Origin of the sequence: Glaciecola nitratireducens FR1064, assembly GCF_000226565.1 — a bacterium.
GTDB lineage: Bacteria > Pseudomonadota > Gammaproteobacteria > Enterobacterales > Alteromonadaceae > Glaciecola > Glaciecola nitratireducens.
The window spans coordinates 1,326,447-1,441,789 of the sequence record NC_016041.1 but is presented as its reverse complement, the minus strand read 5'-3'; the positions used below and the strand labels follow the sequence as shown (position 1 = coordinate 1,441,789).

The window sequence follows — 115,343 nt, the reverse complement described above, 5'->3', positions numbered from 1 at the left end:
AACACCTGATAAGCTTACGCTGGCTACTCCAAATGACAGGATAAATGCAGAAAAAACGTTTTCCATCTTAGTTTAACCATTCACGCGGCGGATTACGCAAACTGCGCTCAGTAAACACATCATCGACTAAGCCAAGATCGAAGTTGATATTGCGAAACTCCATGAGGGTATAGGCACCGCTTTCAAGGTCGCTTACTTTAGAGCGAACAACTGTGGGGAAACCCTGTATTTCTTCAATTTTCACCGCTTCTACTCGACGATAGTTATCGTTATTCGATTTAAAGAAATCTATCAAAATTGGTAAGTTAGTCTTCTTATCGATGGTAACAACGTAATACGCAAACTCAACGGTCTCGGGCGCTTTGGGGGTGGCTTTTAATATGTATGCTGCCTCAGTATCTTCTTGTAACACAAAGTTATCTTCCGAAATAGCACGACCAGACACATCTTCATAGAAAAAATGAGAGCCTACAAAAGACGTACGTTTGTCGCCTGAAGAAATGCGCTTAACTAAATCAAGTGCAGGTAAATATAACCATCGATCGTCTTCTATCGCCAAATCAACGTGTTTTTCGACTCTAAAGACAGTGTCTTTAACATCAGCAGGTCTTTCGAAAAACACCATCATTTGTTGGTCGCCGTTATCTTCTACATCTCGGCGCAATACAGTAAATTGGCGCATTTGTTTTCGGCCCTGAGCATCAACAATCATCATCCTTGCATCCGAGCGGCCGTCTTTGCCACTGTAATACGCCGCTTTTTCTGCATTTTTTACGATACTTGATACATCAATACTAGCAGCTTGGAGCGGCACTGCTGCCAATAGCGCCAAGCTCGCGGCCACAAAGCTAGCTATTTTATTTATCGTTTTAATTCTCTTTAACATCATCTGGATTCCTTATTTACTTGAAGACTATTCGTTTGCCCATAGTCATCACTGCAGGCAAAATTAACAGTGTTACTAAAGCAGATATCGCCATTATACTTGCTAAAAATATGCCGACCGTGATGTAAGGAACCAAGGGTGCGAATAGCAGTGGCGTAAAGCCAAGCGCAATGACTAATGCGTTGCGAGTAATCGCCGTTGCAGGTTCATCGAACATCACAGTAAAAGTTTGTTTTATATCGTTGGTTTGTTTATATACTTCGCGTGCCCTTTCCAAAAAGTGGATTGCAAAATCAACCGACAGACCCAGAGTCAATGCAGACAGCACAGCAATTGGCATGTCGTAATCTTTTCCGATAATACCAATTAAACCGTAAATAAAGGTGATTGTGATAGTGAGCGGAAGCATCGCCAACACACCAAATACCAAGGAGCGGAACAACAGTACCATCATGATAAATACAATCACGAATGCACCGACTAAACTATCAAGCATCCCAGCGACCATATTGTCCTGCCAAACGACGTTTAAATAAGCCTTGCCAGCCCAGTCTAATTGAACATTTTGCGGCAGAGGCTGCTGCGTCATGAACTCATCGACCAGCGCAATAACCTGGCTCATATCCTGATTATCGCCCGAAGTCATTTGCAGCCAAATGAGCGTTGATTGATAGTCCGGGGTGACAAAGTGCCAGAGATCATTTGGTCGATGCGATGACTGATACTGCAGAAGCGTTTGTGCAACAGCCTGAGGAGAGTTAGGCAACGCATAGTCTTTCTCTTCTCCCGATCTTAACTCTCTATTAACCACTTTAACCACATCGGCAAGTGAATTTGATTTGCCAACCAATCCCGATGCTTTCAAATAATCTTGCAGCGATTCAACATAAGTAAGTAGTTCGGGCGACTGAAAGGCTTTCGATTGACTCAACGCCGACTCTGCATTTACGAGTGTCGCATTCAAGTAATCTGCCTCTGCATCAGAAACTTCTGAGAACAACTTGTCGTCAATATTAAGCAATAGCTGCTGATACTGCTCACTCATAGGTTGTCCAGATAATTGAGTAAGTTGCTCTGCAGCCCAATCACTTAAACTAGCTGGTTTATCTGTAGCCAATAAATCTTTAAGCGACATCAGCGTATTACTAGAACTTAGAACAACATAAGCGTCATACGTTCCCGCAAAGTTTTCGTTAAGCACTTTGTCGGCAACTCGGATTTCATGATCTTGCTTGAACCAACGAACGGGATTGTCGTTTATTTGAATTTGGGTTATTCCCCATACCGAAATGGCAAAAACGATAGCAAACCCTATGACTAATGATGCTTTAAACCTGAGCGCAAAACCACCCAAAAATTTAGCCACTTTAGCAATGCGACTGCCGCCTTCCGACGAGTGCATGACCAATTGCAGCTTGTCCAATGACGCATCGTTCATGCGTGAAAGATAAGATGGCATAAATGTTATTGTGATCACAAACGCAAGCAATATACCGCTTCCAACAAACGCGCCGAATATTTGCACTGGCGGGATGGGCGTAAGCATAAGCGAATAAAAACCAACGGATGAGGTAACAGAGGTATATAACATGGGCGTAAATAAGTGGCCTACAACCTCTTCTATCGTTTCCTTGAGATCTGCTCCTGGTTTATGGCGGTCGCTGAACTCAGAAAGAATATGCACAGAATCAACAACCGCGATAGGCATCAAGAAGATTGCAATCATAGAGGACATGATGTGTACCGTATAGCCCATACCTATGAGTGCCCCCATAGTGATCATAACGGTGGCCATGGCAACAACCATCGGCGCAATAATTAGAGGTATATTTCTGAAAAAGAAAAATAACAATATAAAAATGGTGAGTCCGGCGAGTGGTGCAGAAATACCCATTTGAATAAACATCTCAACGCCAAACTGGTCTTCAGCAACGGGTAAACCGGTGATATACCAGTCGGCACTTCCTTCCAACTTATTTATATTCGCTCTGATTTGCTCGGCAATGTTGTAGCTTTCATTTTTGTCTTTGATAGGAACATAAATGGCTGCAGCTTTGCCATTCTGAGACACTAAGGTGTCTTGCAGTAGGGGCAGTCTCTCAAGATAGTTTCGAATTTTTTTACTTTCATCGAGGTTGGAAGGCGGTTTGTCCATCATCCACTCGAACCTAATCGTTCCAGATTCAGACTGGGAGATGTTATCGACGGTTGAAATCGACATAAGGTCGGCAGAAACAACGCCGTCAATTGACAATATTGACTCTGTTATGTCATATATGTCAGTCAACGACGCCGGTGTAAACACACCATTTTCAGTCTTGGTATCGACTATACCAACAACGATCGAGTCGTGCATCGCAAAGCGTGTTTTTACTTCGTTGTGAAACACTCGTGCTGGATGCTCCGCAGACAGCATGTTTTCTGGGTCTGTGTCGATTTTTATACGCGGTATTTGTGCTGTAAAAACCACGGCTAAAAGCAACAACACAGCGTAGACAATTTTCGGTTTTTGCGTGCAAAAATGGACCAATTTTTTAGCGATATTTTTCATGTTTTCATTCAATTTTACTAACAACTGCAAAGTGTAACGCAAAATACGCGCCAACATGCGGTAAAATGTCAAAATTGTTATTTTAAGATATTGATCTAATTAGAAAAAAAGAGAATTCGAAGAAACACGTGTAAGCCTAAGCGCTAAAAATTTACTTCAATAATCAACTTAGGCTTAGTTTTGGAATAATGAGCCAACGCTCCTATTTGTTGAGTTCTGATCCCTATCGGCTGAGCTTAAGTCTTTTCATCAGACACTATCGCACCATCTTCCATCGTGATTATTCTATCCGCAAGGTCTAATATACGATTATCGTGAGTGACCATAAGGGTTGTGGTGCGTCGTTGAGTACCTAATCTTTTAATAATCTCAACCACCTGCCTACCAGAATCTTTGTCGAGTGCAGCAGTGGGTTCGTCCGCAAAAATGACTTGTGGATTAGCAACGAGTGCTCTTGCAATAGCAACTCTCTGCTTTTGACCTCCAGACAAGTTCATTGGCAAATAATCTATGCGTTCTGACAAGCCTAAGATACTTAAAACATGTCTTGCCGCTTTTTTTTGCTTTTGCGGGTCACCACCACCATGAACTTGCAAACCAATCAGTACGTTTTCAAGAGCACTAAGGCTTTCGTGTAAGTTATGCGCTTGAAAAATAAATCCTAATTTACGACGAATAATAACTTGCTGCTGCTCAGTCATCGCAAACAGTTCGTTACCCAACAACCTCACACTGCCGCATTGCAATGTCCGCAAGCAGGCCATTAAGGTTAGCAACGTTGTTTTTCCAGATCCTGAAGGCCCCATAAGAGCCGTCAAACTGCCAGTGTGGATGTCTAGATTAATATCAAAAAGAGCTTGTTTCTTTGCCTCGCCTTCACCAAACCAATAGTCGAGATTTTTTACGATAATTGGGGCGTTTTCTGAATTCATCTTAAAACAACTCTGCCGGATCGGCTGACTTGAGTCGGCGCGTGGCAATAAAACCAGAAATCATACAAGCGATAATGGTGCCGAATAAAACAATAAACATGCGCGACCATTCCATACTTACAGGCAAACCAGTCGCCATGGTCATTAGTGCATAAATTAACATAGCGAGCAATGAGCCAGGAATAAAACCAATACATCCTAATAAAACCGCTTGTTCGGTTATAACGCTGTAAAAAAATCGGTTTTCATAGCCCATCGATTTGAAGGTCGCATACTCTTTTAGATGATCAGCAACATCTGTGGATAAAACCTGATACACAATGACGACTCCTACTAAAACACCGATAAACACGCCAAAGCCAAATATGACCCCCACGGGCCGCTTGGTCATTTGATACGTCACATCGTCATTTATACGCTCTTCAATGGAGTGAACTTGAATATCATCATTGCCTAAACTTACTCTCAGGTTAGTAACGATCGAAGTAAGCTTATCAGCACTATTGTTGTTTGATTTAGTTTTAAGCAGGATGTGCGATGGCGTTCCTCCCTCTTGCTTTGGAAAGAGTCTCAAAAATGTTTGATCTGAGACGAAGAGAGTACCGTCAGCACCGAACCCACTGCCGATAACTACCGTTCCAGCCAAGGTTAAAGCAATATTATTCATTTCAATAGACTTATTACTATCAAGTAATGTACTCAGCGTTTGCTTGTCTAATCCTCTGGTTTTGCTGTCAATTAGCAGGGTATTTTGCAGCGTGATCCTTGCCATACTCTCGCGCAAACTGCTTTCGATAAAGGCCATTGATTCTGGAGGTACACCATAAACCTGCATGCTGGCAGCTTTTCCATTTGGCATATTCCAACTCAGCAGACCAACGTAAACGGCTGCTGCAGCTTCAATATCAGGATTTGAGAGGCTTTGATACATATACCGACGGGATATTGATGAACCATCCGAAAATGTGTTGGCATTACTTGATGAAATGATGATATCAGCAATAAACGGTTTATAAGTCATTTTGATACTGGTATTGAACGCACCGATAATACCCAACTGCACAAAGACCAGCACGTTTGCAAATGCAACACCAAAAATAGCAGCTAGCATGCGTGTTCTATTGTGGCTAAGTTGCAGCCAACCGATTGGCGTACGCCCTAGCAGATTACTCAATAACTTGAGCACTAGTTGCTTACCCTTTGAATGGTTGCAATAATCTCTAAGCCATTTAACTTTGAAGCTTGTTTAGATGACTCCGCATCCAGCGCTACATTCACAATGACGATACGAGCATCAGTATTCGCGGCCGGAGACGCTGCCATCAGTTGCTGTTTTCTAACCTCGAGCCCTATACGAATAATCTTACCCGTTAATAGCCTTGATCCCAGAGCATCAGACTGCATAGAGACCGCAGCACCCAATTGCAAAAACTGCACATCGGACTGATATACTTCAAGTTTAGCCTGCATTTGGCTTGTATCACCGAAGGTCGCAATACCCTTATCACTTGGTCGTTCACCTACTCTCGAATGAATAGAGATGATAAAACCATCTGTTGGTGCTCGCAGTGTTGCACTTGTCAGATCTTGCTGTTTTGTATTGAGTTTAGATTTGGCTGCAAACACGTTACTTTTTGCTAGCTTAACATCCGCTTGACCTTCGATATCGCTATATTGATAATTCGCCAAGTTAGCTTTTGCGCTGTCAAGGCTTCGTGACATCGCCTCCTCAACAGCAATCAGATGATCTAACTCAGATTGAGTAATCACCCCATTATTCTTAAGCTCTCTTCCCCTGACTAAATCATTTTTAGCTTGCTGAAAATTGGCTTCAATTCGTTCTACTTCGGCGACAGCCTTTAACCGATTGTTCGCAACCGTTGTTTTGATTTGAGCAAGTTGGGCTTGAGCAACCTGAACGTCTGCTTGTGAGCTTTTTAATTCAGCCTCCAACTTACCGATATTATCCATGACAGCTATAACTTGACCACTTTCAACATAATCTCCCTCCTGTACATTTAGCTGAGCAATTCTGGCATCATTGGAGCCATAAGGCGGAGCTAATACGGAGACATCTTTCAGCGGCAATAGTGTACCGAGCGCTGTAATGGTAGCGACTACAGCTGAGCTTTTTGGCGGCGTATTATTGGTCTGAGAAACAGCAATTGGATGACTGTTGCCGCCACCCGGCGATAAGCCCGTGACCTTCATGAAAAACTGCAGGCCCGGCGGTTGGAAATACAAACCGACAAATCCGCCAGTTGCAAAAATAAACACGACTAAGGGTACGAATAGTAATTTTCGGTTGAACTTAAGCTTACTAGCCGCCTTAGTTGAGTTTTTCACGCCGTTGTCCAATAAGGGCAAGGCATCGTCATCTGCTTTCGTTTCTAATTGAACGCTCGGTTTTTTGTCACTTTTTGATGCCATTTAAAACTCTCTATTTATGTCACTTGCGCACCGAGTATTCGCATTAATATTTGAAGCGCGAGACTATCCTCCCCAAGTCACTTATCAACATCGCTTTTGTCAATATAAGGCTTATTGCTCTATTCGCTATCACACAGTATCGCAATCATATCACCATATCGTGAAATTGCCGTTTTACTAACGCCCGACTTGCAGAAAGGAGAATCAATCGCCATTGCTTTCCATTCCGCGGCAGCTTGCAGGTGCTCCCCTTTAGCAATCACTTGACGTTGGTACAATTGACTACCGTCACTCGCAATAACGTGTCCGGTTGAACTGACTGAGAAATATTCACTTCCCTTTGGCAGTTGTGCAACCACTATCGTATTCTTACTCCTTGTATTATAAGCTTTCAACTGGTTTTTTTGCTGATTTTCAACGTACAGAAACCACGGTGACTTTTCAAACTGATAAGCATTTATCCACGTCTGCGTCGTTCCTGCTTGACTGCGATAGAGTAAGTAGCTTTCTGGCTTTGCATTTTTATCTAAGGCTCGCAGCTCAGGACTATCCTTGTCCTTTTGTCTAATTACTAACAGACCAGATTGCTTTGGTAAGTCCGAAGCAGCCGCACCGCTCTCATTTGAGCGAATAATGCTGCGTATCGTTTTTGCTGATGTATCCCAGACAAATACCGTCGCTTGCTGGTCGTTTTGTGCCTCAAAGACCTGAGTAAAATAAAGATGAGTTCGGTCGAAGAAGTAAGGTTCATCTGCAATTGCTAGATCTGTCGACACTTGACTTAATTCAGTAATTGGCGGCTTCGCCCTTAAATCTAATTTGCCTAAAAATAGTGTGCTGCTTTGCCTAGCCAACACATTTAGTGATAGCGTGAGCAAACAACAGCAGGTAAACACTATTTTTAGTACCCTATTCATCTTAAACGCCATTTATACCTCCAATTCTTTGAACAAGGCTTTAAACGAGAGGTGCTCTTCAATATCAAATGAGCGCTGAATTAATCGCGCCACATCACGTGCAGAAATAAGACCTCTAATTTCATGTTTTTCCCGATCGATCACTAAACAATGCTGCTGATGATTATTTTTTTGTGTTTCCAAAACGTCACTTACCGTTGCATTAGTAAGTTCAGTATAGTCAAAGCATTTCAAACTTTCCCTCGGATGCATAAAATCGCTTACTAAAAGCTCACCACGACTCGTGCTTTTGTTTACTTTTTTTAAAAGATTTTCTTCAGATATGTCAGTCAGTGTAATGAAACCAACGAACTTATTGTTGGTGTCGACAACCAACTTCATCTTCACATGTGCAAGTTTCATCATCGCTTCTACATCAATAGCCTTGACGTTTGCACCAATGACTCGGGGTAAATTGTGACGAAAATCAGTTAAAATGTTGAGCGCAGGGGTGTTTTTAGAAACAGATAATTGGTCGTTTGGCCAAACCAATTCATCAATAGATTCAGTATTATATAGTGTTAAATTTTTCATAAGACTTTCCTTTTCATTACCGTGTAGATGCTGACGACCACTAACGGTCAGTACTATGCATCATTAAATATCAATCAATTTTTAAATATTAATAATATGAGTAATGATTTGGGGGAGCTCTAATCGAGAAAAAAGCCGAATATGATTTAATATTGAACTCGTCATGCGAACGATGCGAGTTATTGCCAGCATTAATTGCGCTTACTTGAATAGACGAGGGCGCTAAGTCCAGTTCAAAGTCATTGATATCTTGACCACATGCTGTTTCAGAATCGGTGTAGCATAGAACGCTTGATGCTTTCTTATCATATTGCTCAAACTGATCGCTTGCGAAAGCGACGTTTGCCGCAAATATCAATACTACACTGAGAAATGCTCTTAACATTGATTACATCCACTCGACTCTTATAGAAAATATATAGTCATTTACTATTTATTCAAGGGAAACTCTAAAATTAAAGTATCCTTGACCAATTGACTCCTTAAATATTGCAAACTATTTAGTCGCTACACATCAAATACAAACACGTCACTGATCAGTTATTCCTATAAATCAAAATTAAATTAAAAAATACTTTGACCTCAAGATACTTTTGCACTATCTTGACATCAAGGTAAATATAATTCGTCAGATTTTTATTCATTTACTAACAGATTTTAAGGCAAAGAGCCTGACACAGGTAGCATTATCTGTTTAATGCACGACGTGTCTTTTAAAGTTGAACTCACTCCAAGGGGAGGCAAATATTATTATGATAATCACAAAAGCATTTAAGAAGTTTTTTAAACGAAAGTACCCTTACTCTCCCGTTGCAATGTTAGGAAGAAAAACAGTTGAACGTATACTCGGCGCAGATATTGTGAAATACAAAAAGCTGGAAGAAGAGAAAAAAAGAGGTCGAGACGATCAATCGACTAGAAAATCAGCTTGATTGCGCAGATCAAAACTAACGCAACCAACGGTGACATAGCATAAGCATGCTTGTCACCGTGATATGCTTATTTATGCCAAATGTAGTGTGAAGAAACGTGTTTCAATGATTTATAGTCTAGCTGTAATCCTGAAGAAGAAGTTATTGTCAGGCGCGCCGTCGCTCACACCGTTCAAATACCTCAACTCATACACATAGTCCCCTATCTTGCCGCTTACTGATGGTCCAATATAGATACCTTGCTTGTCTATTGAGCCGAAATCACCTAACTCACCGTGTTGATTAAGCATTTGCAGTCCTACTCTTGTGCCGTTGTCCAGTTTACGGCTAAAGCTTGCGCGCGTTTGTACGGATAAATCATTCGAATCACGACTTCCGCCCAATTGCTGGCCGAGTATTAGAGTGGTTCGCACTCTATAGCCGTCCGATAATGACCATTGGTTGCCCCAATTCACCGCAAACTCCTCGGGACGACTAGCACGGCGAGTTCTCAAATCGAAACGGAAAGCGCTGGACCAAATTTCCCCCTGCGCTCGTTTTTTGAAGTTATACAGTAATTCAGTTCTGAAAAAATCGTATTCAAAAGTTCCTTTATCACGATACTGCATTACGACTCGCCCGCGAAAAGTATCATTAAAAGCGTGCTGATAGTGAACTCTATAGGCCCAAGCATCTTGTTGGGAGTCGTTATCGGCTAGCGACACAGCAGTTCGGAACTGAAAGCTTCGGTCATTGGGATCAATGTCAGGTCCCATAATACCTGAGATATTTGCAAACGTAAGAGGGATATAACTGAGTAATACAACCCCAATTATGCAAAGTTTCTTTTTAATGGTGAGTTTCAAGCTAGCTCCCTAGGGCTTAAAAACATCAGTTTCCAATATCTATAATAAAAACAAAAGAAAATGACATTAATTATGTAATAACTTAATTGTGGGTGAATTATGACATAAATGTGACGCTTTTATTACAGAATTATTTCATTGCATTTTATCTCGCAACTTTTTCTCACAATTATCCCTTTATCGTTACTAAATCTGGTCTTTTTTGCGAAGACACTCGTGAGTTCGGCATTTCCATAAAACTGTTCGCGAAGTAAATATCGAGTTTATCTTGACGCAAAGATAATCTCTGAGTATTTTTATCCGCTCCCAGCACACATAGACATTATGCAGATGGATCCAGTTCAGAAAAAAATTCAGCAATGGTCGAAGCAACTCCCTGATTTAAATACAGGCCCTATGGCACTTATTGCGCGCTTACAGTTGACCAGCAAACAAATGAATGACGAGCTTTGTTCTAATTTCGAAAGCTATAAATTAACTGACGCTGGTTTTGATGTGCTTGCTACATTGCTTCGAGCTGGACCACCCCATTCGCTTTCGCCCTCTGAGTTACTAGCGCAAATGCACATTACATCCGGCACAATGACTACCAGAATCGACAAATTAGAGAAAAAAGGCCTCGTTAAAAGAAAAACAAAGAAGGACGATAAAAGGAGCGTGAACGTAGGGTTAACAAAAAAAGGGCTGAGATTGATTGATGAGGTTATTGTGGAACACGTGAAGACACAAGAGAAAATTGTCTCCGTATTCGATGAAGACGAACAGCTCGTGTTTATTTCTCTGTTGCAAAAATATCTAGCGCAAAACCTGGGCAAAAAGAAAAAGTAGTTTTCGGGGCAATGTCGATTTTAATAGTGTCATCAGCAATAGAAGCTGCACTCAGCGTGTTTGCAACCTTTCAAAAAACATCCCAATAAGTTTCGCAGCATTATCTTGCAAAGAGAATGCATCGGGGTCCTCTAGATACTCCACTGCAATGCCTCGCAAGTAGGCGCTAATACCTATCGTTAGTAACATAGAGTCTGTGTTTGCTGGAAGAATGCCCTGTTTAATTGCCTTATCAAAATACCTCGATAAAGTAATGTGTTTTTGTTTTTTCTTCTCATTATATCGGTCTTTACTGTGCGCAAACTCATCGGAGTAATCGCAACGCAGTAAAAATAAGGTGGCAATTTTTTTCTTAGTTTTATTTTGCTCTAGGTCAATCAGTAGTTCTGTGCAGACTTCTTGCAATTGCGCTATTGCATTTGAGCTATCGGCGTCGAGACCGTCAGTTATCATCTGTATGAAAGGAGAATGCAGTTGGTCATGTAACGCTTCAAAAATTTCTTGTTTGTTTGCAAAATGCCAATAAACCGCTCCCCTAGTCACATTGGCGGCTTTCGCAATTTTTTCTAATGACGTCTTTGCAACGCCATGCTCACTGAATAATTTAACAGCAGCATCAAGAATGGATTGCTTCGTACTGTCTGCATCTTCTTTTGTTTTTCTCATAATCTACAACTGCTCCGCACATATTAATGGCAACACAATTTACGCTGATGACAAGTTTGTTTTTTTTCGACTTCGGTCGTCTAATTTTATTACTGATTTATGTACCAACTTTTTTTAACCGAAAACGCCTAGCAAATTGACAACATACATTCATGTATGTATATTACGATAATCAATTAATTAGTGCTTGTCTAGCCTAATCATCTTTTCTCTTCAAGGTTTACATATGAACGCAACTCGAATTTGTTTAGCGGTGCTATTTTTATCTGCTTCCGTTTATGGCTGCTCTGATACCACCACAGGCTCTCAAGGGCAGCCTCAACAGCCTGCGCCTACTGTTTCGATTATGATTTTAGAAAAACAGAGCGTCGATATTTCAATGGATCTACCAGGCCGTGTTACCCCCTTCAAACAATCGCAAGTTCGCCCGCAAGTTGATGGCGTTATTACCAAGCGATTCTTTGAAGAAGGTGCGCAAGTTAAACAAGGTCAGCAGCTTTATCAAATTGATGATGCGAGGTACAGAGCGCAGTTAAATAGCGCGCATGCTGATGTTAAAAGCGCACTTGCAAATCAAAAAACCATGCAGGCAAAAGCAGCACGTTATAAAGATTTAGTATCGAGAAATGCGGTAAGTAAACAAGAGTACGACGACGTGATTGCCCAAAATGCTCAAGCTAATGCAAACATTAGTGTTGCTGAAGCTAAAGTGACCGTTGCCAAGGTAAACGTAGATTACACCAAAGTATATGCCCCCATTGACGGGCAAATAAGTCGCTCATATATCACTGAAGGCGCATTAGTTACCGGTAATCAGGCACAGCAACTCGCTACCATTACTCAACTCAATCCAATCTATGTAGATATGCAGGAGTCTGGTGCTGCAATTTTAGAGTTACGTCGTGAGATGCAACAAAAACAAGCCTTACCGGTATCGCTGTTAGTTAACGAAACTAGCAACGAGTTGTATTCACAACAAGGTCAGCTTAAGTTTTCAGAAGTCACTATCGATCAGAGCACTGGCGCAATCACGTTGCGCGCAATTATGCCAAATCCAGATGGCATATTACTGCCTGGTTTATTTGTGAAAGCAAGGGTTCATGTAGGTTCAAAAGATGCCGTTTTGGTGCCACAGCGCGCCACGATGCGCCAAGCTGACGGTAGCCTGACAATTTATTTAGTCGATGCCAACAATCAAGTTATTGCGAAAAAAATAAATCCTATTAAATCGATTGGTTCGGACTATGTTGTTACTGGCAATTTGGATTCAGGCGAACAACTGATTGTTACGGGATATCAAAAAGTTAAACCGGGTGCAACGGTAAACGCGGTGCCTTGGGTAACAAACTAGAAACGCACTTTAGCAACACCGACAGCTATTAGTTACGCTTGGGTTGATTTTTATATTTTAATTTAAGAAACACATTTAGGAAGGCAATATTTATGGCTGGCTTTTTCATCGATCGACCCGTTTTCGCTTGGGTACTCGCCATCATCACGATGCTCACCGGCGTGCTTGCAATCTCTTCTCTGCCCATAGAGCAATATCCTAAGGTAGCGCCACCAACAGTTTCAATTACCGCAGCTTATCCTGGTGCTTCAGCAGAAACCGTTGAAAACTCAGTAACTCAAGTCATTGAACAAAGTTTGTCCGGAATTGACAATTTGAGCTATTTCTCAGCTAGCAGTGCAAACAATTCAATGACCATTACCTTAAGCTTTGCTCCTGGCACAGATCCAGACATCGCACAGGTGCAGACTCAGAATAAGGTACAAGGAATTATTTCCTTGCTGCCACAGCAAGTTCAGCAACAGGGCGTAACGGTAAATAAGTCAAATTCGTCCTTTGCTCTCGTTGTTGGATTTTATTCCGATAATGAAGACATCAGTCAGTTCGACTTGAGTGACATGTTAGTTTCTCAATTTCGCGATCCTATCTCTAGAATTGATGGCGTTGGAAATGTGCGAGTTTTCGGTTCACAGCGCTCAATGCGGATTTGGCTAGACCCAGCAAAATTATATAGCTTCAATCTGACGCCGGTTGATGTGCGTAACGCCGTCACAGTCCAAAACACAGACGTATCTGCGGGACAGCTTGGCGGTATGCCAGCAATAGACGGACAACAGATTAATGCAACGATACAGGCACAGTCCCGACTAAAAACCGTAGAAGACTTTGAAAGGATCGTGCTTAGAGTAAACACTGACGGGTCACAAGTGAGAGTACGCGATGTTGCTCGAATCGAACTCGGCGCAGAGTCATACGATGTTGTCGTGCGCTATAAGCGCAGACCAGCGTCCGGTATGGCCGTTAGTTTGGCAACAGGCGCAAACGCGCTTGATACTATTGAAAGAGTAAAGGCCAGAGTCGATGAATTAAAATCGACTTTGCCTGATGGTGTTCAAGTGGTATATCCACTGGATTCGTCCCCTTTCATCGAACTTTCTATTAAATCAGTGGTACAAACCCTAATCGAAGCCGTTGTACTGGTATTCTTGGTCATGCTGCTATTTTTACAAAATTGGCGAGCCACACTAATCCCGACTATAGCCGTTCCGGTGGTCTTACTTGGCACATTTGGCGTGCTTTACGCCTTTGGTTTCAGTATTAATGTACTCACGATGTTTGCAATGGTATTGGCAATTGGCTTGTTGGTAGACGATGCGATTGTTGTCGTTGAAAACGTTGAGCGCATCATGGTTGAGGAAGGCCTGTCGCCAAAAGAAGCTACTAAAAAGTCGATGACACAAATCACCGGCGCGCTTGTTGGAATTGCGGCAGTGCTGTCCACTGTATTTATTCCAATGGCTTTCTTTAGTGGTTCCGCCGGCGCTATTTATCGACAATTTTCAATTACTATTGTATCGGCTATGGGCTTTTCGGTTCTAGTCGCCATTATCCTTTCTCCCTCTTTATGTGCGACCTTGCTAAAACCACATGATCCGACAAAAGATAGGAGCAAAGGCTTCATTGGCTGGTTCAATCGCAACTTTAATAAAGGCAGAGACGGCTATGAGCGCGCAACAACACACATAGCAAAGCGCGTAAAACGCTACCTAGTTGTATATGCTGCATTGGTTGGCGTCATGGTCATCATATTTTTGCGCTTGCCTACCTCATTCTTACCGAATGAAGACCAAGGCAGCATTTTAATGCTGCTGAGTACACCTCCCGGTTCAACTGCGCAACGAACGCTGGAGTCAGTTAAACAAGCTGAAGATTTCTTTTTAGACACTCATGGTGACGTTACATCTGACTTATTTACCGTTGTTGGGTTTAGTTTTGCTGGTCAAGCGCAAAATGCCGCGATGGGCTTTGTTCACTTAGTTGACTGGGACGAAAGAGATGAGTCGAACAGTGCCTTTGCTATCGTGAATAAAGCCTATGGCGCGTTCTCTCAAATTCAAGATGCTACTGCGTTCCCTATCCTGCCGCCTCCTATTCAAGAGCTTGGCAATGCCACAGGGTTCAATATGCAACTTGTTGATAGAACTGGAGCAGGTCACAAAGCCTTAATGAACGCTCGAAATCAGCTACTCGGCATGGCTGCACAAAATCCAAAACTTGCCGGCGTTCGTCCAAATGGATTAGCCGACGTAGCTCAGTTCAAAATTGATATCGATAGTGAAAAAGCCTCTGCGCTCGGTATTCCATTAAGCGACATAAACAGCGCACTGCAAATTGCATGGGGCTCAAGCTATGTTAACGACTTCATTGATAATGGTCGCATTAAACGCGTATATATGCAGGCTGACGCGCCGCACAGAATGGTTCCTGAAGATTTGGAAAAATGGTACGTGCGCAATAATAGTGGTGAAATGGTAGCATTCAGCGCGTTTGCTACCACCCAGTGGACATATGGTTCGCCAAAATTAGAGCGTTTCAACGGCATTGCTTCGGTCAACATTCAAGGTAATCCAGCGCAGGGCGTATCGTCAGGAGAGGCTTTGACGGAAATGGAAAATATGGTAAGTCAGCTCCCCGGTGGCTTTGGGGTTGATTGGGCAGGTTTATCTTATGAAGAAAAAGAAGCTGGTTCGCAATCTGGTCAGCTGTATCTTATTTCAATTTTAGTCGTATTTTTGTGCTTAGCTGCTCTTTACGAAAGTTGGTCTGTACCGATTTCAGTCCTGCTTGTTGTGCCACTCGGTATATTAGGTGCTGTTGTGGCCGCCTTTATCTTCAATCTACCAAACGATATTTATCTACAAGTAGCCTTTCTGACAACCGTTGGCTTAGCTGCAAAAAATGCAATTTTGATTGTTGAGTTTGCAAAGGAGCAGTGTGAAGACGGCGTTGATATCATGACTGCAGTTTCAACCGCTGCAAAACAGCGTTTTCGTCCAATCATTATGACTTCAATGGCCTTTATCTTAGGGGTAACGCCATTGGCTATAGCAAGCGGTGCTGGCGCTGCATCTCAGAATGCAATTGGTATTGCGGTGATCGGCGGAATGTTTGCAGCGACCTTCTTAGCGATATTTTTTGTTCCGATGTTCTTTGTCATGGTGCAAAAAATCACTAAATAAGCATCTGCTTATTCAATAAAAAAGAGCGGTAAAACAACCTGTTTACTGCTCTTTTTTTGTCGACTTATTTTATACTACTTTGATGTAACTCTTTTTTATCACTCTGTGAGTTGAGACATAATCACAGCAAGTGCTGAAACTCCCTGCTCAACTTCATTGATACCAGATGCGACAGAGCTAATCCGCTTAACGCTGCTACCGGATAATTCATCAACTATATTCATCTTCTCGAGCAGTTGTTCTATCAATCGGCTGTTGGCATTAACCACTTCTGAAATCTCTGTGGAAGATGAAGCTGTCTGGCCTGCGAGTTTTCGCACCTCATCTGCAACGACCGCAAAACCACGACCCACATCACCAGCCCGAGCAGCCTCAATCGCCGCATTAAGTGCGAGTAAGTTTGTTTGATCAGCAACAGAACGAATAGCCTCTACGATGCTAAAAACAAGGGTTGCTTGATCCTTTAGTTGTTGACTAAGTTGCACAGCCAGCGCTATTTCTTTCGCTGTCTGCTGAGATACATTTACCGCTTCGCTTAAAGCATGATTGGCCGTTGCAGCAATTTGTGATGTTTCTTCAGATGTCGTTGCTGCACTGTCTCTTGCGTCCTGAGAGCGAACAACCTGTTTTGTGATATCTGTCGCAAATTTCACGACTTTATAAACCTTACCTAATTCATCCTTCACTGGGCTGTATGTGGCCTCTAGCCAGACTGTTTTTCCGGCAGAGTTCTTACGTTCAAATCGACCTGAAAAACTTTCACCAGTCCTCAGTCTTGACCAAAACTCTGGATGTTCTCGGTAAAAGTCGTCATAACAAAATATTTTATGCGGCTTATTCGATATCTCTTTATTGGTATATCCCATTACTGATAAAAAATTATTATTGGCTTCTAGCACGTGACCATCTGGCGTGAATTTAATCACTGCCATATAGTTTTCAAGCGCAGATAAGAGTGCCTCTTTATCTGCATTTTCTATCATAGATTCTGTTACATCTTTAGCGATTTTGACGACTTTGGTTAGTGTGCCACTTTCATCTACTACCGGAAAATAGGAGGCTTCCAACCATACTTTTTTATTCGATGCCGTTTTTCGCGGGAATTGTCCGTGCTTTGCGACGCCAGCGCTTAAGTCCTTCCAAAGCGCCGTGTACTCAGGTGAGCGTATGTAAACATCCTCACAAAGTGATTTATGGTGCTTTCCTTTTATTTCTTCAAGTCGGTATTCAAACAACTGCAAAAATAAGTCATTTGCATGAGTAATCGTGCCGTCTGGTTTAAATGTTATGAATGGTACTGCATGTTCTATCGCATTGAGCGTGCGGTTGAGCACTTTATTATCAGCCTTACATACATCTAACTGCACGATTTTTTCAGCTAATTTTTTATTGTCAAAAAGTCCCATATGGTCCGCCAATGTTGAGAGAAAACTTGCTTCAGTATTGGATTTATCGGCATCACTGAGCAAATAGTTATTTTTTTTAAACCACACCTTTTGTGAAAGGCTAAAATGACCTGACTTCGAATATACTGCTAGTCTTTTCAATTTGTTGGAAGTTTAAAAACCGTGATACTTCACAAACTCTTCGTTATCTGCACGCACGGAACGTACGTCATTTGCCGCAAAATCCTCATCTGGATAACCCAAAGCAATACAAATCATAATAGCTTCCGTATCTGGTATTTGCGCATATTTGTGCACAACGTCAGATTGCATGATGCCCTGTCCATTGATAACGCATCCTAAGCCAAGATCCCAAGCTGCAAGGACAATGCCGTATGCCAACGAACCCAAACCAAATTGCGTAATGCCAGCTGGCTCTAGCGACTTGTCGTAGGTGAGAACAAGCGACACTGGAGCGTCAAATTGGCGAAAACCTCTCATCATCCAATCCATGCGCTTTTCTTTATCTTCACGTTTGATGCCCATCACATCAAATAGTTGAATGGCAACGTCAATCTGGCGTTTTCTGTGCACGCCTTCATAGTCTTCTTTGTACGGAAAATCGCGCACATGAGGCTTGCCAGCGATCGTATCTTGCGTATTTCCTTCGCGTATTTTATCCAACACGTCGCCAGTCACAGCATGCACTTTCCAAGTTTGCGTGTTGTAAGATGAAGGCGCCCATTTAGCCGCGTTAATAATGGCATCGACCGTTTCTTTGGAAACGGCCTTTTTCTTAAAACCACGTACACTTTTTCGAGAAGCAGCAAATTCTGCAAAGTTCATAAAAACCTCATTTTTTATTATTAGACTTGGTGGCAACTGCTAATGCAGCTTCAGGTTGGGTCGTAGCCTATTGTTTATTCGACTCACAAACATGAATAGCAGTGTTTTGAATTTGCCATAAATAACCACTTGATGCATTCGGTACAAGCTAATGTAGACGATGCGCGCTAAGCGACCTTCAATGAACATGCTGCCGCTGGTTAGGTTTCCCATTAAACTACCAATCGTTGAATAGGTAGACAACGAAACTAAGGAGCCATAGTCGACGTATTTATAGTCAACTTGGGCTTTATTTGCATCTAGCAACTTCATATTCTTAAACACGTGGCTAGCCATTTGGTGAGCAGACTGCGCGCGCGGTGGTACTTTCGAACCATCGGCCATTATGCAATGTGCGCAATCACCTAAGGCATAAATATTTTCATCCGTCATACTAAATAGCTGAGGTGTTACTACAATTTGATTAATCTTATTAGTTTCAAGACCACCAATACTAGCCATAAATTCGGGAGCTTTGATACCCGCCGCCCAAACCGACATTCGGCTAGAAATAAATCGACCGTCTTTAGTGTGCAGTCCAGTTGACTCAACTTTTGATACCGTTGTATCGAGCAGTATTTCAACACCTAATTTCTCTAACTCTCGTTTTGTACTCTCTGCAATTCTTTCTGGAAGAGCCGGCAATAATCGCGGACCAGCTTCTACTAGCGTGACTTTAAGTCTATTGCTTGATAAGTGGTTATAGCCATATGATTTTAGTAGTTCAGAGGTTTTATAAAGCTCAGCAGCCAGCTCAACGCCGGTCGCTCCTGCCCCAACAATCGCGATTTCCAAATTATGGTTTTCATCGTCAGATTGTAATTTTAAGAATTCATTGAGTAATTTAATATGAAATTTTTGAGCACTTGCTGGTGAATCTAAAAAAATACAATGATCTTTAGCGCCGCCAGTTCCGAAGTCATTGGTAACTGAGCCTATGGCAAAAACCAATTTCGCATATGCTAACTCCCTAACATTCAGGACCACGTTTCCGTCATCGTCAAGCAAGGGCGCTAAGGTTATCTTTTTAGTTTTTCGATCAAGTTCGACCATACTACCTAAATGAAAAATGAAGCCATTTTTATTACCTATCGACAAATAATCAACGCCATCGATATCCGGGTCGAGCGAACCTGCCGCAACTTCATGTAATAGAGGCTTCCATATGTGTGTTCGATTTTTATCAACCAGAATCACTTTTCGAGATGCACTTTTGTAACGGCGCCCGAGTTTCACAGCGAGCTCTAATCCACCGGCACCACCACCAACAATAATAATATTTTCGTTGCTAGTCTGCGCTGAATTTTGGCTTTGTAATTTTGTCATTTGATTCGCAGTATTGTATTAGTTAATTGAAAATTATTTGTCCCAAAGCCCATGATAAATGGCGACCATTTCCTTAACACTAGGCACTCTAGGGTTATTTCCTGGCGAACCTGACGCTAACGCTTGCTCTGCCATTGTGGTGCAAACTGCAAAAAACGCATCCTTTTCAATACCAAATTCTTTCGGAGTTGGTACTTTAAGGTCAACATTAATTTGTTGCAGTTCATTGATAAGCAGTTCACAAGCCTGCTCATCAGAGTGATGACTTGCGGCAACCCCCATTGTGCGCGCACAGGTTGCGTACCTAGCAGTTGCAGAAGCAATCGAAAATGCAGTAACACTAGGCAACAACATTGCGTTAGACAAACCATGAGGAACATGAAAAAAAGCACCTATCGGTCGGCTCATTCCATGCACTAAGGCTACAGATGCGTTAGAAAATGCCAAACCAGCTAAGGTCGCACCTAGCATCATGGCCTCTCGACAGCTCTCATTTTTGCCATTGTTATAAGCTTCTCGCAAGTTAGGCGCAAGCAGTTTCATTGCCGCTAAGGCTTGACTGTCACTGTACAAATTCGCTTTTTTACTGACATAGGCTTCAATTGCATGGGTTAGCGCATCAATACCCGTATCTGCAGTAATGCGCGGCGGTAAACTCAAGGTCAGCGTGTAATCAATTAATGCAGCTGCAGGCATAAAGCCAGGACCAGCACAGAGCATTTTTTCGTCTGTATCTTGGTCTGTGATAATCGTAAATTTAGTGACTTCAGAGCCGGTGCCGGCGGTAGTAGGAATAGCGATGACAGGTAAACCTGCTTGAGTTTGTATGTGAGGAAACTTGTAATCTTTCATTTCGCCGCCAAACTTGACTAGCACGGCGACGGCCTTTGCAGTATCAATCGGGCTTCCACCACCCAAGGCGATAATACAATCATAAGGTTTACTTTTTACTTTACTCACTGCCTGCATAATTGAGGCAACGGTAGGTTCAGGGATAGTATTATCAAATACATCCGGTAGTTGCTCAGCGTCCTCAAATTGTGTTAACAGCGCCTGCACATAACCAAGTTCAACCATCGTTTTATCGGTCAATATAACCGGACGACAACAAGCTAAACTCGCAACAACCTCCACAATTTTCCGTGATGCATGCGCGCCAATTTGAAGTATTCGTGGGAGTACAACTTGTGTAGACATAATTGACCGTATTTAACCTTAAGTTGATAACTCGATGTCGCAATCATAAACATTATTCATACCATCAAACTTGGCAAACTACTATGAAAAACATCATGTTGAGATAAAAGTATTAGGTCGTGCTGTTAGTTGCTCGATCGCGACGCTTGAAGCAGTTCTATTATGCTCGCGCTTAGTAATGCTTTAGTAACCGGTTTAGCTAAATAACCATTCATACCAGCACGTAAACACTTTTCCTTATCGCTTTTCATCGCGTTAGCAGTCAATGCAATGATAGGAATATTTTTTACTTTTTGATATTTATCATCTTCGCGGATCATTCGAGTCGTTTCAAATCCGTCGAGTTTAGGCATTTGGCAATCCATTAGAATGAAATTGTACTGAGCCCCTTCGTCTGAATGTAAATACTCTAACGCTTCTTCACCATCTGCTGCCAAAGTACATTTGATCTTTAACTGGTCAAGTAAGTTCTGGATCACAACCTGATTTATCTCATTATCTTCAGCAACCAGCGCATGACAGTTTTCAAAGGCCTGATAATTTATATCGTCAGTTTCGGCATTTGTCATCGCTGAATAACTGACATTTGACTTTTCGATGGAACCAAACGGGACGTTAATCGTAAAATTAGAACCTACACCAAATTCACTATCTACCTTGACAGAGCCCCCCATCAACTCAACGAGTTTACGGCTAATAGGTAGACCCAAACCAGTGCCTTGTGCTCTGCGAGTCGCACTAGAGTCGACTTGTTCAAATGCTTCGAACAATGTCCCCTGGCTATCCTCTTTAATCCCGATCCCAGTGTCAATAATTGCACAAATGAAGTTGGCATTTCCATCGGCTTTTTTATTAAGTCGAGCTCGCACACTGATTTTGCCAGCAGTAGTAAACTTAATAGCATTTCCTAACAAATTGTATAATATTTGTCTTAACCTATGGGGGTCACCAGTGCACAGAGCGTTTTCCATACCAACGGACTGATAATCGAACTTTAAGCCCTTTTCTGTGGCACGGTGCGCAAAATCATCTATTAACTCTCCGACTAACTTCGTCAAGTTAAATTGTTGACTACTGATGCTTATCTTACCCGCTTCAATCTTTGAAAAGTCGAGAATATCCGTAATTATATTTAGCAGATGTTTTGAACTATTTTTGATTAGCCCTAAGTAATGTTGACGTTTTTCGTCACTTACTGCCTTCATGGCAGCATCTTCTATCAACATATCAACGAGCCCAATGACACCCGAAATTGGCGTTCGTATTTCATGACTAACATTGGCTAAAAATGCACTTTTTTGTATATCTGCAGCTTTCGCCTTTTCAGCCATTTTTTCGGCAAGTTGGGCGTTATTTTGAGCTCGCTCACTAATGGCTTTAAGTTCATCTTTTATTTGATTAGCTTCAGTCAGATCAATATTAACCCCAGTGGCTTTTATTGGATTATTATTTGCATCGTAAATACACGCCGCCATACCTAGTACACTGCGGATATCACCGCTGTTGGTCACGACTCTAAATTCGTGTTTGAAATACTTATGGTTAGTAATTGAATCTAAGAATGCATTTTGAGCTTCAGCGAGATCATCAGGGTATACACTGTCGTTCCAGTCTTGCAATATACCATTGAAAGAGTCTCGGCTACGTCCATAGATTTCAAATAATCTGTCATCCCAAACCAATCTATCACCGACTATATCGTAGTCCCAAACCCCTATTTGAGCGGCCTGTAGCGCGAGCACTACTCGCTGCTCGAGTCCTTGACGCGTCATTTCGTCCTCTTTTTGCATGGTGAGGTCTTTAAAAGTCCCAAAGTTTCTGACTACTCGCCCATTTATGACTTCTGAAAAACCCGTTGCGTTTACTATTAAATTTTTACCTTTACTACTGATAAAATTTAAATCAACAGAATAAGGCTCTCCCGTTTGCTCTAATTTTTGCAGAACATCTGTTAACGTTGAAATTGCATCCGGTGGAAAAAATTTAAGACCGTCTTCGAGTTTAGGTCTAAACGTTGCGGCGTCAGTCTCGTGAATACGATGAACATAGTCTGACCAATATAAGTAACCAGTATCCAAGTCAATTTCCCAGTACCCGGTATCGGTAACACTTTCTAATGCACTCAATGCTGAACTAACACGCTTACTTTCAGAAACATCCTCTCCAATAACATAGTAGTCACCTTGTGCTTCATCTACGGTGAGTTGCCATTTAATCCAAAAAAAACTGCCGTCTGCTTTAATAAAACGATGAGTATGATACGTACTATTTACGTCATTTTGCGTTAAAGCTTGAGTAACCGCTTTATGCTCATCGGGATGAAAAAAGGAAAGTAAGTTTTTGCCAAGAAGGTCAGCTGATGTGAAAGCAGTTATATGCGTTGAGAAAGGATTGCAGTGGTCTATTTTATTATTGCGATTACACCGAATAAAAATAAAGTCGATATTTTCGAAAAACTTAATAATGGATAACATCAGGCTCTCTATTTATTTATGTAAATCGACAATTGTTATATCGGTGCTAGTCTCTCATTTCTTAAATAAAGCGAGTACGTTTACCCTTCGCTTTACCAAACTTTAGTATAATTTATAAAACCAAGCAATATCCGTTATTTGAAATAGTAAACTTTTCAAGTAACTTACAAACGTTTTTGCGTATCCGGAGATGCCCAAATAAGCAGTAACAAGCCCGATATTATGAACAATGCGCAGCCGGACAATAGCCATGGATTAATAAACCAAACCTCGCCCCATTCGAACTTACCAAACATGATTTTCTTCCATCCTTCGAAGTGTTGAAAAGCACCAACAAAAAAACCAAAAGCAGCAACTGTGCTTGCAAGATACAGATTTATCCAGTTTCTAGGGTTGGGCAGCAGTAGCGATAGTCCTAATATACCGATGATCGTGCGCTGTGCTCTGCAATAAGGACAAACATAGACTAAATCAGTGAGTTCTGAAGCCCAAGCTAAAACACAAATCGCTATCGCAACAATTCCCACAATTTTTCGATTATTTAACAAGCAATTTAGTAATGCTTTATCCATCTTGTTTACCTTCTTATTTTAATGTCTACTTGTATTAACTAAAGATTAGAATGATATTTTATGTGTCTCTTCGCAAGCGTTTTAATAATGACTAGATATAAAAATCAAAATCAAAATCAAAATCAAAATCAAAAACGGTACTTCTTAGTTTCACCTAACAGCTAATAAATTAACAACATAATATTTCTAATAAGCCAAATAATGATAATAAATGAAAAACAGGTCCGTTTTTGGAACGGCAACAAATCACCCATTAGACGTGAATACGAAAAGCAGTTGCTTTCTTTATGCTTGAGTGAAGCCGATTTTGTGGATGCCGATATTTTAGTAGATGAATCCGACTACCCAAGTGCTGAAGATGAAGGGAATATTTTCTCCAAGGGATGCGACGTGCTTGTCAGCGTTGCCGGGAATCAAAAGTTTTCTGGCAAACCTACTAGAATAATAGAGATACCGGTTTGTAAAGGCATTTTAGGTCATCGATTACTGATAATTCTAAAACAACAGGCCAAGCGCTTTAGCAATATAAGTAGCATGGAACAATTACAAAAAATGACGATTGGTATTCCTGCAACTTGGGCTGATGCAGACTTGTTTAGAAAGAATGGATATACGGTGTCCGAAAAAGGCAGCCTAGATGATAACGTAAGTCGTTTATTAGCCCAAAAAATTGACTATATTACCTTAGGGGTAAACGAAATAGAGTCGATATTAGAGCAATTAGGTGACTTCAAAAAGGAATTGTTAATTGAACCAAACATTTTAATTTATTACCCACTTCCACTCGTCTTTTACGTCCACCCCGATAAGATGCAACTTGCCAATATAGTCGAGAGCGGTTTACACGCCGCGATTGCGAATGGCAAACACGCCGCATTATTTGAAATGCATCATCCAAACATTGTAGACAGATTAGCCTTGAGAACGCGCAAAACCTTGCAGTTAACTAATCCTTATTTGCCCGATTCACTCAAGCAATTTCGGGCTATGTTGTAAGTAAATTCAAGTGAATAAACTCGGTGGAAGACTAGCGTCTTTTACCCCCAACAGTCTATCTCAACAGCACTTCGTAATTTATCAAAATGTATACCGATATTTCATTTACGATACGCCAAGAATTAGCGACACTAACAAAATTACGATACTCTCAAGTGTTGGCCGTTTTGGACTAGCGGCACAAAATTATTCTTAGTCAAAATTGAGGGATACATGCATTTACCCACATTAGTTATCATGACATTAGTGACAAATGTCCTAATTGGGTTTTACTTGAGCGTATTGTATCGTCGCAAGCCCAAGGATAAATGTTTTAAACTTTGGGCCTTGTCTTGTGGGAGCTTTGTCATCGGAGCCGCATTAGCATCGTCACGGTCCTATAATATTCCTGAATTTTTCACTTTTTTCGTCGCTGATTTTTTACTAATTTTGACACCTACCTTAATATTATTAGGACTTATCCAGTTTTCTCGATTTCGCTATACAAAGCGCAAAAGAAAGCAATATTTTGCAGCATTCAGCACGGTTGTCGTTCTGTTGTTGGCAACCTTTCAACACCATCAGTTAGTAAGCTTCATAGCGGCGCTGGCAACCGCTTCGTTGTTTGGCCTATGTGCTTATTTATTGCATAAATCAGTCATTAACGAACCCATTCTCACCCGCACGTTAAAAACGATATTCATAGTGCATAGTGCCGTTATGCTCATCCAAGCGATTTTGATTATTATAAACTGGGGTACCATTAATCAAAATGGTTTGCCTGAGAGTTCTATTTATACTCTGTTGAGTCACATACTGTTGACCACCCTTACTGCACTGCTTTTACCCTGGCTCTGCTTTCTTAAACTTGAACGTCAATTAACGTTAAAGTCGCAGCGCGACGGACTAACCAAACTCGCTAATCGAGAGTATTTCTTTAGTCAAGTTGCACGGTATTGGCAAGAATACCCATCCCTGCCAACTGCAGTAATGATGATTGATATAGATCTATTTAAAAACATAAATGACAACTTTGGCCACGCCACTGGCGACCGTACAATAAAATTGGTTGCACAAGTGTTATCAAAACAATTGCGCAGCAACGACATTATTGGACGCGTTGGCGGTGAAGAATACGCCGCATTGTTAGTTGACATCGACCAGCATACCGCATTTAAAATTGCCCAACGTTTGTGTGAGCAAGTAGCTAAACAGTTGCGCTTCATTGGCAAGGACGAAGTTGAGGTCACCATTAGCATTGGCATGGCGCAGCTAAAGCCAGCTAATTATAGTTATGAGGCGGCGTTGAAAGCCGCTGATGTTGCCCTTTATGCGAGTAAAGAATCGGGCCGTAACACCGTATCTATTGGAAAGATTAAAGAGAATTAAGCACTTCGAAAGACACTTTCCACTGACATTCCCTAAACCGCCTAAGTAAAATCCGATGGACAACTGGCCTTTGAGATAGCTAACCTTTTGCGCTAAAGCTTGCTAGAATACTGTTTTTTCATCCAGTAAGCTCTTTTATGATCGTGTATATCGCAGAAAAACCTAGCTTGGGTCGGGCAATTGCGACAGGTTTTTCTGGCAAACAACAAAAGCGCGAGGGCTACATCGAGCTGGATAATGGCGATTGCGTAACGTGGTGTGTCGGTCATCTACTAGAACAAGCAGAGCCAGATAAATACGATGCTGCGTTTGCCAAATGGTCGCTGCAACATCTACCGATTGTGCCCGACAAGTGGCAGCTTGTGCCGAAAAAGAACACACAAAAGCAACTCACCGTGGTTAAACGTCTACTAAAAAAAGCTACGCATATCGTAAATGCGGGCGACCCTGATCGCGAGGGCCAGTTGTTAGTGGATGAAGTGATCACCTATTGCGGGGTAAAAGCCTCAATTATTGAAAATGCCGGACGTTTGTTAATAAACGACTTAAACACCAGTGCAGTGAAAAAAGCACTTCAAAACATGCGGACTAATCGTGAGTTTTTAGGCTTGTCGATTTCGGCCTTAGCTCGCTCTCGCGCTGATTGGTTATATGGGTTAAATCTGACCCGAGCTTACACTCTGCTAGGACAGCGCGGTGGTTATAGCGGTGTTCTTTCTGTTGGGCGAGTTCAGACCCCAGTTTTAGGTTTGGTAGTAAGGCGCGATCAAGAGATTGCACATTTTGTCTCTAAACCCTTTTATGAAGTCATCGCTTCACTAGAATCACAGAACAAGAAAACCTTTAATGCCAAGTGGCAACCAAGCAAAGCTTGCGAACCATATCAAGACGAAGAAGGTCGAGTGCTGTCACGCAAATTAGCGCAAACGGTAGTGAATAAAACGCGAGGCCAACAAGCTAAGGTAACTGACTACAAAGTACAGAATAGGCAAAGTCCCCCGCCCTTGCCATTCAGTTTATCTGTATTACAAATTGAGGCGTCAAAGCGCTTTAACTTATCGCCCAAGATGGTGTTAGATGTTTGTCAGTCTCTGTACGAAAAACACCAATTGATTACTTACCCTAGATCAGATTCTCGCTATTTACCAAAAGACCAGTTTGGGCAGGCTTCAAACGTGTTAGGCGCGATTAAGTCAAATGTGCCAAATTTTGCAAGCGCAGTAGATAACGCTAATCCAAAGTTAAAATCTAAAGCCTGGAATGACAGCAAAGTTGATGCCCACCATGCCATTATTCCGACCAATCGCAGTAAGGCTATAGGCAGCTTTACACAGTATGAAGGGAAAATTTATCAGCTCATTGCTAATCAATATTTAATGCAGTTTTATGGGCCACATAAATATCAAGAACAAGTGGCTAAGATTGATATTGCGGGCGGTGAATTTGTTGCCAAAGGCAAATCGAGTCAAGACTTAGGCTGGTTAGCACTGACTAAAAACCAAAATAATGCATCCGACGATAATAAAAACGACACGTTGTTGCCTCAGTTAAACAAAGGAGAGCTTCTGAAATGCACAGACTCTCAGTTGATGGAGAAGCAAACATCACCCCCTAAACATTTTACAGAAGCTACCTTGCTTGCAGCCATGACCGGTATTTCTCGTTATGTTCAGGATCGCAACATTAAGCTTATATTAAAAGAGACTGATGGGCTGGGCACAGAGGCAACCCGAGCAACAATTATTGATTTGCTATTTAAACGTCAGTTTATGCAAAAAGTAGGCAAAGAGGTCCATGCAACCGAAACAGGTAAAGCCCTTATTAACGCTTTACCTAGTGAAACTACTTATCCTGACATGACCGCAACTTGGGAGGCAGACTTAGATAAAATAGCCCAACGACAACTACGTTATGACGGCTTTATGCAACCTTTAACAGAGTCTATTGCGCGGCTTATTGACAACAGTCAACAGTTAGATTCAAGACAGTTTGCGGGTTTGAAGAGTTCGAAGCCAACGCGCAAGAAGCGTTACTTTAAGAAAAAGTCTTCTTAAGTGAATATAAATATCGCCGTTAATATTCGACTTTATCGTTAAACAGAGGATGACTCTAACTTACGCGAGAGCCAGCCCTTAAATTGCTGCAACGTTTAAATTCGTTTACTTTTTAATCAATCTATATTACGTTGCTTGTGTTAACTATTCCAAACAGCACAAAAATTCACTAGATAAAAAGTGCTACAAAGCAGTAATTGTAGGCTCATAAAACGTTTTAAGGACGAACTTTATGAACGAGCTTGAAATTGCGTTAGCCATCGCACGTCCCTTTCTTAGCTTTTCAATCCGCTCTACTGGCACAGTGGCGGTGAAATCATGTGTTCATCCTTCTCGTTTAACTATCTTTCAAAATAAACTCAGCGATTTATCCATTCATGACACATCTTCACTAGGTTTTTGCCGAATTAGCTGACAATCCGATTACTAAGGACATTCTATGGACATTTTACTTATAAGCGCCGGCATAAAAGCAATGCTGCGAGCTGCACAATCAGGCATTGATTTGAGTGTTGAACGTAAAATTGATAAACCTATTTTTTTACCCACCATCCGCTTGCCGCAAAGTACACCTTTGCAGCAAGTTAGCGAGTTTTTAAACGAGTTTGATAATATCGCGCTGCGCACTCAGCCTCCGTTTGCAAAGGGCTGGCATGAACCAAGCCTTTCTTGGACTTATACTGACGCCGCTAATTCACAGGCCTGTATCGCCAAAATGTATGAGTTGAAAAGCGCAAATGTATTATCTGATAGTTCATCGGAGCAAAAAGACATGCTCATTGGTGGACGCATGATTGAGCAATGGCGATATGACAATCAACCTCCTACAGCTTGGTCGCGCATGGCGTTAACGTTAGTTGATATCGGTGCCGAATTTATTGCCGCTTACCCTTCTGTGATGGGCGCAGATTCTAAAGGTGAGAAACTAGTGATCTCCTTTGCAACAAAGCTCGATAGTCTTATTCCTAACGATGTGGAGGACATGGGTAAACGGCATGACTTTGAAAACAGAGTTTTAGCCGTGTTTGTGCGATCGAGTTTGGCGGTGCTTGCCGAAAATACCAAAGTCATTATTGATGATGAACAGGTTGCAGCCATAGTCAGCGGGGTAATAAATCCGATCGTGACGCAAATGGAAAACAAAGACTTGAGTGAGGTTATTCAATACCGTGATTTGATCAATACCTTAATAGGGCCATCCTCGATTGCGGTTATGCGCTTGATTGTGGATAACACTGAGGGTTATTTAGGTGGCAATTTTGTAGATGATAAGGCCTTGGGGATCGTAACGAAGGCATTTTTGAACGCTGCAACTGAAACAGCTCAGGATAAAAATATCGCCGCCGTATTTTCTAAACAAGGTTTGTCTGCCTTACTCGTTGCTGGACTGGATGTTGCTATCAAACAGCCAGAGGTATTTTTTGACGAAAGTAAACACATTGACAATACTGAAGCTATGCAAGGTTTATTAAGCAACATTGCGACTAGTTTTTCCGCAAGCGCTAGTAATACGCTTGATAAAAAGCTAAGTACTGCCATTGCGATTAATGTTTTCAACGCCGTCGGTGAACATGCAAATGTACTGTTTAAATTAGATGCGAATAAGCCATGGGACAAACTTGCCGCATCTTTGATACGTGATTTTAGTGCAGAAATGAGCACAAGTTTAGCAAACGGTGGACGCATTGATTTATTTAACAACGAACAGCAGCAGCGCTTATCGAACATTATTCTGACCCAAATAAGTCAAAGCCCTAGTATGTTAAGCATTCATGATCAAACCGCCTTAAAGGTGCTAAAAGGCAGCATTGCGATCATCCAGCAAGATAACAGCTTCATGTTATCGAACGAAGAGTGGCTGGCGTTTACTGAGCTGCTCAGCAACGCGGCCGTAACGGACTTTGAGCGTTTGTTTAACAAAAGCATTTCCGTAGCTGGCGAACAGAAAGCGCTAATCACAGCCGTTATTATCCCCCTAGTGCAACGAATAGAGCAATTCAATAGCGATAGCGCGGACCTTGCTTGGCAGGCCAATACTGTTATGCACTTAGTTAGCACTACCGTAGATGGATTGAAGGGAAATATTTCAGGTTTATTGAGTCAACCAACCATCATCAATGAACTCATGGATGATTTACTGCAAAAAGTTGTCAACGAACCAGACAAATGGGGAAGCGACACGATTAAAGAATATCTTACCGACTCACTTAAAAGCGCTATCACAGAGGGAGTGTTACCATGAAATTGACCTACAATTATTACAAATTAACCTTTAAAAATAGAACACTGAAGTACCTGATTACTTTATTTGCGGCATTCACCTTAAGCGCATGCATAAGCACCGCAGAATATACAGCCGCAAATGACGTCAATCTGATGGACAACAACTTAACAGCTCTATTAATAGAGTCATCAACAAAGAACAACACTGCAGAGAAAAAGCAGATAGCGTATTTAGCGGCGTTGGCTCATGAGTCGGGTGACGCTATGGTGAGTGCTGGCAGCCCCAAGCTAGCATTAGCTTATTATCGCATTGCGGCCGTTGGTTATTGGCGAGACGATGTTGATGCAAACGACAATAAACTTTTTGATGTCATAGACTCCGCAAAAGTATTGTGTGATACGTTAAAAGGCGTCGGGAAAGCCCCTGACCGCGATTGTTTTATCATTCAAGTCACGCTCTCTTTAGAAGTATTAGAAGAGAAATACAGCGAAATATCAAAAGTTAATCAAATGAACTTTAATCCAAGTAATATTGCTGATGTTCGTAGTCTATTGGATGAGCTTGGTTATCAAGCCGATAACAACAATACTAAATCGGCTGGTTTTCTGGTTAAATTTGTTTCTAATGCAAAAAGCAATGCCGCTTTTTTAAGTAAACATCCCACAATGAAAGCTTATATTGAAGACACCTTATTGGCAGCAACCAAGCAATATAAGATGAGTATGGGTGAAGTGATCGGATATTATCGTAAAAACGACGATGAGTCTGAAATAGCTAATATGAAAGCAACGCATCCAATCTATAAAGCTTATTTAAGCCAGAGTGGTAGCACTGACGTTGAGCGTATCAAAACGATGGTAGCTGAATGGCTTAGCGTTGAGTAATTTTGTTTTTTGCATCAAATTTACCCCTTAGACTCTCGTATTGTTTGTTTCCTGCGGGAGTTCAAATGCTTTTCCTGCTCAAATTTTAAGTTTTCTACGTGTTCAATGAACGAATCTGTCATTTTTTTCAACAATTCTAGCTCTTCAATTGAGAGCTCATCTAATTGTTCAAGGTTGTATTCAATAGTATCAATAATCTGTTTTGATGGGCGTTGTAATGGACGCATAAAATAAGTCGTTATCGACGCAACGATAGCACCAAAGAAAAGTGCAGACCCAATAACAATCCATATTCCGCCCAATAAAATGGACATTCCATTGACCGGAGTATCGGCAATACCAGCAGTTGAAAATGCTGCAATCCCCCAATATAAAGCTTTGCCATAAGAGGTTATTTTGGTATTTGGTGCATCGCTTTCTCCAAAATAAATCCCTGCCGAAAACAACAGCCACAATGCAACTAACAGGCACGCCATGTAAACAACTGGCGTATACAAAATAACTTCTTTTATGTAATTTTGTGTCTTCTTTCTTAAACCTTGATGCTTCATAGTTAGTTAACAAATTTGTAATAGCGCCGGATGTAAAGTTAAACGAATAGCTCGATGGCAATCACAGCTTTGCCTCGGATGTGATAATAAATAACTTCTTTTTGGGAGGCTTGACTGGGATCAATATTATTGACAATAGAGAACCAAAGCTCCAGTCTGCTTCCCCCAAAAGTTCGTTTTTATTTTATAGTTGAACATAACCACTGGGAAATAAGCTGGTTGCTAACATCACGTTATTTATATCTGCATGCTCTTGCCATACAGCCAAACTTTGTTGTTCAGGCTTAAGCCAGAAATTTTCGATAATACTATGCAACGGTTCATAGGCTGACAGACGCAATAATAGAAGATTGAGTGAGTCAACTTGTTGAAATTCTGCCGAGTGTTTAGTAAGCACCTGACGCATTTTGCTGATTGTTTGTAGGCCAATCGCTAAGCCTAATTCACGAAATGCCAAACGATTGGAGGCCTTTATGCTAAAAAGGTTACCTCCAACAATATGATGTAAACTACTCTCTATATCTTGTAGTATTTTTTCAAATAAGTGCTGTCCATTTAATTGATACAATCCCATTAACTGACATAATTTATACGCGTCAGTAAGCAAGCAGCCGACGCCAAGTGTGTCGTTAGTTGCCCAGTTCTTCGCCTCACATACAGCCGCCATTTCTGCAATTTCGTTAGACAAATTATAATTTGAAGTTTTAGCTTCCGCTCTTGCGCAGCAAGTTTGCAACTGCTGATAAATTAGAAGACCATCTAAGGGATCATGATGACCCATCGATAAAACAAGAGGTCTAGAGAGGTCAATGCTCATTTTCCAGTAAATTCGCTTTACGCGTTTTGAATTTACATAATCATCATAGACGAATGCACTGTGCGCAGTCTTAGCTAATTCTCGTGCCCATTCATTATATTGCATATCGCCAGTTGCTCGAGCGACACAATTTAAAGCATGCATCCATTTAGTAAGATAGTGGAAGTATTGACCATCTTGCTGCCATTCTGCAGATGAGTTCACTTCTGTATCAGCATTGCTTTCATTTAAAGGTTTACCAATTCTTAAACCGCCAGCCGTTGGATGGCGCTTCGCTTCAACATCGTCAAGCCCGCTAATCCATCCTTTTTTTGAGCTATCCTCACGGTGTTTTCCAAGCACACAGTGTACTTGTTCAACCAACGTAAGCGCTTGCTGCAAGAATGCAGGGGCGGAATGTCGTTTATAGAACCCAAGATAATTGCAAACTGCAAAGGCATCAGTCCATAAATAACGCCGCGGAGGATTTTTCGCCCCCGACTCAGGATCTCGGGCTAATCCAGTATCAATGGCGTATTGTGTCATAATGGATTGAGCTAGCTGTTCGTAGTTCATAAGGGCAAAGCTACAAGCCGAACGGGAAAGTATCGGGACTATCTTGCATGGTTTCTCTATTAACAGGCTGAACAGCGCTTGTTTCATCAAACCAAATATATTCATCGAACTGATTCGGTAATGCAGCATAAAAATAATGACTTTGTAGTTCGCTTTCTGGTCTGTATATCACGCCAATTGCCCTCTCTAAACGTTCAGTCGTGAGCTTTTTGCCCACTGTTTTTTGCTTTAGTTTACGCAAGGGCAATATTAAATTATCCGTTTTCACCTGATGAAACAGATACTCATAGCTATCAATATGAGACGGCTGCACTTGTTTTACTTCCATTGGACCGCCCCATTCAGACGCCGCCGCAACTGTGCCGTGGTCAGTACCAAATCCAATTAGGTAAGCCGCATCGCCATAGCATTCGCGAGTTAACTGTCCTAAATTGAATTCGCCGCGAGCGCTCATTTGAGTTGCTCGAGCATCACCAATGTGTGAGTTATGTGCCCAGACAACGGCTTTTGAAGACTTGCCTCTATGTAACATGACTGATTGCAAGGTATCGAACATGTGTTGATCTCGCAAATTCCAAGAGTTATTTTCAGCATAATACATTGTGCGATAATACCGTTCGGCACTTGCGACTAAGCGGGCATTTTGTTCGGCATTGAAAAATCGATTACCGTCGGCAGCAGAATAGTCGAGGCGTTTTTTGAGTAAGTCATGTAACGTGGCAACGACATCATTTTCGCACTCTTTATATTGTTTGTTCATAGTCACTCGAGCATAAAGTGACGGCTCCCTTGCCCAAGGTGTCAGACAGCCGTAACGAACCCTCGCAATTTCTGCTGTTTTCGGATCTACTGAATCCAAGTAACTTAACACCGCTTCCATTGAAGTATTCATGCTGTATAGATCAAGACCGTAAAACCCCACTTTATTCTCAGATAATTGGATATCATTATTAAAAGACTTTAACCAATGACTGAAGTTAAGAACGGAGTGATTAAGCCACATCCAAGTGGGAAAGCGTGTGAAAGGTGGATCATCTTGCATCGACTCATCGGAGGTGCTCTGAACATGATGATTGATATTCGTTGCATCAGGCCAGTCGGCCTCGGCGGCAATAATAGTAAAGCCTTTCTTCTCTATCAGCTCTTTAGTAATTCGGGCTCGCATATCATAAAATTCTGCACTTCCATGCGATGATTCGCCCAATAGCACTACGCGACTATCGCCGATACGCTCAAGTAAATTGTCTAAATTACAATCGTCTATTCTGGCAAAATGTTCACTGTTTTCATAAATATGGTCAGGTAAACTGAGGGTAGGTTCTTTCTTTTTCGGCTTTTCAGCATACTCTTCTTCCCAACCAGCAGCACCGATCAAAGGCACAAAACGCACATCCCCGAGGCTCTCTTCTATAAATTCATGCTGACTTACGCGCCGGATCCTCAGTAACTTTTGGCTTTGCAATGTTGAGCCCACTGGTATCACCATACGTCCACCAATAACTAGCTGATGTTTCAGAAGCTCAGGAACACTTGGACCACCTGCAGCTACTACTATGGCATCAAACGGTGCTTCTTTTGGCAAACCCAATGTTCCATCTGCTTGAAATACAAGCACGTTTTTATAGCCCAAATGATGGAGTGTTACACGAGCTGAATCGGCAAGCACTTTATGCCTTTCTATCGTGAATACTTGTCGAGCCAGCTTAGACAAAATCGCGGCGGCGTACCCTGAACCGGTACCAACCTCTAACACTTTATCTTTTGGTTTAAGTTCAAGTGCCGCAATCATTAATGCGACGATGTACGGTTGAGAAATGGTCTGGCTAGCAGCGATCGGTAAGGGACTATCTTGATAAGCGAACTCTATCAACTCTGTTGGCACAAATTTTTCTCGAGGCACTGTATTGATTGCACTCAACAGTGCATCATCGTCAACCCCGCGAGTCGCCAATTGATACTTTATCATCTGCTTTCTTAATTCAGCAAAATCAGTCATACATGCTCCTTTTGATAGTCTTGTTTATAAGCTATGCCGACTTCCGAACGGCGTTTTCACGCTCAACGTCCATAAAATAAAAAAGAGACAGGTTGATTGTTTATCAAATGTGCTCTCGTTATCTTGACCAACGTCAAATAGTTGCTCGTCAAATTTTTCTAGATACAATAAATATTACGACTTCCAGTGCCGAAGACGACACTACGCCCATAAGTCTTGTAAGTTGTTCAGATACGTATCAACCAGCCCCGTAAACTCGATTTTAACCAGAGGGCTAATCGCTAACTGAAGCAGTCCGCTTACTGGCAGTATGAGTTCAGCTTGTGTCTCAAATAAAACTTTGGTGCCGGCAGCAAACTTGGTTAATGTCCATTTACCTGACACGGTAGCGTTCCCCTCGCCTTCAATAGGCACCCACACGATTGTTTTTGCATCTGTATCAGAAATATATTGGCAAGCATAACTCGTTTCAATTGAGTAAATCCCAAGCGCGACCTTTTCCATAACCCATCGAAATGCATTATCTGACAACGGCGTTAACTTATGTACTTTCGGGAAATAAGCAGCGGAAGCGGGAACATTTGATAAAAGAGAGAATACGGTATCGATGTCTGCGGCAACAATAAATTCGCGGTGTAAATCAATCTTCACTTTTACGGTCATTTTAGTTCCTTAGATGCAGTGGCGATCGTGGCGTTCAGGAAAAGAAAGCTGAATCACTCTATCGATTGAGATAAAACAGTGATGAGTTTGACTCTAGATAAGATAATTTTTTTGATCACCATCAACATATTCAATTAAAAAACATAGATAGTTAATACAAACCTTTTTCAGCAGAGCTCACTATGCTTATACCAGACTCAATGCTAAAACAGCTATACACCCTTGGCAGTTTAAGAAAGACTGATAAGGGTTTAAGCTTTTCATTAAAAAATCGAATTAAAAGCGCACACTTTAACCAAATTTTGCATTTATTCATTAACAATCAAAAAATTGATATGTCTAAAATCATGGTTGCGTTGAACTCTGACACACCAATTGGCCTTCATACCCTTGAACAAAAAAAAGGAATAGACTTTCCACTTGGGGCAACCTTAACTGTGTTTGTTGATGGCACTTCTATACCTGACTCAAAAATTGTCGATATCAACATCACCATAACTGCTCCTCCTTTTGGTGATATAAAATTAGTACTGAAGGACAAGTTGCCGCTTATTAACGAAACCTTGAATCAAATTCCGCGTAACGCAGAAAACGATTTTCATCCTGATATTATTAAAAAACGACAAGAGTATGTATCAGGAATAACAGACACTACGCCTCAAAATTTATTTAACTTCGATGCTGATCTCGCCTCTCTTAGTGGCAACATTGAACATTTTTGTGGTATGGCTCAAATACCTATTGGTATTGCAGGACCGATCAAAGTAAACGGTGAGCATGCTCAAGGAGAATTCCTTATTCCACTTGCCACCACTGAAGGTACGCTCGTGGCATCTTATAACCGAGGCATAAAGTTACTGAATCAGTCTGGCGGGGTAAAAGCAACCGTGGTGGATGATGCTATGCAGCGAGCCCCTGTTTTTGTGTTTGATGATGCCAGAGAAGCCAGAGACTTTGACCGCTGGGTGACTGATAATATTGATGGAATACGACAGCAGGCCGAAGCGACTGACCCACATGTAAAACTGCGTAACATTGAAAGTTACAAAGCCAACAAATTTGCGTTTTTACGCTTTAACTTTACCACCGGTGATGCAGGAGGTCAGAATATGGTGGGGCGAGCCACTTATTTTGCCTGCGGTTGGATAATTGAGCAATATCCGGGTATCAAAAACTTTTTCCTCGAATCGAATATGGCGACTGATAAAAAATCCTCATTTATCAACATTCTACATACACGCGGAAAAAGAGTGACGGCCGAAGTCACTATCAAAAAAAGTGATTTAATTGAAGTTATGCGAGTAGAACCGACACAAATTGGACAGCATCAACGAGCCGCCTCTATTGGCGCATTTTTAGCCGGCGCCAATAACACAGGGTTGCACTCTGCAAACGGTATTACAGCAATGTTTATCGCCACGGGCCAAGATGTCGCTAACGTATCTGAATCGTCAGCTGGGATTATTTATTCAGAAATTAATGATGAAGGAGACTTATATCTTTCAATAACCCTCCCCTCATTAATCATAGCAACGTGTGGTGGTGGCACGGGCTTAGGGACGCAGAAGGAATGTTTGGAAATGTTACATTGCTATGGCCCGGGAAAAGCATTGAAATTTGCTGAAATAGTCGCTTCTGTTGTCCTCGCTGGCGAGATATCGCTAGCATCTGCTATTTCATCCTTGGACTGGGTGACATCGCATGAAGAACTGGGTAGAAATTAATCCTGAACTGCTTCTTTTTGGCTAGAAATGGATGTAAATCGTGAAGGAAGGAATTTGAGCGATTATCGCCTGCTTGTTATTTTCTGTTCATTGGTACACAATTTTTTCTGTGTATACTTTATTTATTAAGGTTTCGTACTTTTCTTCCAATACATTACGCTTAATCTTGAGCGTGGGTGTCAGCAAGTTATTTTCAACCGTCCAGGCGTCCTTTACAATAACAAGGTGGTCTAACACTGCATGACTTTCTAAGCTAGCATTAACCTCCTCAAAAGTTGCGAGTAGGCTACTCTTAACTTTTTCAAGAGGCTCATTCCGAGCTTCTTCGGATAATACGACCAAAGCAACTGGTTGTTTGAGTTTGGCCCCTGTGACACAAACTTGTTCAATCAAAGAGTTAACCATAAGTTTTGATTCAATTGGCACAGGAGCAATATATTTTCCTTTTGAGGTTTTAAATATCTCCTTCAAGCGCCCGCTAATTCTAAAATAACCATCTTCATCTACAGAACCCTTGTCGCCAGATTTCAAATACCCGTCATCAGTGAATGCATCGAGTGTTTTTTTTGGTTCTAAATAATACTCCTTCATATTGCACTTGCCTTTCACCAGAATTTCCCCTTCGCCACTGATACGGATATCAACTCCTTTATAAGCACGCCCAATACTGCCTATTTTATCAACCCGAAATGGTACGCAACAGGTACCATAGGCGCAGTTCTCGGTCATCCCCCAGCCTTCAGAAATATTCACCCCTAAACGATGAAACCAATGCAGTGTTGCTTCAGCTATAGGTGCTGAGCCACTCGCGCATAGACGCGCCTTTTGCAATCCAAGTTTACTGCGGATTTTTCTTGATATAAATGTGTTTACGATAGGAATACGAAGTAAAAAATCAAGTTTCTTTTGAGGGATATTGGCCAATATGCCCATTTGAAATCTTGTCCACAACCTCGGGACAGAGATAAATAAAGTGGGTTGAGTGTTCCTAATGTCTCTGGAGAAAGTTTCCAATGACTCGACAAAATCAATACGCATGCCAGAATAATAACTGGCTAACTCTACCAAAACCCGCTCGGTAATGTGCGCCAAAGGGAGATAACTCAACATACGGTCTTGCGGCCCTAACCCAAATTCGTATAATGATCCATGAGCAGCCCAACAGATAGATTCATAATTATGAACCACTCCTTTTGGAGTGCCAGTGCACCCAGAAGTATAGACAATTGTCATCACTGTCTTCCAATCGGGTATCATTCTTTTTGTATAAGGCTCATTTACAAGCAGCTCTTGCCACTGTTTATCAGCTTCAATATGGGGATACGGAAAAGCCCACTTTATAGTACCTTTTGGAATAGCGGCAACTTGCTCTTCGGTTTTATCTAACTTTCCAATAAAAATCACTGGGCATTGTGCGTGTTCTAGAACGTACCGAATTGTTTTTTCACCGGCGGTTGAATAGATAGGTACGGACACATGACCAGCCAACATGATGGCTAAATCAGTAATAAACCATTGGGCACAATTTTTTGATAAAACCGCTATATTGCTCATCGGAGGTAAATCCAATGCGATTAATCCTGCTGCAACCCTATATACTTGATCTGCTGTATCTTGCCACGTGAACTCTTGCACCTCGCCATCAACAGGCTGTCTTAAAAACACAGTGTTAGGGCTGGTATCTTGCCAGTGATACAACATTTCTAATGGAGTTTTAAATGCCATAGAAGTAATCCTTAATAAGGAACACTTTGTTCATTTGTCGATAGTACAGTTACTTTACTTACGTATTCTTGAGAAAAAGACTATCAGCTATGGTTAACAATCGCTTTCATATGAACTATTGAAAACTCTTGCTCTCAACTAAGGTTTGTTTTTAAACAACGTAAAGCGTAATCCTAGCACTGATATATTCTTTGACGTAGATCAGGTTCTTGACCTTAACTTCGTTTTTGAAAGTAGTCTTTTCGGGCTTTCTATTAACTATCGTCATTTACTTTGGATGAACGCTTCGTCGACCTTGAGCGTACCAATTTTCGGTGTTTCACCTTGTAGAAGCGTCTTATGTCGTGATCAGAGTGATGATCCATTATTTGTTCTAATTTTTTAGCAATGTTCGAGCAAATTCTAATATGCTCTAATTCTGGCCAGGTAGAGCGCTCCCCCTCTGCGACTAGCTCCCTGATTTCATCCGAAGTTAGATGACCTAAGAGCTTTTCAGGACTAACAAAAGTAAAGTTCGGTACAATATTGACATCACCTTTATAATCTTGTGCAAAAACGGAATAAAACATATTAATAACTTTACCAATATCCGGAACTTTACGCAGATAACGTCGACTAAACTGTTCCGTACTTTTTAGTAATTCATGAGAGGAAAAACGAATAATATTTTTTGCACTTTTTGGAATCGGCATATATTGCTCACCCTTAAGAATGGCGAGCGCTAGTGGATTTGCCTGACTCACGATATAGTGGTTAACACCATACAGCCTGGCTAATCTTTTTGCTGGTAAATCATCCGTTACAGCCCCGTCGATCCATAACCTATTTGGCAGATAGGGTTGACGCTCTCCATAAACATTTTTAGCCATTAGCATAACAGGTGGAAAAACACCGGGCACAGCACAGGACGCCATTACGGCGCTACGCACATAGACATTAGGAGATGTTACCGCATTCATCAGTCTGGACGTCTGGTGCTCTTCTAAGGGTGCGATAGTGATACTAATCATTCTGCCTGTTTTCTCATATGCTTCCTGAAAAGTGATATCAGGAATTACTGTCTCCAATGTCAAACCCAATGACGTTGAGTCCATCCGTTCCCGAACTAAACGCTTGGGCTTACTATCAATATTGAGCTGCAAAGGCTCTAACAGCATGTCACCGCTAAAAAAGAAATCCAGTTCTTCATCTGTGTGGGTTCCTAGCACCGCCGCAAATATGGAGCCCGCGCTTGATCCAGACACGACGTTAGGCAAGATCTGATGTTCAAATAAAGCCTTAATTACACCAAGATGAAAATAACCAAGTGAGCCCGCGCCACTCAGCATCAGCGCAGAGTGGCCAAAGCAAAGGCTCGCACGTGTAAAAAAATCAAGCTTATCTTCTCGAGTTATATCATCCGTTTCGCTTAGGTTTGAAATATGTTCAAGTGCATCGACTATTTCGTTAACATATTCTTCAATCAGGTGTTTTGTGCCAAATTTCGCCAATTTATAAAGGATAGGTTTACCCATTCCTCCTTGATTTCCGTGGATCCCCTCATTAAGTGCGAACAATAAACCAATATCATCCTTTTCTTTTCTGAGTTTTTTGATCGTGTCGACTCTGCTCCGAATATTTAGGTAATCGTAACTATTTGATGCTTCTTTCTGCTTCCACGATTCAAGACCAGAAACAGAATCGTGTTCAAGAGCGGCCTGCTTCCAATCGGCATAACTTTGGGCTCGACGCATTTTACGTTCCAAGCGGTAAAGAGTGAGATTGGCAGATATCGACAACATAGAAAAAACTCCTGAAAATAATGTTCTTGTTGTTATTGAGTATAAGCAACAAAGCTAGATACTCCAGAAATTCTGGCTCATAGAGCTCAATAAATAATCACTTTTATTTGGTATGTTCTTTAGGCACAAATACTAAAACCGCACCCCCTGCGAAAATTAATGGCTATATATTGTGTTGTTTAGGCGGGAATAAAACGATTAAATTCTCTGAAAGATCTTGTTTGAATGAATATTAGTGCGTACCTTTATTAACGAAGTGTGGATAAATTTACCGATAAAGGAGCAGTATTTACATAGCCTATGTCAAATATGTTAGAAAAAATAATACGAGATCTGCAAGAAGCAGAACAACTACATTTGCTGGTCGAGCAACAGAATTTGACTCAAGCTATTCGAGAGTTGCAGGCTTGGCAAACCAAACGATTATTAGTTACTCATGCTGATTTATGGGACTCCAAGCGTTTTAAACCGGCTATGCAGTTTTTTATCGATGAAATATATGGTCCAAAAGATTTTGCTCAGCGCGATATGGAACTTGCACGAGTAGTCCCTAAGATGGCTAAGGTATTGCCTGAAAAAGGTTTAAAATCATTGCAAGCAGCGCTTAGGCTAAATTGCCTTTCGTTGGAGCTTGATATTGCCTTAGTGCAAAAGCTGGATGGTAAAGCGGTAAATCGTCGCAACTACTTTGATTGTTATCGCTGGTCTGATAATCAGTCTAAACGCGAGGAACAAATACAGTTGCTTGAAGATCTTGGTTTAGATTTAGCGCAAGTAGTTAAAATTACAGGTGTTTCAACCATGTTGATGTTATCTCGAAAGCCCGCAAAAGTCGCTGGTGTCGAAAGTTTGCATCATTTTTTAGAAAAAGGCTTTAAATCCTTTAAAAAACTCGGTGAAGTGCATGCTTTTATTGATCCGATTATTAGTAGAGAGAGAGCATTAATGCATTCATTGTTTTCGGCAAGTGGACCCGCTGAAAACCCGCTACCAGAAATAGATTAGTCTAACTAACCATCCAAAACGCTTGCTTTCTCCTAAGGATTGTCTTTCCTTATCACTATCTTAGTTTGAGTCTTCCGACTTATTTTGCTTGCTGTAGCTCCTTTGGCGAGCGTGTCTTCTATTTTTGTGAGAACAACCTTTAATCATGCATTTGTTGGCGAAGCGTAGCAATTAGGATGACGTTCTGTCCGCAGGAAAAACATCAGTCAGTTTAAATTTTATACAATTTTAGTATGCAGCTTCTATTAATCTTGACTATATTTAAATGGGAAAAGCGATTTACCCAAGCTTATTTACTATTAATGGAGAGAAGAAATGACTAAATCAGAAAGAGCAAACGATACTTTTGAAACGGCTGAAGAAGTAGCACGCAAAATATGGTTAGCCGGCCTTGGCGCTTATGGTAAGGGGTTTGAAGAAATACAAAGCCAATATGAAAAACTCAACAATGAAACGAGTCATCTTTTTGAAGATTTAGTTTCCAAAGGCGAGAAACTTGAAGCTGATACCAAAAAGAAATTGAAAGCAAACGGGTCTGTCGGAAAACGAGTTGAAGACGTGCGTAAAACGCTTGGTCTTGATACCTCAGATATAGATGCAAAGATTGATAAACTAACAAAAAAAGTAGATGCGCTAACAGCTGCGGTCAATAAAATTTCTTAAATCATATTTTATTTTACAGGAGAACAACAATGTCAACTAAAGACACTTTTGAAGACATGGCACGAAATGCCTGGTTGGCAGGCTTAGGCTCTATCGAAAGCAGTTTAAAAGTATTGGGTAAATCAATTGATGCCGCCCAAGAAAAGTCAAATCGCCTTTACAATGAGCTCCTCAAGCGAGGAGAAGAAATGCAAGGCAACATTACAGATACAAAAAACGATATAGAGAAAAGAAGTAAAAAGTTTTTTGGTATAGGCTCTACGGAATTACAGGAAAAAAAGCTAGCGGAACTAAACGCGACTGTCGATCATCTTACAACAGTTGTTGTTAAATTAATTGAAAAACGGGATGCTACATCCCCGTCTGTTAAGCCTGTGCAACAAAAAGCCGTGAAAGCAACACCGAAAACGACTTCTAAGACGAAGGCGACTGCAGCAACAAAGAAAGCGACGATTAAAGCAAAACCAAAAGCGGCTGCAGTGAAAAAGACAGCAGCAAAAAAATCAGTAAAATCAGCAACTAAAGTCAGTTCTAAAAAAGCACCGTAGTTTTTAATTCGCAGTATAAGTTTAATGAAATGGACCTACCCTGTCTTGCTTTACTATCAGTCATTTGTGGCTAAAGTTAGATTGGCAAGGTATGTCCCACCGTTCTACTTTACCACAATTTATAGTTTGCTAGCTTTTGGCCTCCTGCATTAAGTTTCTTAAATAAATACCTCCTTTGATATCATCAATTCCAGATTCAATATAATTAGCAATCAAACTGACGTCGGGAATAATGTCACTGCAAGCCATTAATCCAAAACCGATAACATCGCAATAACTGACTACAGTTATGTTTAGTGCTTGGCCATCAACTAAAACGGATAATGGATAGGTAGCTTTCAACTTCGCTTGACCAAAATACAAAGGTTTCCTTGGTCCTGGCACGTTCGATATGATGATATTCGCTGCTGGCGGAATGATGCTAGATATATTTAATTGATTCATCACCGCTACTGCGCCTTGGGCTAAGAAAGCAAAATTAGTGGCGGCAGCGGCAGACACATCTGCTAGTTCTCGTTTTGCGTCTTGAGTTGATTGACCAATCATAGCAAGACGCGTCATGGTGTCGGGCTCGTCAGTGGCCAAATTTGCCATCACATAGGTAATTTGATTCCCTAAGTCCCTCGCTTGGCGTACAGAAACCGGAACAGAAGCAATCAGTGACTTATTAGGTAATGCCCGTTTTTCCATTAGATATCTGCGCAATGCACCAGAGCAAAGGGCAAGTATAATATCGTTTATCGTGGCATTAGCCTGTTTTCCCAAGGCTTCTAACTCTGTAAGAGATAACGTTTTAACCACAAAACAGCGAGAACCGGTAATTGGCACATTGAACATGGAGTGCGGCGCACTAAAAGGCACCGGAGACATATTGTTATCAAGACCGATGGCTTTGAGCCCCTGCCCTATGATCATCTTTGACAGGCCTTGCACCATTTTTGAATTAGCAGCGATTTTTCCAGCTAGTTGCGAAGTTTTTCCTAGCAATCCGGGAAGTTGAAATCCACGGCTTTTTCGATGATTTGGCATGCAAGCCCAAGGAGCTTTAATTTCTTCATCAGCATATAAACTAAACCAATTTTCCATTAATTCAATGCCACCCATGCCATCGATCACGGCATGATGCATCTTAAGATACATGGCAAACTGGTTATGTTCCAAACCCTCAATCAGATGAAATTCCCATAATGGTCGTTTACGATCTAATAGTTGACTGTGTAAGCGCGATGTTAGCTCTAGTAAATCATCCAATTTACCTGGCAGTGGCAGTGCTGAATGTCGTACGTGATGATGTATATCAAAATTTGTGTCGAGTTCCCAACTTGGGAGTGCAGCACTGTGCACTGAACTTAGCTTTTGATTGAAAGGTGGCTTAGCTACTTGGCTTTGTAATTTTGCCAATAAATCGAGTGGAAAATTTCCTTTATAATTCTTCGGAATTTCAAAAATAGTCAAACTGGCCACGTTTACCGGTGTGGATTGCTTTTCCAAAGACAAAAACGCGAGATCCAGTGCGTTTAGTTTGTTTGACATGGTGACAACCTCGACAAACTATCGTTTCGATACTTAAGTGTAGACGTAACTTGAAAGTTTTTTCAATTTTATTAAGAGCATTTATTAGCACTTATCTTGAGCTGGATGCATCAAATCCAGACCATGCGCATGCTAAGCGATGAGAATAATAAAGCAATGCACCTTAAGCGCTCAGGCTATCTCAAACCAATTTTTTAAAACCTCATAAACCTCAGGAGAGCTCAATAATTGCTTATGGTTGATGGTAGTACCGACCCATTTTCTATTTTCTGGAATATGTAAATCAAACGCCGGATCAGGGTGTTCACCTAATGCACTTTTTATCCTTACCAGCCCATCACCCAGAGGATAATTAATACTATTTTTAGCACTCGTTGCTACTGCAAAGCACTGCACATTTTTAGGTAAAGGTAGAGGCAAACGTCGGTCGCCAGTGAATGCAAACCTGTCAACAGCATGCCAATCCAACTCCTGCACATTACCATAGCGTAAATCAGTAATACCTGCGCTGCGTAATTTACCTAAGCGAGCAAAGGGCGCCGTATATGAATGAGCACCTAAAATCAAATCAATCCAGTTACCTGCTTTTTCAAGAGCAGCTCCATGATGCGGCGTACCTAAAAATACTACTTTGTTAAGCAGTTCGAGCCATTTGTAACCACTGTTTTCGGCAATATGAAAAGCGCTACGAGATACTAGGCCGCCCATGCTATGAGCTAATATGTTAATTTCTAAACATTTATCTGACAGGCCTATCAAAGACTCCAATAAACTGGCAAACTCTTGGCCATTATCAGAAATATGGCGCCCCGAGTTATAGTGGAGATGGATGTAAGCCATACCCGTCTCTTTTGCTAACTCGACACCGTGATCATGACCGTCTTTGCACCATTGCAAATCATTCATACACAGACCATGAATGATCACCAGCAGCTTGCCATTACCCTGATTTACGATTTCGCGCAGCTGAACATCATCGAGAACTTGCCCATTTTTTCGAAAGCGCATTTGAATAGCCAAAGGGTTTGAGCTAGCAGCAAGATAATCACCCAGCACCCCGTTTAATGCTGCAAGTAAGGCCTGTGTTGTAGCTGAGTCTGGTTGTGAGGCCAATGCCTTGCTTATTGCCGCCAACGGTGCATCAATCTTGTAACCTAATTTCTGTGTCACACTGCGAATGTTCCGATAAACCAATCCACTAATGCCTGAAAGCTGCTCTTTTTCACTCGTCGACTTCACAGTGGAAAGCGGACTTACTTGTTTATGCACTGATTCAACAATATCAGTGATAGCCAATACGGCGTCAATCGTTAAACGCACGACACCTTGAGTTCGCGAATTAGCTGCTTTTGCGGAGGGATCCTGAGCCTTATCATTAGAGTTTTGTTTCATAGATATCCATGTAATATCTAGATTTTATAGTTTTATGATTCTTTATGCATGATGAGCCTATTTTTAAGAAGTCACGTTGACTCACGTCAAGCTTTTGGGCAGGAAGCGCACATTACGTTATGAGCTTGGTTTACAGTAAGTACATCTTCAATGCGAATTTTTAAGGAATGCTTGATGAAGAAAACAATTATGATTATCTGTGCCACTGACTGTATTGGCCTTGGTACGTCTAAAGTACTAGCATCTGAGAATCACAACCTAAAAAAATCGATGGGGATTGTTAGCGCTATTGAGGCGGTGATATCTTGAACTTGAGGTAAGAGTTTGTGATAAGGATTATAATATCAATCATATTCAATGTGACAAAGCAACGCATTGCATTGCATAGTCAAAACATCACCCGTCATCCTTGCAAAGGCAAGGACCTCCCACCAGCCATAGCGGACGCAAAAAAAGCACTTAACAAACGTGTATGATCTACCGCATATTATCACATCAAAATTTGCTAATTTATATCATTCCGATTCAGACGAATCTTGCTCATTTAACTCATCAAACTTAGCCGCCATTGTCGGATTACGGCGAGTTAACTTCTTAATCGTTACATCTTGAGACTTGTCATTTGCAAGACGAAGGTTACGATCAGTACTAAGCAATGCATCCTTAGTTTTTTGTAGATGATCAATAGATTTATCAATTTCATCTATCGCTGTTTTAAATTTCCTTGAAGCAAGGTCATAATTCTTGGCGAATGCCGTCTTAAAATTATCGAGATCATTTTCAAAGTTTGTGATATCCACACTCTGCGCCTTAACTAGCGCGAGCTCTTTCTTGTATTCAAGCGATTTCATCGCCGCATTTCGTAAAAGCGTAATGATTGGAAGAAAGAACTGCGGACGCACAACATACATTTTCGGATAGCGATGAAACACATCGACAATGCCTGAGTTGTACAGTTCGCTTTCAGGCTCAATAAGAGAGACCAATACTGCGTACTCACAGCCTTTTTCAATTCGATCTTTATCAAGTTCCTTGAAAAAGTCCTCGTTCTTTTTCTTTGTTGCAGTGGTGTCGTTTTCGTTCTTCATCTCAAACATAATTGAGACAATTTCAGTGGCTGCTTCGTCTGAGTCCCGAAAAATGTAATCGCCTTTACTGCCAGACCTTGAATCATTATCTTTTTCGAAATAAGCGCGAGGGAAAGCGGTTGCTCTGATACGATTAAATTCTGTTTCACAGTGTTGTTCGAGAGTTTCTCCCACCATCTTGGTAGATAAACGTGCCTTCATATCGCGAAGTCGTTCAATCGCATCGTCTCTGTCTTTTATTTGTGTTTCATACTTTTCTTTGAGCGATGTTTCAGCGAGTTGCTTTTCAAGTTCAGCTTGCTTGAGACTGTTTTTAAATTCATCACGCTCTTTTTCGACCGCACCTACTGCGGCGGTTATAGCGACTTTTTGCTCCAGTAACGTTGTGCCTAGCTTCGCTTGTAAATCCTGAATTTCTTTATCTTTTGCTGCCGCAGTTTCCAGCAGCTCTTTGGCTAATTTTGCGTCAGCTAGCTCTGATGCTGCCATGGTGTCACGCTTTATCTGTTCAAGCATGTTGGCTAATGCATCTCTTTCTTTTTTAATATCATCAAGAGCTTCATTGACAGCGAGCTTTTTGTTAACTTCACCCGTGTCTAATTTTGCCTTTAACGATTGAATCTCGGTATCTTTTTCCGAGGCAACCCTTTGCATTTCACTAGTGAGTTGGCTCTTGGCAAGATCTACCGCATTCAATTTATCCTTCTCGGCCAATTCCAAGCGCTCGTGCAGTTGTTTTTCAAACTCAGTATCTCGAACCTGCTTTAAAATATCAGCATATCCCGCTTCGTCAATTTTGAATGCTTTATTGCAATGTGGGCAGATGATTTCATGCATGTACCGTTTTCTCCTTTATGACGAAAATTCGTGTTGTAAGCCATGTAATATTGCACTGGACTTACAGGTAAAGATCCGCGAGGGCCATTGAAATAGAACCTCGGGTATGTGAAAGCTTCAAAATATCATAATGCTTTACATGTATATTAGGTTCAAAAGCATAGACTCTCTAGGAGGATCAGGCAAGAGCTAGGACTTATGATAATTAAGCTCTGCGATTTTTGGCCGATAAACTTTGATATACTGGAACTCGATCGCCTACATCGCTGTTGTTGTGAGACTGAATAAATGCACAAACTCAGAAACATTCTTTCAAAGGTTGAAATATGACCGAAAATCGCTCACACCAATTGTCAAAAGAATTAATCATTTCCGAACGCCGAAGACGGGAATCTCAGCGCTTATCTGGCGTTGGATTTTGGGAACTAGATCACAATGCAGAGTCTCTTTATTGGTCTGAAGAAATTTACTCTATCTATGAAATTAACCCGCAATACAACAGTGCCAACTATCAATTGTTTCTCGATTTAATCTATGACGAAGATAAAGAACTTGTAGATAACAGCTACCGCAACTCTGTTGCCTCAGGCAACGAATACAATATTCGTTATCGAATTAAAGCAGGTGATTCATATAAATGGATAGAGGCACGTGGCGTAACCTACTATGACACAAATGGACAAGCAGAACGCACGATTGGCACAGCTGAAGATATATCCGAAATGGTTATTGCCCAGCAAAAAATAGAGCATATGGCCTATCATGATGAGCTTACCGGGCTAGCCAATCGAAAGCGTTTCTCAGACAAACTAGATTCAGCGCTACTACTAGCCAATGAGCAAAAGACGAATTTGGTGGTCTTGTTTATTGATCTTGATAACTTCAAATTGATCAATGACCGATGCGGGCATGATATTGGCGATGAAGTGCTTGTTAACGTCGCAAACAATCTAAAAAACTGCACAAAACCTTCCGATCTATTTGCAAGAATTGGCGGAGATGAGTTCGCTGGTTTTCTATTTGGTGTTAATGACGCTGATATTGACGATGCGGTCACTGCAGTAAAGCAGGCTATAGAGGGAACTTGCGAAACGCAAATGCACAGCTTCAATATATCTACGAGTATAGGAGTAACTATTTACCCGCGAGATGATGCAGACTCTGATATTTTAGTGCGCCACGCCGATCAGGCATTATACGAAGCCAAGGAGCAAGGCAAATCGAGGGTCCGATATTTTGACACCGAGCGTTTTCAATCCAACTGGTCGCGCCGGCATTTACTAAAAGAAATTGAAATTGCGCTTGAAAATGAACAATTTGAATTGTTTTATCAACCACGAATTCGCTTGTCTGACGGCGAGCTTTTTGGGGCAGAAGCATTGCTGCGCTGGTTCAGGCCAGAGGGACCTGTTTCTCCTTTGGAGATTGTCGCAGCAATAAAAAACACAGCTTTAGAATGGCAGTTAGATAAATGGGTTATTAATACCGTCCTGTCCCACAGTAAAATCTTTAAAGCGAAAGGCTTACAAGGACCATTTAGTTTAAACGTCAATACGAGTTCACTCGAAAATCCTCAGTTCCCCGATTTATTACAATCCTTATTATTTAAATGGGATGTTGATGGTGAATATATTGAAATCGAAATACTCGAAATGGAATCAATTAACAACTTCGATGCTACTCGTAAAATCCTATCTCGGTGCGAAGCATTAGGCGTCAAATTTTCGCTTGATGATTTTGGAACGGGTTATTCCTCGCTCACTTACTTCCATGCCCTGCCCATATCAAAGCTTAAAATTGATCAGAGTTTTATAAAAAACATCAATTCTGATCGTGAGAGTTTACTGCTGGTCAAAAGTATCTTGGCAATCGCGGACACAAACGATAAACCAGTTGTTGCTGAAGGCATTGAGACAGATGCAATAGCGAGAACGCTTGCTGAATTAAACTGTGAATTTGGTCAAGGCTACGGTATCGCCAAGCCAATGCCAATTGAACAGTATATTAACTGGACACAAGAGCGTCTTGTAAAGTCAACAACGTAAACGCGATCCTACGTGGACTCGCATCATAAAATCAAACTCGTATAAATACCAAATACACATACAACCAGCAGCGCAATGCCAACAAATTGGAAAAAGCGCGGCGTTTCAGCCTCCACAATACGCTCATGCAGACGCTGCCCAAAAACATGACCGATTAAAGCACAAGGCAATAACCAAAGTTGATGAACTAACTGCAAGTCGACACCCGCAATCACAAATGAGATCATCTTGATCATGACCAATATAAACCACAGCACAAATAAAGTGTCACGTAGCTGATGACGCGGTACTTTCGTCGCAAACACTGAGACGATAAGCGGAGCGCCGATCAGCGACGTGCCGCTCACGTAACCGCCCAACATTAAGAAGAGCGTGTCGAGTGTTTTGTTATTAGAATAAAAGGGTTTATTGAGAATATAAGAGACTGCAAAAATAGCCACAATAACGAAAATAACGATGGTCACGATGTCGCCAGGTAGGGTCAATAAGCCAAACACACCGATCAGCTTTGGGATAATCATAATCCCAAGGGCTTTTCTCAAATAAGCCCAAGCAATATTACCTTGTGTCTCATTCAAGGCTTCTCCTCTTTGTTTTGCTAGAGCGGCTTGTTTTTTGTTAGTTCTTGCACCTTGAACAGCTATCCAACTGGAGAACACGAGCAAATGAATAGAGATAATGGGTAAAAAGACTAGAGGGTCGTTGAGAACGAGTAATAAAAATGGCAACGCCAATACCGCACCGCCAAAGCCTAGCCCACTGCGAACAAAACCGCTCCACACAAAAATTACGCCAATTAAGGCGTATTGCCACCAAAGTAGATCTAACACTATTTTCCTTTTTTAAGGTTTGAGATTGATGTTTTAGCTAAGGGCCGTTTTTAGAGGTAACTGTGTTCTTAGCGATAAATGTGCTTGCTCAGTGTAAACTAAAAATGTGCTTATTAATCATCTCTTCGGCTCGATACTTTCACGGCGATTGTCCGCTTACAAACCGCTATTCTTCGTCTCTACTTTTAAAAATGCAATGTTTAGCGTAATCAGTCGCTTCATTGGCAGACCAATCACCTTTTGGCTTTTCTTCCAAGTCATCACACCATGCTTTGCTGCCGACTTCCGGAGCGCAGCCGCCAAGTAATACTAAGAATCCAATCAGGGCGAAATTTACTATTTGTTTCTTCACTCGGTACTCCTTTTTAAAGGGAGAAATGATAGCGGATTTGATGCAGGAGTAAAGGTTGGACATAGCAATTTAGAAAATCAGATTAAAACTAACTTCTAATTTACTTATTTGCTTCTTTAGGTTTTATGCAGTCTATGTATTATTAGCTTTCAATTTCACTTTTTTGTTAATCACTATGGAGATAAGCATGCAAAAACGTCCACCTGTTCCACCATTTGATCACGCTAGCGCAACGCAAAAGGTGCGTTTAGCTGAAGATGGTTGGAATAATCGTAACCCTGAAGCTGTTTCAAAAGCATACAGTTTGGATACCCAATGGCGAAACCGTGTTGTTTTCATTAATGGACGCGAGCAGGCAGAAAGCTTTTTGTCTGAAAAGTGGAATAAGGAGCTCGATTATAGATTGATTAAAGAGTTATGGGCTTACTCTGACAACCGAATCGCTGTCCGCTATGCCTACGAGTGGCACGATGATAGCGGAAATTGGTTTCGTTCCTACGGCAATGAAAACTGGCAATTCGACGAAAATGGCTTGATGACCAATCGTTATGCTTCAATTAACGATTTGCCGATAGAAGCAAAAGACAGAAAGTTTCATTGGCCCTTAGGCAGAAGACCTGACGAACACCCCAGTTTGTCAGAATTGGGGCTGTAGCTTTTTCTCGAATTTGAGATAATGACAAAGTCACTGTGAAAATGCAGCTTGCTTCACCACTCCCTCAACTGCTGCATTTCCCTCAATCTTCCGCGCTGCAACAACAGCGCTTCGAACAAATCATCTACAGATAAATTATGACGCGGTAAACCAGGTAAAGCGATGTTTGCTTCAGCAAAAAAGCGTTGTTTTAAAGCCACATTATCTTTTATTGAAACATCGTCTAACCACGCCATTTTCCACCAATCAAGCATCCGTTCTTTTGCCTCTATCAGTTTTCGCTCCGTGGGCAAGCGGTCACGTTTTTCATTATTGACCTTTTGATCGCTGGGCACTAAATTCCATAAATCGTTATTTGGCCATCGTGAAAAAGGCATACTGTGGTCAATGTCATATTTGTGCTTAAGCGCTTTTGCTGACCAAACACACTGCATTGCTTGTTTCGATTTGAGTGCATCAAATCGATTGCGCACCTCTGTTGTGGTGCGTATTGGCTCGAGCCAGTTTAACGCCTGATTCAGGTATGCGCGTTTGTCAAATGCAGCATATTGTCGATTCCCTGAGTATGTCGCCATTGTCCTTACCCATTCACTCACAATCACTGGCTCAATCCAGCAAGCATAACGGCTTAATGCCAGCCATGTGGACTCGGGTAATGAAAACTCCCCCCATTGGGTGAGCGTGTCTAAGTCCAGAAAAAGACGTCGAACAGGTTTGACCCTTTTGCTTGCCACTTCAAATACACGTGCATCGCTATATGGAAGCGTGATGTATCGACTTGGCATATCTCTGATATTTTGTGCGCACGTAGACAACGTTTTGCAAAGAGCGACAGCTTCTTCACCCATAAACAAATTACCAACACGAAAATCAGAAGACGTTCTTTCGCCTAATTCACACCAACCTCCCTTTTTCATAAAACCCATTTTGGCGCTTTTATTCGGGGTTTGAAATAGACCGTGATGATCAATTAAGTCTTTATATTGATGGATCCAATACAAAGAAACCAAACCCAAGGGTAATATTACTCTATCACCTCCTGAGAAATGCTCTCGACGCAAAACAGCGCCTGGATGACCATCTGCAATTCTTAGTAGCACTCTTAGCAATGCAAGCTTGTGAGTTGCCGATTTACCGTCATTAATCGCGACATGGCGAATAAAAGGAAAGGCACCAGTGCCATCATCAGGCATTCGTAACACGACCGTTTGCCAGTAAATACCTGCACGATTCAGTTTATCGATGCTTGTTGAGGATTCTAATTGAGCGATTAAACCAAGGTTTTGCGCCAAGCGCTCAATTTCTTCAACGCTAACATCATACATACTTCGCTCTTGCTGCTCCTCTTTGGTCATACCAAATTTAAGCGAGATCACTATTTTTCCGCCCGGTTTGAGTAAGTTGGCTAATTTACGCATTGAACGGGCGCGATTGCTTGGGGCGATATGCATCCACACCGCACTTAACAAAATCAGGTCAAAACTAATTTCTAATTTTGTGGTTTTGTCTAGTGAAGGAAGTGCGTCCTGCAACCAGTGAACGTTTTGATTTTGCGTGGTTGCCTGCCCTACTTTCATCATTTCGATGGCAGGCTCGACCGCATAGATATTTTGGCTGCTGGTATCACTCGAATATTGCGCGGCAAGTTTGGCAATGTAACTAACATCTCTGCCAGCACCCGCACCGACATCCAGAATTGCTACATTTTGCTTCTTTAGGGCCGATTGTAAATGGTGAGTCCAATGACTATGAACATCTTCAAATGAAAGAGAAAGGTACTGGCGCGTTATTTCTTTAACGCTGTTGTTGTAAAAGTCGGTTGATGAATGCCTTACCGTTGCACTGCGCTTGGTCATTGGTGATTCCCTTTGTTAAATATGCAGCATCAGATAAGCTAGGTTTATTGTCGGAGTTTTTCTGCACAGCACGATTTCAATGTCACCCTAAAAAGGCCTTAAAATGTAACTATATTTTACACATAGAGCAATCTCGGTTTACTATCGTTAGTAGGAATATTCCTAAACACCAATGCTTATTGCTTTATATACATTGTAAGAAATACATAAGTACACTCAAGATGGGCGGTATTTTTTCGTTAAAATTTCCAATATAAATTGAGGCCTAGCTGATATGAAACGGATTTCTTTTATTACAATAATTGTTGTTATTTTTTTTATTTCTTTGTCTACAGCAGCAAATGATAGACCTGCAGTTTATCTGACGTGTCAGTCAATGATTGCAACAATGGATGAATCTGACTTATCTAGCGAAGAACAGTTGTCAGAATATAAGGCTCTTCTCGATACTCATATCATGAGGCCAGATTTGGATACAGATGGAATACTCTGTATTTATCAACAAATGTTCCTGTTGTATGCATCATCGAGGCGCGATCATGAAGTTAAAAAATTGTATGAAGCTTCGAGCTTCTTGCAAACTTTTGTTGTGACAAATGACAACGTAAATAACTATGCACCCGCTATCCTTCGCGTTGTAAATACATACCTGATGTTAAAGGACTTCAATAACGCTAGTCACTTAATAAATAAAATTCAGCCATATTTTTCTTTGAATGATATAAGTGATTTGAACAAATACTCGTTCCAGATGTTTTCAGGGCAACTTTACATTATGACCGGCAAATACAAAGACGGTATGACCAGTTTTCGACTTGCCTTAAAGTTGATAAAAAATAGTAGTGAATTATCGGATGAAGATAGAAAAAATAAAGTAGCTCGGGTAAATCAATATATCGGAAATACCTACTGGGAATTAGGAGACTATAAAAACGCCATTAAGCAATATCAAATCAACGAGAGCATTGGCAATCTCAACAATATCGCATTTTCCCAATTAAAATTATCAGAATGGGAAAGAGCTCTCGATACCGCAACAGCGGCAAGTAAAGAAGCCCAAAGGTTGGGTAATAATTTGTACTGGGCTTACGCCAACAATATTACTGCAAGAGCTAAACACCAACTTGGAAAAACTGTTGAAGCTGTTCAAATTATTAAAAAATCTATATCTATTCTGAAAAAATGGAATCATGCAGTCGAGACGATAGAGGCATTGGTTGCGCTAGCAGAGTTTCATATTCACTTAGACCAATGGGAAGCAGCAGAGATATCAATGAGGGAGGCTAATCAATATTTAATCGATACGGGGACAACGATTGAACTCGATGAGAACTTTTATAAAACCAGCTTTCTGATTGAAGAAAAAAAGAATAACTACAAAGAAGCGCTTGAATTTTACAAACAGATGTTGGAAATAAAAGAGGACAAATTTGAACTTCTGCAAAAACAAATATCACAACGATTAATGTTAGATTATGAACTTGAGATAGCCCAAGAAACCATGCTGCGGTTGGAGCAAGAAAACAAGCTGGCTTCAATTATGCTGCAAAATAACGAAAGCAAAAATCAATTATTGATAAGCGTCATTGTTGGAACGAGCGCCGTTTTGCTACTACTTTTTTATGTGTATCTAAGGGAGCATAAATCTAAATTAGAGATGAGTCATTTAGCGATGACAGATCACTTGACCGGTTGCCCAAATCGCAGACATTCATTGAAGCAAGCCAAAGGTATGTTGAGTAGCCCGAATGACATCGAAAACTCACTGATAATAGCCATTTTAGATGTAGATAACTTTAAAGTTGTTAACGACACATATGGTCATGATGTGGGCGATCAGGTGCTCCAAAATTTATCATCAATTATCAAAGCAGTACTCCGAGAAGACGACGTCATTGGTCGCTATGGTGGCGAAGAATTTATATTGTTACTACCCAATGCAGACGAACAAGAAATAACAAGAATATTTTCGCGTATACAAATAGCGCTGCAGAATCATGTTTGTGAATACAACGGTGAACATATGGCTATGCCGCTAAGCGTGAGTATGGGAGCCGTAATTGCAACTGACACGCCAAATAGTGCGGAAGAGCAAGAAAACAGTCAACTGCTCGATAAAATTATAAAACAAGCAGATGAAAAAGCCTATGAAGCTAAAGAAGGTGGGAAAAACCAACTTGTATGCGTAACTATGTCACTGCGTAGCTAAAAACCATCATGCTGTCACTAAATTTGCCATAACTTTTTATCATAAATCACTAAATTAGACGTTAATGATTGGCAAATAACCTATTTACTAAACTGATTTACGTTACATAGTCTGTAACATGCTAATTCCACATACGACAAGGCCCGCTAAAATAGCGGGCCCTGAAATTATTTGGCGGAGAGAGAGGGATTCTCTGACCGATATCTATATGCCACAGAACTCTTGCCTTCGAGTTCGTATAATTATAATGTGACAGAGTTTTGTGGCAGAGTAAAGTGTTAAATTTTGATGGTATTTTCACTATCACAAAATTTATAAGAATCCACATAAATGCGCGTTAAATTACATTTTGGATTGTAAATCCACACATTTTTTGATCAATTAGGCATCGAAGAAGTTCAGTTTAAGACTAAAATTGCCCCGCAAGGGAATGATACGAACAGTCAGACGCTATCAGTAGGTTTTATTGGCCAACAACGCGCTAAATACACTTTTAACAATTACAATGTAACTCCAAATAGAGGTATTTATGAGCAAAGGCAAACGGTATGCCGTAGAGTTTAAGATTGAAGCAGTAAAGCAAGTTATCGAGCGAGGATATTCTGTTCAAGACGTTGCTGAACGTTTAGGAGTAACAACAAAATACTTTATTTATAAGTCACTCACGAATTAATCTATCTACCTTTAAATACAACTTTTCAACAAGTAAATTACTATCGATGCCAAAGTGTAATTCCCGATGGCAATTTGGACATATCGCAATTGCATTGGAAATAGTGTCACTACCGCCTTTTGCCAGATGTCTGACATGGTGAACCTCAAGGTAGGACTCACCATTGAATTTAATAAATGGAGACTTTTCACCGCAACATTCACAACTTCCATTTGCTACGCCCAATACATAAGCGACTACCGCTGCATCTCTGATAAATGCCTCTTGGCTAGTAGTGCATTTATTAGGTACCCTTTGACCATCAGGAATTCTGTCTCCAATTTTTTCTTTAAGATTTTCGGCTTTTTCAATTAGCTCTTCGGCAGAGTTACATAATACAGGTTTAAAAGTGAAATCCTCAACTTGACAATATCTATCACTAGATTTGTCTAAAGCCATACCAAGTTCGCTGTCCTTTAAATATTGAATCCGGTTCAATTTCACTTTGACCCATCCTTTAGTGGGCCCTAAAAGCGGTGCATTTTGTTCCCTTCCATGACGCCACTTAGCTTTATATTGCCTTTCGTCTTTTGCGCCTTTGTTAACCGAGAAAACCTCGTTCTCATTCTCGATATATGCTCTTTGTATATCACTAAGTGCGTCTAAGTATTTCGACTCTGATATCCTTGCTTTATACCCGTGAAGATAAGTCCCATCTAGTCCATTGAAAGGTAGGAAAGCTCTTACCCCATTCCCTTTGGTCTCTTTTGCCACAGGAATCCATACATATGAATCACCAACTTGATATTTCTCTATCACTAACGTCACCCAAGAAAATAAATTCAGCAAAACTATTGCTACGTATACATTTGCCGTAGCATAGTTTTAATTTGATCAGCACAAAAACCTCACTTTAAACCGCTGTCAATGTGTCCCCACCGTGCTTAGTTACTCTTGGTCTACATTGAATTTTCATAGCATCACTAACGAAGGCGTTGTCACTTGCTTTACTTGACCAAATATAAGCTTCACCTGGGTTCAAAGAGCCAAGTTTTTCAGATGAAAGTGATTTCAATCCGATACAAGCCTTTTGAATATGCTTCAACCAATCGGGCGCATTAAATTTGTGCAAAATGATCTGTGAAGATAGTTGAATTAATTCTACTGGAACAGAGGGCGGATCTTGGCTAGCTATCATTACGCTAGTCCCTTTGTGTCTCATTTCTCGAACCGTCTCAACCAGCCCTTTTACCAAATCAGGACTGTCTATGTACTTATGACATTCGTCAAAAACAATTAACTTGTTGAATGTTTGATTTTCATATTTTGCTTCCGAGAATATTTGTAGAAGAACAACAAATAATCCTAGCGCTTCGTCCTTTTCGATGAACTCATCTCTAACATCGACAATAATCATTCTGCCGGGTTTAATCAAAGAAGCTACGCTTAACGTATCGTCAATATATTGCTCAGCAAAATCCAACCTCATATCAGCCAAATCTTTTAGTGTGTCAGATAAGCTAGAGTTCTGAATACCATTCCTGATGGTCTCAATCGTCAAATTCTTACGGTTTTTACGCATAATATTGCCTAACTGGCGAATATAAGCAGCCTGATTGCCGATAGCTCCCATTAAGAATTTCCAATGTCCAGCTTGAAGTTCTGAAGAACAAAACTTTAATGGATAAACTTCTATACCAGGATATTCAGAGCGTCGTTCTTCCAATTTATCTTCAGGCGTTAATAAAACAACGTCGTCTAAAGATGTTGGCTCAGCCCCGTAAACTTTCTTTAATTTCGCAATTTGGGACGCATCATCATTAGGTGCGATCATTGATGTGAACTCAGGCTTATAGTCTTGAGTTTGGCTGTAGTGAAAGATCACGCTCGCAAGTTCTTTATGTAAAGTATTTATAGAAGGAATTGATTTAGTCGCCATTTCAACAACTGATCCTAGGGTGTAACTCTTCCCGCCCCCCTGTACACCAAACAAACTTATCGTGTGCGTATGATTTAAATCTAACGCTATTTTACGGCCATGTACTTCACCTAATAAACCATATTGAGCTGAGCTTTCATTAACACCTAAGACAATATCATAAGGAACATCCTTAATATCACCAGTCATACTTGGATTTCCTGGCTCTGGCTCTGGCTCTGCAACATCATCTTCAATTAATTTAGAGGTAATACTAGGCTCTTTTATTGTTTCGACACCATCTTTTTCAGATGTTAGAACTTCATTATCAATGGGCTTGGCTTTAATAGTATTAGTATTATTTTCATCAACACTTTGCACTACTGGCAACTCAATGGATGCTTGAGAAGCGAGTTCATCCCAAGAAATCGTTCTGTCCCTTTCTTTGTGTAAAAACTCCGCAGTACTTAGTTTAGGCAGTGACAAGTCCAAAGAGTCTAATGTAGCTTCACTCAAATCGTCATCATTTTCAGGAACAGTAGCAGACAGTAATTCATCGATATGATTTCTACCTACTCGGTGAAACTCAATACCCACCTCATTTTCAACACCAGTACTATCCTGCCCAAAATCGAAGATAATAGCACTGCGTGTAATAGCTAACTTGTACCCTTGTTCAAGGGTACGAAGTAGATACTTAGCTTCATCAACAATATCGGATCCTAATAAGCCAAATCGCTCAGAGCGTTTTAAATAGTGCTCAAGTAGTACACATAATTTTTGTGTCTTAACCAAACGATCAGGTCTATCCGGCGAGGTTCTAGTTAAATCAAAGTGCCGCTGTAAAACGCGTTCTGATTCAGATATCTGGGTGGCTATACTCTTTTTGAGGCTTTCGTATTTCGTTAAATCCCCGACTTCGGAATAACATTTCACTTCAATCAAATTACATCTAATTGTTCTAGAAGACGCATCTAAATCAAACAGTGCTAAATCGGTTCGTTTAAAGCTAATTTCCGCACCTAATTCGCCATCTGCTTTCTGTAATTCGGAATAGAGTTCAAGATGCGCGTCTAAAGGCACCACAACTTGATCGTGAAACACACCCTGGTATTCCAAATACAACTTAGACAAAGCCAATCCCAGGGCTTCAGTCTTAGAAGCACTATTCGATGCTAATTTAAGTGCTAATCTTCCAGATAGAGCTCTTAGTGAATCTAGAACCTTCGTCGCCTTCTTCACATCTGGCACAATCTGATGTTGCTCCAAAGTACCTTTCAAAAGAGCTTCTATTTCTGTAGTTGAGCGAGAGGTGATAACAAAATTGTGTGAATTCGAAGAAGCCATTTCCGGACTATGATCAATCAAGTAGTCCGGTCGACCATCCTTACCACCGTGATCAAAAAACTCGATCCCTAAATTACGATCTACCGTAAAGACCCAATCACTTACCTCATGAAGTTGGTTCAACAAAGCTCTTTCGGCTGCATCGAGAGATAACCGCACAACTGGTACCTGATCTAGTGAGAAATTCCCTGTAGCAAGAGAGGCCGTTATTGTTGACATCATCTTAGGCAATTTAGCTACCGTCGAAGAAATTTGACCACCGAACAACATTTTTGCAGAACCATGGCGTGTATGTCTGTCCCAAGCAATGACGCCATTTTCATCCAAGTAGTCAACAGCATAATCTTGATACAACCCATGCACTGGAGCTACCTGCTCATCAGCCTGCGGCCTAATCACTGATAATTCTTCAGCAGGAAACACATCAAACAACATACTCAAATTAGCACTAAAATCTTCAGGCGATTCTTCAAATTCAGCTATAGACCGCAAAGATATACTAAGTCTAGGCACCAAATGGTTGTCTGAGGAATGAAATAATTCATTATCTTGGCTGGATTCATCATTACTATTTATCAATTTAAATAAATCGGCGCCTACTTCCACAGCGTATGGGTCAGAAACAAACAAACGTATATCGAAACAAATATGCTTTAATTCTTGTTTTTTCCTAAGTGCTATTAACATTCCTGCTACGGCACTAGCTGAACCAGCGTTAAAAACGTTAATAGACAGGCAAGTTACATAGGGATGTTGCACTAAATAACGCTCAACCTTAGTAGCCAAGTAAGTGCTGCTCTGCTTCCCAACTTGCTGATAGTCATTTTTTATTCCCATCGCAGTTTTTATCTTATCAATGAGAGATTGCGGCTCCTTTTCTTGTGACGATGCCAGTACGCTCCAAAAGGGATGGATACTATCAAGAGCTACCATTAGCTGACCTTGATAATCAGGTAGTACATACGGGAAGTTTGTTAAAGATAACTCCTCCAAAAGGCTGTTCTTACTACCTACTGCAATCTCTTTAGTAACCTTTTCACTTTGTCTTGCCCATGATTCAGCAAGAGATGACCAGCCACCTAGCCATAGGCACCTCAATGGATGAGTAGGACCTAAAAGCATTGCTTGCTTATAAGTACCATCATAATTCCATATCACTATTGAAATAGAATCTAAGCGAAGTAACGCGGATAGTTCTGCCGCATAATCATGACCATTTTCGGTTTTCTGAAATACAGCGGCTAAGTATTCTAAGTATGCGTTGGAATATAAATAAGCTTCATTGGTTGTTGCAACATGATCATGTGCGACAGAAACTAAAGTTTTATCTCCTTGGGAAATTAACCCGAAGTAACGTTCTCGTGCCTCTTTAAAGACTTTAAATTGACTTTCAACACCATCAATTGGCCAATCGATTAAATCACCGCCTGGCTGCTGTGCTTGTTCATTCCTAATCTCAATGCGCCATGTCACCGCTGCCATGGGGTTAGCTAGCAGCTTTTGTTCGAAATCCTTCAGGTAGGTATTTACAGGTACTTGAACACTGCCCCCTTTTTTAAACTTAATATTGACAATCGATTCTGACTTGCTCTTAGTATCTTGCCAATGAACGTCTATTACTTCTGCATTTGTAAATTTTGCAGTATCAATTACAGTCGTAAACTCAGCCTTAATCTTTGCATGAGCTAGTGACGCCTCTCGCACTTTTCTACCTGGAATAGGCTCAACTTCGGCATCCACTGCTGGTAATACATAGAACAACTCGCTTTCGTTAATGCGAGAGCCAGCCTGCTCCTCACTGGACGTTCCCCAGGGTATTGGATTGTTATTCTCATCGACTAGAGGCAACAATTCTTCGTTTTCATCAAACGCCTGAACCCTAATGTAGTGCCAACCTTCTTCCCATTCAATTCCAGTGAGTTTATTAAAAGTAATTGTAACAGTGGGCTTTGTTGTCGATTTCCCAGCTTTAATCAAACCAACAAAGTCACCTTGTTTAGAAAAAACTTGTGCTTTATATTTCGCTAATCCATTTATTTCACTTGGTTTAGGCTCAACAGAAAAAGACACGGAGAATTTTTTCAATCCCCCCTGTCCCACAGTCAATACTTGTTGACCTATTAGTTGTTGAAGATTTGGATCCGCTTCATTTTCAGGTATGGTAGGCAACTCGATATCAGTAACGGTAAGACAAACGGCATCGGTCGCTTCTTCTTCATATTGGAAACGCCATTTATCAAATGTTAGTGGCCAATTATTGCTATCAACTACAAGTTGCTTTCGCCAATTATTGTCTAGTAGGTTTTCCTGCTCATTAAGGAATAAAGCTAACTTTTTGTTAAAATCGTTACCTTCAAGCTGCAAATCATAAACAGTAGCAATGGCAGATTTATCTGATTTTTTGATTATGTGGATTGATTCATGATTTCTAACCAAACGCCTTAGTAGTGCTGCGTGATCATTGTGCAACTCTAAATCAGGTATCAATCCTAATTCGTAAAGTGCAGCACCAATAATACTAGGTTCAAAACCATTCAATTGAATTGTTAATAGGTATCTTAACCATTGATAAGCACCCAGATTTAGAGACGCTTTTTCTTTTAAGATAAAAAGTGTTTCATCAATTAACTGAGCAATATTATCTGGGCATTGAGTTTTAATTTTTTGAAATGCTAAAGAATAAACATCAGTAATATTTACATGCTCAAATGTTGCAACACCAAATGAATCTTCAGAAGATGTTCGTAAGTCATTGGGCACAAATACCAATAAAGGCGGACGCAAATTTCCGTGCTCGTCTGGATTTCTAAGTTCAACCAACTTGGTGCTAGAAACCGAACATTGCTCGTGTGTACCATCGGTTAATACAGCTACCTGACAGTGGTCAACCTCCTTAGCTAACTGTTCACACAGCTTGTACATTAAATTGGTTTCTAGATCCGAAACTTTCATACAATGCCCAACACCACGAGTCTCTAACAAAACTTTTAGTTTTGGCAAAAGTACATTAATTAAACTCTTATCGATATCAGCACTTGTTACAGTTTGAATACCCTTAATCATGCTTTACTTCCTTGTGCTTTTTCGTTTTGATTTTTATCTATTTGATATCTAGGAGTTACAGTTTGAGTTACATATGCATCTGAAAGATCTCGATAAAATCCAATCTCCCTTAATCTACGTTTAAATCCAACCAAATTTTCTCTTAAAGCACTATTCACATCGATCGATTGATCACAAAAGGTGTCAGTTTCTGGTAGTGAATCAATATAAATACCGTATCGCGTTTGCAAAAAGGTCAACAACTGATCTACTCTAAGTTCTTTAGTGTGAAACCCTAAATCACCGCCCTTTGATAATACAGCGAGTTGTAACATTACCTCTAATAACCTGCCGTCCAAGCAAAACCGCCTACCGCCATACGAACCATTGGTTTGCTCTAATAAAGCACCTGGCTTATTTTTCAACATAAAACTGTCTAAGTTCTTCACTAGTCCCGAACGAATAGCATTTCCTTGAACGAATAATAAAATTTCGATGTATGTTTCAAATTCTGGTAATCCAAGTTGAGTGATAGCGTGCAGTTCTGGAGGGATCTCATCAGACTTATTGGCCGACGAAACTGAAACATCTAAGATGCCAGCATTACGTTGACCAAAAAATTGGTCTCTATCCCGCTCAAGTGGAGATTCAAGTAATTTAAACAATTCCGTAACAGGCATTTGTTTAATTGACTTTGAACCAGATAGTTTGCCTTTCTTAGATAAGTATTCGGCAAATTCGTCAAGCTTCTTCACACCAAAATAGGCCTTAATAAATGACGGGATGCGCTTGTAGTGCAAAGTGGCACTTTGCTCTGCCATTTGATGACATTTGTTATTAGTACCATTTGTCATGTCGACAAATATCGCTGTTTTTTGCCTTTCACTTTCTTCTAGGTTTTGCCCTTTACTTTTTGCTAAAGCGGGCAACAATTTAAATAGTTTTAGCTGGTATAACGCTAAGTGAAACGCTAGTAGATTTTTAATGTATTCAACCATTACTGAGCGAGGAATATACTGACGGTAAGTCATCAACTTAATGATATCATCAGCTAAAATATCTGCTGCTTGCTGATTAAGAGGAGCAAACCTCTCTTGTAAATCTGAATGGTCGGGAGCATCAGATTTCACCTGATCAGACAACCGCAATAACGCTTGAGTTTCAACATCAACCTGAGATTGACAATCATACTGACCAGTGGATGAATCTACGCCAGCAAAGAAAAACTGTTTCAATCGAGTGATAGCCGCTTGGCCATTTTTAGCGTGGTACAGCAATTCATACACTTGCTTTGAAGCACCATAGTCACGACAGTTCTTAGGATTCCTAAATAAATAAGTATTGCCATGCAACGGCCTAGGCGCAGCAACCGCTTCGTTTGCTTTACCTCTATTAATAAGATCAACTAAATGCGTTTCTATCCACTTTTCAACTGTGATTGGTGCCTGAGAAAAACCCTTAAAATGTTTCTCGTTTCGAGAGTCTAAAAATTCTTCTTTAAACAAACCAACAGTCATGCCTTTAGCACTCAATTTGCTAGATGCGCCGTTATGCTTTAGCCGTGCAAACAAGTGCGTTAAAACCCGATCCATTTCTACGATTTTGAAATCGAGGTAGCTCACTTTATTCGTACGAAAAGCTTTATCTTTTTTTCCTAATTTCATAACGATGCCTCCGTGGCTATGTGCTCTAACTGCAAAACACCGTCGTCATTACGAATAATCTTTTCGTAATGGTGGCCGTTCGTTGTCAATAGGACCTCTTGATATGGTGCGGAAGCGAGAACATTTTTGAATACCGTTAAGCTTAAATAGAAACTTTGCTCGGCTTGAGCTGAGGGTACATAACCATGATTTAGGCGCTGCAACATTTCAAATAAATCAAGATCTAACTCCAATTCAGCGTGCAATCCAGTTTCATCTTGGTATTTAAGTAATAATGAATGCGGGCTATGTTCGATATAAACCGAGTTCATTGCTGAATCTTTAACTTCAATAGAAAAAACATCTGAAGGGAACAAACGATAACTTTTAATCGTCCCTTGGTTAACTTTGCGCACCTGCATAGCAAGTTGACCATTAAAATACATTGGGTTGTGGAGCCCCTCACCACGGTTGATCGCGTTTATCGCTAGGGTCTTAGCTTCTTCTAATGACTTTTCACCCTCTAAGAAACTAACCAATAACTTAGCAGACCTATATGGCAGTAAAGAGCGCCAGTTTTCTCCACGTAGCTCAAAATAAGCTTTTCGTTTCAGCATGCCCACAACATTTCGGTGAGATAAGTATCTTTCTTTGCTTTCACTTAAAGCAGTGCCACTAGGCAAAGCTTGATGGGCATTTTCAAGTAAGTGAATTTCATGTTCACTTCTTTGTTCAAATTGAAGCCAATCTACAGCGTCAAGCCCTAAATAATCTAAGCCTCGGTCTAAACGAACATTACAGCCTTGTGCTATGTCGGTCTCGCGTAATAATTTAAGCAATCTATCTTGAGTCCCTTCGGCACCACACCAAGCATTGAAGTAATAACCATTTAGGATTTTGTCTGAGTCACCATTGGCATAGATTTCTTTTATTTCAGCACATGAGTATTCACCTACTAGCATATAACTTAATGCTGAACGTAAATCTCGCATCGTAATATGCAATTGGTTTCGAAGGCTAGTTAACTTGTATAAATAGCTCAAACGTTTAATGACCTTTGGACCTGTCTGCTCATCTTGGAAAGTTGCTACATTGTGTTTTACATAGCATTTGTCTTTTAATGCACAGTAATCACAACCTTGCCATACTTTGGCAGCAGTCATTTTGCCTATAATTCGTTCAAAAATTGACTTGGGTTGAGCGTCAGTCGCAGCCAATACGTCGCGCATATTAAGGTTTACAACAGCAACTTCATTTTGTACTGAGCCATCTTTTAAACTTTCTTCAACCAAACTCTTAAGCGCAAGGAAGTCATCCGCATTTTTGCTTAAAAAGTCAACCAAACGACCTTCGTTTATAGCAATAAGTCTTGTTTGATTGTGCGGCCAGGATTCAAAATTATTTCCCTGATAAGCATTAAAAAATTCATCAAGTACTAACTCATTATCTCTATCCCCCTCGTCTTGGCTGCCATCGTAATTGGTGACATATTGATGCCCATTAATTTCAAAAGCACTACCATTACCTTGAGGATTCAGAGCAACTGTTACACCTTGCTCCTCAACAAGCGACTCGAGTTGCTGAAGAAAGGCCGTTTTACCATCGCCAGCGTTACCAGTAATTAATACTAAACGCAGTTGACCTGCTAATACAGCCGGCGCAAGTTCAGTATCTAATGAAGTATCGACATAAATTAATTTGGCGTAATCATCTAGCCCACGGGTACCGCTGTTTGAATGCCTGCTTTGGCTATATAGCGTAAGTAAGTAATCATGAAAAGCGGACTTGCTAGGATTTGAACCATCAGAAAGCGGTGGCAAATGAAACTGAGAGGTACTTTCCTCTGATGGTGCTTGCGCCTTCTTAAGTTGTTGTATCTTATTTAAGGCTTCAAGAAACTGCTCTGCTGTTTCAAATCGATCTGTACGTTTTGGAGCTATAAGCTTCAATAGAATCGATGATACATCGTCAGTCAAATTAAAACTTTGAGTAAATTCGCTGGGGTGACGCGCCTCCTCAAAAGGCGGTGGGCATTCAGTTTTTGCCCATGGATATTCACCTGTCATGGCTCGATATAGAGTAATACCTAACGCATAAAGATCTCTATCTACTAAATCAGAAGCCTGTGGTGTTTCTGTAATATTTAAATCAGGTGGCAGATACTTTCTTGACCCTCCTCCTTGGCTGAGGTCTTCAGCATCAACAGAGACATTAAAATCTATGATGCGTACTTTTCCATCTTTCCAAATCAAGTTTTGAGGTTTGATATCACAATGATAAATACTGTGGTCATGCAAATGTTGAAGCCCCTCAGCCACTTGCTTTGCCATTGTCCAGACTTCATGAGCAGTAAGAGACCGCTGTTGGATTAACTCACTAACGTCTAGCCCTTCTAAGTATTCAAAAACAATATACGGAGGACCGTCATTGGGTAACACATCCGCATCGTATACTTTAACTACGTAAGGGTGTTCTGGTAACTTAAGTAATGTTCTGTACTCTTGTTTTAAGCGTTCTAACACTGACTCGCGATCATGCAGAATCAGCTTGATAGCGCGAGAAACATCACCAAAGGTATCCGTTACTTTATATACAACCCCAAAGCCACCAGGCTTACCAAGGGGTTGCTGAACAATATATTTGTTTGAAAGCTGATAGCCACTTTTAAGTCGTTTATAATTTACAGCAGTAGCGGATTTGCTTGTTGCTTCGGATCTAATTAGTGTCGGTAATATTGCCGGCTTATTATCGGCCTCAATTTTAGTTTTAGGTTGCCACAGTTCTTTAAAGTTAGTTAATGCCTGTTCCGCGGTTAAACGATTTGATGCATCTTTATGACAAAGAGCTTGTAACCAATCATCAAATCCCGTGGGTAAGTCCTTTTTCTGTTGACTTAACTTGGTATTAAATTCGCAAGATTTTTCTATTGCTTCAGTCACTGTATCAAAGGCAACATTCCCGCTAAATAACTCATAAATGACTAAACCAAGGCTATAAATATCTGACGCACAACTTGCTGATCTATTGTCTGCCCATAACTCAGGAGCTTTATATCGATTCGAAATGCGTTCTTGGACTTCATCAGCAATGGTAGTGGAATTTTCAGCACCAATGCGGGCATAGTCAAAGTCAATTAAGCGTGGCTGCCCATCTAAACCAATTAAAATATGATCAGGGGTGATATTTCGATGAACCACACCATGATGACACATGTGACTTAGTGCCAAAAGCATGTCTTTAACAATGCGCTTTTTCTGATCAAGAGTCAGCATAGCGCTAGTATCTTTTAACTTAGCACTAAGGTTATCACCAGGAATATCGTCGGTCAGTAATATGTATTTGTCTTGCGCCTCAGTAACAAAAAAGTCCTTTACGCCAACAATGGCCGAGTGAGGAGGCATTTTAGCGATGGCTCTATAAGCATTTTCGAGTAAACGTTTTTGCTTTAATCGTTCATCTTCAGGCAAGTAAGGATCAGCATTATACGCTTTTGCTAAAACCGTACCGCCTTTGAGACCAGCGGTAATATTAAAAGTCCGGTATTCGGTAAAACATTCATTTACCGTCAAGGTTTCAGCTACTTCCCAGTTACCAAATCGCTCACCATGACTACGCTTTTTTGCCGCCTTCCCGAGAGCTGTCAGAATTATTTGAATATACTTAGTAACATTGCGATCAAAGCGATCAGGTATACGTTGGCTGTCGGTGAAAAACCGGGTACTGTTTTTAAGGAGAACAACATGACCTCGCTCCCTATTTTCCGGGTCAATAAACTTACACTCGTCGATAGTAAGAAGAACCGCAGTATCAATATAGATATTTTTTAGCGCTTTATTAGCACGGTTTTGTTTGCATATAAGGCCTGATAATGACTTCGCGTTGCCACGCAGCTTAGGCAATGGTGAACGATAACTAGAGTGAGATGTACGCCAATTAGTTCCTTCCACTTCGACTTGGCCATGGATGCCTTTTACATCCACTAAATAGATGGCATGAGGGGTAACAACACAGATATCCACTTCAAAAAGTTGATCAAATTGTTCTACTTCAAAACTATGAATAACAAAATAATCGTCTGGTAGTTTGTCCTTTAACCATGCGATGGCTTTACGTTCTTCGTCGTTGACCGCATCACCAATTGCAAATACCTGTGCCATGAAATCTCCTTAATGTTTTGGCGCTGCTGCCTCTATTGAATTTTCTACAATTTTTATTGCTTCCTCTTCTAACTCCTGTGCTTTATCCCTTGATTGCCATGCAATAAGAACATTTTCACCAATTACATTCCTGATAGCTTTAGAAGGCCAAGGTACAACTAAATTTTCGATGTCTCTTGGATTTATGTGGGGAATAGAACCACCTACTGGTGTTCTTACTACTGTTGAATAACCTGGTTTAGAATCTAAAAATGCCAGTATAAATCCAGCATCAAATTTATCTGGTAATTTTATTTGAATCTGTAAATCTGTTGCAGCTGCATTTTTAAGCTTTGGAGTTGTTAACATTGCTCTACCAATTAACCCTCCTCGTTGCCCAAACGCTTGCAAGAGAATCCAGTTTTCTTGCAGTATACATTGCTCAATATGTTGTGTTTTCTTTGAAACGTAGTATTTAGGTTTTAAATCAGTTAAAAATAACTCGCTACCTGTGTAAAAAGGTATACCATTATTTTCCTTTGTACTCATTATTCTTTTAAACATCCCTGGCTTAACTACACTAGAAACTTCCTTCAATAAGCGAAATTCGTTATTTTTTAATTTAGTAATAATTTTTAGAGGTTCTTTTGCGTAGTACAAAACATCTAATCTTTTTGATGATCTAAGATCGAAGCTAGATATCACATTGCAGTTTAGAACATCTGTGCTAGTTAAATGTTCAATCTCACCAATTAATTCGCAAATTTTGAGTTTAGATTCCTCTATTATTTTATTAGCTTTGGTGCGTAAATCTGATGCCTCTAAAATCAAATTATTAACTTTTAGCTCCAAAAGGTCACTTAATCTCGGTACTGGTAGATCCGCCAAATGATGAGGTTCAATATGTTGGATGATAGCCCCATATGTCGAAGAGATTATTAGAGGAACACCGAATTTACTTCTAAGGTAAGCATATAGATAACCATTTGAAATTTTACTCTCGTCAGCAACGACTCTGAGCACGTCTTCGGTGCATGCAAAACCATCAATATCTTTTCTAGTAAAAGCCATTCGTCCAATACTTCCGGCCCTAGTTATTAATATGTCTCCATAATTTATTATTAACTTGGGGTTTTCGGATACCGCTTTTTTAGATATGGCACTTATATAGCTCAAATTTTTCTTTAAAATATCTGTACTTGAAAGGAAGTCTATTCCATATTCGTTAGACTTCGCCCAAATCCTTTTTATACGGCCTGGGTTTATTAACCCTTTCATCCCCCCTTTAGTCACGTTTACCAGTTCATGCTTGACCAGTTGTGCTGCCTTGATTATCACCCTTGCTTCGATAGCCCCTGTCATGTAGGGATTACTATCTAACCTATAATTCGCTTCATGTATCCATTTACTATTTAAAGTTTTAACCTTCATGCGTACCGCCTCGGATACCAAACTTGTATTTGTTGCAATAAGCCATTAAAAGACTCATCTTCACAACCTTTAAAAGACACGTCTTTTGCAATACGTTTAAATATTTGGGAATGCGTTTTTTTGCGTCCCCAGCATTGTCCTCTTACTATATCTATGGCAGCTTTTGGGTCTTGCGGTTTAATAAGGCCTTCATCCCATAAGTTGCGCTCTTGCAACCAAGCTCTCAGTCCGCCACTCTCGCCTTGGAAATCAAATACTGATTCAATTCGTTTGGTATCGTTTTGCCACATAAGTACTTCTAATTCTGGATTGATTGCCATGATAAAAAAACGTTCTTCAGGCCACCCAGCTTTTAGCATTTTTGCCTTTATATTTTCACAAAACTGTTCGTAATCCATCATTTCTAAATTATCATTAAAAGCAAAGTCAACCATGACGACAGCATATTGGTGAGTACCTATGTAACTCTTCAAAAGGTTATGACCATCTTGATAAACGCCAGCATCTTTTCTTGGGTGCTTAATCAAATCTTGCTTGGTATCAAATTCGAATCTAGTGCACTGTAGCCTTTGATCAAACGCTTGATTTTCAAAAAAACCTTCCACAGTTGCCTGCATCTCGCCATCAGCAACTAAAAAAATTATATCTCTCATAAATTACTCCAACACTCCAGCGGCGAATAACGTCCCTAAATCTACCTCTCCCTTCCACTCTTTTAATCGAGGGTGCTCGCTACCTTTTAGCACTTCGGTAGATCCATCATTGTTGAATCTCATAGTGATAATTTGTTCTAGCTTTGAATTTGCTAAAACAACAGGCGAATGTGTAGACAACCAAAGTTGAGTATCTGACGTTAACTTTAATGCTTCCAACACAGCATCAATAGCTTTGGGATGAATCCCATTCTCAGGCTCTTCAAGGGTTATGATGTTGGGAGGGGTTTGCAAATAAGGAATTATTGTCAATGCTAAAATATGTAACGTACCATGTGATAAACCACTTGAAGGGACCTTCATATCGTTGTTGTAAGTAACTTCAAGATAGCAAAACCCATCATCTTGTCGCTTTTTCGCAGTTATCGTTTTAATTGAAGGTAAAGCCATTTGAACAAGTTCTAGCCACTCGTTTAATCCTTCAGGCTCTTTCGTTTGCAATTCAAAAACTTGCCAAGGCAAACTACTCCCATCTGCCTTGAAGCACGTTTTATCACGTGGTGAGGCAGCTTGCCTCATTGCTGGCCATTGAGGCTCGTAACAATGAGTACTTTGCATTAGAAACTCTTGCAACCAAAGCGCTGCCGGATATAGATCGTAATCAGCAGGAATAGATGAAAGCGCCAATTGATTATCACGTAAACCAAACTCAAGCATCGAAGATTTACCGCTTTGATACTCTGCTTGATATTTCACTTTAGTGCCAAAGCTTCGTGAAAAAACTTTAAACCACGGTGAAGTTCGACTGAACTCATTGACCCCGACTAATCCCATACCATGTTGAGGGCGTGATTCATTATCAGGGAAAAGCAATAAGTGTTCTTCTGTAACTTGAAACTTAGCCTCATTGATTCTGAGAGAAACTTCATATCTAGCGGTATCTGGTCTTAATTCAACACTTTGAAACTTTTTCTGCCAAGCGTCGCTCGCATCTCGAAGTAATTCTTCAATAATAGAAGGTGGCAATTTAACTTCTATCGCTAATATAAAATAATCACCACGCAGTTGATGAACAACTTCTTTGGCCTCTTCTGCTCTGGCTCTATCTCTGCCGTTTACCGGTTTAAAAAAAGCATCATTAATATCTGTAACGTTAAGAAGGTCACCTAATAACGCAGGTATATCAAGCAAGGTAGTCTTGCCGGAACCGTTCGAGCCTGCAAATACATGCTGTAGCTCTAACGCTAGGTCTAACGTATTAAAACACCGATATTTGTAGGCTTCTATCCTCGATATCATATAGAAGGCTCCGGATTTTGTGTTCTAAATTCTTTATACGCTTTTGCTATTTTTGGTAAATCATCATCGAGAATTTTGCTACGACGTTTTAATTTGCGAACAACATTTTGGCCGTTTATACGAATGCGTTCTTCAACTTCTTCTTCAATAACTTTTTCTTCACCGTCAGGATGGCGTTCGTAAAGCGTATTGCCTCGACGATCAAAACCTACCTTTTCAGCAACCGCCATAAATACCGGATATTCCGGTTCTTCATCAAGTGCAATAGCATCTTTTTCACTGTCTGTTTTTTTCTTGAGGAATAACAAACTTGTTAAAATGTTGACGTTAGCTTCAACTATAAATGACTCTACAGGCAAATCTACGCAGCCTAATACCCAGCACTCCTGCATTAACCACCAACGAATATATTCATCACCCGGATTACCTAAAATACCATCAGGTAACACAATACCCATACGACCACCTTGCTTTAGCCATTGAACACAACGTTCGATAAACAGTATTTCAGGGGAAACTGCATCTTTACGTCGGTTTGTTTTTCTAAAGCCGCCATCTTCTGTTCGCTCCCATGTAAAAGCTAAGTCGTATTGCTCAAGAATTTGCTTATCAGTAACTGGGATATCTGAACCAAATGGAGGGTTAGTTAAGATGACATCAACACTGCCATCCTTGCCGCTGGAGTCTCCTACAGGTATTTTAGATTTGGCGGTTTCTACACCAGTTAAGTGGCCATGCGGATATTCTAGCGAGTTCATATGGAATATATTAGCCATAGCATTACTCGCCATGACTGCGTTCATTTGCGATGCGCGACAAAGAAAGGGGTCAAAATCACAACCAAATAAATTGTTTTGTGCAAATTCTTTTATCCGCTGTTGTATTGAAACAAACTCTTCAGTAGTCTCTGCACCCAGTTTTACTTTCTCTTCTTCATGTAATTTACGGTTTATAAAGCTTAATGTTTGCTCTAAGAATCCACCGGTTCCGCAAGACGGATCAAGTACCTTTTCATGTGGTTGAGGTGCCATCATTTCTACAATTAATTTGATTGCACCACGAGGTGTAAAGTATTGTCCTCGGTCACCGCGTAAGTTATCACCCACAACTTCTTGATATGCAGCACCTTTGGCATCCATTTCGGTGCGAGAAAAGTCATATTTGGCTAATTCGGACACCATGAAAGACAATGCCCGATCAGAAAGCGTAATTTCTTCATTACCTTTAAATATTTCGGGATATTGTTTTTTTACTTTTTCAAATAGTGGCTCGATACGTTTTCGAATTTCTTTACGGCCTTCATCATCAAACTGCTCTGTTGGTGACGCCCAAAATTCACGCTGTTTATTACCTATGCGTTCATCGAACATTTTTGAAAAAATCAGATATAAAAACTGCCAAAACGCTGCATCTTTTGGCATCCCTTCATTACCATGGATGTAATTATGACAACGGCGAAATGCAGTTAATAGCATTTCTCTGTCTGCTGTTCTTAACTGAGCATTTGAAGCTACATCTCGGCTACCCATGGTTTCATCTGCAAATGGCCAATCGCCTACCGCTTTAAATTTCGTATCGAAGCGGGACTCTTCTTTTTCAACAAAGAAAAATTCCATGCCATTAGTCCATAAACCCCAATGACATTTGGCTAACACGTATTTATCACTTACTTGCTCACGCATCATGTCTTCCATAAGTTGAAGATCTTTTTGCGCTTGTTCGTGATCTCGCAACTTGACGGCAGATTTTTTACCTTGCTTAGGTGCTTTATCACAAATAACAATTCGACGAATATTTTCAAGTAAATGTTCCGCACCATGCTCGAATATCGCAATATCAATTTTCTTACGTTTACCAGCAATCGTAATAGGCACATCAAGCGCCATATCTTCTGCGCTTATGCCATATTCATGAAATAAAGCCCTAAGCGTTTTCTGACGAACCAATTCTTTTGGTGTCTGCTTAATTGGATTATTGGTTAAATAATCGAGCAACATTCCATCTTCAATTGCTAATACTTTTTGTTCTTTATTTGTGGTGTCTGTCATTTTAATACTCAATAATCTGTGGTTATAAATCAGCTTCTAGTGCTAATTCATCAATGTCTTCAATGTTTATACTTTGATGGGAGTTTCTGTCTTGCTCACGCAGAACAAGACGCTTCTTAATTTCTTCTGATAGTTTTTCACAGCGCTTAGTTAAAAAAGCGTCGTAGTTATCTTCCCAAATCCCCCATTCATTTAGTTCAATTAGATGGGTTTTCATATGGGTTTCTAGATCGCAATTTTGATCCGCAAATTGACTCATATATACAAATGGAGATTGAGCCCCTATTTTTCGTTTATTCAGGAAATCATCAACGATGGTAATATTACCGATATGGTTACTATGCTCATCTCCCAAGCCTTGCTTGCGTAAAAATGCCCTGGGGAAGTAATGATGATAGTTACGGCTATTGGCTTGTTTTAACCAATCATTGCTGATGTGCACTATAGAGCCATCAATAAACGACTTAGGTTGCTGATACGCCATGATGCAAAGTATTGCTTTAATATAGCTGCGACCAGCGTTGAACCAACCATTGTCTTTGATGAACTGTGCTGATGTATCTATTGCCCAATCATAGCTTGGTTTAGAATCACCCAATATTTGATCTATACGTTTTATATCTTGCGCCAACTTACCTTCAACAGAGCTTGAGTAGCGGCCACCTAAGCTCACTCGCCAAAAGAAATCCTCTAAGCAAATTTGTTTATTGTTTAACGGTTTATCGTTGTGGTGATAAAAGAAATAAGCAAAAGGCGCGAGTAGTGAGTTATAAGGTAATAGCTTAGAAACCGGAATACGGTAGTACCCTCTGAAATAATCTACAGCTGATTCAATTGCGCTGGCTACTTTTGGCCATTCTTCAATAAAACGCTTTTTGTCTAAACGTAGTATGTTCTGTCGTTTGCATTCTTTGCCTATTACAAGTGCAATAATTTGAAGGACTGTAGCATCAGATATGGTGTCGTATCCTACCTCGCGAAGTCTATTAACGAGCGCTTCAAACTTTTCTGAAAGGTCAAATTCTTCTGTTGCATCAAATGTCTTAGCGACCATAATTTCAAACAATGAAAGCGGTTTACCGCCAACATTGATGCGAGTAAAGATTTCTGTTGCGACATCTAAAGGAGCTTCTTTCACTTCGATTAGCGAAAAGTTATAGCCTTGTAATGTTTGTTTGTACTCTTCCAACTTAGCGTGGTATTTCGCATCAAAGCTAGCTAAAACAGTTAGCCCAGCATTAATTAGGTTGGTCAAGGATATATAGGTACCTTGTTCTAGATCTGCGGTATCAATAACAACAATTTGGTCATGTTCTGAAGCATTTAAGTCGACAAAGATTTCTGCAAAGTCATCTGTTTTTTTGCCTCTTTTAATCTGTACACCTTTAAGCGCACAAAAAAGGCTAGTCATGCGTTGTTGACCATCTAATACGTACTCGGCGAAATCACCTTCAGGCACAGGAGGTAAAACAACACCACCTAAGTCTTTAACAACACGCAGTGTTTCTTTCGTCTTCCAAGTGATGAAGGTCCCAATTGGGTATCCCTTCAGAATACTATCGATTAGTCCCGCAGCTCGTTCTTTGCTCCAGACGTAATCGCGTTGAAATTGAGGTATTTTAATTAGCCCTTTTTCAATATCAGCTAAAAGTGTTTTGTAAGGTAAGTTTTTCGGTTCAGGTAAGTGCATCATATGTCCTTTTGTGCCTCAATCCATTTTTCAAGATCTTCTTTTCTAAAACGCCAACTCCCCCCTACTTTGAAACCTGGCAGCTTTTTATCAGCTGCTAGTCTATAAGCTGTTTTCTCCGTAAGCTTTAAGTATTCTGCGACTTCTTTAAGGGTCAGAATTTGCTCATTCATAATTTTCATCTCTGATTAACAAGTAAGAGAATATGGGAAAATTCGGGAATAAACAAGAATTGAAATGGTTACATATCAAAATAGTACTATCTATATTAATAGCTAGGGATAATGATATTTATATACATCTCTACAGAGCTTAATACACAAAGTTTTATCAAGAGTTCTTGATTATTAAAGTGAGAGGTCATCCACTACCGAAAGACATTTGTTGCGCACGCCGAAAGGATTATCGAATTTTTCCTAATAAATAAAATTCACAGGTTCGTTAAACATGACTAATAACGATCCTGTGATTAATAGTGTTATTTATGAGTATCAAGAGCACCTTAGTGACAAAGAATATTACTCACGTAAATAAACAATTCATTTAATAAACTTTTCTTTCTTCAACCATCTCAAAGCTTCATCTTGAGCTTTAAAGTCAGGTAACCAGCCGTACGTGACATTAATCAGTCGATTCACTAAATCCTTATTGGAGCCGTCTAGCTTTTTGCATATTTCTAGCAGATTCACGTTGTAAGCAGGGCTGCAAAAAGACGCTAAAGCTTCCGCAAGTAACTCCGATGAACTGCAGTATTTATGCTCTTCGATTACTGCTATGATGTCGTTAATAACGTTCATATATTTTCCTCATTAAATTCCAGATTAAAAAGTTTTTTAAAATCGTTGCCTCACCAAAACCAGTAATGCTTTTGGTGAGCAACTGATAATTATCCTAGCCCAAACTTTGCTTAAATCAGCATGCAACCGCGCTATTTCTGCTTCTTGTTCAAAAACCACTGTAAAACGACACTTTTATTTTGATTTTGGAGTGAAGCATTTGAACAAAAACACGAATTTATATTGAGGTACTAGCTTGCTTAAACCAGAAGATTATCATTTTGAATTATTTCAAAGGTGCTGTTTTAGTGCTTTTCTCTTTAAACATGCGGCGAGAAAGCTTAAAAATCGTTAGCTATATATATCAAGATATAAAGACCTCAATCGCGCAAATGATATTTTGATATTGGTAGATATATCTCAAAGTCTCTGAATACACGGTTCTAAAGATTGCCCTATAAGTTCAAAGTGCTATATACAGCGGATTCATAAGCACTTTGAATATACATTCATATAACAAATGATGTTTTCCGTTCTTGCGAATGACACTAATCTGCATAGGCTCATCCGTTGGAATAATCGTCTTGAAATATCATGAGTAAAAAATCTGCTTCACTATTAGTCATCTTTTCCTACCTTCCATGGTGGGCAAGTGTTATCGCTGGCGTTGTCGTCTATATTAGCCTTACTTACGTTTTTCCGAATTTAGTTACCGACAATCAAATAATGGTCATGGTTGCAGGTGCAGGCCGCAATGTAGCAATTTGGTTTAGTCTGCTGTTCTTAATACCAGCTGTCACTTCAGCTTTTAGACACCACAAACGCAAACAGCTAGTTGAACACCAAACAAGCATTCAAACGTTGCGTGAAACTTCATGGAGCGACTTTGAAGTGCTTGTTGGTGAAGTGTTTAGACGAAAAGGTTTTACAGTTCAAGAGAATATGACTTGCGGTGCTGATGGTGGTATTGACTTATTGCTTTCAAAAGATGGTGAGCATCATATTGTGCAATGCAAACAGTGGCGAAACTCAAAAGTAGGTATAGCCGTTGTTCGAGAGATGTTTGGCGTGTTGAAAGCGTCGTCAGCAAAAACCGTTTATATCGTCAGTTCAGGCCACTTTACAAAAGAAGCTTTAGCGTTTTCCGCTAACTTGCCTATTACATTAATTAACGGTGATGAGTTACTTGCGCTGACGGCTGAAGTGCAGTCGAACATTGATGATAAAAGCAAGCCAAGTATACAAACAAGCGCTGTTAATTTTTGTCCAAGATGTGATTGTAAGCTAGTTAAGCGAGTAGCTAAAAAAGGACCTCACAAAGGAAATGAATTTTTGGGTTGTAGCAACTTTCCAAAGTGTCGCTTTACAGCTTCTTAGACCTTTTTACCACTTTAACTTTATTGGATCTCATTGGACGACGAGGCATTTAAAGGTCAGTGCATTTGCAAAGTATGCATACTGAAGGTCCTACCTTACCTATTAGGCCAAACTTCATTTATTCATAGAGTTGATTAATTACTTCAGCAACCAAAACCAGTGTCGAAAGACTATTTGAATGCAAGATGTTTGAACCATGAGCCAAGTCGTTACGAATTTTATTTGTATTCTCAGCGACAGCAGACACTAGATCGAGCTCTTTCAAAGCCTCGTCAACTTCTTGTTTACTTGGCGCTTCGCATATCATTTCTGGCTCTTTGTCAAAATCATGGAGCTGAGCATGCTTTGAATTTTTCTTATCTTCTGCCAACGACCAAGCTCGACTATAAAGGCTTGGGAACCCTTCATTTTTGATCCACTCATTATCTTTAGCGTGTTGCATTAGAAAATAGAGAGTCAATTTAGGCTGCTTCTTTTCACTTTGCTCGCCTAACGTTTCGTTTTCATATTTTTCTTTTAAAGCTACTTCAAGCGCTGAAAATGCTGTTAACTCAGCTACCTGATGAAACCTGTATACGAACCAAGAATATAGTGAGAGATTTTTAGCCGTTTCAAACAACTGTAGTGCTGTTCTGGGAGTCGTTGTATTAAGCTGAATTTCACTAAGCCTTTCATGCTCTCTTTCCAACGTTGTTGAGAAGTAATGTTGCCGCTCATCTGGTAGATAAACTTCAGCTAATTTTTTTAATCTATCGATATCATTGTCATTCATTATTCGGTCTTCTTTTTTGTTGCAACTGTGCATAGAGGCAGACCTTGTTACTCAAAAGGACAGCAATCATTCTGGCGAAATAGGAAAGTATTTGTTCAACTTTGGCAGAGCATGTATTAAAGGTTCGTAAACAAATGAATCCAGCTTATTTTACGGTTTTGTCTTACGCTTATCTCTGATATAGGTGCCACTACCATTTTTCGTCTTAACTTCGAAAAGGTCTATCGCCGAAAATAAATCAATTAATTTTTTAAAGCCATAGTTACGAGGGTCAAACGATGCATGGTTAGAAATGTGTCGCCCTATGGTACCTAAATTTGCCCACCCCTCATCATCTTCTGACGCCTCTATTGCTTGGCGCAACATATTCATCAGTTTTGTATCACTTTTTATATTGGGTTTTGTTTTCTTAACTGGTTTTTCGTCAGTCGCTTCTTCATCGAGATACAAAAACTTCGAACAGCTATTAACAAATGCCGAAGGTGCTTTACGCTCACCAAAACCAATGACGAACTTACCATCTGCTAGTGCACGAGTAACAAGCGGCGTAAAATCGCAATCAGATGACACTAGGCATATTGAATCGACGTCTTTAGTATACAGAATATCCATTGCATCTATAACAAGCGCTATGTCTGTTGCATTTTTACCTTTAGTTAAGTCAAACTGTTGTATAGGCTGTATAGCAAATTCGTGAAGCACATCTTCCCAAGGTTTGATATTCGGGCTTTTCCAATTTCCATATGCTTTTCGAATGTTAACCACACCATATCGCGCAAGCTCTGAAAGGATAGTTTCGATTTTGCTAGCTGGTGCATTGTCAGCATCAATGAACAATGCAATTTTCTCTTTATCTTTCACGCCTATTCCCTGCTCTCTTATTTGTGAAATTCCTTAGGTTAGTTTGGCATTGGAAAATTACAAATCAATCCCTTGAGTACGTTTATGGTATGAACTGAAATACAGCCCCAAAACTTATAAAATCGATTGATAGTTGTTTAGAGAAACTTAGCTTTAAACTCTTGCTTACGGAGTTCTGGATTTTCACTTTTTAAACCGGAGCATTTGAACGCAGCATGGGCATCCCAACCCCATGGCCAGCGCTTAAAGTTATGTTGCCCACAACCAGGGCAAATTTTATCGTGTTCAACGCTCTCTTTTTTCGCAATCATGCCACTTTTATTAACGGGCTCACTTTTGGGCTCACCAGTTTGTTGCTCAAGAGGAGTTGTGTTACCAGTATTGAGCGGAGCAATATCAAAGGTATTTAACGTTTCCAGACGAGGTAAATAAATTGCGTCATTTGAAGAAGGGTTACCAAGCACTAAGTGCTGTTCATCATCCAAACTTGCTATCCAAGCCGCAGAGTATGCATCTACCTTGTCATGCACATCGCCGCTACAAATATCTTTGACAGTGCCCCACTCTTCTTCTGTGCGCGGCCAACCAGCATATTTGCTCATAGCATGTAGTTGAATATGTGCTTGATTATCTTTTGTCTTGTGCTTGCCTGCTGTACCTAATAGTTTCGCAGTTGCATGAGGAAAAACCTCGATACATTCAGCCACATTTTTCAACGCTTGATAAATAGCAAAACCTGCCAACATAAATATCTGTATTGAGTGAGGTAAGTGAACAACTTGTCCGCCCTCTTTTAAATGTGTTTTACCTCTTTCGATAATGCGCTCAAATTCACTTTGTGAGGGCGTTGCATAACAACTGATTTTTTGCCTGTCGAGTTCTCTTTCTGCAATACGTCTTTTCTGGTCATTTTTTTTAGGTAAAAGCGGCGCATCAATTGCTATCCTGGCAGGCGTCAAATTGTGTTGCTTGCAAACGTCAACTATGTAACTTTTTATTCCCGCCGCATAAGCGGTATTGTTCTCAGCAAAAAGTGTCTTTGCATTACCAGAACCGAACGGTGGTTGATATTTAGCTTGCGCTAACAAGAGCGGTACTAATCGGTCGTTTTCCTTTATGCAGATTGCAATTGGGCAACGCTTCTTTTTCGCGCATGAAACGTCTATGCCAATGTAAGCCTTCATATAAACAATATCTCCCAAGAAAAAACTGCGATAGTAGTTAAGCCAATGAATAAGGATCCGTTACCACTTAACTTTATCATGCGTTACCACTTAACTAATAAAAAGCGTTACCACTGAATTTTTTATGCGTTACCACTGAAATTTTAGAAAGCGTTACCACTGAAAAAATAATTTAAGTGGTAACGGGGGGAGGAGGATACAAAATGCGACTGCTAGCTAGTTCAGTAGTAACGCTATAAGTAAGAAACACATACAAACCTGTAAAATCGCCCGTAAAACTAAATATTGATAAATAATCTAAACGTTGTCAATATCGAGTTAACGAAAACAGAATATGAGCTAGATGCTGAATTAACAAGCTTGTTAAAACAATCTCAAATCCAACCGTTCAATTACCGATACCGCAGCGCCACTTGCATTAAACCTGACAAAATCGGTGTTTCAATCGGAAGGTTAAAGTCAATAATCCCAAGCTCACTTACAGTCGAATTTATGTTTTCAAATACTGTCGGCTTGGCATAAAAACTTAACCTATCGGAGCGGATTGAACGCATGTAACCATCGAATTTCCCGTGCATTACGGATACATTTAAAGGAAGATTTTCATCGCTTTCAGACAAGTAAAACCGGTCATTTCGAACGGAATAAAACACCAGTTTCTGCTCAATATAACCATCAATTTTGTCGTCAATTTCACGCTTATTCTTTTCGAGTGAAACCATCGATGAGTCGATTGTTTCCAATAGCATTTGATGCATATCTGGGCATGCATCACCGCATATATCTGCGATTTTCTTGAGGTGATTAATTGAATCTTCCGCCTGTTTAACTGACCAGTTTAAAGGTATCATCGAGGCATTACTGACCGCATCAGAAAGCTTAATTAATTTATGATTTACAGAACCGTCTTTAGCTTTTTCTAATTGTTCTTCTTTACGTTTTTGAATACTTAAAAGCTTATTATCGCTTAACCCTTTTACTGTATCAGCAACCTCTTCACCGAACATCAAGTAGAGTTGTTCATAGTTTACGAACGTATCTTCTATCACATCATGTAGCAGTGCTGAAATGAGCAGGTTTTCATCTTCATGTCCGAATTTCACTAGCAACGACATCACATCAATTAGATGATTAAGGTAAGGGGAATGGTCACTTTTACGACGCTGTTCTGCATGAGCTTTTGCTGCCAACTCCAATGCAGTAATCAATCGATAAGGAGCGGGATAATGTTTATCCATAGCGCTTCTCCTCATAGAAATTAGGCACTGTAACACCATGAAAATAGACTATTTGTAATGCCTGAGTAATCGAGCATTCATTTAATAGACTTCCGTCTAAATTGAGCATCAAATTTTCATTCATAATGCGTTCAAAGTAGTTGGCTAGATCTTCATCAAACTTCGACAAAGTTGCAATTCCTTGTTCAAGAAAGTCGCGATATTCCTGCATATCATCCACACCTGCTGTTAGCTTATAGTTTGGGTCAATATAGTGTTTAAAACCCATCCACAACATCGCACCAACGGCAGCATAGTCACGCTGTTTATCACTCTCAAATTTGACCGAAAATAGCCAACTCAGAGACTCTCTTAGTAATATTGCATCATAAAATGAATAACATCTTTCGATCTCTTTTTGCTTGCTATAACCTTGGATGAACATGTCCTTAATTTTTACTAATGACACGTCCGTAATTTGTTTTATTTGACTGGGCAAAGGCATGATTTTTGTTCCCTGTTGCTGGGCTGCATCTACTTCAAAGCCGCAGCAATGTAATGCTTCCTCAATGCTTGATAACCTCACGTTATGCAAATCCCAGTACCCGCCTACCCCGTTATCTTTAAAAGATGCTTCCACGTATACGAAACCACCGAGCGGCAGACGCACCGGCTTAAAGGTACTTAATTTAAGCTCTGTGTCACCGTCACTAACGGTAATAATGAATTCAAAATCAGCGAGGTAGTGATCGTACATTTTAACGTCTAATAGACGATAGTGACCTTTCAATGTTAGATACCTTTTCGCATCTCTTAACTGGATATTGGTTTGCTTTAACTGCATGCTTACCTCTTTTATTTACTTAGCAATGTTTATTTAGTGACAACAAAAATAACGTTACTTCGTTGTCTTAAGTGCCCGCAACGAATTGATGATTACACATATTTTTATATATTCTATGTTTAAATTATTGCCATATTCGCCATAGCAACTTAGGTGCATTATGCACCATTTGTGGTGCATTGTCAACCATAATGTAACCACTAAATATCTTTGTTACAATGACAGGTAAAAAGGAATTCAACATGATAAAGATAAACCTTCATCAAATGATGCTTGAGTACGCCGCAAAAAAGGGAGATATAGTAACGATTGATGAGATTGCAAAAAGCACAGGGCTTGGCCGGAATACTTTATCAAGGATCAAGAATAATCCCTACCGTTCAACCAACACAGATATCATTAATAAGCTATGCCAATACTTTAAGTGTTCTATTGAAGACATACTGATATTCGAAGAAGATTAAGCACTATCGTTGCTATTGGATGCGACTAGAGTTAATTAAGGGCAAAAATTTGGATAATAAAGTTTGCCGAAGCTCGGAAAATACCAATAGAAAAAATGGCTGAAATGACTTGAACTGGACGAACAACACCAAAGCGGATAGCTAATAAACCTGTTCGCAGCACGAACACAGAAATCTTTGTTAAGTTGTGTAATTATTTCAGTTACGAACCAGGTGAATTGCAGCAGAGAGTAAAACACTAAAGCTAAAAGGATTAATTAATGTTCTCTCAACTTGTTATCGAGAAAATAGGTTACTACGTCTATTTATTGCAAGATCCTCGTGATAATACTGTCTTTTATGTCGGTAAAGGTTTCGGCAACCGTGTATTTCAGCATCAAAAAGGTGAAACAATCGGTGCGAGAGAATCCGACAAAATATCCAAAATTGATGAGATAAAAACGCAAGGCTACTCGGTCAAACATCAAATTATTAGGCATGGCTTATCAGAAGAAGTCGCATTTGAAATTGAAGCTTCGCTTATTGACTTTATTGGTATGAAGAATCTTTTAAATTTGCAGTCAGGTCATTATTCTTCAGATTTCGGAATCAAATCGTCTGATGAAATCATGGCTCTGTATGAAGCTGAACCGTTGAACACCGAACTACCTGTTTTGCTAATTAATATTAATCGAGGATATCGAAGAGACATGACCGTTGATGACATTTACCAAGCAACGAGAATGTCTTGGGTCCTGGGTAAACGGAAAAACAATGCAAAGTATGCGATATCGACCTATAGAGGCTTAACTAGAGAAGTGTTTGAAATAAACGATTGGTTTTCCAATGATGTTGATGGCAAGCCAAGGTGGGGTTTTAATGGTCAAATTGCTAAAGAAGTAATACGAAACGAATTACGACATAAAGATATTAGTGACTTATTCAGAAGAGGTGCTGCAAACCCAGTGAAGTATGTCAATTGCTGATTCGCACTGCCAGAAGTTTGCATGAGTATTAATATTTGAAACTCTAGCGTCCTAGATCTTAGCTTAGTGGCCAAGTCTAAAATTCGCTGGCTTCCGACCGTATTTTAGACTTAGTTGATCTAGCAAAAAGTGGCACAAAAATGCTCGTCGTCAAAACGCTGATTTAACTCGTGGTATCAACCCAATATTGCATTGGCCAATCATTAATATAAATCGCCAGATGCTTGGTTTCTGCCGTTTCTTTTCGAAATGTATAGGTACTTGTCTGCTCTTTCCAGCCCAGCTTTGATTGATTCATCACAACTAGCCATTGTGAAACCTATTGAAACCCTTATTGAATGTGATGGTGGCACAGATGCTATTTTTAATTGAGCGACTGATTCGTTTATTCTATTTGCCAAAACGCTTAAGCCTTTAGGCGTCGTGCCTTGAACAATAATCACAAATTCTTCGCAACTGCGACCAACACATCGTCATTTAGTCCAGGTTTGCCAATAACGGACTTTTCGGTCTCAGTATTACCTGCATTGCTGAAGAAAGCGGACGTTTCAAAATCATCATCGAAGGACAAGAATGGGCAGATGGACTAAACCGCTCCGCGGTAGTATTGCCGCATCAAACACCCAAGTTTTTTCACATTCTTTGATCCGCTTCTAAGCTGAATGAAGGGCAATGTCGCCCTGAATTCACTTAGGAGTGATCTCATGTCACCACAAAATGAAATAGCTACACCCCTTCGCCAACGCATGATTGAAGAAATGACCATGCGTAAACTAATGCCTAAAACACAGACGCAATACTTAAGAGCACTGAGGAAACTCACTCAGTTTTTACAGCGTTCTCCAGAAGACGCCACCGCAGAAGAGTTAAGAAAATTCCAGTACATGTTAGCCGAGACAGGCACGTCGAACTTAACTATCAATGCCACCTTGCAAGGCTTGAGGATGTTGTATTGCAATACGCTCAAACGTCCAAAGGTCATGCGCAAAACCACTACATTGCCAGAGCCTCGCAAGTTACCTAATGTGCTGAGCGTTGAAGAAGTTAAGCGATTAATGATTGCAACAACAAGCGTGAAGTATCGAACCGCTCTTTCAGTTGCCTACGGTGCTGGATTGAGAATTGCTGAAGTCGTTAACTTAAAAGTCTCCGATATCGACAGTAAACGCATGCTGATACGCGTGGAGCAAGGCAAGGGCAAGAAAGACCGCAACGCCATACTCTCACCTGTGCTATTAAAACAACTAAGGGAATGGTGGCGATATGCACATGCTAAAAACTTGATGTTAAAAGGCGGCTGGCTCTTCCCCGGCCAACAACCCATTAACCCTATGTCTACGCGTCAACTTAGTCGAGGTTGTAAAGCAGTGGCTGAAGCGGCTGGCATTGAGAAACGTGTTTCCATGCACACTCTCAGGCACAGCTTCGCCACTCACTTGTTAGAAGCGAATGTGGATATAAGAGTGATCCAGGTACTGTTGGGACACAGTAAACTTGAAACAACGGTGACCTACACGCAAGTGGCAACGAAGTTGTTGCACGCGGTCGTCAGTCCGCTTGATGCATTGTCACAATGAGTAATGGCTCATGGACAATCCATCATCAAGACCTGCGCTTGAGGTGGCAGACGTGTTTCGGTTTTATGGTGCGCAGTATAAAGCCAAACAACGAGGTCATCTCAGCCTAAATCAACTCAAAGTGATGTCAGCGATAGAGCGTTGCCGAACGGCACAGTTAGGTGGGCATGAGCTGCACTGCAATAAGTGTGAAACGGACTTAATTGCTTACAACTCTTGTCGAAACAGACATTGCCCAAAGTGCCAATCATCTGCGGCTAAACGATGGCTCAACGCTCGCCAAGCGCAGTTGCTGCCCGTTGAGTATTACCATGTTGTGTTTACGCTGCCAGAAGAAGTGGCGCAGTTAGCGTTTTACAACAAAGCGAAGATGTATGACTTACTCTTTAGCGCAGCATCACAAACACTCAGTACCATCGCAAAAGACCCTAAGCATCTGGGCGCAGATATCGGCAGTACCATGGTGTTACATACTTGGGGGTCTGCGATGACGCATCATCCCCATGTGCATTGTATTGTGCCCGGTGGTGGAATAAGTCTCGATAAACACAGTTGGAAGGCTTGTAAAAAAGGCTTCTTCCTACCGGTTAGAGTGTTGTCACGATTGTTTAGACGGCTCTATATGCAAGGTGTGAGGCAGTTGTATGAAGCTGAGCAGTTACAGTGCTTCGGTAAACTCGTAGAAACCGCTCACTTCGACGATCCGATAAAGCTCTCATCGTGGACACATGCTCAGCAACAACGTGAATGGGTCGTCTACGCTAAACGTCCCTTCGCTGGCCCTGAAGCTGTGTTAGCTTACCTCTCTCGATATACGCATCGAGTAGCGATTGCTAATAGTCGTTTGCAAAAGATGGACAACGAACATGTTCACTTCAAGTACAAAGACTATCGGCGCAAAGGCAACAACATGCACAAGCTGATGAAAGTCGACACTGACGAGTTCATTCGTCGGTTTATGCTACATATACTGCCCAGTGGCTTCCACAGGATCAGGCATTATGGTCTGTTGAGCAGCAAAGTTAAGCTCAAACAGTCTAGGCAATTACTGCATGTATCCGAGCCAGAGGATGAGGAAATAATACAAGAAACGGACGAACCGTCAGCACCGTTTATGTGTCGGGAGTGTCATTTACCACTTAAAATAACAGGCCTTAGAGGTGCGGCATACAAACCTAGAGCACCGCCCAATTGATATAGAGAGTAGGCGAAATGGAAATTAATATTACCGCTCAGCTTGGTAAGAGTACAGTTGTGCCTAAATACAGCCAATTAAGAAAATACAGAGTAAACAATCGTGTTTTAAGGGCTTAAAGCGACGTCAAGAAATGAGAAATAACAAAAAAACACCCAATAGAAACTTAATACCCACGCAAAAACCAAGATCACGCCACCATCAAAACAGCGAAATCCCCATAGTCATGCATCAAAGGTAACCCACCGCGGTTCCGTCCTTCTGCCATTATCCGCCATCTGTCCTTAAACAATGAGGCAAAGTGAGGCTTTACTGGGTGGACAGTTAGCAGATAACCTTCAAGATTGCAGACGGTCGAAAACATTTTTATAGCAGGTCTGAGCGAAAAGCGTGTAGTTTCACAAACCTCGTGAGCTCCCTCCTAGAATTTATAATATACAAATCAAGTTCGATTCAAATATCGTAGTTATTTAAAACGATTACATACGTTTTAGTCAATATAAATACCCTGATGTGATTCAGATTTTATTACTAACCTGATAATGTTGTTGCATAACTCACTATAAGGATTTTAAGTGAAATTACTTCAACGCTTTAACATAAGATTAGTTTTTACCTTTTCGATTATTTTCATCGCTGGATGCAGTGAAATTGCGACTGTATTAAACGAGCCTGAACCTCAAATAAACGCCCCAAATTACAACCCAGATGATTGGTCTACTCAAAACGATCTTTACAATCTAGAGTATCAAGCGGAGAACGGTGATACCTCTGCCATAATTGAGCTCTACGAGCGCTATAGGTATTCTGATGGCGTAGAGAAACATCTGTTAAGAGCAATCAGCTACTTAAAGAAAGCCTCCGCTTTAGGGGATGATGAAGCTACCAGAAAGCTGATGAATATTTACAGATCTGGCGTTAGGACGTGGCTTTTATCAAAGGAGTTTGAAATTGAAAAAGATCCAGTCTTAGCTAAGGAATACACAAAAATATACCTTGAGCAGTTAAAAGTTAATGCTGAACATGATAGTGAGGCCGGATTTTGGCTTGCTCGCGCCTATGAAAAAGGAGGGGGTGGTTTAGAGGTTGATATAAAACAAGCGCAATACCATTATGAAAAATCAGCACAATTGCTTGAAGAGAAAGTTAAAAGCGGGGACGTGGAGAGTCGCTTACTCTATGCAAAACTTAAACGTAATAATCAACATCCGAGTATTATTCAAAATGAATCTGTTGCATTAGAGATGTTGGAGCAATTAGTTGTAGAGGGTCACAGGGAGTCCCATCTACTTTTAGCTAGTATTTATCTTAAAATACACGCTGTAGACATTTATAAAGCTCAACCAAAGATACACAAATTAACTGATAAACAAGCCGAAGATAGGGCGATCGGGTTATTAACTAAGGCAGCAAAAAAAGGTGACTCAGAAGCGCAGAGAAAGCTGGTATATCATTATAGAGATAAGTTGGAAGAGGATGAGAATGCTGCTGAATCACTTATTTACTGGGCAGATAAAGCCATGCCGCAGAATATTAACGATGAAACTTCTTACTCACTCTTATTTAATGCAAAACTTAAAGCACTGACAGCAATAGACGATGGTGAGGGCTTAATCAACTCAATGTTGCATTATTACTCTAGAGGAAAGTTTAAGGATTTCTCGTCTGTTGCTGATACATCTAGAAATATAGCTAATGCATTCTATACAGATATGAATGTGGAAGATTTGCAAGCTGTTGTAATGAGGAGTTTTATTAACTCCATTCCAAGAGAAAAGCAAATTCAACTTATACGTTCGTTTACTGAAAAATTGGTTACATTAACCAAATACCTTCAATCTGAATCTTACTCTTCCGTTTGTTTAAATGAAGGTCGTCCAGAAAATTATTCAGTAGCAAATAGAACTGCAATGCTCATGCAAGCACTAAACATAGATAGTGATTATTATAAACGTCTTCAGGCAAGCTTGGACGCCTGTTAATTTTAACTTGTATGATAATGCGCTCACGGATGGTCCATTTTTCAGTTGAGTAAACGCTCTGAAATACTGTTTTTGAGCGTCTGCAATTAGGCTCATAGCTGCCTGTCACCTCAGTCCTTCTTAACTTCTGCAACTGGCACATTCTCCCCGCACAATTTTGAACGGCGTACGTCTCCTTAGGCCGTGCAAGCGTCGGTTAGCCAACAACGCTCAATGGCGGCTTTAGGGTAGTAATATAGAAAGTGATGATATGACCGCTAATCGCTCAAACCCTTCTGTTAGGTTATTAAGCAAGTCTGAATTTCAAACTTTACGTAACTTGGGCAAAATCCAAGTACACAAAATCGCGGGTTTCAAGGAGCTTCAGTTTCAAACATTAATATGCTTGCACAAATAGACCCTAAGTACGTTATCAGTTTCCTACTTTAAAAAGAGTAATTAAAATCTGTATATACCAAATAGTGGCGCTCAGGCTTGTTTTAATACCAAACATTAATTTATGTTCACAAAAAACTTCTTATAAATGTTCAGATTACTATGCAAGTGATTACTTAAGTAGTTTAATAAATTAGGTATTACTACATTCAAGGTATTAATATATTAATATATTGATTTATTTAAACCAATGGTTTATTTTAAACCCTGAATTAATACCATAGGTATGAAAATGAATTCAAAGTTAAACTTACTCGTTAATGAATTCTCACCTGGTTCTGTTGTTTTACAACAATGGTTAGGGCAAAACGGCATTAGCCACTCATTAGCGCAGAAATACGTCCAAAATGGCTGGTTAGAACGATTAGCTAACGGTGTTTTTTATCGTCCTCAAAAAGACCCAAAAGTGCTACCAACATGGGCGACCGTGCTGAGTGCGCTAATGTACCAAACTGATATAAAAGTCCACCTTGCGGGGCTATCTAGCTTGCAACAACAGGGACTCTCGCACTATTTATCGCTCAACTCGACTAACACTACAAATCAATTAAAAAATAAGGTGTGGATAGGCACCGATGGCAAACAGACTTTGCCAAAATGGTTCAGAGAATTTTGCCAAGTAGAATGGATCTACTGTAAAAATAAAGTCGACAATCAGCATGTTAAAGCTTGCATACCAATAACCGTAAATGGCAAAGCACTATTAGCCAGCTCGGCAGAATTGGCTGCATTTGAAGTTGTTTCAGCTATAGGCAGAGACATCAGTTTCGAACACGTCGCAGAGCTCTTCCAGGGTTTGGTAAACCTCAGTCCGAGAAAAGTGCAAACAATATTAGCAAGCAGTAAGGCCATACAAGCCAACAGAGTCTTTTTATTTTTAGGCCATTATTATGAGCATCAATGGGTAAAACGCATAGATGAATCAGTAGTCAATTTAGGCGCAGGCAAAAGGCAAGTCGTTGCCAATGGTCATTATGACCGACAATACAAAATCACGGTACCGTCCGATTTTAGGTTCCATTAAGGCAACGCATCAACAAGGATATTTGATTACACATGGAAAAAAACAGTATTTATTACAAACAAGTGAAAATGCTCGTAGGCGTTTTACCTATTGTAGCAAAGGAAAAAGACTTCGCTTTAAAAGGCGGTACTGCAATAAATCTCTTTGTTAGAGACTTCCCGAGATTGTCCGTTGATATCGACCTAGCCTATTTGCCCCTAGAGGATCGCAATACAGCCCTTGCTAATGCGAGATTAGCACTCAACCGTATAGCAGACGCAATAAATGCCAGTATGAAAGCGAGAGCAACATTACAGGACAATAAGCCTGATGAACTGCGCATCATAGTAAGCGATGCGTCTGCCACCATTAAAGTAGAGGTATCACCCGTTGCCAGAGGCACGCTCTATGAGCCTACAACAATGATGGTGCACGACAAAGTGGAAGACGAATTTGGATATGCTGAAATACAAGTAGTCAGCATGCCTGATTTATATGGAGGTAAGCTTTGTGCGGCAATGGACAGGCAGCACCCTAGAGACTTATTCGATGTAAAACTACTACTGGAGAACGAAGGCATATCTCGCAAGATACTAATTGGCTTTTTAACCTATGTTTTGAGCCATCCACGGCCTATTCATGAAGTAATGCAGCCAAATTGGAAAGACTTATCAGCTGTATTTCGTTCCGAGTTTGAAGGGATGACCTTTGTCGCAGTCACCGAAGATGAACTGAAGCAGACGCGTATCAAGATGTTAGATGCTTTGAAACATCATTTTGATAATAGAGACGCAGAATTTCTTCTATCATTCAAGCGTGGTCAGCCTAATTGGACTCTCTTTGATGAGCCCTCTATTGCCGACTTACCCGCAGTGAAGTGGAAGCTCAGAAATATTGCTAAACTAATGCAAGACGCTGAAAAGCACGATGCACAGGTAACAAACCTAGAGAAATCGCTCACTAATTGGATAAGTTGATCCATATACTATGGGAGCAAATACAATCGGCGTTTGCCTATCAAACTAATTGCATTATTATCATAATGAAAAAAATTGCCTGCTTAAGGCGCAAAGCTAACGCGCAAATATTATCATATTTTCAGCTTACTTCCTTGGTAAAAAGCCCCTGTTTACTGTGAATATGGCAACAAAACCGGAAAGACTGGATAAATTAGAGCAAAGATAGCGTAATCAATCACTTTTGCTTGAAGGTAAACAGCGATGAATAGCTGGCCATTAATACTCAAGCAACTAGTCGCTTCCTAAAAACTGTCAAGGAATTTTAAAATGATAATGAAGGTGGACTGTTTAAAAAAGTAACGATATCGGGCTATTTAGGAAGGTCGGATTAGGATTTGCTTTGATACCTGCACTTTTAATTGCTGGCTATTTGGCTTTTTTCAAAATGATAATTGGTTCAGGTTGTTGTGGATCACCCTTCGCATCCACGAAGGGTGTGTTAAGTGCCTTAATTAGCCTATGCTATTCGCAAAGCTAGCAATGGCTTGGTGGGTCATCTTCAAGCCTTTAAGGCTGCTACAAGCGAGTTCTATTGGCATGCTTCCCATGAAAGGAGTGTTGTGATTAAACATCATCATATAACCTGCTACATTCTGAGGATTTGAAAATACCTCCTCAAGTTTAGCGTTTATATCAAGAAGCAAAATACAACGATCTTTCAAATCAGGGCTGAATGCCGAAAAGGACTCAGGCTCAGTTCTTACCCTGCTTAATGGAATCGAGCAAGGAACGCCCAAAAGCGCACTTTTCTGCTCATCACTAATATCCCACTTTTCAAATAACCTGAACGTCGATGTCACTGCTTGATTCATATTTACCTCTCTTTTGTGCCACGTGAGGTTCTTATCTAGTACCTCTTTAAGTCTAGCTAGCGGGATCTGATCCATGTCAGCATATACGCTGAGCGTTATATCATCTTCAACTGAATGGCCGACTATGCGTTTAATTAAATAATGCTCTTCCCCGTTTGTTACGCAGGTTGAAATAAGCGTACGTCTCATCGAGTGAAAACTAATGAGTGCACGTTTTGTAAATTCAGCGTCGGTATCAATGCCAATATTCTTCAGCACGGTCCTGTTAAACCAACGTGAAATCGGGTCGCCCCAACCCGCGCTTCCTGGCATGCTAACTCCCTTTCGGATCTGAGGAAATAGATAGATTTCACCTTTGGCTTTTAACCCCTCTATATACTGTAAAATACCTAAATCCAGAAGATGCTGAGCGATGGGAACAGTCCTTTCACTCGCCTCGTTTTTGACATCAAGACCAACCAGATCGAAATACCAAATGCCATCATCATTCTGTTTAATGTGACTAATGGGTAGAGCCGATAGCTCGTTCAGACGCATCCCAGTATATAAAGCTACCTTCGGATACCAAAATGCATCAATGCGAAACTCTCTCGCCTCGCTACCGTGATCGAAACCATATAACAGTATTTTTTTCACCTCAAAACTTGTAAACGACCGTCGCTTTGGCGCATTTTTTTGCTTGCTAAAAGAAACTCGGCTAAACGGATTGCGTATATCGATACTTGCATTATCCTCCAACCAAGCAAAGAAAGAGTGATAATTCGAAAGCATACTGTTCTTGGTCTTTGGGCTAAGACTCCCCCCTTTTTTGCCAACGTTCTGATGCTTATCCAAGTTACTGAGCATGTCTTTAACCAGCTGCGTTTGAGCTTTGTTAAACTCTCGAAGATCCATGCCGTCCGGAAAAAGTTCACGTAATAAAGAAAAAGAACGCTCGTATTTTTTGAAAGTTTTAGCTGCTACGTCACCTTTCTTTTCATTGAGAAACGCTGCTGCTTGATACTCCAAACTGAAATAAGCATCCTGTTTAAGCCTTTCAGCTCTTTGATGCTCATCAAAGCCATTGCGCATGCTGTCAAACAACTTAACTGCATTGTTGACGTCTCGCTGAGACTCTAATGATGGCTCCTGCTCAACTTCCTCGTGTAGTGCAAAATCATCCCGCTCCTCTCTATATTCAGTCAACTTGCAAATCAAAGTATTCAGCATGCTTAAACACGCTGCAAACTGCTTGCCATTATCATTTTGAAATAATGCATCCCCGCCATTATCATTTTGAATGGATGGTACTAAACCCTCTAATAGCGCTACTTTAAAAGCTCGAGGGGTGGATTCCTCGCAGTGCAGCTTAAAATCGTTGCGATCCTCCTTCAAAATCGGCTTTGGAATGACTACTCCGCTATCAAGCTCAAACTCAATCATCGCTTTGCCTGCTCTCAGAAGCTCATTGAATCTCTCTTTAAGCGCTTTTGTGAACATAACATTGGGTCTGAGCCTTTTCCTCTCATGATTCAAGAACATATGCTCTTCGTCTTTGCCACACATATTGAGCCTTACCAATGACTCTTTATCATTTTGAAACGCGTTTCTTGAAATATCCATTTCGTTACTCTCCATCAACTTTGATTTAATAAATAAAGCCAGCCACCTCGCTTCCTCATAATCAGCAGTCTGAAGTGAAGCTACGAAGTGGCTAGCAGAAGTAACATAGTCGATTTGCTTAATAACACCCATGCGGACGCGAAAAAAATAATTTGATGAGTTTTTGTACTTATAGAGGTATGTAGAATTGGATTTTTGCATGTCTTTCTGTCACCTTTTTTAAATGTGTGACAGAGTTCTGTGACAGATGTGATAAGTTACATCTTGTATAGATTCAAAAAAGCCCCTAAATACGGGGCTCTTAAGATTATCTGGCGGAGAGAGAGGGATTCGAACCCTCGTTAGGTTTAACCCTAAACACACTTTCCAGGCGTGCGCCTTCAGCCACTCAGCCACCTCTCCAAAATTTTGTTTTGCTTTTCAGCAAATGCGGCGCGTATAGTATGGAAAACCTCAGCAGCTTTCAAGTACTACTTTACGCATTTCCTTTCAATTTCATATTTAACTCAGCAGCAAAGCCAAGCATTCTGTCAAGTGGCACGAGAGCGCGTAACCGCAAGGTCTCGTCTACGAATATTTCTTTACCTTCATGGCTCACCAATGCGTCTCTCATTGCTTCTAATCCATTCATTGCCATCCATGGGCAATGCGCGCAACTGCGGCATGTAGCGCCGTTTCCTGCAGTGGGAGCTTCAATGAACTCTTTGTTTGGTGACAACTGTTTCATCTTGTAAAAGATGCCTTTGTCGGTTGCTACAATGAACTTCTGATTAGGAAGCTCTGTCGCGGCTTTTATCAGCTGAGACGTAGAACCAACTGCATCAGCCATTTCAACCACGCTGGCGGGCGATTCTGGATGCACTAGCACAGCTGCATCAGGGTGCAAGTGCTTTGCTTTGAGCAGTGCCTGCGCCGAAAACTCATCGTGCACAATACATTCACCATCCCACATCAGCATATCCGCGCCAGTTTCTTTTTGAATATAAGCGCCCAAATGTCTGTCCGGTCCCCAAATAATCTTTTTACCTTGGCTATCTAGGTGTTCAACAATTTCAAGCGCAATGCTTGATGTTACCACCCAGTCCGCCCGCGCCTTTACCGCTGCCGACGTATTCGCATAAACCACAACGATGCGATCGGGGTGTGCATCACAGAACGCGGAGAATTCTTTTATCGGGCAGCCTAAGTCGAGCGAACACGTTGCCTCTAAGGTAGGCATAATGACGGTTTTTTCGGGGCTGAGAATTTTTGCTGTTTCGCCCATAAACTTCACGCCAGCAACCACTAAGGTTTGTTGCTCAGCATCGCGACCAAAGCGCGCCATTTCAAGCGAGTCTGAAATACACCCGCCAGTTTCTTCGGCTAGAGCCTGAATAACAGGGTCGGTATAATAATGCGCAACTAGCACCGCATTTTTTTGTTTAAGAAGGAGTCTAATTTCTGTTTTTAGCTGCTCTGCATAATCCGTTGTAATCGGAGTAGGCTTCGCTGGAAAAGGATATGAAATTCGTTCTGTTAACGCTGCGTTAGTCATATGCGAAATAGCAAGTTCGTTGAGGTCCGAGTAGTATAACGTAGTGCAAACAAAAGGTCACAATGAGACTGCAAATTATTCACTAATTTACTTAATCAATTTGTCTTATTGTTGTTTTGTGCCAATGCTTGAGATACAAGCATTTAGAAAGAAGTGGTGGGTCGTGCTGGATTCGAACCAGCGACCAATTGATTAAAAGTCAACTGCTCTACCAGCTGAGCTAACGACCCACTTTCAATAGGATGGTTGGTGTAGATAATTGGTGGGTCGTGCTGGATTCGAACCAGCGACCAATTGATTAAAAGTCAACTGCTCTACCAGCTGAGCTAACGACCCAATTGCGTTTCTTGCGTTGCGTATCTACCTCAACGGCGGCATATAATACTGAAATCGAAACTCGGTGCAACCTTTAAATGCGTTTTATTTCATTTAATTGCAAATCTGACTGTAAAGTGAACAAAAAGCTTATAGTTTAAAAACTACAAGCTTTTTAATTGCTCATTTGCTAAGCGGCTTGGTGCTGAATCAGGGTACTCAGAAATCACCTGTTCGAACAATCTTTTTGCTTTTGCTTTATTACTGACCGATTTTTCAACCATGCCGAGCTTCAAAATTGCGTCTGCTCGCTTGGGCGATTGGGCAAAATTATTCACTACGCTTTCAAATTGCTGTCTTGCTCCGTCCCAATCTTGCTTGTTAAACAATAATTGTCCCAGCCAATAATGTGCATTATCTGTGTAACTCGAACTAGGGAAAGTACTTAAGAAGCTTTGAAAAGCGGGAATGGCTTGATCGTAGTTGCGCTCTTTTAAAATCAGATTAACTGCTGCCTGATAAGCTTGCTCTTCAGACTGCCCAGCCGGACGTGCAGCAGGCGTATTTGCCTGAACAGCACCCACAGAGTTACCTGCTGCAGTTGTTTGTTGAGACAAGCTGGCAAAGCGGTTTTCTAACTCAAGGTAGAGTTCACGCTGACGCTCTAAAATTTGCTCTAGCTGATGATTATGAAGCTCAATAGAACCTCTAATTTCATCCACATCTGACTGCAATGTATCAAGCTGCTGCTGAACTCGTTGTTGCGCCTCAACACGGCTCTGATCTTTACGCTCTAATATCAGCAAACGAGACTGAACATCTGTTGGACTAGAAATAACTGGAGGCGTGTTTTGCACGCTTGCGTTTTGTGTGTTGACAGTTTGTGCCTGATTAGTTTGTTTTGGGTCGTTTAAATCGACAACAGGCGCTTGAGCAAATGCCCAAGCGCCTGTGAAACTAATGAGACCAACTGTAATAATTGGTTTAATCATAAGCGCTTACTGATAAACCACTACACCGCGACGGTTTTGAGCAAATGCGTACTCAGATCCGCCTTGAACTGCTGGCTTTTCTTCACCGTAAGAAACAACTGATACCTGTGAAGAGCTTACGCCCGCATTCATCAAATATGTTTCAACAGATTTTGCACGACGCTCGCCCAATGCAATGTTGTATTCTGGCGTACCACGGTTATCCGTGTGACCTTCGATTACAATTGACTGACCAGGGTTTTTCACTAGGAATGCAGCGTGCATATCTAATACTGAATGAAAGTCAGATTTAACAGCAGCACGGTCAAAGTCGAAGTAAACAACGTTTTGACTAATTAGCTTGTCTTTTTCTGCTTGCATCATGTCTTTAGCTCTTTGCATCTCTGCAGCTTTCGCTACTTCAACACGTTTAGCTTCAGCTTCTGCTGCAGCTTTAGCATCAGCAACTTGCTGTGCCGCTACTTCTGCCTGACGGTTCGCTTCAGCTTCAAGTTCTGCTTCCGTTGGACCAGATTTACATGCCGCTAAAGTTAATAATGGTACAACAATCATGAGCGTTTTAAGTGTGTTTTTGTTCAACATACTAGTTCCTTTTTTATATTTTAAAATTCAATTTACAGTAAAAACGGCGACCAACTGGGAGATTTTACTTCCCCATCAGCCACTGGTTCTTTAAACGAGAAGCGTCCATCCAGTGAAACCCAAGCCAAAGCTGGTTTTCCATTTTCTAACACGCTGTATATTATCATACTTCCATTCGGGGAAATACTAGGCGACTCGTCCAGATAAGTTCTCGTCAGCACCAACATGTCACCGTTTGTTAAATCTTGTTTAGCTATATGATAATCGCCTCTTGTGCGATTTACGATAATTAATTGCGAATTATCTGGTGTTACTGCCCCCCCTAAATTCATTTCCCCTTCAAAGGTTATCCTACTTTTCCGGTTAGTTGCTAAATTTACTTGATAAATCTGCGGTTTACCACCCCGTTCCGAAGTAAATATCAAGCTTTTTCCATCAGGCGTCCAAGACGGCTCTGTGTCAATTGCTCTGTTTCGCGTAATACGCGTTAAGTTTCGCGTTTGTAAATCCATTACGTAAATTTCCGGATTACCGTCCTTAGACAGCACCATTGCTAGCCTGCGGCCATCTGGCGAAAAACTAGGCGCTCCGTTTATGCCCGGAAAATCGGTTAATCTCGTGCGACTAGTCGTGTAAATATCCTGCAAATAAATTTGCGAGCGTTTATTTTCAAAACTCACATATGCCAAACTGTTGCCATCTGGCGACCATGTTGGAGACATTAATGGTTCAGGTGAGGACAACAAAGTAGTTGGATTGACGTTGTCGTAATCGGCGATCACTAAACGGTATGGTTTCGGGTTCGTATCGCGATCTAACACTTTGATGTATGCAATGCGTGTTAGGAAAGCGCCCTTCTCACCCGTCAGCTTTTCGTAAACAATGTCACTGATGATATGGGCATATTGTCTAAAATCACTTCCATTGATGGTTTTTGTGCGTTTTTCGATAACGTGATCACGCGTCATCACCAATTTTCCATTCTCAAGATTCTTAGCTTGTCCGCCTGTTGCTTTAGCGCGCAGGACGTCGATAAGTTCAAAAGTCACCAAATATTGGTTCAAGCCAGTTGCTTCGATGCTTCCTACCACAACCATGTCGATGCCTTTTTGTGTCCAAGCTTCGTAGTTTATTTCACTGTCGGTTGTTGGAAATTGTGGCATAGACGACAACTTCAAGGGATTAAATTTACCGCTTCGCTGTAAGTCTGAAGCAACAACTTCGCTTAAATTTTCTGGCAAAGTTGCGCTACCTGCATATTTAAACGGCACTACGCCAATTGGACGCGCTGAGTCAACGCCGCCTGTAATAATGATTTCAGTCGTCGCAGCGCTAGCCTGAGCGCTGATGAAAAGTAAAATTAAAGCAGCAAGATTAAGCTGTTTTCTTGCTAATTTGAATATCCAAGTTGACATAAATTTAGATAGCCCTATTGTCGTTAAAATTGGTTAATATTAAGTATATTTTTTAAAACTTGTTTCTCATTAATAAATATCTGCGGCGTTGGCATCACACTACTATCCAGACGCTATGATTACTATTGACTAATCATTCTCCCAGACTAAAGTCACGTCTCTAAGCTTTTCATTTACATCTTTATCTGTTGGCATAGGAAGCGTTCCAGCTCTTAATGCCGCTGAACGCAACGATAAACACAAAGAATCATCTCCTGTTCCAACCGCTTCAAGCACTAAACCGTTCGACGCTATGCGCATTTTTAATCTGCATGAACGACCAGCAACGCTGCCCGTTGTAATCAAATTCTGTTCAATCCGCGCTTTGATCTTACCAGTGGCAATTTGCAGCTCAGATAATATCTGCCGCTGCCTCCGCTCATTCCGCTCAGCCTGCTCAGCAGCCATCTGCTGCTGCATCGCTTTGTCTTGGGCTGCGCGCTCTTTGGCCAGTTTATCTTGTTTCGCTTTTTCAATACGCTCTTGCTCAGCTTTCTCTTGAGCTAACCTTGCTTTTTCCTGCAGTTCACGCTCTTGACGAACCTGTTCTTCTTTCTGTTTCTTAGCGTCAGCTGCTTTTTTGCGTTTAGCCTTTTCGCGCTCTTCTCTTTTACGCTCTATTTCTTTACGTTTATTTGCTGCTTCTTGATCTCGTTTTCTTTTCGCCGCAGCTTCAGCCTGTTCTTTTTCGCGTTTATTTTGCGCTAGCACATTGCTATCAATGAAAGTAGCTTCAATAATTATCGGCGCCTGCGTATCTTTAGTGCCGCTCGCCAGATCGACTGGCTTTGCTGCGAATTTAAAGCTCACCAATAACGACACCACAATGAACACATGCACAGCAATAGAGATCAAAAATGATTTCTGTTGTAATGAAAGCGATTTTTTCTCAGGCTTATCGCTTTCTTCTGCTGAACCACTATGTTGAGTTTGATTATCAGGCATCATCGATTACGCTTTATTGGGATCCGTCATTAAGCCCACCGATGGTGCTCCTGCATTTTGCAACACGACCATCAACTCAACCACTTTTTCGTAACTCACTTTACCGTCACCATTTACCACAACGGGAATAGTCGGTGTTTGCGCCAGTTTAGCTTGCACCAATGTTGCAACATCTGCTGCCGTTAATTCATCATCCGGATTGTCACCGATATTTAAAAAATATTGTCCCGCAGCGTTTATCGACACAATCAACATGTCGTCTTCATCTGTCTCTATGGTTTTAGCATCGGCTTTGGGCAAATCAACTTTTACACCCTGCGTTACTGCAGTTGCCGTTGCCATGAAAATCACGAGCAACACCAACATAACGTCGATGTAAGGTACGACGTTAATTTCTGATACTGGCTTTCTGCGTTTTCTAACAAACATGATATTCCTCCTTATTCATACAATAAGCACGCGACTTAAGGTACCTGCTGACTAGAGGACGCCATATTTTGACGGTTTAATATAGCTGAAAACTCTTCCATGAAATTACCATAAGCATTTTCTAGTTTTTCAACGCGATTACTAAAGCGATTATATGCAACAACGGCTGGGATTGCGGCGAACAAACCGATGGCGGTTGCAATCAGTGCTTCTGCAATTCCAGGTGCTACCATAGCGAGTGTGGCTTGTTTCACTTGACCCAGTGCGATAAAGGAATTCATGATCCCCCACACTGTTCCTAACAAACCAACGTAGGGAGAAATTGAGCCAACGGTTGCTAAGAAAGGTAAGCGTGCTTCTAGCTCGTCCACTTCGCGCGACATAGTGACTCGCATGGAACGGTAGGTTCCGTCCATAATAGCTTCGCTTAACGCACCCGATGTTTTGCGTAAACGCACATACTCTTTGAAGCCCGCACAGAATATTAGCGGCAAACCAGTCAAGTGCGCTCGTGAAGAGAGTTCTTGATAAAGTTTGTTGAGGTCGGCACCTGACCAAAACTTATCTTCAAAAGTTTTCATTTCTTTTGTCGCTGCTTTTAATACAGCATTTCTTTGAAAGATATATGCCCAAGAAACAACGGAAGTTGTTAATAGCAGCAGCATAATAAATTGCACAACAATACTTGCTTCTAAAAACAAGTTGAGGATAGAGATTTCAGACGTCACGTTTTATTTCCCTTAATATAAAGTCAGGTATAGCAATGGGTTTCATTTTTCCCAAATCGACACAAGCTACTCTCACTTCAGCGCTAACAAGTAGTTCTTTTTCACTACCCTTAACATTACAATTGGTATCTTTATTATTATTTATTTTGGCAGAATCATTAACACGATAAGCGTGCTGTCTAAACACCATACTTGCCTTCTTCAATTCTACTACTTGGCAGCTAATACTCAACATATCATTGAATAAAGCAGCCTTACTATTTTTCATAGTTAGGCCTTTGACGACAAAACCGATGGATTGTTCCAATAAAGTTTGCTGTTCTATGCCTAAATTTCTTAACCACTCGGTTCGAGAGCGCTCCATGAACTTCAGATAGTTAGTATGATAAACAATACCACCAGCATCGGTATCTTCATAATATATGCGTATAGGTATGGAAAAAGGTTCATTACTGGACAAAAAAACGCTCCTTTTAGGTTAGTTTTTGTATAGATAAATTATAATAACCGTAAATTGACGCTACATTTTATCAACATCAATTTCATCACGGTTATATATTAAAAGGGACGAGGAACAGTATCGAACTAAGAGATCGTTAATGCAACAAATAAAAAGGATTAGAAAAACTAATCCTCAGCAAGAATATTTCTAGTTTGATATCTCATCGGATGTCTATAGAATACTCTCTACTTAAACAGGTCCTACAACTTAGTTGTGTTGCTTTTTTATGTTCCCTTATAACGGTCTCCTTCCGTTAACTTGTTGTTTGGCCCACGTTCTGCGTGGGCTTTTTTTTAGTCGATTTTTGGCATGGTCAAGCCAAAGTGCAAATATGCATGTTGGGTTGCAATTCGTCCACGTGGCGTTCGTTGTAAAAAGCCTTGTTGAATTAGATATGGCTCTATTACGTCTTCAATGGTTTCTTTTTCTTCGCCGATGGCCGCTGCAATATTGTCTAATCCAACAGGTCCGCCCATAAATTTCTCAATAATGGCTAGCAACAACTTACGATCCATAAAGTCGAAGCCTTTATTATCAACGTCAAGCATATTCAGCGCTTTAGCTGCGACGTCTGCATTAATATTACCGTCGGCTTTAATTTCAGCGTAGTCTCTTACTCTGCGCAATAAGCGGTTAGCAATTCGAGGGGTGCCGCGAGAGCGTTTTGCCATCTCAAATGCGCCCTCTTTATCCATACTTAGATTTAAATACGAAGCACTGCGCTGAATGATGTCGGTCAAATCAGAAACATTGTAGAACTCTAAACGCTGCACAATTCCAAAACGGTCTCGCAATGGAGAGGTTAACGAACCGGCTCGCGTGGTTGCACCAATTAGTGTAAATGGAGGTAGGTCAAGTTTAATGCTGCGCGCTGCGGGCCCTTCGCCAATCATAATATCTAATTGATAATCTTCCATCGCAGGATACAAAATTTCTTCGACAACCGGACTTAAGCGATGAATTTCATCGATGAACAACACATCGTTTTCTTCAAGGTTGGTAAGTAAAGCAGCCAAATCACCGGCTTTTTCCAATACCGGTCCTGAGGTAGTTTTTATATTTACCCCCATTTCGTTGGCAACGATGTTGGCCAAAGTTGTTTTACCTAAGCCTGGAGGTCCAAATATGAGCAGATGGTCAAGCGCATCACTGCGCTTTCTAGCCGCTTGGATGAATATTTCCATTTGTTCACAAACATGAGCTTGACCAGTATAGTCGCTGAGCATTTTGGGTCGAATTGCGCGATCGATAACTTCATCTTCTGGATCAGCAACGGCTTGTATTAAGCGATCTGCTTCAATCATAACGACTCCTTGCCTTTATATAATCTTTCAAGACTAACGATAAGCTGAACACCAACTAGCAAACATCCATTCATTATCATAAACATCATTTTGTTAACTCATTGCTCTGAGTGACTCTCGGATAGCCTGCTCACTTGTCATTCCTTCAACATAAACTTGCTTGATGACTTTTTCGGCCTGCATGGGTTTATAACCGAGTGCGAGTAGCGCACTTAAGGCTTCATTTTTAGCATGCGCATCGCCACGTAAGCTCGGTCGCTGAATTTGGCTATTCGGCAAGCTTGGCGCTGAACTATCAAAGTGCACGTCAGAACGAGATAGTTTTTCTAACTTATCTTTTAATTCTACCACTAGACGCTCAGCAGTTTTCTTTCCGACGCCAGGAAGCTTGACCAGATTTGAAATATCTTCGTGAATGACACACTGCACAAAATCTTGTGCCGACATGCCAGACAAAATTGTGCATGCGAGCTTCGGGCCCACGCCATTGGCTTTAATGAGTTCTCGAAACAAGGCTCGCTCTGAGGTATCTGAAAAGCCGAACAATAATTGCGCATCTTCGCGCACAATAAAGTGAGTATAAATAGTTGCCACTTCACCTATGTTGGGAAGCTGATAAAAACTGGTCATCGGCAATTGAATTTCATAGCCCACGCCGTTAACGTCAACTAAGACATCTGGGGGAGTTTTGTCAATTAACGTACCTTTTATTCTGCCGATCATCGATTTATTGCCCTGCCTTATTTATCTTCTTAAGCGACCGCGTACGATCTTAGAAATTTTGCCTGACGTTTTGCCTGACATTTTAATCAGACTTTGCGAGGTATGAATATGACACAAAGCTACTGCCAATGCATCAGCAGCGTCTGCCTGTGGTGTGGCGTTCAACTTCAATATACTGGTGACCATGTGCTGAACTTGCGTTTTGTCCGCGGCTCCTGTTCCCACAACAGATTGCTTTATTTGTCGTGCTGAATATTCTGCCACAGGCAGGTCAAAGTTAGTGGCAGCGACAATTGCTGCACCACGCGCCTGGCCAAGTTTAAGCGCTGAATCAGGGTTCTTCGCCATAAACACTTGTTCAATTGCAAATTCGGTAGGTGTGAACTGAGTGATAATTTCACTGACGCTGTCAAAAATCTGTTTTAAACGAAGCGAGAGCTCATCATGAGTTAGCCTGATACAGCCACTGCCCAAGTAGCTCGCTTTACCGCCTACTACTTTGATAACGCCGTAGCCTGTAATTCTTGAACCAGGGTCAATCCCTAAAATTATGCTCATGCCTTAATCCGGAACAAACAGTGCAATCGCATCACGATTACTTCTTGACCATACTTTTTGCATAGCCTCTTGCTTACTCGTCCATTCGAAGTCAGTGTGTTCAGTTAACACAATAGGCAGGCCTATAGGAACCTTCACACTAAAAACGTATTCATTATTGAATTGAGAGCCTTTGGGGTAACGATATAACCAAGCAGGACGGATCTCGTATTGACTCACTAATCGACAGTCTACTATTGGGTGCGTTGATTTGGGCAATGCAATACCCGTTTCTTCTGCTAGCTCGCGATAGGCTGCGTTTAACGGTATTTCACCTTCCTCGATAGTGCCAGTGACCGATTGCCAAAAATTAGCGTCATCTTCACGCTGCATAATCAGCACTTGGTTGTGTTCATCTCTGATCACAACCAAGACTGACTCTGGGCGTTTGAGCTGCATAGTGCTATTCAGCGTCTTTGCCTGGCTCTTTACTGTCTGTTTTAGGGTCAGATTTAATTACCGTGGCAATTGACAGTTCCGCCAATTGTGCAGGGTTAGCAAACCCAGGCGCATTCGTCAGCGGACAGGCTGCCGTTGTAGTTTTTGGGAATGCCATTACGTCACGAATTGAGTCTGCACCAGTCATCAGCATTACCATTCTATCTAAACCAAAAGCTAAACCCGCGTGTGGTGGTGTGCCATAGCGCAGTGCTTCTAATAAGAAACCGAATTTCTCATTGGCCTCTTCATCCGTGATACCGAGGAGTTGAAAGACTGTCGCCTGCATATCCATATTGTGAATACGCACCGAACCACCACCTAATTCAACGCCATTGAGCACCATGTCATATGCATTCGACAGCGCTTCTGCCGGATTCGCTTTTAATGCTTCAATGCTACTATCGCGCGGGGCAGTAAACGGATGATGCAGAGCATAAAGCTCTCCATCAACTTCCTCAAACATAGGGAAGTCAACTACCCATAATGGACGCCACTCACCTTCAAGGAGATCAAAATCTTCACCCAACTTCAAGCGCAATGCACCCATTGCATCTGTCACCACAGTTTTACTGTCGGCGCCAAATAAGAGAATGTCGCCTGTTTGCGCGCCAGTTTTTTCGAGCAACGCGTTTATGCTAGCTTCATCAAAAAACTTGAGGATAGGCGACTGCAGGCCATCAATACCTTGGCTCAAGTCATTGACTTTAATCCACGCTAAGCCTTTAGCACCGTAAATACTCACAAATTTCCCATAATCGTCAATTTGCTTGCGCGATAAGGTAGCGCCGCCTGGCACTCGAATTGCTGCAACTCGACCTTTTTTATCGTTTGCGGGGCCGCTGAACACTTTGAAGTCGATGTCTTTAACAATGTCATCAACGTCAACTAGTTCAAGCGGGTTACGTAAATCAGGCTTGTCGCTACCATAGCGCTGCATTGCTTCTGCATAACTTATGGTTGGGAAGTCGCCTAAATCAACGTTGAGCAATTCAGAGAAAAGTAAACGCATCATCTTTTCTGTGATCGCCATCACACCTTCAGCATCCAAGAATGTTGTTTCAATATCTATTTGCGTAAATTCTGGCTGGCGGTCCGCACGTAAATCTTCATCACGGAAACACTTTACGATTTGATAATATTTGTCCATTCCCGACATCATCAACAATTGCTTAAACAACTGCGGCGATTGCGGTAGAGCGAAAAACTGACCTTTGTGAGTACGACTTGGCACCAAATAATCGCGCGCACCTTCTGGTGTCGCTTTGGTCAAAATAGGTGTTTCAATATCAAGGAAGCCGTCGCCGTCTAAGAAACGTCTAACCAATGAGGTTACTTTTGAGCGAAACACCAAGCGCTGCGTCATAAGTGGACGGCGTAAATCTAGGTAGCGATATTTGAGACGCTGCTCTTCTGAATTGTCTTGGTTCCAGTCAAGGGGAAGTGCCGGTGCACTGTTAAATATAGAAAGTGCTTTACCAAGCACTTCAATTTCGCCGGTTTTCATCTCTTTGTTAGCTTGCGATTCTGGGCGCATGCGCACTAAACCAGTGATCGCCACACAAAACTCATTACGTAACGTGGAAGCAAGTTCAAACGTTTCAGCTGTGTCTGGATCGATAACAACCTGCACGATACCTTCACGATCTCGTAAGTCGATGAAAATTACGCCGCCTAAATCACGTCTTTTGTTGACCCAGCCGTAAAGTGTAACTTCTTTATTCGCGTAACTTGCATCGATGTTTCCACAGTAATCTGTGCGCATAAACTTAATCCCAATAGTGCTGTATTTGTTTTGAATTTTTTAATATTAACGTTTGTTAGTTTTTACGGGCTCTTCACTCGGCCTCTTAACCCACGGTCTTCGCACAAACCCAGTATCGAATCGCTTTAGGTAAGTGATAGGTGCAACAAACGCTAATCTGAATTGTTCGGGCTTCTATAACGAAGCCGTTGAAAGCGCGAAATTATAAACTAAACAATGAGGATACTAAACGGCAGAATCAATATATTCGGTAACTAATTAAGAGAAATTTTCCCTTAGTGAGTGAGTAGTGCACAAAAGAGCTTGATAAGTTGTTGTTCAATTTAGAATCGTCACAAAACTAAACCACATTGCTGGTGCTTATGCTTTTAGTAAAATCCTATTCATTGAAGATGACTTAAGACGGTCGGACGTTATTTGCACAACTCTTAACTCAAATAGGAAAACAGATTACGTGTTCTACTTCTAGGTGAATACCAAATGACTCGCCTATTTGGTGGTCGTGGTGACTCGGCGCCAAACAAAGTAAACCGTCATTTTCATTAAGAGATAGTCGATACAATATGTGCGCACCGCGGAACGATCGTCCAACAACTCTGGCTTTCATAACGCTTTCATCCTGATGTCTCAAATCATCCGGTCTGACTAACATTTTGGCCTTATCCCCTACCTTAAATGTGCCGCTGGTGAGATATTCTTCAGGAAGGAGGAATCGTCCTAATTGAGTTTCAAGCCATATACGTTTTTCCTCGATGGGCTCGATTGTGCTCTCTTCGTCATTTTCATAGGCCACAACTGTCACAGGAATAAAAACCCCTTCCCCCACAAAGTCTGCAATAAACTCGGTTGCGGGCTCGTGATAAAGATCATAGGCGGTTCCCCACTGCTGACACTGATGGTCATGCAATACGCCTATTTTATCAGCCATCGCGAACGCTTCAGTTTGATCATGAGTAATTAACAACGCGGTAATATTTTGCTGCTTGATGATACTGCGAATTTCGCTGGACAAACGTTCTCTTAATTCCGGATCTAAGCTAGAGAACGGTTCATCTAATAGCAACAAGTCAGGCTTTGGAGCAATAGCTCTGGCAATAGCGACCCGCTGCTGTTGTCCGCCTGAAAGTTCATGCGGATATTTACTTTTCGAATCATTTAAACCAACTAGCTCAATCGCCTGTTCAGCGAGTTTGAGGGAGTCCGATTTTGCTAACTTACTCAAACCATAGGCAACATTTTTTAACACGGTCATATGTGGAAATAAGGCGAAATCCTGAAACACGACCCCAATTCGTCTTTTGGCAACTGGCATCTCGGTTTGCGCATCACTCACTATGGTGCCATTAACGCTAATACTGCCCTCTTGCACTGACTTAAAGCCAGCGATGGCTCGCAACAATGTTGTTTTACCGCAGCCAGAAGGCCCTAAAATGCAGCCTATCTCACCCTGACTCAACGAAATTGTAAGGTTTTGCAGTACATTTTGTTTGCCGTAACTCAACGATAAGTTAGTAATATCAAGCATATTTTCGTTCTATTCCATCAAGCGTTTTAGTCAGTAAAATTACTGGCAAAATACCCACCAGCACGATCGTAATTGAAGGTAAAGCCGCATCAATTAAACGTTCATCTGACGCCAATTCAAAGGCTTTGACCGCTAGCGTATTAAAGTTAAAAGGACGCAGCACTAAGGTGGCCGGTAATTCTTTTAATATATCGACAAACACCAGCAGCGCTGCACTCAACAAACTCGCCTTTAACAAAGGGATGTGTATTCTAAACAAACGCTGAATAGATGAGTCACCCAATACCTTAGAGGCTTCATCCATGCTAGGTTTAATGCGTTGGATACCCGCTTCAGTGTTATTCAAGGCAACACTCATGAATCGAATAGCGTAGGCAAAAATCAGCGCAAATATCGTACCTGACAAGACCAAACCAGGCTGCACATCAAAATAGGCATTAGTGAACATATTGAGTTTGATATCTAACCATCCAAGCGGCACTAAAACACCAATCGCGATCACGGTGCCCGGCATTGCGTAACCAAGCGACACAAATTGAATAAATCCGCTAACGGTTTTTGAAGGTTGAAGGCGTTTGGCATAACTAAATAACAAGGCCATTGTTACTACCACAACGCAACCAATACCAGCTAACATTGCTGAGTTCATGGCGTATTCAGGGTAGTCTTCCAAGCTTGATATATCAGAAAAACTAAATGTCCAAATTGCTAACTGTACGAATGGAACAATAAAACCGAAAGTAACTGGCAAGCTACAAAGTAAAAATAGAAACGCGCTTTGCATGCCTCTGACTTTCTTTGCTTGGGCTGACTTACCTTGTCTGGATGAATAATTTTGAGAGTCTCGTCTGCTCAGTTTTTCAATCATTATCAAAATAAAAACAAATAGACACAGAAAGCCCGAAAGTTGCGATGCTGCATTGATATCTCCTAAACCAAACCAAGTTCGATAAATACCGGTCGTAAACGTACTCACGCCAAAATATTCTACTGTACCAAAATCGGCCAAGGCCTCCATCATAGCCAAAGCAGCACCTGTCATAATGGCGGGACGAGCCAGTGGTAACGCAACTTTTAAAAAATGTTTAAGTGGTGAAACTCCGGCAAGTTCACTGACTTCTCGGTATTTTTGTGATTGTTCAGAAAAAGCCGTTCTAGCGAGTATATAAACGTAAGGATAAAGTACGAGCGACATGAGTACGATGGCTCCAGTGAGCGACCGTATCTCAGGAAACCAGTAATCTTGGCTGCCTAAAGCAAAAGTGTCTCGAACAAGGGTTTGCAAAGGGCCGGCAAAGTCCAGTAACCCCGTATAAGTATAAGCAATAATATAAGCGGGCATGGCAAGCGGCAATAAAACCAACCACTGAATTAAGCGACGTCCATAAAAATCGTAGTTGACAATAAGCCAAGCTAAATAAGTACCAATGAGCGTTGCGCCAAAACCAACGCCAAAAGCAAGCGTCGCGCTATTGCTGATATATCTAGGTAAAACGGTTGATGAGAGATGCTGCCAAATAGCAGCGTCCCAAAACAGAAAACTGGCAAATATAACAAAAATTGGCAGGCCCAAAAAAAGGCCTGCCAACACGGAATATAAGGTAAAGGCCGAGCCTTTAAGTGCCGTTTTTATCAATCGATTAACGCCAACCCGCGCTATCCATTAGCATAAGCGCTTTCGCGTTTGTCTCGCCCACTTTACTCAGAGACACATCTTGTGCTTTAAATGTACCCATGTCTTGTAAAGTTTGGCTCCATTTTATGCCTTCTTTTACTGGGTACTCATGATTTGTTTCGGCGTACCAGACTTGTGCCTCATCCGTTAGCATAAAACGGATAAGTGCTTTAGCGGCGTCCAAGTTTTTGGCGTGTTTAGCAACACTCACACCCGAGATATTCACGTGTGCACCAATGGTTTCTTGGTCTGGCCAGAATACGGCCACTTGTTGAGCAGTTTTACGCGTTGCTTCATCTTCGTCATTCAACATGCCTGCTAAATAGTAAGTATTAGCAATAGCAATATCACACTCACCAGCAACAACGGCTTTGATCTGGTCGCGATCGCCACCTTTTGGTGTTCGCGCAAAGTTTGCAACAAGGCCTTTCGCCCAAGCCAAGGTTTTTGCTTCACCCTGAGTTTGGATCATGCCTGAAATCATCGACTGATTGTAAATATTATTAGATGAACGAATGCAAATACGGTTTTTCCACTTTTCGTCAGTTAATGCTTGCATGGTTGACAGCGACTCAGGATTAACCCGATCCTTTGCATACATTATTGGGCGCGCTCGCAGCGTTAGTGCTGTCCAGTGCTGCTCCTCATCGCGCAGATATGCAGGCACATTCTCAACAACAAAATCATCAGCGTTAACCTGCGTGATACCAAGTTGCTTCGCTCTCACTAAGCGGCCGACATCTGTTGAAATCAGAACATCCGCAGGGCTAAATTGACCTTCTGATTGAATACGGGAAATAAGCGCGTCAGCGCCGCCAGTAATAAGATTTACCTTGATACCGGTTTCTTTACTGAAATCATCCAATATCGGCTTTATCAGCGCTTCTTTGCGTGCTGAGTATACGTTTACCTCTGCAGCGATGCTGTGTGCCGAGAAAATCACTAACAAGAATAAAACAAAAACACTAGAAATACGTACTATCACTTCTTCCTTCCTATTAACTTTAGTAACAATGTGTACATGGTAATTGATAATAGTTCTCAATTGCAACTAGGGATCACAAAAACTGCTTTAATTCGTCAAAATAGCTTTGATTAAGTCCATAGGATATACTCAGATCAATAGATTAGGCTGAATATGTACTTTTTATCGAATGAATGATTCAAGATTAGTTTATTCGACCGATACAGGTAGAATAAAGAACGAAAACCTTACCTCGCAAAGTGCGCCAAAAGGCGATGGTATTGTAAGAATACGAAAAGAAACGAAAGGCCGCAAAGGCAAAGGGGTGAGTATTATCGATGGCCTAGAAATGAAGGAGGCCGACCTCAAATCGCTTTGTAAAGAATTGAAAAAGCAATGTGGTTGCGGTGGCGCAGTGAAAGGCTTTAGCATCGAAATCCAAGGCGATGTTCGCGATAAGCTAAAACAAATATTAGAAGCAAAAGGAAAACGCGTAAAATTGGCAGGCGGCTGAACCGTTTTGCTGAATGCTCGTTAACAGAGCCTCGCTCAAACATTTTTTAAGAGATAACTAAGTAATGCATAAACTTTCAATTTCTGATTTACACATCTTATTGGTCGAACCGTCCGATACGCAAAGTAAGATCATAAAAACACTGCTGCTCGCTGAAAATGTGCAAACCGTTGACGTCGTGAAAAATGTTGAGCAGGCAAAAGCATCTATCACCGCTCACGGCGCAGATATGGTGGTTAGTACCATGTATTTATCAGACGGCAGTGGCTTAGATATTTTAAAATTTATAAAAGATAATGAAGCCAACGCATCCATTCCATTCATGCTAGTGAGTAGTGAAAACAGTATCAGCAAACTGGATGAATTCAAACAAGCTGGTGTTGCAGCTATTCTTCCAAAACCATTCGAGCCAATTCACTTAGCTCGTGGCTTAAACGCTAGCCTGCAGCTCCTTAATACCGATGAAATAAATTTAAACTTGTTCGATCCTCAAGACGTACGCGTGCTACTAGTCGACGATAGCCGTTTGGCGCGGAATCACATTCGTAGAGTACTAGAAGGTATGGGTTTAACTAAGCTGATGGAAGCAGAAAATGGCGCTCATGCGCTCACGCTTTTAAAAGACAATGATTTCGACCTAGTAGTCACTGATTACAACATGCCGGAAATGGACGGCCGAGAGCTTTCAGAGTTCATACGCTTCAACCCGGCGACAACTCATATACCGATTATCATGGTGACCTCAGAATCATCAACCAGTCCTCACATGGCGAATATTCAGCAAACCGGTGTAAATGCGCTTTGTGATAAACCTTTCGAATCGGATGAAGTAAAGGCTTTGTTAGTAAGATTATTGGATTCTGATATATAAAGTAGGATATTTCACACTACTATTTTGGATATTTAGGAAATTTCTCCTTTTATCCATTGACACCACGCGGTCACTTACTTACATTTCATACAGAGGCTTTCATCACGCCTCCAGTATTCCTTTATTTACTTCTACCAAATAGCTTTAATGAGGCATGATTTGGCCATAACCGTATACTCTCAGGAGCTGAAGTGCCCAAACAAGAACTCGAAGAAATTCGCAAAAAGATTACAACGCTCGACTCAGACTTGCTTTCTCTGCTGGCAACTCGTCAAGGGCTATCCAACCAAGTTGCCGAAACAAAAGTCAAAAACCAGATACCCGTGCGAGATCAAGCCAGAGAAGAGCAACTGCTTATTCGCCTGATCAAGCAAGGCCAAAAGGTAGGCTTAGACCCGCACTTTGTCACTCAATTATTTCACGTAATTATTGAGGATTCCGTTTTAAATCAGCAAGCTATGCTAGCGCGCTGGGCAAATCCAGGCAGTGAAAAACCGCTTAACCGCGTCGCTTTTTTGGGCGATAAAGGTTCTTACAGCTATCTTGCTACGCAAAAATACTTTTCGAGACGCCCCGGTGAATTACTGGAAATAGGCTGTCAAAGCTTCGGTGAAATTATCAACAAAGTTGAATCAGGTGAAGCTGACTTTGCTGTGCTTCCTATTGAGAACACCTCTTCAGGCAGTATCAATGAGGTTTATGATCAACTTCAGCATACTCGTTTGAGTATCGTCGGTGAACTCACTCATCCAATCAAGCATGCTCTTTTAGTTGCCGAGGGTGTTGACGTTAGCAAAATAAAAACACTGTATGCTCATCCGCAAGTATTCGCGCAATGTAGCCACTTTTTAGCGGAGCTCGGCAACGTCGAGGTGAAGCCATGTGATAGCACATCTGCTGCAATGATTACAGTAAATGAATTACACTCAGGCGAAGCTGCTGCCATTGGCAGTGAGGCGGGCGGAGCTCTGTATGGCTTAAAAGCAATAAAATCGAACTTGGCTAATCAAAAAGAAAATCACAGCCGATTTATTGTTGTGGCAAGTGATTCTGTGAAGGTTCCTTTGCAGGTGCCGGCAAAAACCACATTGATTATGTCGACAGTTCAAAAGCCCGGCGCGCTAGTTGAAGCTTTACTTGTGTTGCGGGACAACCAAATCAACATGACAAAGCTCGAGTCTAGACCGATTACAGGTAACCCTTGGGAAGAAATGTTTTACCTAGACGTTGAGGGGAACATTGCTGATGGGCCAATGCAAAAAGCCTTCGAAGCACTAAGAGGAATGACACGCTACTTTAAAGTATTAGGCTGTTACCCGGTTGAGGAAGTGAGTCCAACTAAAGTCGCGGCAGTTAATGCGTTGATGGAGTAGCCTTTTGGCTATTCCACATTCTAATTAATGCTGAGCGTCACCGTATGGACACTAATTACGGTTTTCTCAACAGCTGACTATCATCCGCTTTCAGCAATAGCTTTTTGCTGTCCACTAGGCACTGTTCTGCATAATCACCAAACCATTGCTTAGTTTCATTAAATTGACGCACAAATGAGGCTTTGTCTACTTGCTCGACAAGTTGCAGAGCTTCTCCAAAGCGAGCGTGAAACCTTTTGAGGAGCGCTAAACTCTCCGCATTATTAAAAATAATATCAGCATAAAGAGCTGGGGATTGTGCAAACAACCTTCCAACCATCGCCAATTCTAAGCGGTAAATTGGAGAGCTGAACATCAATAAAGATGCCAAATTTGGATCTTCCTCCTTCAAGTGCTGACCATATACAAAAGTACTAAAATGGCGCATTACTTGAATAAATGCCATTGCGCTGTCGTGCTCTTTACTTGAGGACTCATGCAGCACAGCCCCCCAAGTGCGCATTTGCTCAAGCAACCATTCGTACTTATCAGGCTCTCGACCATGACACACAACAACAACCTGCTTTATCATCCCAGGGCTGTCTGGACCGAACATCGGATGCAAACCAATCACAGGGCCATTGTGCACATTCAGCATAGCTTGTAGAGGCTCATTTTTGACACTGGTAATATCTGCAAGAATACACTGCTTAGGCAAATTGCCTAAACGTTCAATGACCGAGACAGTTAGCTTGATGGGCACAGCCACTAGTACTAAATCAGCACCAGCAAATATTTCCTCTGACTTTGCCCAATCATCTTTTTCTAGTGTTGTGACCTTATAGTCACTTTGCTCAAAAAGTGTAACAAAGACACGACCTAAAGCACCTTCCCCGCCAATAATGACCACTTTAGTAATATTGGGGTTAATGCAACGATAGTTAGTATGTTGGCTTAGATAAGAATCTCGAATAACCCTGCGCAACACGTCTTCCGCTAAATCTGGTGACAAACCGATAGATGAAGCCTGCTCACGCCGAGCAGCAATCATTTCAGATTCCCTAGTTGGCACGTAAATAGGCATACCCGTTTGACTTTTTACTTCACCCACCTTGCTAGTAAGCTCATTTCTGAGCTTTAGTAGCTGTATAAGCTGGCTATCGACATCATCAATACGATCACGAAGTCCAGCAAGTGTTTTATCCGAGTCTGCCATACCTGCCTTTATGCTTTTCTGCGCTTAGTTTGGCGCATAGGTAATACCGTTATAAGGCGATCACGTGTCTGCAAAATAAGATCGTGTGTTTGCGCCCAATCAATACATCCATCGGTAATAGACACACCGTAGTCTAAATCTTCCAGAGTTTTCCCCGTTGAACTTTGATTTCCAGCATTCAAATGACTTTCTAACATAATACCAATAATTGATTGGTTGCCTTCTAGTATTTGGTTTACGACATTTTTTGCAACTAAAGGCTGACTGCGGTAATCCTTTGAACTATTTGCATGACTGCAGTCTACAACCAAGCTAGAAACCACGCCCTTATCAATCAACTCTGCTTCACAGTCTGCAACGCACACCGAATCGTAGTTAGGTTGTTTGCCTCCACGAAGAATAATGTGACCGTCAGGGTTACCTTGCGTTTTAATAACACTCACCTGCCCTTCTTTATTAATCCCCATAAATCGGTGACCAGATGCTGCAGATTGAAGCGCGTTAATAGCGATACCTAAAGAACCATCCGTTCCATTCTTAAATCCAACCGGCATTGATAGACCACTGGCCATTTCGCGGTGAGTTTGTGACTCAGAGGTTCTTGCACCAATAGCAGCCCAGCTGAACAATTCAGCTAAGTATTGTGGGCTAATAGGATCGAGTGCCTCAGTTGCTACCGGCAAACCTAATTCAG

The 115,343-nt window shown here is 41.0% G+C and carries 93 protein-coding genes, 3 tRNA genes and 3 pseudogenes (2 of these 99 cut by a window edge); 30 read left to right on the top strand and 69 right to left on the bottom strand.

All coding sequences use genetic code 11. The features are described from left to right. The 9 genes from GNIT_RS06285 to GNIT_RS06245 form a co-directional block, all read right to left on the bottom strand. A protein-coding gene (locus GNIT_RS06285; protein ID WP_014108322.1) for a hypothetical protein crosses the window boundary here: on the bottom strand, positions 1–66 show its start. 1,251 nt of this gene lie to the left of the window's left edge; 66 of the gene's 1,317 nt are visible here — the first part of the coding sequence; it begins with the start codon at positions 64–66; its stop codon lies beyond the left edge, outside the window. Position 67: 1 nt separating this feature from the next. Further along, the gene (locus GNIT_RS06280) at positions 68–889 is read right to left on the bottom strand and encodes an outer membrane lipoprotein-sorting protein (protein ID WP_014108321.1); all 822 of its coding nucleotides are present in this window, start codon (positions 887–889) and stop codon (positions 68–70) included. 13 nt (positions 890–902) lie between these two features. Beyond that, entirely contained in the window at positions 903–3,437 is a 2,535-nt protein-coding gene (locus GNIT_RS06275) for an efflux RND transporter permease subunit (protein WP_041246694.1), read from the bottom strand. 236 nt (positions 3,438–3,673) lie between these two features. Beyond that, entirely contained in the window at positions 3,674–4,369 is a 696-nt protein-coding gene (locus tag GNIT_RS06270) for an ATP-binding cassette domain-containing protein (protein WP_014108319.1), read from the bottom strand. A 1-nt stretch (position 4,370) separates the two neighbouring features. After that, entirely contained in the window at positions 4,371–5,555 is a 1,185-nt protein-coding gene (gene devC, locus GNIT_RS06265) for an ABC transporter permease DevC (RefSeq protein ID WP_041246321.1), read from the bottom strand. Continuing rightward, positions 5,555–6,799 carry an HlyD family efflux transporter periplasmic adaptor subunit gene (locus tag GNIT_RS06260; protein ID WP_014108317.1) on the bottom strand — a complete coding sequence of 415 codons (1,245 nt, stop codon included), beginning with the start codon at positions 6,797–6,799 and terminating at the stop codon, positions 5,555–5,557. The genes devC and GNIT_RS06260 overlap by 1 nt, the downstream gene beginning before the upstream one ends. Positions 6,800–6,918: 119 nt before the next feature. After that, positions 6,919–7,716, bottom strand: a complete 798-nt coding sequence (locus GNIT_RS06255; RefSeq protein ID WP_148261695.1) for a hypothetical protein — start codon at positions 7,714–7,716, stop codon at positions 6,919–6,921. 12 nt (positions 7,717–7,728) lie between these two features. Continuing rightward, positions 7,729–8,289 carry a CBS domain-containing protein gene (locus GNIT_RS06250; RefSeq protein ID WP_014108315.1) on the bottom strand — a complete coding sequence of 187 codons (561 nt, stop codon included), beginning with the start codon at positions 8,287–8,289 and terminating at the stop codon, positions 7,729–7,731. Positions 8,290–8,377: 88 nt separating this feature from the next. After that, positions 8,378–8,674, bottom strand: a complete 297-nt coding sequence (locus tag GNIT_RS06245) for a hypothetical protein (protein ID WP_014108314.1) — start codon at positions 8,672–8,674, stop codon at positions 8,378–8,380. Between the two features lie 367 nt (positions 8,675–9,041). On the opposite strand from GNIT_RS06245, the gene GNIT_RS06240 reads away from it, so the two are divergent. After that, positions 9,042–9,221 (top strand): hypothetical protein, encoded by a 180-nt coding sequence (locus GNIT_RS06240; protein WP_014108313.1) that lies wholly within the window; start codon positions 9,042–9,044, stop codon positions 9,219–9,221. Between the two features lie 110 nt (positions 9,222–9,331). Here the strand turns inward: GNIT_RS06240 and GNIT_RS06235 are convergent, their stop codons facing one another. Further along, a complete protein-coding gene (locus GNIT_RS06235) occupies positions 9,332–10,066 on the bottom strand; it encodes a hypothetical protein (protein ID WP_014108312.1) in 735 nt (244 codons plus the stop codon). A gap of 324 nt (positions 10,067–10,390) precedes the next feature. Between GNIT_RS06235 and GNIT_RS06230 the strand changes: the two genes are divergently transcribed. Next, entirely contained in the window at positions 10,391–10,894 is a 504-nt protein-coding gene (locus GNIT_RS06230) for a MarR family winged helix-turn-helix transcriptional regulator (protein ID WP_238526946.1), read from the top strand. Between the two features lie 51 nt (positions 10,895–10,945). On the opposite strand, the gene GNIT_RS06225 is transcribed toward GNIT_RS06230, so the two are convergent. Continuing rightward, entirely contained in the window at positions 10,946–11,560 is a 615-nt protein-coding gene (locus GNIT_RS06225; protein WP_014108310.1) for a TetR family transcriptional regulator, read from the bottom strand. A gap of 226 nt (positions 11,561–11,786) precedes the next feature. On the opposite strand from GNIT_RS06225, the gene GNIT_RS06220 reads away from it, so the two are divergent. Both GNIT_RS06220 and GNIT_RS06215 read left to right on the top strand, forming a co-directional pair. Next, a complete protein-coding gene (locus GNIT_RS06220) occupies positions 11,787–12,911 on the top strand; it encodes an efflux RND transporter periplasmic adaptor subunit (RefSeq protein ID WP_014108309.1) in 1,125 nt (374 codons plus the stop codon). A gap of 92 nt (positions 12,912–13,003) precedes the next feature. Further along, entirely contained in the window at positions 13,004–16,090 is a 3,087-nt protein-coding gene (locus GNIT_RS06215) for an efflux RND transporter permease subunit (RefSeq protein WP_014108308.1), read from the top strand. A gap of 98 nt (positions 16,091–16,188) precedes the next feature. Here the strand turns inward: GNIT_RS06215 and GNIT_RS18575 are convergent. The 7 genes and pseudogenes from GNIT_RS18575 to GNIT_RS06185 form a co-directional block, all read right to left on the bottom strand. Further along, positions 16,189–16,566 (bottom strand): annotated as a pseudogene (locus GNIT_RS18575) (methyl-accepting chemotaxis protein); the annotation flags it as partial. A 207-nt stretch (positions 16,567–16,773) separates the two neighbouring features. Then, positions 16,774–17,496 (bottom strand): annotated as a pseudogene (locus GNIT_RS18570) (PAS domain-containing protein); the annotation flags it as partial. 153 nt (positions 17,497–17,649) lie between these two features. Then, positions 17,650–18,321, bottom strand: coding sequence for a nitroreductase (locus tag GNIT_RS06205; RefSeq protein ID WP_014108306.1), 672 nt, complete (start codon positions 18,319–18,321; stop codon positions 17,650–17,652). A gap of 39 nt (positions 18,322–18,360) precedes the next feature. Continuing rightward, positions 18,361–19,686, bottom strand: a complete 1,326-nt coding sequence (locus GNIT_RS06200) for an NAD(P)/FAD-dependent oxidoreductase (RefSeq protein ID WP_014108305.1) — start codon at positions 19,684–19,686, stop codon at positions 18,361–18,363. A 33-nt stretch (positions 19,687–19,719) separates the two neighbouring features. Further along, a complete protein-coding gene (locus GNIT_RS06195; protein ID WP_041246319.1) occupies positions 19,720–20,883 on the bottom strand; it encodes an iron-containing alcohol dehydrogenase in 1,164 nt (387 codons plus the stop codon). Positions 20,884–21,008: 125 nt separating this feature from the next. Beyond that, a complete protein-coding gene (locus GNIT_RS17665) occupies positions 21,009–23,357 on the bottom strand; it encodes a PAS domain-containing hybrid sensor histidine kinase/response regulator (protein WP_014108303.1) in 2,349 nt (782 codons plus the stop codon). Between the two features lie 164 nt (positions 23,358–23,521). Further along, a complete protein-coding gene (locus tag GNIT_RS06185; RefSeq protein ID WP_014108302.1) occupies positions 23,522–23,929 on the bottom strand; it encodes a disulfide bond formation protein B in 408 nt (135 codons plus the stop codon). Positions 23,930–24,130: 201 nt separating this feature from the next. Between GNIT_RS06185 and GNIT_RS06180 the strand changes: the two genes are divergently transcribed. The 5 genes from GNIT_RS06180 to GNIT_RS06155 all read left to right on the top strand — a co-directional run bounded on the left by GNIT_RS06180 (position 24,131) and on the right by GNIT_RS06155 (position 31,455). After that, positions 24,131–24,925, top strand: a complete 795-nt coding sequence (locus tag GNIT_RS06180; RefSeq protein ID WP_014108301.1) for a type 2 periplasmic-binding domain-containing protein — start codon at positions 24,131–24,133, stop codon at positions 24,923–24,925. Between the two features lie 213 nt (positions 24,926–25,138). Continuing rightward, positions 25,139–26,293, top strand: a complete 1,155-nt coding sequence (locus GNIT_RS06175; RefSeq protein ID WP_014108300.1) for a GGDEF domain-containing protein — start codon at positions 25,139–25,141, stop codon at positions 26,291–26,293. A 137-nt stretch (positions 26,294–26,430) separates the two neighbouring features. After that, positions 26,431–28,347: a DNA topoisomerase III gene (locus GNIT_RS06170; RefSeq protein ID WP_014108299.1), complete on the top strand. Its 1,917-nt coding sequence runs from the start codon at positions 26,431–26,433 to the stop codon at positions 28,345–28,347. Positions 28,348–28,786: 439 nt separating this feature from the next. Further along, the gene (locus GNIT_RS06160) at positions 28,787–30,589 is read left to right on the top strand and encodes a hypothetical protein (protein ID WP_014108298.1); all 1,803 of its coding nucleotides are present in this window, start codon (positions 28,787–28,789) and stop codon (positions 30,587–30,589) included. Continuing rightward, positions 30,586–31,455 (top strand): hypothetical protein, encoded by an 870-nt coding sequence (locus tag GNIT_RS06155; RefSeq protein WP_014108297.1) that lies wholly within the window; start codon positions 30,586–30,588, stop codon positions 31,453–31,455. The genes GNIT_RS06160 and GNIT_RS06155 overlap by 4 nt, the downstream gene beginning before the upstream one ends. A 20-nt stretch (positions 31,456–31,475) precedes the next feature. Here GNIT_RS06155 and GNIT_RS06150 read toward each other — a convergent pair whose 3' ends face one another. From GNIT_RS06150 to GNIT_RS06135, 4 genes are all read right to left on the bottom strand, one after another. Next, positions 31,476–31,952 carry a two pore domain potassium channel family protein gene (locus GNIT_RS06150; protein ID WP_238526945.1) on the bottom strand — a complete coding sequence of 159 codons (477 nt, stop codon included), beginning with the start codon at positions 31,950–31,952 and terminating at the stop codon, positions 31,476–31,478. 238 nt (positions 31,953–32,190) lie between these two features. Next, the gene (locus GNIT_RS06145; RefSeq protein ID WP_014108295.1) at positions 32,191–33,378 is read right to left on the bottom strand and encodes a hypothetical protein; all 1,188 of its coding nucleotides are present in this window, start codon (positions 33,376–33,378) and stop codon (positions 32,191–32,193) included. Positions 33,379–33,388: 10 nt separating this feature from the next. Further along, entirely contained in the window at positions 33,389–35,374 is a 1,986-nt protein-coding gene (locus GNIT_RS06140) for a protein-L-isoaspartate(D-aspartate) O-methyltransferase (RefSeq protein ID WP_014108294.1), read from the bottom strand. Positions 35,375–35,575: 201 nt separating this feature from the next. After that, positions 35,576–36,037: an SRPBCC family protein gene (locus tag GNIT_RS06135; RefSeq protein ID WP_014108293.1), complete on the bottom strand. Its 462-nt coding sequence runs from the start codon at positions 36,035–36,037 to the stop codon at positions 35,576–35,578. Between the two features lie 182 nt (positions 36,038–36,219). On the opposite strand from GNIT_RS06135, the gene GNIT_RS06130 reads away from it, so the two are divergent. Continuing rightward, positions 36,220–37,761 (top strand): hydroxymethylglutaryl-CoA reductase, encoded by a 1,542-nt coding sequence (locus GNIT_RS06130; RefSeq protein WP_014108292.1) that lies wholly within the window; start codon positions 36,220–36,222, stop codon positions 37,759–37,761. An 87-nt stretch (positions 37,762–37,848) separates the two neighbouring features. Here the strand turns inward: GNIT_RS06130 and GNIT_RS06125 are convergent, their stop codons facing one another. After that, entirely contained in the window at positions 37,849–39,486 is a 1,638-nt protein-coding gene (locus GNIT_RS06125; RefSeq protein ID WP_014108291.1) for an AMP-binding protein, read from the bottom strand. A gap of 254 nt (positions 39,487–39,740) precedes the next feature. Continuing rightward, positions 39,741–41,267, bottom strand: coding sequence for a DUF3336 domain-containing protein (locus GNIT_RS06120; protein WP_014108290.1), 1,527 nt, complete (start codon positions 41,265–41,267; stop codon positions 39,741–39,743). Positions 41,268–41,567: 300 nt separating this feature from the next. Between GNIT_RS06120 and GNIT_RS06115 the strand changes: the two genes are divergently transcribed. The 3 genes from GNIT_RS06115 (at position 41,568) to GNIT_RS06105 (ending at position 43,483) form a co-directional block, all read left to right on the top strand. Further along, on the top strand, positions 41,568–42,272 hold the full coding sequence (locus GNIT_RS06115; RefSeq protein ID WP_014108289.1) for a DUF8198 family protein: 705 nt from the start codon (positions 41,568–41,570) through the stop codon (positions 42,270–42,272). A 315-nt stretch (positions 42,273–42,587) separates the two neighbouring features. Next, positions 42,588–42,935, top strand: coding sequence for a phasin family protein (locus tag GNIT_RS06110; RefSeq protein WP_014108288.1), 348 nt, complete (start codon positions 42,588–42,590; stop codon positions 42,933–42,935). Positions 42,936–42,964: 29 nt separating this feature from the next. After that, positions 42,965–43,483 carry a hypothetical protein gene (locus GNIT_RS06105; protein WP_014108287.1) on the top strand — a complete coding sequence of 173 codons (519 nt, stop codon included), beginning with the start codon at positions 42,965–42,967 and terminating at the stop codon, positions 43,481–43,483. Positions 43,484–43,612: 129 nt separating this feature from the next. Here the strand turns inward: GNIT_RS06105 and GNIT_RS06100 are convergent, their stop codons facing one another. Next, positions 43,613–45,016, bottom strand: a complete 1,404-nt coding sequence (locus GNIT_RS06100) for a WS/DGAT/MGAT family O-acyltransferase (protein ID WP_014108286.1) — start codon at positions 45,014–45,016, stop codon at positions 43,613–43,615. A gap of 171 nt (positions 45,017–45,187) precedes the next feature. Next, complete coding sequence (locus GNIT_RS06095; protein ID WP_014108285.1) at positions 45,188–46,408, bottom strand: lipase family alpha/beta hydrolase; 1,221 nt, start codon at positions 46,406–46,408, stop codon at positions 45,188–45,190. A 174-nt stretch (positions 46,409–46,582) separates the two neighbouring features. Between GNIT_RS06095 and GNIT_RS18460 the strand changes: the two genes are divergently transcribed. Beyond that, positions 46,583–46,717, top strand: coding sequence for a hypothetical protein (locus tag GNIT_RS18460; protein WP_014108284.1), 135 nt, complete (start codon positions 46,583–46,585; stop codon positions 46,715–46,717). 206 nt (positions 46,718–46,923) lie between these two features. Here GNIT_RS18460 and GNIT_RS06090 read toward each other — a convergent pair whose 3' ends face one another. Next, positions 46,924–48,333 carry a DUF2130 domain-containing protein gene (locus GNIT_RS06090; protein ID WP_014108283.1) on the bottom strand — a complete coding sequence of 470 codons (1,410 nt, stop codon included), beginning with the start codon at positions 48,331–48,333 and terminating at the stop codon, positions 46,924–46,926. A gap of 326 nt (positions 48,334–48,659) precedes the next feature. On the opposite strand from GNIT_RS06090, the gene GNIT_RS06085 reads away from it, so the two are divergent. Continuing rightward, a complete protein-coding gene (locus tag GNIT_RS06085) occupies positions 48,660–50,378 on the top strand; it encodes a bifunctional diguanylate cyclase/phosphodiesterase (protein WP_014108282.1) in 1,719 nt (572 codons plus the stop codon). Positions 50,379–50,401: 23 nt separating this feature from the next. Here GNIT_RS06085 and GNIT_RS06080 read toward each other — a convergent pair whose 3' ends face one another. Both GNIT_RS06080 and GNIT_RS06075 read right to left on the bottom strand, forming a co-directional pair. Next, positions 50,402–51,208, bottom strand: coding sequence for a TSUP family transporter (locus tag GNIT_RS06080; RefSeq protein ID WP_014108281.1), 807 nt, complete (start codon positions 51,206–51,208; stop codon positions 50,402–50,404). Between the two features lie 166 nt (positions 51,209–51,374). Further along, positions 51,375–51,560, bottom strand: coding sequence for a DUF3012 domain-containing protein (locus tag GNIT_RS06075; RefSeq protein WP_014108280.1), 186 nt, complete (start codon positions 51,558–51,560; stop codon positions 51,375–51,377). 187 nt (positions 51,561–51,747) lie between these two features. Between GNIT_RS06075 and GNIT_RS06070 the strand changes: the two genes are divergently transcribed. After that, entirely contained in the window at positions 51,748–52,215 is a 468-nt protein-coding gene (locus tag GNIT_RS06070) for a nuclear transport factor 2 family protein (RefSeq protein ID WP_014108279.1), read from the top strand. A gap of 53 nt (positions 52,216–52,268) precedes the next feature. On the opposite strand, the gene GNIT_RS06065 is transcribed toward GNIT_RS06070, so the two are convergent. After that, positions 52,269–54,071, bottom strand: a complete 1,803-nt coding sequence (locus GNIT_RS06065) for a class I SAM-dependent methyltransferase (RefSeq protein ID WP_014108278.1) — start codon at positions 54,069–54,071, stop codon at positions 52,269–52,271. 376 nt (positions 54,072–54,447) lie between these two features. On the opposite strand from GNIT_RS06065, the gene GNIT_RS06060 reads away from it, so the two are divergent. Together GNIT_RS06060 and GNIT_RS06055 are read left to right on the top strand one after the other, a co-directional pair. Next, the gene (locus tag GNIT_RS06060) at positions 54,448–56,280 is read left to right on the top strand and encodes a tetratricopeptide repeat-containing diguanylate cyclase (RefSeq protein WP_014108277.1); all 1,833 of its coding nucleotides are present in this window, start codon (positions 54,448–54,450) and stop codon (positions 56,278–56,280) included. A gap of 529 nt (positions 56,281–56,809) precedes the next feature. After that, positions 56,810–56,923 (top strand): annotated as a pseudogene (locus tag GNIT_RS06055) (transposase); the annotation flags it as partial. Positions 56,924–56,938: 15 nt separating this feature from the next. Here the strand turns inward: GNIT_RS06055 and GNIT_RS18275 are convergent. The 11 genes from GNIT_RS18275 to GNIT_RS06000 form a co-directional block, all read right to left on the bottom strand. Beyond that, positions 56,939–57,751: an HNH endonuclease gene (locus GNIT_RS18275; RefSeq protein ID WP_049786925.1), complete on the bottom strand. Its 813-nt coding sequence runs from the start codon at positions 57,749–57,751 to the stop codon at positions 56,939–56,941. Between the two features lie 94 nt (positions 57,752–57,845). Continuing rightward, positions 57,846–63,260 carry a methylation-associated defense system ATP-binding protein MAD8 gene (mads8, locus tag GNIT_RS06045; protein ID WP_014108274.1) on the bottom strand — a complete coding sequence of 1,805 codons (5,415 nt, stop codon included), beginning with the start codon at positions 63,258–63,260 and terminating at the stop codon, positions 57,846–57,848. After that, positions 63,257–64,903, bottom strand: coding sequence for a methylation-associated defense system protein MAD7 (gene mads7, locus GNIT_RS06040; protein WP_014108273.1), 1,647 nt, complete (start codon positions 64,901–64,903; stop codon positions 63,257–63,259). The genes mads8 and mads7 overlap by 4 nt, the downstream gene beginning before the upstream one ends. Continuing rightward, positions 64,900–69,039 carry a methylation-associated defense system protein kinase MAD6 gene (gene mads6, locus GNIT_RS06035; protein ID WP_014108272.1) on the bottom strand — a complete coding sequence of 1,380 codons (4,140 nt, stop codon included), beginning with the start codon at positions 69,037–69,039 and terminating at the stop codon, positions 64,900–64,902. Before mads6 ends, mads7 begins: the two co-directional genes overlap by 4 nt. 9 nt (positions 69,040–69,048) lie before the next feature. Beyond that, positions 69,049–70,449 carry a methylation-associated defense system restriction endonuclease subunit S MAD5 gene (gene mads5 / locus GNIT_RS17655; RefSeq protein WP_014108271.1) on the bottom strand — a complete coding sequence of 467 codons (1,401 nt, stop codon included), beginning with the start codon at positions 70,447–70,449 and terminating at the stop codon, positions 69,049–69,051. Beyond that, entirely contained in the window at positions 70,446–71,102 is a 657-nt protein-coding gene (gene mads4, locus GNIT_RS06025) for a methylation-associated defense system protein MAD4 (protein WP_014108270.1), read from the bottom strand. Before mads4 ends, mads5 begins: the two co-directional genes overlap by 4 nt. Positions 71,103–71,105: 3 nt before the next feature. Then, entirely contained in the window at positions 71,106–72,401 is a 1,296-nt protein-coding gene (gene mads3 / locus GNIT_RS06020; RefSeq protein WP_014108269.1) for a methylation-associated defense system AAA family ATPase MAD3, read from the bottom strand. After that, positions 72,398–74,449 (bottom strand): methylation-associated defense system DNA methyltransferase MAD2, encoded by a 2,052-nt coding sequence (gene mads2 / locus GNIT_RS06015; RefSeq protein ID WP_014108268.1) that lies wholly within the window; start codon positions 74,447–74,449, stop codon positions 72,398–72,400. Before mads2 ends, mads3 begins: the two co-directional genes overlap by 4 nt. Before the next feature lie 22 nt (positions 74,450–74,471). Beyond that, positions 74,472–76,139, bottom strand: a complete 1,668-nt coding sequence (locus GNIT_RS06010) for a GmrSD restriction endonuclease domain-containing protein (RefSeq protein ID WP_014108267.1) — start codon at positions 76,137–76,139, stop codon at positions 74,472–74,474. Then, complete coding sequence (mads1, locus tag GNIT_RS06005) at positions 76,139–76,312, bottom strand: methylation-associated defense system helix-turn-helix domain-containing protein MAD1 (protein WP_014108266.1); 174 nt, start codon at positions 76,310–76,312, stop codon at positions 76,139–76,141. Before mads1 ends, GNIT_RS06010 begins: the two co-directional genes overlap by 1 nt. A 366-nt stretch (positions 76,313–76,678) precedes the next feature. Continuing rightward, on the bottom strand, positions 76,679–76,936 hold the full coding sequence (locus tag GNIT_RS06000; protein ID WP_014108265.1) for a hypothetical protein: 258 nt from the start codon (positions 76,934–76,936) through the stop codon (positions 76,679–76,681). 573 nt (positions 76,937–77,509) lie between these two features. Here GNIT_RS06000 and GNIT_RS05995 point away from each other — a divergent pair. Continuing rightward, positions 77,510–78,292: a DUF2034 domain-containing protein gene (locus GNIT_RS05995; RefSeq protein WP_014108263.1), complete on the top strand. Its 783-nt coding sequence runs from the start codon at positions 77,510–77,512 to the stop codon at positions 78,290–78,292. A 118-nt stretch (positions 78,293–78,410) separates the two neighbouring features. Here GNIT_RS05995 and GNIT_RS05990 read toward each other — a convergent pair whose 3' ends face one another. The 5 genes from GNIT_RS05990 to GNIT_RS05970 form a co-directional block, all read right to left on the bottom strand. Further along, complete coding sequence (locus GNIT_RS05990; protein WP_041246316.1) at positions 78,411–79,064, bottom strand: hypothetical protein; 654 nt, start codon at positions 79,062–79,064, stop codon at positions 78,411–78,413. Between the two features lie 150 nt (positions 79,065–79,214). After that, entirely contained in the window at positions 79,215–79,925 is a 711-nt protein-coding gene (locus tag GNIT_RS05985; RefSeq protein ID WP_014108261.1) for an NYN domain-containing protein, read from the bottom strand. 137 nt (positions 79,926–80,062) lie between these two features. Continuing rightward, positions 80,063–81,109: a DUF429 domain-containing protein gene (locus GNIT_RS05980; RefSeq protein ID WP_014108260.1), complete on the bottom strand. Its 1,047-nt coding sequence runs from the start codon at positions 81,107–81,109 to the stop codon at positions 80,063–80,065. Positions 81,110–81,501: 392 nt separating this feature from the next. After that, entirely contained in the window at positions 81,502–82,347 is an 846-nt protein-coding gene (locus GNIT_RS17650; RefSeq protein WP_014108259.1) for an HD domain-containing protein, read from the bottom strand. Next, entirely contained in the window at positions 82,340–83,170 is an 831-nt protein-coding gene (locus GNIT_RS05970; RefSeq protein ID WP_014108258.1) for a hypothetical protein, read from the bottom strand. Before GNIT_RS05970 ends, GNIT_RS17650 begins: the two co-directional genes overlap by 8 nt. 242 nt (positions 83,171–83,412) lie before the next feature. On the opposite strand from GNIT_RS05970, the gene GNIT_RS05965 reads away from it, so the two are divergent. Both GNIT_RS05965 and GNIT_RS05960 read left to right on the top strand, forming a co-directional pair. Continuing rightward, positions 83,413–83,634: a helix-turn-helix domain-containing protein gene (locus GNIT_RS05965; protein ID WP_014108257.1), complete on the top strand. Its 222-nt coding sequence runs from the start codon at positions 83,413–83,415 to the stop codon at positions 83,632–83,634. Between the two features lie 260 nt (positions 83,635–83,894). After that, positions 83,895–84,599, top strand: coding sequence for an LEM-3-like GIY-YIG domain-containing protein (locus GNIT_RS05960; protein WP_014108254.1), 705 nt, complete (start codon positions 83,895–83,897; stop codon positions 84,597–84,599). Positions 84,600–84,802: 203 nt separating this feature from the next. On the opposite strand, the gene GNIT_RS18525 is transcribed toward GNIT_RS05960, so the two are convergent. Continuing rightward, positions 84,803–85,042, bottom strand: coding sequence for a GGDEF domain-containing protein (locus GNIT_RS18525; RefSeq protein WP_041246315.1), 240 nt, complete (start codon positions 85,040–85,042; stop codon positions 84,803–84,805). Here GNIT_RS18525 and GNIT_RS18160 point away from each other — a divergent pair. The 6 genes from GNIT_RS18160 to GNIT_RS05930 all read left to right on the top strand — a co-directional run bounded on the left by GNIT_RS18160 (position 85,028) and on the right by GNIT_RS05930 (position 91,768). Further along, positions 85,028–85,189, top strand: coding sequence for a hypothetical protein (locus GNIT_RS18160; RefSeq protein WP_158307650.1), 162 nt, complete (start codon positions 85,028–85,030; stop codon positions 85,187–85,189). The genes GNIT_RS18525 and GNIT_RS18160 overlap by 15 nt on opposite strands. A gap of 114 nt (positions 85,190–85,303) precedes the next feature. Next, entirely contained in the window at positions 85,304–86,176 is an 873-nt protein-coding gene (locus GNIT_RS05950; RefSeq protein ID WP_014108252.1) for a tyrosine-type recombinase/integrase, read from the top strand. Positions 86,177–86,186: 10 nt separating this feature from the next. Continuing rightward, the gene (locus GNIT_RS05945) at positions 86,187–87,371 is read left to right on the top strand and encodes an IS91 family transposase (RefSeq protein WP_014108251.1); all 1,185 of its coding nucleotides are present in this window, start codon (positions 86,187–86,189) and stop codon (positions 87,369–87,371) included. Between the two features lie 575 nt (positions 87,372–87,946). After that, positions 87,947–89,353, top strand: coding sequence for a tetratricopeptide repeat protein (locus tag GNIT_RS05940; protein WP_014108250.1), 1,407 nt, complete (start codon positions 87,947–87,949; stop codon positions 89,351–89,353). A gap of 667 nt (positions 89,354–90,020) precedes the next feature. After that, positions 90,021–90,812 (top strand): type IV toxin-antitoxin system AbiEi family antitoxin, encoded by a 792-nt coding sequence (locus tag GNIT_RS05935; RefSeq protein ID WP_014108248.1) that lies wholly within the window; start codon positions 90,021–90,023, stop codon positions 90,810–90,812. Positions 90,813–90,844: 32 nt separating this feature from the next. Beyond that, positions 90,845–91,768, top strand: coding sequence for a nucleotidyl transferase AbiEii/AbiGii toxin family protein (locus GNIT_RS05930; RefSeq protein ID WP_014108247.1), 924 nt, complete (start codon positions 90,845–90,847; stop codon positions 91,766–91,768). A gap of 494 nt (positions 91,769–92,262) precedes the next feature. Here the strand turns inward: GNIT_RS05930 and GNIT_RS05925 are convergent, their stop codons facing one another. The 20 genes from GNIT_RS05925 to GNIT_RS05830 form a co-directional block, all read right to left on the bottom strand. Beyond that, the gene (locus GNIT_RS05925) at positions 92,263–94,425 is read right to left on the bottom strand and encodes a tyrosine-type recombinase/integrase (RefSeq protein ID WP_041246314.1); all 2,163 of its coding nucleotides are present in this window, start codon (positions 94,423–94,425) and stop codon (positions 92,263–92,265) included. Between the two features lie 111 nt (positions 94,426–94,536). Beyond that, positions 94,537–94,626 (bottom strand) — tRNA-Ser (locus tag GNIT_RS05920). Positions 94,627–94,699: 73 nt separating this feature from the next. Beyond that, positions 94,700–95,758: a quinolinate synthase NadA gene (gene nadA / locus GNIT_RS05915; protein ID WP_014108244.1), complete on the bottom strand. Its 1,059-nt coding sequence runs from the start codon at positions 95,756–95,758 to the stop codon at positions 94,700–94,702. 154 nt (positions 95,759–95,912) lie between these two features. Beyond that, positions 95,913–95,988: transfer RNA gene (locus GNIT_RS05910), tRNA-Lys, on the bottom strand. Between the two features lie 30 nt (positions 95,989–96,018). Beyond that, positions 96,019–96,094 (bottom strand) — tRNA-Lys (locus tag GNIT_RS05905). A gap of 143 nt (positions 96,095–96,237) precedes the next feature. Beyond that, on the bottom strand, positions 96,238–97,065 hold the full coding sequence (gene ybgF / locus GNIT_RS05900; RefSeq protein WP_014108243.1) for a tol-pal system protein YbgF: 828 nt from the start codon (positions 97,063–97,065) through the stop codon (positions 96,238–96,240). 6 nt (positions 97,066–97,071) lie between these two features. Further along, positions 97,072–97,647 (bottom strand): peptidoglycan-associated lipoprotein Pal, encoded by a 576-nt coding sequence (gene pal, locus GNIT_RS05895; RefSeq protein WP_014108242.1) that lies wholly within the window; start codon positions 97,645–97,647, stop codon positions 97,072–97,074. Positions 97,648–97,679: 32 nt separating this feature from the next. Then, positions 97,680–99,062 carry a Tol-Pal system beta propeller repeat protein TolB gene (gene tolB, locus GNIT_RS05890; protein WP_014108241.1) on the bottom strand — a complete coding sequence of 461 codons (1,383 nt, stop codon included), beginning with the start codon at positions 99,060–99,062 and terminating at the stop codon, positions 97,680–97,682. 129 nt (positions 99,063–99,191) lie between these two features. Then, a complete protein-coding gene (gene tolA, locus GNIT_RS05885; RefSeq protein WP_014108240.1) occupies positions 99,192–100,049 on the bottom strand; it encodes a cell envelope integrity protein TolA in 858 nt (285 codons plus the stop codon). 3 nt (positions 100,050–100,052) lie between these two features. Beyond that, positions 100,053–100,475, bottom strand: coding sequence for a protein TolR (tolR, locus tag GNIT_RS05880; protein WP_014108239.1), 423 nt, complete (start codon positions 100,473–100,475; stop codon positions 100,053–100,055). A 35-nt stretch (positions 100,476–100,510) separates the two neighbouring features. Beyond that, positions 100,511–101,203, bottom strand: a complete 693-nt coding sequence (gene tolQ, locus GNIT_RS05875) for a protein TolQ (RefSeq protein ID WP_014108238.1) — start codon at positions 101,201–101,203, stop codon at positions 100,511–100,513. Then, positions 101,193–101,663, bottom strand: a complete 471-nt coding sequence (locus GNIT_RS05870; protein WP_014108237.1) for a tol-pal system-associated acyl-CoA thioesterase — start codon at positions 101,661–101,663, stop codon at positions 101,193–101,195. The genes tolQ and GNIT_RS05870 overlap by 11 nt, the downstream gene beginning before the upstream one ends. A 335-nt stretch (positions 101,664–101,998) precedes the next feature. Then, positions 101,999–103,009: a Holliday junction branch migration DNA helicase RuvB gene (gene ruvB / locus GNIT_RS05865; RefSeq protein WP_014108236.1), complete on the bottom strand. Its 1,011-nt coding sequence runs from the start codon at positions 103,007–103,009 to the stop codon at positions 101,999–102,001. 93 nt (positions 103,010–103,102) lie between these two features. Then, positions 103,103–103,732, bottom strand: coding sequence for a Holliday junction branch migration protein RuvA (gene ruvA, locus GNIT_RS05860; protein ID WP_014108235.1), 630 nt, complete (start codon positions 103,730–103,732; stop codon positions 103,103–103,105). A gap of 21 nt (positions 103,733–103,753) precedes the next feature. Next, positions 103,754–104,290, bottom strand: a complete 537-nt coding sequence (gene ruvC, locus GNIT_RS05855; protein WP_014108234.1) for a crossover junction endodeoxyribonuclease RuvC — start codon at positions 104,288–104,290, stop codon at positions 103,754–103,756. Positions 104,291–104,293: 3 nt separating this feature from the next. Continuing rightward, complete coding sequence (gene nudB, locus GNIT_RS05850; RefSeq protein ID WP_014108233.1) at positions 104,294–104,728, bottom strand: dihydroneopterin triphosphate diphosphatase; 435 nt, start codon at positions 104,726–104,728, stop codon at positions 104,294–104,296. Positions 104,729–104,732: 4 nt separating this feature from the next. Then, on the bottom strand, positions 104,733–106,532 hold the full coding sequence (aspS, locus tag GNIT_RS05845) for an aspartate--tRNA ligase (protein ID WP_014108232.1): 1,800 nt from the start codon (positions 106,530–106,532) through the stop codon (positions 104,733–104,735). A 433-nt stretch (positions 106,533–106,965) separates the two neighbouring features. Further along, positions 106,966–108,057: an ABC transporter ATP-binding protein gene (locus GNIT_RS05840; RefSeq protein ID WP_014108231.1), complete on the bottom strand. Its 1,092-nt coding sequence runs from the start codon at positions 108,055–108,057 to the stop codon at positions 106,966–106,968. After that, the gene (locus GNIT_RS05835) at positions 108,050–109,693 is read right to left on the bottom strand and encodes an ABC transporter permease (protein ID WP_014108230.1); all 1,644 of its coding nucleotides are present in this window, start codon (positions 109,691–109,693) and stop codon (positions 108,050–108,052) included. Before GNIT_RS05835 ends, GNIT_RS05840 begins: the two co-directional genes overlap by 8 nt. A gap of 4 nt (positions 109,694–109,697) precedes the next feature. Then, on the bottom strand, positions 109,698–110,714 hold the full coding sequence (locus tag GNIT_RS05830) for a Fe(3+) ABC transporter substrate-binding protein (RefSeq protein ID WP_049786976.1): 1,017 nt from the start codon (positions 110,712–110,714) through the stop codon (positions 109,698–109,700). Between the two features lie 172 nt (positions 110,715–110,886). Between GNIT_RS05830 and yciH the strand changes: the two genes are divergently transcribed. The 3 genes from yciH (at position 110,887) to pheA (ending at position 113,454) form a co-directional block, all read left to right on the top strand. Beyond that, positions 110,887–111,210, top strand: a complete 324-nt coding sequence (yciH, locus tag GNIT_RS05825; protein ID WP_014108228.1) for a stress response translation initiation inhibitor YciH — start codon at positions 110,887–110,889, stop codon at positions 111,208–111,210. 64 nt (positions 111,211–111,274) lie between these two features. Continuing rightward, a complete protein-coding gene (locus GNIT_RS05820) occupies positions 111,275–112,081 on the top strand; it encodes a response regulator (RefSeq protein WP_014108227.1) in 807 nt (268 codons plus the stop codon). A gap of 191 nt (positions 112,082–112,272) precedes the next feature. After that, positions 112,273–113,454 (top strand): prephenate dehydratase, encoded by a 1,182-nt coding sequence (gene pheA, locus GNIT_RS05815; RefSeq protein ID WP_014108226.1) that lies wholly within the window; start codon positions 112,273–112,275, stop codon positions 113,452–113,454. 55 nt (positions 113,455–113,509) lie between these two features. On the opposite strand, the gene tyrA is transcribed toward pheA, so the two are convergent. Both tyrA and GNIT_RS05805 read right to left on the bottom strand, forming a co-directional pair. Then, entirely contained in the window at positions 113,510–114,649 is a 1,140-nt protein-coding gene (tyrA, locus tag GNIT_RS05810; RefSeq protein ID WP_014108225.1) for a bifunctional chorismate mutase/prephenate dehydrogenase, read from the bottom strand. A gap of 8 nt (positions 114,650–114,657) precedes the next feature. After that, on the bottom strand, positions 114,658–115,343 hold the 3' portion of the coding sequence (locus GNIT_RS05805; protein ID WP_014108224.1) for a 3-deoxy-7-phosphoheptulonate synthase. It continues 403 nt past the right edge of the window; 686 of the gene's 1,089 nt are visible here — the last part of the coding sequence; its start codon lies off the right edge, out of view — the gene reads right to left on this strand; the stop codon is at positions 114,658–114,660.

Excerpts from the sequence above, each read along its gene's own strand:
- GNIT_RS06280 (WP_014108321.1), bottom strand. The coding sequence starts at position 889 with ATGATGTTAAAGAGAATTAAAACGATAAATAAAATAGCTAGCTTTGTG.
- GNIT_RS06275 (WP_041246694.1), bottom strand. The coding sequence starts at position 3,437 with ATGAAAAATATCGCTAAAAAATTGGTCCATTTTTGCACGCAAAAACCG.
- GNIT_RS06270 (WP_014108319.1), bottom strand. The coding sequence starts at position 4,369 with ATGAATTCAGAAAACGCCCCAATTATCGTAAAAAATCTCGACTATTGG.
- GNIT_RS06260 (WP_014108317.1), bottom strand. The coding sequence starts at position 6,799 with ATGGCATCAAAAAGTGACAAAAAACCGAGCGTTCAATTAGAAACGAAA.
- GNIT_RS06255 (WP_148261695.1), bottom strand. The coding sequence starts at position 7,716 with ATGAATAGGGTACTAAAAATAGTGTTTACCTGCTGTTGTTTGCTCACG.
- GNIT_RS06250 (WP_014108315.1), bottom strand. The coding sequence starts at position 8,289 with ATGAAAAATTTAACACTATATAATACTGAATCTATTGATGAATTGGTT.
- GNIT_RS06245 (WP_014108314.1), bottom strand. The coding sequence starts at position 8,674 with ATGTTAAGAGCATTTCTCAGTGTAGTATTGATATTTGCGGCAAACGTC.
- GNIT_RS06240 (WP_014108313.1), top strand. The coding sequence starts at position 9,042 with ATGATAATCACAAAAGCATTTAAGAAGTTTTTTAAACGAAAGTACCCT.
- GNIT_RS06230 (WP_238526946.1), top strand. The coding sequence starts at position 10,391 with ATGCAGATGGATCCAGTTCAGAAAAAAATTCAGCAATGGTCGAAGCAA.
- GNIT_RS06225 (WP_014108310.1), bottom strand. The coding sequence starts at position 11,560 with ATGAGAAAAACAAAAGAAGATGCAGACAGTACGAAGCAATCCATTCTT.
- GNIT_RS06220 (WP_014108309.1), top strand. The coding sequence starts at position 11,787 with ATGAACGCAACTCGAATTTGTTTAGCGGTGCTATTTTTATCTGCTTCC.
- GNIT_RS06215 (WP_014108308.1), top strand. The coding sequence starts at position 13,004 with ATGGCTGGCTTTTTCATCGATCGACCCGTTTTCGCTTGGGTACTCGCC.
- GNIT_RS06205 (WP_014108306.1), bottom strand. The coding sequence starts at position 18,321 with ATGAACTTTGCAGAATTTGCTGCTTCTCGAAAAAGTGTACGTGGTTTT.
- GNIT_RS06200 (WP_014108305.1), bottom strand. The coding sequence starts at position 19,686 with ATGACAAAATTACAAAGCCAAAATTCAGCGCAGACTAGCAACGAAAAT.
- GNIT_RS06195 (WP_041246319.1), bottom strand. The coding sequence starts at position 20,883 with ATGTCTACACAAGTTGTACTCCCACGAATACTTCAAATTGGCGCGCAT.
- GNIT_RS17665 (WP_014108303.1), bottom strand. The coding sequence starts at position 23,357 with ATGTTATCCATTATTAAGTTTTTCGAAAATATCGACTTTATTTTTATT.
- GNIT_RS06185 (WP_014108302.1), bottom strand. The coding sequence starts at position 23,929 with ATGGATAAAGCATTACTAAATTGCTTGTTAAATAATCGAAAAATTGTG.
- GNIT_RS06180 (WP_014108301.1), top strand. The coding sequence starts at position 24,131 with ATGATAATAAATGAAAAACAGGTCCGTTTTTGGAACGGCAACAAATCA.
- GNIT_RS06175 (WP_014108300.1), top strand. The coding sequence starts at position 25,139 with ATGCATTTACCCACATTAGTTATCATGACATTAGTGACAAATGTCCTA.
- GNIT_RS06170 (WP_014108299.1), top strand. The coding sequence starts at position 26,431 with ATGATCGTGTATATCGCAGAAAAACCTAGCTTGGGTCGGGCAATTGCG.
- GNIT_RS06160 (WP_014108298.1), top strand. The coding sequence starts at position 28,787 with ATGGACATTTTACTTATAAGCGCCGGCATAAAAGCAATGCTGCGAGCT.
- GNIT_RS06155 (WP_014108297.1), top strand. The coding sequence starts at position 30,586 with ATGAAATTGACCTACAATTATTACAAATTAACCTTTAAAAATAGAACA.
- GNIT_RS06145 (WP_014108295.1), bottom strand. The coding sequence starts at position 33,378 with ATGAACTACGAACAGCTAGCTCAATCCATTATGACACAATACGCCATT.
- GNIT_RS06140 (WP_014108294.1), bottom strand. The coding sequence starts at position 35,374 with ATGACTGATTTTGCTGAATTAAGAAAGCAGATGATAAAGTATCAATTG.
- GNIT_RS06135 (WP_014108293.1), bottom strand. The coding sequence starts at position 36,037 with ATGACCGTAAAAGTGAAGATTGATTTACACCGCGAATTTATTGTTGCC.
- GNIT_RS06130 (WP_014108292.1), top strand. The coding sequence starts at position 36,220 with ATGCTTATACCAGACTCAATGCTAAAACAGCTATACACCCTTGGCAGT.
- GNIT_RS06125 (WP_014108291.1), bottom strand. The coding sequence starts at position 39,486 with ATGGCATTTAAAACTCCATTAGAAATGTTGTATCACTGGCAAGATACC.
- GNIT_RS06120 (WP_014108290.1), bottom strand. The coding sequence starts at position 41,267 with ATGTTGTCGATATCTGCCAATCTCACTCTTTACCGCTTGGAACGTAAA.
- GNIT_RS06115 (WP_014108289.1), top strand. The coding sequence starts at position 41,568 with ATGTCAAATATGTTAGAAAAAATAATACGAGATCTGCAAGAAGCAGAA.
- GNIT_RS06110 (WP_014108288.1), top strand. The coding sequence starts at position 42,588 with ATGACTAAATCAGAAAGAGCAAACGATACTTTTGAAACGGCTGAAGAA.
- GNIT_RS06105 (WP_014108287.1), top strand. The coding sequence starts at position 42,965 with ATGTCAACTAAAGACACTTTTGAAGACATGGCACGAAATGCCTGGTTG.
- GNIT_RS06100 (WP_014108286.1), bottom strand. The coding sequence starts at position 45,016 with ATGTCAAACAAACTAAACGCACTGGATCTCGCGTTTTTGTCTTTGGAA.
- GNIT_RS06095 (WP_014108285.1), bottom strand. The coding sequence starts at position 46,408 with ATGAAACAAAACTCTAATGATAAGGCTCAGGATCCCTCCGCAAAAGCA.
- GNIT_RS18460 (WP_014108284.1), top strand. The coding sequence starts at position 46,583 with ATGAAGAAAACAATTATGATTATCTGTGCCACTGACTGTATTGGCCTT.
- GNIT_RS06090 (WP_014108283.1), bottom strand. The coding sequence starts at position 48,333 with ATGCATGAAATCATCTGCCCACATTGCAATAAAGCATTCAAAATTGAC.
- GNIT_RS06085 (WP_014108282.1), top strand. The coding sequence starts at position 48,660 with ATGACCGAAAATCGCTCACACCAATTGTCAAAAGAATTAATCATTTCC.
- GNIT_RS06070 (WP_014108279.1), top strand. The coding sequence starts at position 51,748 with ATGCAAAAACGTCCACCTGTTCCACCATTTGATCACGCTAGCGCAACG.
- GNIT_RS06065 (WP_014108278.1), bottom strand. The coding sequence starts at position 54,071 with ATGACCAAGCGCAGTGCAACGGTAAGGCATTCATCAACCGACTTTTAC.
- GNIT_RS06060 (WP_014108277.1), top strand. The coding sequence starts at position 54,448 with ATGATTGCAACAATGGATGAATCTGACTTATCTAGCGAAGAACAGTTG.
- mads8 (WP_014108274.1), bottom strand. The coding sequence starts at position 63,260 with ATGATTAAGGGTATTCAAACTGTAACAAGTGCTGATATCGATAAGAGT.
- mads7 (WP_014108273.1), bottom strand. The coding sequence starts at position 64,903 with ATGAAATTAGGAAAAAAAGATAAAGCTTTTCGTACGAATAAAGTGAGC.
- mads6 (WP_014108272.1), bottom strand. The coding sequence starts at position 69,039 with ATGGCACAGGTATTTGCAATTGGTGATGCGGTCAACGACGAAGAACGT.
- mads5 (WP_014108271.1), bottom strand. The coding sequence starts at position 70,449 with ATGAAGGTTAAAACTTTAAATAGTAAATGGATACATGAAGCGAATTAT.
- mads4 (WP_014108270.1), bottom strand. The coding sequence starts at position 71,102 with ATGAGAGATATAATTTTTTTAGTTGCTGATGGCGAGATGCAGGCAACT.
- mads3 (WP_014108269.1), bottom strand. The coding sequence starts at position 72,401 with ATGATATCGAGGATAGAAGCCTACAAATATCGGTGTTTTAATACGTTA.
- mads2 (WP_014108268.1), bottom strand. The coding sequence starts at position 74,449 with ATGACAGACACCACAAATAAAGAACAAAAAGTATTAGCAATTGAAGAT.
- GNIT_RS06010 (WP_014108267.1), bottom strand. The coding sequence starts at position 76,139 with ATGCACTTACCTGAACCGAAAAACTTACCTTACAAAACACTTTTAGCT.
- mads1 (WP_014108266.1), bottom strand. The coding sequence starts at position 76,312 with ATGAATGAGCAAATTCTGACCCTTAAAGAAGTCGCAGAATACTTAAAG.
- GNIT_RS06000 (WP_014108265.1), bottom strand. The coding sequence starts at position 76,936 with ATGAACGTTATTAACGACATCATAGCAGTAATCGAAGAGCATAAATAC.
- GNIT_RS05995 (WP_014108263.1), top strand. The coding sequence starts at position 77,510 with ATGAGTAAAAAATCTGCTTCACTATTAGTCATCTTTTCCTACCTTCCA.
- GNIT_RS05990 (WP_041246316.1), bottom strand. The coding sequence starts at position 79,064 with ATGAATGACAATGATATCGATAGATTAAAAAAATTAGCTGAAGTTTAT.
- GNIT_RS05980 (WP_014108260.1), bottom strand. The coding sequence starts at position 81,109 with ATGAAGGCTTACATTGGCATAGACGTTTCATGCGCGAAAAAGAAGCGT.
- GNIT_RS17650 (WP_014108259.1), bottom strand. The coding sequence starts at position 82,347 with ATGGATAAACATTATCCCGCTCCTTATCGATTGATTACTGCATTGGAG.
- GNIT_RS05970 (WP_014108258.1), bottom strand. The coding sequence starts at position 83,170 with ATGCAGTTAAAGCAAACCAATATCCAGTTAAGAGATGCGAAAAGGTAT.
- GNIT_RS05965 (WP_014108257.1), top strand. The coding sequence starts at position 83,413 with ATGATAAAGATAAACCTTCATCAAATGATGCTTGAGTACGCCGCAAAA.
- GNIT_RS05960 (WP_014108254.1), top strand. The coding sequence starts at position 83,895 with ATGTTCTCTCAACTTGTTATCGAGAAAATAGGTTACTACGTCTATTTA.
- GNIT_RS05950 (WP_014108252.1), top strand. The coding sequence starts at position 85,304 with ATGTCACCACAAAATGAAATAGCTACACCCCTTCGCCAACGCATGATT.
- GNIT_RS05945 (WP_014108251.1), top strand. The coding sequence starts at position 86,187 with ATGGACAATCCATCATCAAGACCTGCGCTTGAGGTGGCAGACGTGTTT.
- GNIT_RS05935 (WP_014108248.1), top strand. The coding sequence starts at position 90,021 with ATGAATTCAAAGTTAAACTTACTCGTTAATGAATTCTCACCTGGTTCT.
- GNIT_RS05930 (WP_014108247.1), top strand. The coding sequence starts at position 90,845 with ATGGAAAAAAACAGTATTTATTACAAACAAGTGAAAATGCTCGTAGGC.
- GNIT_RS05925 (WP_041246314.1), bottom strand. The coding sequence starts at position 94,425 with ATGCAAAAATCCAATTCTACATACCTCTATAAGTACAAAAACTCATCA.
- nadA (WP_014108244.1), bottom strand. The coding sequence starts at position 95,758 with ATGACTAACGCAGCGTTAACAGAACGAATTTCATATCCTTTTCCAGCG.
- ybgF (WP_014108243.1), bottom strand. The coding sequence starts at position 97,065 with ATGATTAAACCAATTATTACAGTTGGTCTCATTAGTTTCACAGGCGCT.
- pal (WP_014108242.1), bottom strand. The coding sequence starts at position 97,647 with ATGTTGAACAAAAACACACTTAAAACGCTCATGATTGTTGTACCATTA.
- tolB (WP_014108241.1), bottom strand. The coding sequence starts at position 99,062 with ATGTCAACTTGGATATTCAAATTAGCAAGAAAACAGCTTAATCTTGCT.
- tolA (WP_014108240.1), bottom strand. The coding sequence starts at position 100,049 with ATGATGCCTGATAATCAAACTCAACATAGTGGTTCAGCAGAAGAAAGC.
- tolR (WP_014108239.1), bottom strand. The coding sequence starts at position 100,475 with ATGTTTGTTAGAAAACGCAGAAAGCCAGTATCAGAAATTAACGTCGTA.
- ruvB (WP_014108236.1), bottom strand. The coding sequence starts at position 103,009 with ATGATTGAAGCAGATCGCTTAATACAAGCCGTTGCTGATCCAGAAGAT.
- ruvA (WP_014108235.1), bottom strand. The coding sequence starts at position 103,732 with ATGATCGGCAGAATAAAAGGTACGTTAATTGACAAAACTCCCCCAGAT.
- ruvC (WP_014108234.1), bottom strand. The coding sequence starts at position 104,290 with ATGAGCATAATTTTAGGGATTGACCCTGGTTCAAGAATTACAGGCTAC.
- nudB (WP_014108233.1), bottom strand. The coding sequence starts at position 104,728 with ATGCAGCTCAAACGCCCAGAGTCAGTCTTGGTTGTGATCAGAGATGAA.
- aspS (WP_014108232.1), bottom strand. The coding sequence starts at position 106,532 with ATGCGCACAGATTACTGTGGAAACATCGATGCAAGTTACGCGAATAAA.
- GNIT_RS05840 (WP_014108231.1), bottom strand. The coding sequence starts at position 108,057 with ATGCTTGATATTACTAACTTATCGTTGAGTTACGGCAAACAAAATGTA.
- yciH (WP_014108228.1), top strand. The coding sequence starts at position 110,887 with ATGAATGATTCAAGATTAGTTTATTCGACCGATACAGGTAGAATAAAG.
- GNIT_RS05820 (WP_014108227.1), top strand. The coding sequence starts at position 111,275 with ATGCATAAACTTTCAATTTCTGATTTACACATCTTATTGGTCGAACCG.
- tyrA (WP_014108225.1), bottom strand. The coding sequence starts at position 114,649 with ATGGCAGACTCGGATAAAACACTTGCTGGACTTCGTGATCGTATTGAT.